Below are 113,269 nucleotides of genomic sequence, written 5' to 3'. Positions count from 1 at the left end.
CACCAGCCCCTTCGCGTCACGCGCCAGCGCCGTCAGCCGGGAGATCGCCCGGAAGTACTTCTTCCGGTACCCGCCGTTCAGCATCTCGTCACTGAACAGCCGGCCGAAGGGCAGCCCCGAGGCGAGCACCGGGACCTCCCGGTCGTACAGCCGGTCGGCCAGCACCACCAGGCGCAGCGCGGTCGACTGGTCGGGCACGGCGCTCACTCCGGTCAGGCAGACCGCGCCGATGTCGTCGGTCAGTGCGCCGTACCGGCTCGGGTGGACCCGGGCCAGGTGGTCCAGCAGGCCGGGGAAGTCGTCGAGGGACGCTCCCGGCGTGGCGTACGCGGCCCGGGTGACCTGTTCGTCGTCGTACGGCGGCGGGGCCTCGGGCAGACCTCGGTGCCGGTAGTCCTCGCCGTCGATGCGCAGCGGGCGGAAGTGCGCGGACAGGCCCTGGATCTCGCGCAGGAAGTCGACGGCGGCGAACCGGCCCTCGCCGAGCTTGCCCGGAAGCGTGTTCGAGGTCGCGGCCAGCGCCACCCCGTTCTCCACGAGCCGGCGGAGCAGCGAGGAGACGAGCACGGTGTCGCCCGGGTCGTCCAGCTCGAATTCGTCGATGCACAGCAGCCGGTGCCCGCTCAGCGTCTGCACGGTCTGCTGGAAGCCCAGCGCGCCGACCAGGTTGGTCAGCTCCACGAACGTGCCGAACGCCTTGAGCGACGGCTCGGCGGGTGTGGCGTGCCAGAGGGAGGCCAGCAGGTGGGTCTTGCCGACGCCGTAGCCGCCGTCCAGATAGACCCCGCGTGCCCCGGTCGGAGCAGTCGGCTTCCTGCTGAACCACTTGCGCCGCCCGGACCCCGTCGCGTGCGCCCCGCCGAGCCCGGCGGCGAAGGCCGCCAGGACCGTGACCGCCTCGCTCTGGCTGGGCTGGTTGGGGTCGGGTACGTACGTGTCGAAGCGCACCGAGTCGAAGCGCGGCGGCGGCACCATCTCGGCGACCAGACGGTCTGCGGGGACGTGCGGCTCACGGGCGCACAGGGACAGCGGGGCCGCTTCGGCAAGGGGGCTCTGCCCCGGAAACGCGATGGATGACGACACAACCATCCACCCTAAGGCCCATGCCAGACTGCATCCCATGCGAAGCCTGTTCCCTGTGACGGACCTGACAAAAAGCGCTGCGGGGGGCGAGGACCCGTCCGGGCCGCTCACCGACCGCGAGTGGAGCCTCGACGAGCTGGCGGACGCCTACGCCTACCCCACCGGCCTTCCGGCCGAAGGGCCCGGGGTTCCCTGGCTGCGCGCCAACATGGTCTCCACCCTCGACGGCGCCGCCCAGCACGACGGGCGCTCGCAGGGCATCTCCTGCGCGGCGGACATGCGGATCTTCGGCACCCTGCGGGGCCTGGCCGACGTGGTGATCGCCGGGGCCGAGACCGTACGCCTGGAGGGATACCGTCCGGCCCGTGCCCGGGAGGCGTTCGCCGCGCGGCGGGCGGCCGCCGGGCAGGGCCCCGCCCCCGCCGTGGCGGTGGTGACCGGCTCGATGGATCTGGACTTCTCGCTGCCGCTGTTCACCGAGCCGCTCGTCCCGACGCTCGTGGTGACCGGCGCCGGGGCCCCTGCCGACCGGATCGCGGCGGCCCGGAAGGCGGGCGCCGAGGTGGTGATCGCGGGCGAAGGCACCCGGGTGGACCCGGCCCGCGTCGTGCGCGAGCTGGCCGGCCGGGGGCTGACCCGGCAGCTCACCGAGGGCGGGCCCCGGTTGCTCGGCCAGTTCGTGGCGGCCGGTGTGCTGGACGAGCTGTGCCTGACGCTCTCCCCGATGCTCACAGCGGGTGACGCTCAGCGCATTGCCGGGGGCCCCGGGGTCGCCGTGCCGGAACGTTTTTTCCTGGCATCGCTGCTGGAAGAGGCCGGTTTCCTCTTCTCTCGGTACCGTCGGACCGACAGTTAGCGGAATTTACCGTTCCGCTTAGCTCCGGCTGGGCACACTTACCCCTGCAGTCCCCGTGGAAGAGCGGGGAAGGATGGTTTCAGCAAACGACCGTCGAGGGCCGAGCCGGCCGTCGACGAGACGAAGAAGCGGAAGGGCGCCTGTCGTGTTCACAAGCGTTTTGATGATCGAGAAGCCGCTCACTCCCGAGGACGTGGAGTTCGTCACCACCCTCCACGGCGAGGAGCGGATCTCGTTCGTCGTTCTGTTGCAGCCGCGCGGCGACCAGGCCGATGTGCTGCTGCGCGCGATCGACGACGTGGCGATGGGGGAGCTGAAGGAAGCGGTCCGCGAGAGGGAGGAGCCGGAGGGCAACGAGGCCCGCGAGACCGCCGAGATCGGCCTCGAATACTCCCTGCGGGCCCTGCGCGAGGCGGGCTCCGAAGCGGTCGGAGAAGTGATCGAGGATCACCCCCTGGACAAACTGACGACCGTCGTCGAGGAGGCGGGCGCGGACGAGGTCATCGTCCTGACCGCCCCGCACTACGTGGAGGAGTTCTTCCACCGGGACTGGGCCTCCCGGGCCCGGCACAAGGTCGGCGTCCCGGTGCTCAAGCTCTTCGCGCACAGCGAATAGGCTGGGCTCGCGGTCCGGGTCGGCCCCCGGCCGCAGTCCGAACCGCAGCGACCACGCAGGAGCACAGATGGCACCCGGCATTCCCGCCGCCATGGAACGACCCCACTTCATCGGCATCGGCGGCGCCGGAATGTCGGGCATCGCGAAGATCCTCGCCCAGCGCGGCGCGAAGGTGGCGGGCAGCGACGCCAAGGAGTCCGCCACCGCCGAGTCGCTGCGGGCGCTGGGGGCGACCGTGCACATCGGGCACGCGGTGGGCCATCTGGCCGACGACGCGTCCTGTGTGGTCGTCTCCAGCGCCATCCGCGCCGACAACCCGGAGCTGCTCCGGGCGAACGAGCTGTCGATCCCGGTGGTGCACCGTTCCGACGCGCTGGCCTCCCTGATGAACGGCCTGCGCGCCATCGCGGTGGCCGGCACCCACGGCAAGACGACCACGACGTCGATGCTGGCCGTCGCCCTCTCCTCGCTGGGCCTGGCCCCCTCGTACGCCATCGGCGGCGACCTGGAGGGCCCCGGCACCAACGCCACCCACGGCGAAGGGGCCATCTTCGTCGCGGAGGCGGACGAGAGCGACCGCAGCTTCCAGAAGTACGACCCCGAGGTCGCGATCGTCCTCAATGTGGAGCTGGACCACCACGCGAACTACGCCTCGATGGACGAGATCCACGACTCCTTCGAGACGTTCGTCGGCAAGGTCGTCCCCGGCGGCACCCTGGTCATCTCCGCCGACCAGCCCGGCGCGGTCGAGCTGACGCGCCGCGTCCGCGACCTCTCCGACGTCAAGGTCGTCACCTACGGTTCCGCCGAGAACGCCGACGTACGCGTCCACAAGGTCACCCCGCGCGGCCTGACCAGCGAGGTCACTGTCCTGCTCAACGGCAGGTTCCTCACCTTCACCGTCTCGGTCCCCGGCAGCCACTACGCCCACAACGCGGTCGCCGCCCTCGCCGCCGGGGTCGCCCTCGGCATCCCGGCGCACAACCTGGCCTCCGCGCTCGGCAGCTACACCGGGGTCAAGCGCCGCCTCCAGCTCAAGGGCGAGGCGGCGGGCGTGCAGGTCATCGACTCGTACGCCCACCACCCGACCGAGATGACCGCCGACCTGGACGCCATGCGCGGCGCGGCCGCCGACGCCCGCATCCTGGTCGTCTTCCAGCCGCACCTGTTCTCCCGTACCCAGGAGCTGGGCACCGAGATGGGCCAGGCCCTCGCCCTGGCCGACGCCTCCGTGGTCCTGGACATCTACCCGGCCCGCGAGGACCCGATCCCCGGCATCACCAGCGCCCTGATCATCGACGCGGCGAAGGCGGCGGGCACCGAGGTCACCGCCGTCCACGACCAGGCCGACGTCCCCGCCGCCGTCGCGGGAATGGCGAAGCCCGGCGATCTCGTTCTCACCATGGGAGCGGGCGACGTCACCGACCTCGGCCCGCGCATCCTGGACCACCTGTCCAGCGATCACCTGTCGAGCTGAGGAGCGGGACGTGTCGTACGACGTCGAGAAGCCGGACGAGCAGTGGCGGGCGGAGCTGAGCCCCGCCGAGTACGCGGTGCTGCGCCAGGCCGGCACCGAACCCGCGTTCAAGGGTGAGTACACCGACACCAGGACGGCGGGCGTCTACTCCTGCCGGGCCTGCGGGGCGGAGCTGTTCCGCTCCGACACCAAGTTCGAGTCCCACTGCGGCTGGCCGTCCTTCTACGACCCGAAGGACACCGACGCGGTCGAGCTGGTCGAGGACCGCGCCCACGGGATGGTCCGCACCGAGGTGCGCTGCGCCCGCTGCGGCTCGCACCTGGGCCACGTCTTCGAGGGCGAGGGCTACCCGACCCCCACGGACCAGCGCTACTGCATCAACTCGATCTCGCTGACGCTGGCGCCGGACGAGAGCTGAGCCCGGCCGAGAGCTGAGCCCGGCCGAGCTGAGCCCCGGCCGAGCTGAGCCCCGGCCGAGCTGAGCCCGGAGGAGAGCTGAGCCCGGACGGCTTGCGTGTGCCCCCGCGCTCCCGCGCCCCCGCCGTGTATGCCGGTGCCCCCGCCTCCCCGCGTATGCCGGGAGGCGGGGGCACTGTGCTGTGACTCCTGCGGCGAGGGGTCACTCCGCCTCGTCGTCGCTCCCGCCCGCTTCCGACCGCAGCAGCGGGTGGATCACGCCGGGGAAGACCCGGGCCCGTACGACCTCCTCGGCCGACCCGCCCTGGACGACGGTCTCCGCGACGCCCCAGGGCCGTCCGGCCAGGTGGATGGTCAGGGTGTACGAGGAGGAGCAGCCGGTGCACTCATAGCGGTCGGCCCAGGTCTCGACCTCGGTGGTGGAGCCCGGGTAACGCTTCACGTGCCGGTGGCGGGCGTGGCAGCGGTCGCAGGTCTCGCCCGGCTCGCAGGTCCCGCCGCACGGACACGGCACGTCGAGGGAGTCGGCGGGCTTCCAGCGCTGCACGAGGACGGCCTCACGGGTGGCGCCCATGTCCTTCATGGCCTTGAGGTTGCGGGCGGCGACGTTGTACGACTCGCCGGTGGCGGCCATCCGGTCGCGGATGACGTCCTTGCGTCCACGGTTGGTCGTCATGTTGCTCCTCCTGGGTTCACGCAGCCCGCCAGGAGGCCCATGAGTCAATCAGTCAGTACCTCTTTACGTTACCTGCCCGGCACCGGCGTACGGACCGGGCGGTTGTTCCCCGGCCGGTGAGAGCTTCAGAGCGCGTCGAGGTCCATGGCGGAGGCGATGGCGTGGGACCCGGCTTCGTTGGGGTGCACGCCGTCCGGGAAGACGTAGCCGGGGCGCGGCAGGGCGGGATCGGCGGGGTTCGCGATGGCTCGGTCGACGTCGAGAACCCCGTCATATGCGCCGCTGGTGCGTATCCAGTGGTTGACGGCGGTCCGGGTCCTCTCGCCCCGCTCGCTGTAGACGGGGAAGAGGGCGCCCTTCATGGGCAGGATGGTCGCGCCCACCGCTTTGATGCCTCGGGCGTGGGCGGCGCGGATCAGCTCTTTGTGAGCGTTGATGATCCGGTGGGCGCTCACACGGGGTGCGGAGCCCATACAGGGGTCGCCCATCTCGGGGGCGGCGATGTCGTTGCCGCCCAGGTGGACGATCACCGTGCGCACGCCGGGGCGGTCGATGACGTCGCGCCGGAAGCGGTCGCTGGCCCGGTCCCCGTAGCAGGGCGAGTCGTCGAGGATCCGGTTTCCGCTGATGCCGGCGTTGACCACGTCCAGCGGTCGGCGGTCGGCGGCGATGCGTTCGGCGAGCTTGTCCGTGAAGCGGGTGTCGGTGCCGGGCGCGGCTCCTGTCCCGTCCATGAGCGAATCCCCGAAAGTGACCACGGTGCCCCGCCGGGGGGAGGCCGGACCGGACACCTCCACACCGCTCAGGAAATACCAGGCGTTCGTGGACGTGGTGAAGGCGTCGCCGCCGGCGTCGGTCAGATGGCGTCCGGGGGCCCGGTACGAGGTGGCGGTGGTGAACCGGTGGAAGGTGGCCGGACCGGTGCGGTCGGCGAAGTAGAGGGTGACGGTCAGCTTCTCCAGCGGGGAGGTGCGCAGGGTTGCGGCGTCGCTCACGAGGTCGCGTCCCGGGGCGATACTGGTGCCCCGGGCTCCGCCGAACGTCAGCTTCCGCGCTGTGCCGGGCCAGACCTGGGCGTCCTCGGCGGACCGGGCGACGGTCGCCGCGGCGATCCGCAGCGGTGCGGTGCCGTACGCGTTGGACAGCCTGATCCTCAACGTGGCGCCGCCGGTCGCGACGCGGATCACTTGACGTACGGACTGGTCGGAGAAGCCCTGCCGTGACCAGTTGGGCCCCCAGTCCTCATTGCCCTCGACGGGCCGCTGCACGGCTGTTCCCCATGCTCCGGTCCACACCGGGCCTTCGGCTGCGCGTGGCTTCTGCCGCGCGTCCTCGGGTGCGGGGGCTGCCGCCGAGACGACGAGCGCGGTGAGCACTGCTGCGGTGACGGCGAGCATGCCTCGCCGGACTGTCCTCATCGAGCGGCGCGACTTCGCTGACTGCATCGGGGATCCCCTCGGCGAAAAGAGTGATGAGGAGATCTCACCACCGTTCGAGCCGAAGATCAGTGGGGCCGGCCCCCGAATCGGCCTTCGGGTTAGCCCTACCCAGGGCCGTAGGCAGCTCCGCACGCGGCACGCTGCCCGGGACTGCGGAACTCGTTGCCCGCTGTCGAACCCCCGTGAGAGCATCAACGCCGATGAATGCAACAGGGGTATCAGAAGCCTGCATTGAGGACGCGAGCAACATCCTGGTCGCTCCTTCGACGGTCCGGGACGACGACATGGTCAGGGACTTCTTCGGGTCCACGATCACGCCGGAGGAACTTGCTTCTGGTGCGCCCGACCTCGCGCAGAAGACCGTATATCTGTGTGGCGACATATCAGGGATCAGCAGCCGCCCACTGCGTGCGGCTGCCCGGGTGTTCGTTGTCCGGGAGCTGTCGCACGGTTACGACGAGGGCGCCGAGGGACCTTGGCCCGTCGTCGACATCGGCAGGGTTCCCATCCGGGTACACGGCGTCGGCGTGTACTACCGCCGCCTTTTCGGACGCGATGCCGATCACTTCGGACGGATCAGTGCGGAGCACGCGTTCCAGTCGCTGACGGAGTCGACCAAGCCCGGAACGGCGCATCGCAGCGGAATCTATCTGACGCCCGTCACGCAAGACGGTGACGAACTGCATTTCCGCCTGCTCCGGTGCTCCACGAACTTCTCGGGGCCGACCGAGACCTTTCGCCCGACCGACACGCACATCGTCGAGTCGCTGAACCGCGAGGCCGTCACCGTATTCCGGAACCAGGCGCCGCTGAACCACGTCCTCGCTCAGATCTACCACAACACCCTTGCCACGCCCGAGCGAAAGCATTCCAAGGCCAAGATCTCGGCCCATGCCGACAAGACCAAGGACATGCCCGCCCGTGGAATTATGGCCTTCTGTACCTTCTACGACGGGCTCGACAAGCTGGAGCCCTTGGCCGAAGACGCCTTCGACTACGGTGTGAAGCGTGCCAGCGGGCTGACCAAGCTCCGCTTTCGCCTCAAGGAACCGACAGAAGGACGCGACGAGGCCGCACTCCCTCGGCAGTTCACCCTGACTCTCTATCCCGGCTCCGTGTTCTTCATGCCGCTGTCCACCAACCGCCTGTATACGCACGAAATCCGGCCCTCGGGACTGGACGCCGAGCTGCTCCCGACCCGCCTGGGATACGTGGTGCGTTGTTCGAGCGCCGAGGCCGTTCACAAGGACGGCGAAACCTTCCTCAAAGCGGCCGGAGGTCCGGTGAAGCTGGGGCCGCCCACCCAGGACGGCATGGACGATCTGCGCAGGCTGTACGCCGAGGAGAACAGGACCTCGTCCTTCATCGATTACGGCGACAGATTTCTCTTCAGCATGAACTCGGGAGACTACGATGCCCCCCCGGCTCTAGGATCTCGGACGCGATCCTCTCGTACACTCTGCCGACCGAGGCGAATCTCTTCGCGGAGCTGTCGGAGTCGGCTCGTCTGGAAGACGTAGGGAAAGGCCGAAGAGGCGCCACGCTGGCCAGGATCGACGAATCGGGTGGTGTGCCTCTCGTACGTACCACCACGCGATACGGCAGCCCGACGCAGCGTTTCCGGGCGGTGCACGAGCGGCTGGCGCAACAGATTCAAGAACGTGCGGGGCTTTCGGTCGGCTTCAACAACGCTCTCATCGAGAGTTACACGAACGCCTACACGACCATGGGTCTTCATTCCGATCAGGCTCTCGATCTGGTCGACGCATCATTCATCGCCGTCTTCTCCTGCTACCAGCATCCCGACGCGGGCCCGCCGAGAAAGCTGATCTTCGAGTCGAAGGATTCCAGTGAGGAGTCCGGTGGCGAGAAGTTCGAGGTTCCTCTCACCCACAGCAGCGTCGTCGCGTTCTCTGTCGAATCGAATCGGCGACTCAAGCACAAAATCGTCTTGGACGCGCCCGGCCGGAAAACGGACAACCAATGGCTGGGTGTGACGTTCCGGACGTCAAAGACCCACGTTCGGTTTCGCGACGGACACGCATATCTCCCGCAGGGTGCGCGCCTCATGCCGGCCGATGACGAGCAGAGGGAAGAGCTCTACCGACTACGGCGCCGTGAGAACAGGGAAACGGACTTCGTCTACCCCTCGCTGACGTACACCATCAGCGAGAGCGATCTGATGCCGCCCGTCTGAAAAAGCGTTCGCTGTGGTCACGGACAGCCGTCAGGGGCTCGGGTTCCTCCACGGATGCCGCTCGTCCAGGGCTCCGAATCGCACATCTCGCGACCCAGGCCGTCGCGATGTGCGCGTGCATCTGCTTCGCTCCGGCCTGGTACGCGACGTGGCTGCGCGCGGAGTCTCCACGGTCCCGCCCGCGCGCAGCAGAACGACTGACGGGGCCTCAAGGACCCGCTCAGCGCTAGGCGGCGTACGCGAGGAAACGCGTCCAGGCGGCCGGGGCGAGGGCGAGCTGCGGGCTCTCCTCGATCTTGGAGTCGCGGACGTGGACGGTGGAGGGGCAGGCGGCGACCTCGACGCAGTCGTCGCCGGAGCTGCCGCTGTAGCTCGACTTGTGCCACTCCAGCGCGACCTCAACGCAGGAGTCGCCGTCGCCGCTGCTGTAGCTGCTCTTGAACCAGGCCAGGGGTGTGGTGCTCATCTCGCTCCTCGCATCCGCCGCATCAGGCTCTTGGAGTCGTCCAACGAGAGAGCCTGTGAACGCATACTGGCACACCGCATCTGGATCACGCTGACCACTTTGGGGTCGGAGATGAACTGTCCGTACATCTGCCCCTCCGAGTAGGCGCACCACTGGTGCTCCGGTGTCTCCAGCAGCCGCATCGGCCCATCCAGGCCCGCGTGGTGATGCCGTACCAGCGGCATGACCTGGACCTCCACATTACGCAGCTCGGACAGGTCGAGGATGTGGTCGATCAGCTCCCTGGTGACCTCCTCGCCGCCCAAGTCCCGGAGGAACAGGTGCTCTTCGAGGATGAAGCTGAACGCGGTGTTGGGTCGGTTCCGCAAGAGTTGCTGACGTTCCAGCCGAGCCGCGAGCTGCACCTCGATCTGCTCGTCGGCGAGCGGCGGCAACCGGTCAGCGAACAGCGTCCGCGCGTACGCGGGCGTCTGCAGCAGCCCCGGAATCAACCGGCACTCGTACGTGTACAGGCTCAGCGCCTCCAGCTCCAGCTGCGCCCACTGCCGGAACCAACTCGCCAGCCCCTTCCGCCGCGTCAGATGCTTTGCCGCGCCCCGAATCACCCCGAACGCGTCCAGCACCGCTTCGGCGCGCTCCACGACGTCCTGCGGCGGGAAGCGCCGTCCCTGCTCGATGGAGGCGACGGTCTCGGGTGAATACCCGACGAGCGGGGCGAACTGCTCCTGCGTCAGCCCGGCCCGCTTGCGGCAGGCCTTGACCACTTCCCCGAACACCTTGAGGCTGTACTGCGGTTCGGGCTCGGTGCCGCTGCGGCCGCCGCCGTTGCCGAAAGTCCCGTACGTGGTGCTGTCGATGCCATCCGTGCCGTGCGTCATGTACGGCCACCTCCCCGTGCGCCTGTCCTGGTTCGCAATGCGTCCATGCTCACGGAACGTGACCCGTACCGTCTACCCTTCGCACCCGTACGCTGACTCAGCGTACGAGTTGCTGACCTGGTGGAGAGGAGGTGTGGCCCGGAATCTGGGGGCATGGAAGCACCTGTGAAGACCCAACCCGACGTAACCGTACGTGTGTTCAACCGTCAATTCGACGCGGATCCGCGCGGCGCCCGGCTCGCCCGCCGCGTCGGCCTCCACAAGCTGCACACCTGGGGTATCCCGTATCTCAGTGACGCATCGGAGTCGGCGGCCCTGATCATCGGAGAGCTGACGGCCAACGCGGCGACCCATGGCCGCGTCCCCGGCCGCGACTTCGCACTGCGTCTGTCGTACCTGCCCGGCGACCCGGAGACGCCCGGTCTCCTGCGGATCGAGGTGTCCGACGCCCGGGGCGAGCGCCGGCCGCCCGGCCCCGGCGAGGTCACCGCGCCGGAGGACGGCTCCGACAGCGGGCGCGGTCTGCTGATCGTGGACGCGCTGGCGGACCGCTGGACGGTCCTCGACCGCAATCCGGGCAAGACGGTGCGGGCGGAGCTGGATCTGCTGTGCTGACGGTTCTCGGCGCTGCCGCTGCTATGGGCCACCACGTCACGCTGTACGACCGCGCCTGACAGGGCGGCATGCGCCGGCCGATTGCCCAGGGGTGCCCGCTCCAAGGCACTTGTCCCTCTGTGCACGCAGGGTGTTCCCGGGCCGCGCGCGCCGGTCAGCTTATCCGCACCCGAGCTGTTTCTGGGCGAAGGCGGTGAACTGCTTGAGGAGGCCCGGGAGGGTTTCGCGCTCGTTCTGTTCGGCGGCGCCGCTCAACTCGATGCTGAGCCGCAGGTACTTCCCGGACAGCGGATCAGTGTTTTCGGCTGGGCGGCAGGAGATGTGGGTGGTCGCACCCGTATTCCAAACAATGCCCCTCCTGCCGACGGGAATCGGATCGGGGTCGGCCGATCCATATGTGTTTCGCTCGGTGAACGATTCGTCGATCTCCACCTTTGCCCAAGCGTGGAATCCGTCGTTCCCGTCGATGTACAGGAGGCAGTTCACGAACCGTTTGCGTTCCGAGAAGCGGAAGGATTCGGTGTCCTCCTTCAGAGTGTCGCCAGCGGGAAGCAGAGGCTGGACGTCCTCCGGGGAGAATGCGTTCCAGCAGAACTTCGCAGGAAGTTTCGGGGCGGCCTTCTTCTGGCCCTGCGAACACCCAGCTGCAATGGTCATCAGCGCCATAGAAAGGACGACGGCAGCGGTGACTCTTTTGATTCGGCGCATGACGGATGCTCCTTCAGGGGCGGTTGACTTGAGCCAGATCGCGCCCGATGGAGTGCGCGCTAGCGGTCGCTGCGGAGGCGGATCCCTGGAAAACCTTGTACTCCTCGGGTGCCAGGCCAGTAGCTTTGCCCCCTGCGGAAACTGCGCTCACTGCCGCCTCCTTAGTCGCCTCCTCAGCCCCTGTGTAGCTTCTCCCGGACGCGAGCGCGGCTTCGTCCGTGCTGTCCCTGCTTGACTTCTCCACCACCGTCGCGGTGATGTCCTCTTGGATCCACGTGACGACGTCACCGCCCACGGGGAGTAGTTCCAGATACTTGGCCCCGACGAGATCGATGATGCGATTCGTCCACTTCGCGTTGTCCTCGATGCCCTCGTTGTACTCGCCGTCCTCATGCGTCTTGAGGTCGATGACCGCATGAGCCCTCGCCTCGGACATCATCCCCGCGATTTCCCCGCCGGGGTGGACCGCGTTGCGAACTGCCTCGCCCATGTCCGCGTGGCGTTCGGGGTGGTTGAAGGCGTCGCCCACGAGTGCCGTTGTGTAGGCCTGTTGTGCGTGGGTGATCGCGCCGTAGGCGTCGGGGTCCTGGCCGACCGAGCCGAGGAATCTGGTCATCAAGTGCTTCTCGAATTCGGCTGGTTCGCCGAACGGCTTGATCTGGCCTGCCGCGTTCTCGGCGGTCGCCTGGAGGTCCGGCATGTACTCCGCCGCCATGTCGCCGAACTGTGGGGCCAGGGCGCTCAGTGGGCCGGGCGGGTCGCCGGCTTTCGCCGATACGAGTTCCGGGTTCGTGCCGATCTTCTCGACGACCTTCTCCATAACACCGCTCATGTCGTTGGAGTGGCGCACCGGCGGTGCGTCGTCGTCGCCGGGGACGCGGCCCGTGACCGCTGCCTCCAGGGCGTTGCCCATGGCCTTCTGGCCGAGCGTGGGGCCGCTGTCGGCCGTCGTGTCGTACCAGTCGTCCGCAGGCTTCTTGTCGAGCATGTAGTCGACCACGCTCTGCGCGTCCTTGCCGCTGGTCTCCGCGTCCAGCATGGTGACGATGCCGTCGTTGTTGGTGTCCGACCGAAGGTTCTCGTTGAAGAACTCCGCTGACGCCGCGGGATGCCTGCTCATAGCCTCCATGAGGCCGGTGACCGGGTTGAAGCCCTTCCCGCCGTCCGCGTCGAGGTTGATCGCCATGCCCTGGTTGTACGGCTGGTTCCGGGACCAGACCTCGGGGTCCTTCTTGTCCATGGCGATCATGTCCCGGCCGACCGACGTCAGGAACTGCTGGTCGTAGGTGCCTTCCCGCAGCAGCGAGCCCAGCGCCTGGTACCCGTAGACCTTGGTGCCGACGCCCGCGAAGCCGGAGACGTCGATCTCCTGACGGCCCGCCTTGAGCAACTGGTTGGTCCAGGCGGCGTCCAGGTGGTTCGGCACCGACGCGGTGGTGGCCAGGCCGAGCATCGCCCCCATGTCGCTCTGGATGTTGCGGACCATGCCCACGCGGTCCGCTCCCGCCGGGCCGAGGGACGTGGAGTCCAGGGACATCCGCGTGTACGCCTCCAGCGTCCCCTCCGCGCCCAGTCTGCGATAGAAGGCGGTGGCGAACTCGGGGTCGAGGCGGTTGTCGTCGATGATGTCTTCGAGTTTGCGCAGCGCGTCGAGGTTTCGCGCCGTGCCGCCCTCTCCTGTGACCGTCTTCAACAGCTCCGCCGCGTGACCCGCCTGCTCCGCGTCGAGGGACTTGTAGACGGGTTTGCTGAAGTCGTGCTTGCTCTTCATGTTCGCTTCGAGGGCGCGTTTCAAGGAATCGTCGGCATCGGAACAGTCCTCGACGATCCGATCGATCTTCCGCTGCCAGGACGCGACAGCCGCCTGCTGCTTGCGCAGCGCCTCCGGATAGTCCGGATCGCGACGCGCGGTGTGATCGTCCTCCAGGTCATGCCGGGCTGACGCCTTGCCCCGCGCGCTGATCACCACGCCTGCTGCGGGGGCCTCTTCGTCCCGCATGCCGATCAGCGTCTTCCTGGCGTACGCGAAGGATGTGTGGGCGTCCACCAGCAGGGACTTGATGCCCCGGGCCTGGGACACGGCATCATCGAACTCCGCCGCCGTCTTCGCGATGAACTCCTTGGTGACACCGGCGTTGACACCTTCCCACCGTGCCTTGCCCGCCTTGGCCTTCATGCCGGTCCGGGCGTCGTCCGCGAGTCTCTCCAGCCTGGTCACCATCGCGGTCCAGTCGTCGGCCGCTGTCTTGAGCTTGCCGACGGGTGCGTTCACCACATCGTCGAAGGTCAGCACGGTTCCCCCAAGAACGGCTGGTCGGAGCGCGGCGAGGCGGAGCCGCCCCCCGGGGGCGCCAACCTATCCCGGGTACGCAGGAGCAATGTATGCATGTGCGATTTTGAGACAGCCGCGAGACCGGCGTCCCGCCTCCCGACTCACCCCCGCCGCACCCGCCCCGCGATCCGGCGGCCCAGCCGCCCCAGGGCGCTCGTACGGTTCCAGGCCCGGAAGGCGTCCGCCCGGCCGCTGCTGCCCGTGCGGCCCACCGTCGCCTCGACCTCCGCGACCGCCTCGGCCGACATGCCGCGTACGGCGGGGCGCAGGACGTCGTCGAGGAGAGCGGCGGCCACTGGCGGCCAGGCGCGGCCCGCGTGCGGGTGGGCCGTCCAGACGGTGAAGCAGTCCGCAGCGTAGGCGGGCTGGGTGCGCAGCCGGGTCCGTACGGTTTCCGTTCGGGCGGTGCGGTCGTACGCGGCGATCAGGCCGGCGTCCTCGCCGTGGACGAAGTCGTACAGCTCGGCCCCCGGGCGGTCCGGGGCCAGCAGGCGTTCGACCAGGGCCGCGTACGCCTGCTCCCGGAGCGCCGGTTCTACCGGCTCCGCCTGCGCGCACAGCGTGCGGACCCGCTCCGACCAGCCGGGCTCCGGTGCCCCCGCACGCAGTTCGCGGACCAGGTCCAGAAGGAGGAGACCGGCCCGCTCCCGGCCGCCCATCTCCTCCGGGAAGCCGCGCAGGAGGTCATGGGCGAGCTCGGCCGCCTCGTCGGCGCTCGAAGCGGACGATCCGCCGGACGCCCCGAGCGCCGCGTCCACCAGCCGCGCCCAGGTGCCGGCCACGCGGTGCGAGTCCGAGGTGGCCGCGTCCAGCAGGAGGCGGGCCTCCGCGACCGTGGGGGCACGGTCCTCCCAGACCAGGCCCACCGCCGTACGCAGCACCAGCGGCTCGGCGAAGGGGGAGAGGCCGGCCGCCCGCAGCACCCGGTGCCACGCCGCCTTCCGGTCACCGCCCAGCGTCGCCATCGCCCCCGGCGCCTCGGCGCACATCCGCAGATGCGGCAGCGCCTGCGTCCCCGTGAACGGCAGCCTGACCCGCTCCAGGAACCGGGCCACCGCCCCGGGGTCCTCGGGTGCGATCCGGTCCAGCGCGCCGAGCAGCGCCGTCCGCACCTCGAACTGCTCGTCCAGCAGCTCCAGCAGGGCCGGTGCGAAGCCCGGGAGGCCTTCGTGTGCCGCCGACGCCTCCGTCAGCAGCGCGGGCGCCAGGCGGTCCACCGCTCCCGGCAGCGACTCCGTGCCGTCCACGCCCAGCAGCCGTGCCACCCGCAGCAGTTGCACGGTCCGCGCCACCGACCGGGACCCGACCGTGTCGCCCAGCTCGGTCAGGATCTCCGGGCCCAGCCGCTGGGCGACCGCCGCCCCCTCCGGACCCGCGAACGCGTCCGGGCGCGGCAGTTCCAGCGAGCCGTTGCCTCCCCGTACCGCCTCCGTGACCAGCATCGCCGCGAGCGGGGCGGTCACCGATGCCGGGCAGCGGCCCTCCAGCGCGCCGAACAGCCGTCCGGCCGCGTCGAATTCAAGGCCCGTGCGGTCGTCGACGCCGGGGGAGGCGATGGCTTCGACCAGCTGGCCCGTGCGCTTCGCGTCCAGGGCGTAGGGGCGTTCGGAGGCCCAACCGGCCGCCGCCGCACGTCCGTCCGGCCCGAGCGTGATCCCCGCGCACAACGCCGTGACCGCCAACGGGCCCGCCGCGAACGGCTCCCCGGGCAGTTCCCGCGCCTCCCGAAAGAGCTGCGGCGACCGGCTACGCCAGACCCGGGCCGCCGTCGCCGCCCACACGTCGTCCGTACCGCCCGCCGGGGCCTGCCCCGCGCACGCGTGCACCCGCAGGCCCGCCGCCCGCGCCGCCGCCGCGTCCTCGGGCCCCACCCCCACCACCCGCGCCGTCGAACTCCCCGGCCGCCGGGTGTACGTGGTGAACGTCAGCCGCTCCGCGCTCTCCCTCGGCAAGGTGACCGACGCCAGCCCCAGCCACCGGGCCACGTCCGCGCACTGCCGTTCCACCAGCGCCACCGGTCGCCCGCCGGCCGTCTCCGCGTCGCTCGCCCGGCGCAGGTCCGCCAGCACGGCCGCGAGCCAGGGGCCGCGCGATACGGCGAAGTCGTCCAGGCCCTCGGAGACGGCCGCAGGGCCCGGCGGCAGCGTCAGCGGGTCCGGTATCGCCCCGCCGGGCGTCACCGCCACCCAGTGCGGCGAGCGCCATGCCTCGACCGGCAGCCGGTCGCCCGGCAGCGGAACCCCCGGCGGCAGGTGCACCGCGTGCGCATGGAACCGCACCCCCGGCCCCGAGCCGCCGCCCGTGTCCCGTACCGGGGCCGAACGCGCCACCAGCCGACTGCCGTCGGACAGGGCGAAATACCCGAACGCCTGCGGCAGCGAGCGCAGTTCGCCGTCGGACGGCCGGTCGGGGACGCCTCCGGGAAGCTCGTAGCGCACCAAGGGCTCGATCTCCGCCAGCAGGGCCCCCGACACCCCGGGACCGACCGCCGTGAACCGGCCGCCCGTCGCTCCCTCGTCCCCCGGCGCGGAGGAGGTGTAGTGCACCTGTGCAAGGCTCATCTGTCGGCCCTCTTCGTCCTGCCGCGCCCGATCCCCGTGCTCACCCCGTGCGGCTGGGTTCGGGGAGAAGTCCGCAGCCGCGGAGGTGACGTTACCAAGGACGGGAAGGCAGTCCCTACGCTGCGTCAGGCGCTGCCCCGAGGACGGTTGTGGGACGTGCGCCCGGCCGTCGTGTAGAAGACTGTGCGGAGTGCGCCGGACCGGGCGCACCGGAAGGGGGAAGCGATGCGGCATGTGCCCGCTCTGCCGACGTACGACAAGGACGCGACCACCAGACTGCTGTGCTCGTCGGTGCACCTGGACGACGAGTTCGCCCGGTACGCGCACCAGGAGCTCTCGGGGGACCGTCTGACCGCCATCGGTCTCCCGCTGGGCGTGAACCTGCTGGCGCTGGCACGCCACGCGGCCCGCGCGACCCGGCGGACGAACCTTCGCGACCGCAGGCTGGCCTGGCTCTGCGCGGGATGGTGGCTCGCCGTGCTGACCGCTCTGGGCGGCCTGACCGGTGGCTCGTCCGCCTTGGCGGAAGCGGCCGTTGTCGTCCTGCTGCTCGTGCTCGGCTCCTCCTGGTGGCTGGTGCGCCGGACCGAGGCCCAGGGGCGCGCCGAGGCCCTCGAAGCCCGCATTTCCGCCACGCGTCCCCAGGACCTCGCACCCGAGGTGGCCGACGAGGTCGAGCAGCGGCTGCGCGGGCTCAGGCGCCCGAACATGATGCCGTACACGCGGAGCGCGGAGCGGCAGAACCCCTTCGTCGGCAGTGGGAGCAAGATCAAGGAGACGGTCTGGCAGCCGATCGACATCAGCCGCCCCGCGGACGCCCCCGGCGGCGGCAAGAAGACCCTGATCCCCTTCGACGCCGTCGACCTCCACACCTATCTGGCCCGGGAGTTGGGAAACCTCGCCGGCCTCGAAGGGCTGCGGGCGCAGAACCGGCTCTACGTGCTCGGCCACCAGGTCCACTACCTCGGCGACGACGTGCTGCCGGACCGGCTGCGCCCGCCGAACAGTGAGATCCCGCCACTGCTGGTCAAGGCGGGGCTGCTCAAGCCCGGCGCGGGGGCGCGGACCTATCTCAGCCTGGAACGGGTCGGCGAGGGCGGCCGGGTCATCGTCTCGATGCATCTGCGAGCCCGGCTCCAGCACCCCAGCCTCTCCTGGGAGGTCGCCGCTTACTGCATCCCCCCGGTGGACGCCCGCCACTACGGCACGGACTACCTCCCGCGCGACGGCTTCGAACGCCTCTGGAGCCTGATCCGGTTCGCCACCTCGCACACCTGGTCCGCGCTGACCGGAGCCCCGGGGCGGATCGCGCGCCGCAACTCCGCGAGCAAGCGGCGCGCCCGCGAGCTGGAGAAGCGGCGCAAGGAGATCACCAAGAAGCACGCGCTGTACGACTACGGCGCCACGGGCAGTCTGCGCGAACGAGTCGGCTCATGGGATCAGCTCGGCCACTCCGAGCGCATGGACTCGCAGGACTTCCTCCACCGGCTCCAGCAGGGGGTGCTCATCGCGACCGAACGATTCCTGACGGATCATCACGTGGACACCAGCTCCTTCGACCGGGCCCAGCAGGTCATCAACACCCAGACGTACAACATCTCCGGCGACATCACCGGCCCGTCGAACATCGGCAACAACGGGCAGATCTCCGCCGCCTACGGCCAGGGAGCCCAGTCGCCGACGGCCGCCGCGGGCGGCTCTCCCTGAACTCCGGCATCACCCACCAACCACCCAGGAGAGACATGAGCACCTACAACTTCCACGGCGACATCTCGGGCCCGAGCAATTTCGGCGACAACGGGAAGATCCAGGTCACCTACGGCACGCCCCCGGCCGAAGCGCTGAAGCTGGCCGCCGACCTCGTCCAGCTCGTGCGCCAGGAGGCCGCGCGGCCGGAGCTCGCGGCGCAGGCGGAGATCGTGCGCGGAGAGCTGGTCCGGGCGGGGGAGGAAGGGCGCCCCGCCGACCAGGGGCGGATCCGGCAGGCGCTGGAGACGCTGACGGTCGGGCTCGCGGCGGGCAGCGGCGGGATCGCCCTGGCGCAGGAGATCGGGCGGCTGATCGGGCTCTGACCCCGTTCTCCCGGGCGGCCCCGCCCGCGTGACCCCCTGAGCCGTGCGGGCGGGGTCGCCGGGACGTGCTCCCGGCGGCCCCGCCCTCCCTCTCACTTCGCGTGGACCGCTGCCTGGGCCCCGCCGAGATCGAGTCGCAGCCCCGCGCGGAGCGGGACGGTCTGGCCCGGGGCGATCTCCTGGGAGGTGCCGTCGGAACGCGTGCCGGTCCAGCTGGTCGACGAACGGTTCGCCAGCCCGAACTTCCCCGGCTTGCTGGGGTGTTCGGTCAGCTCGGCCACCAGCGTCGCATCGCTGTAGTCGTGGCGTGACGGCTCCGGCGTCAGGTGATGCTCATGGACGCGAGCGCCCCGGCGCAGCCGGACATGGCGCTCGGACCGGGGCAGGGGGGTGGTGATGCTCAGCCGGGGCGGCAGGATCAGCGCGCTGCCGCAGGACCAGCAGGACCCGGCGGTGGTCGCTGCGGGCTGTGTCATGTTCTGGCGGCCGCAGTCGGCGCAGTCCACGACCGCGTCCAGCACGGACCGCAGCGCGTCCCGCCACTGCGATTCACGCACCCGGACGGCCGGCTGGTGCAGCCCCACGGTGAAGTTGTGCGTGAAGAGGTCCTGGAGAGCCGCAGGGGCCGCCGCCCAGGTGTGCAGGACGGTGGACTGCTCGACGGGATCGGGGCTGTTCGCCGTGTCGTCGGGATCGAAGACGAACAGCGGCTGTTTCCCGTACAGGCGCCTCTCCGCCACCTCGTCGAGGCAGTGGATCTCCAACTCCTTCTTGCCCTTGAGCGGGTGGTGGTTCATCAGGAGCATGAAGAGCAGTACGGACAGCGAGTGCAGATCGGACTGGGTGCCGGGCATGGCTCCCGCATCGCCACGCACCAGCTCGGGCGCCATGAACTCCATGGTCCCCGAGATCCCGCTGCTGTTCCCTTCGACCACGGCGTTGTCGTTGTCGCAGACCAGGACGTCACCGCTGGCCGGGTCGAAGAAGATGTTGCCCCAGGAGATGTCCCGGTAGGCGATCCCCCGCGAGTGAAGGGCCTGGTACGCCTCCACCGTGTAGAGGGCGGCGGTCAGCAGGGCCCGCGGAGTGGTCCGCAGCCTGCGGCGGAAGAGGTCCGGCAGTCCCTTGAACCGGTCCGGCCGCAGATCCATCAGATAGCCGAACGCCCCCGCGCCGGACGGCACGTACGCCGTGGGCCACAGGAAACGGTCGTCGTCGAAGTCCCGCGCCACCAGCTCCCGCACGATCTCGTCCTGCTCGGGCGTCGCACAGGAGGGGTAGTACCACTTCAGGGCGCGTTCGCCGGACGCGGTCCCCACCCGGTAGACCTCCCCCTGGCCACCGGCGCCGAGCATGTCGATGACGCGCACGGACTCCCCGTCATCAGCGGTGAGGTGCGTTCCTCCGTCGAGCATGCCGCTCATGCGTCACTCCGTCGTTCGTCCGTCGCGGCGCTGTCGTCCGCCGCGATGAGGTGGGGCCGCCGGGAAGCGACCAGGGTCGTGTCGTCACCGGAGTAGCGGGCCGCTTCGGCCAGCCATCCGGGCAGGGCGTCGCGTACGCCTTCGGTGCCGCCGTCCTTCGAGAGCCGCTGGTCGAAGCCGGTCATGAACTGGGTGAAGCCCTCGTCGGACGCGAAGCTCTTGGACAGGCCGTCGGTCGACAGGGCGATCATCCGAGGGGCGTGGTCCGGTGCGACGACCGGTGCCCAGTGCACCCGGATCATCTTCCACGCCTGGCGGCTGCACAGGGACTCCGTCTCGTCGCCGAGATCCGCCTCCACCGGAGCCAGCGGCAGCGCGATCGCTCCGTCGGCGTCGATCACCGTCAGCTCGCCGTCGCCGAGCTGCCAGGCCGCGAACATCCGCGGGGTGAGCACCGCACCGACCAGCGTGGCCCCGTACAGCAGCAGCTTCTGGCCCTTGCGGGGCGGCTCGGCCGCCGGGTTCACCGTCTGCGGATGGCGGTCCCAGTGGGCGAGCACCCTCTCCTGCCAGGCGGCCACCAGCTGCCGAGGCAGCTCATTGCGCGCGTAGTTCATCAGCCAGCTCAGGCTGTGCGCTCCGTCCGGACCCTCGGCGCGCGCCAGTTCGGCGAACGTACGGGCCTGTACGCCGAACAGGTCGACCGCGCACCGAGCCCCGATATTGCTGCGGGCGTGCACCGCCGAGCCATGACCGTCCGCCACCGAGAGGATCAGCGGATCGCCCTGCGACCCGGAGCCCTCGGCGGCGCACCAGTCCTGGTTGACCTGCTTGTTCACTCCCCGCACGCTGTGTTCGAACGTCTCCCACAGCGGCTGCTCAGGAGCGCTCACCAGACGTCGTCATCGTCGTCGTCCAACTGCGGCGGCGCGTACGGCGGTTGCTTGACCGTGGTGTCGGACGGGCCCGCCACCGGCTGCGACGCGGCCTTGACCGCGGCTGTCGAGGCCCAGCGGATCGCCGCCGCCAGCTGCTTGGGGCTGTTGGCGTCCAACGGCTTGAGCTCGGGGTTGCCCAGGAACTCCTGGAGGACACCGCGGTCGGCGTCCGCCCCGATGGCGATGGCCACCCGTACGGCCTTCCTGCCCCACGGTGTGGCGTCCAGGGCCCGCAGACCGGACTTCCAGTCGTCCGTCGGCACCCCGTCGGAGGCCAGGGCCAGCACCGGCTTGAGGGCGCGCTGCGGCATGGGGGGCGTCTGCAGCTCGCGGGAGACCACCTCCAGCGCCTCGCCCAGGTTGGTCATGCCGTCGACCTGGACGTCCTGCCAGGTGAAGTCGTCGACCGGCACCGGGTCCTTGTGGTGCCACCGCGCCTCCGTGGAGAACGTCAGTGTGCGCAGCAGAAGTTGGGCCGCGGGGTTGTCGTGGGCGACCGACCGCATCTCGGGAACCGCTTCCCGGATCGCGTAGTTGAGCTGTCCGATCTTCTCGCCCTGCATGGAGTAGGAGCAGTCCAGCAGCCAGATGAAGTGGACCGGCCGGTTCGCCATGGGACCGCCGGGAATGTCACTCACTCGAAGCCCTCCTTGTCGTGAATATGCGTCATGGTGTGCACGTGGTTGTGGTGCGTATGCCGTGTAGTCACTCGCTCAACCCCTCGGTCACCTGGTCGTCGAGGAGCACCCAGCCCCAGGCAAGCAGCCCGCCGAGGGTCACCAGGCAGGCGATGACGAACAGGGTGAGGAGCAGCCGACGCCCCCGCGCGATGTTCGGCGTAACGACCTGCATAGCCGTGAACCGTCTTTCTCTTCTAGGACCTGACCGACCATAACGACCACGTCCGGCTCCGTCAGCGGGTTGAACGATCTTGTGCGGGGGCGGTGCGCGGGCGCGGCACCGACGGGGTCGCCGGGTCTGCGTGACCGCCCTCGGGCAGCAGCTTGCCGACCCGCAGCCCGGTGCGGGCGAGGATCCACAACACCGCCTCCGCCGCCCGCTCCTGCTCGCTCACCAGCGGGCCCGTCCCGGTGGCCGCGTAGGCGCTGAGCGCCCAGAACCGCCGGGTCCGGAACCGGTGTCCGAGGTCGCGGACCAGTGGGTCCAGGCCGATCGTGGCCAGCCAGGGGCCGATCCCCGTCGCGGGGACCCGCAGACGCTCGATCCGGTCCAGCACGTCCCGCTTCGTGACCACCACCGCCAGCGGCAGCCGGCCGCGCCGCCGCCCTCCGGCCAGCGCCGAGAGCTCGCCGGTGAACGTCTGGTACGTCTGCCACGGCCCCGGATCCGACGGATTGGCCGCGCGCGCGAGCTCCTCCTCGTCCGCCGAGAGGGAACGGCGCACCTGGGGGTCGGCCAGGACGTCGACGGCCAGGATCACCCCGTCGGCATGGGCCAGATACTCCTGGCGGCGGGTGGAGTCCACGTCGTACAGCGACTCGCCCATCGGATCGTAGAGATACAGCAGCCGGTGTCTGCGCCGGTGGGTGACCCGCAGCATCAGTGCGCGGGGCTGGCCGCCCTGGGTCTTGCGCACCCAACCGGTGTTCCTGAGCTGACCGTTCAGATCCACGACGTCCCGCCGGTCGTCGGCCGTCGCGAACGAGACCTCCGGCCCGCCCCGTCCGGTCGGCGCGCCCCGTCCGGTCGTCGCGTGCAGCCCGGCGACGGCCGCCGCCATCAGCATCGTCTTGCCCGACGAGGTCCCGCCGATGACCGGTACGTGCACGATGCGCAGCCGGCCGATCCCGGCCGGGAGCGGACGGTCGCAGTGCGGGCACTCGACGGCGAGCCGGTCGCGCCCGGCCAGGGAGACGGTGACGATCCGGCGCCGGCACGCGCAGACGTGCCACAGTGCGCCGAACCTGTTCGGGCGCAGCTCCCGGTGGGCCGTGCCGCAGCTCGGGCAGCGGTGCACGGCGAGCGGGAAGGGCCGGTAGCACCCCGGATAGGGGCACCTCATCCGGATCCGCCGCACCAGGGCACCGGTCCGGTCGGCACCGCGCAGGACGGCGACCCCGGCGAACGCCGCCAGTCCCGCCAGGCCGGCCAGCAGCCACAGCACCAGGTGGATCAGCGCCATGACGGACGAGACCAGGAGCGCACCGGTGATCGCGCCCAGCGCGGTGCCCGGGGCCACGAGGATGAATCCGAGGCGGGCGAGCCGATGGCCGCCGTAGCCGGTGGAGGGCTGGCGTCCGGTGAACATGCGCCGGGCGGTGACGGCCATCCAGCGGCCCAGCAGCCGGTGCCGGATGACCGAGGCGGCGGCCCGGGTGGAGGTGTACGCGTCCACCCACATGAGCCGGGACCAGTACGCGCGCTGCGCCGGCTCGGATCCGACGGGCGGGATACGGGGGTCGGGCGTGCCGGGCGTCCGGGGGCCGAGGGCCCTCACCGAGGCGCCGAGTGCGAGGAAGAGGAACTCCCAGAACGCACGGAACAGGCACACCCCCGTCCCGACGGCCACCGTCAGCCAGACCGCGGCCCCGATCAGCCCGCCCATCAGGCGTCACCGTCCCGGTGCCGGTCCCCGGAGCCACGGCGGCGGGACGACGCCTTGCCCGTACGGCTGTCCCGCCCGCCGAGCCGCAGCCCGAGCCGGCCCAGCGCACCGGGCCGGTTCCAGGTGCGGAAGTCCTCCGCGTGCCGTGCGCCCCTCGTGGAGAGAGCCGCTTCGACGGCCGCCAGATCCTCGGCGGTCAGCGCCCGCGCGGCCGGACGCAGCACCTTGTCCAGCAGCGCACCCCGGACCTTGCCCCAGGCCCCGCCCGCCTGGGGATGGGCGTTCCAGTCGACGAAGAGGTCCGCGAAGTAGTCCGGGTCGCGCAGCAGCCGGCTGCCCACCTCGTCCCCCCGGGCGGCCCGCTCGTAGGCGGCGCAGAGGTCGGCGTCGCCGCTGCGGATCAGATCGTCCAGCTCGCGTCCCGCGCGGTGGTCGCTCAGCAGACGATGGGCGAGACTGCCGTGGACGCGCTCCAGCACCGACGGGTTCACCGGTTCCGCGCTCCTGCGCAGGCCGAGGGCCCGGTCGACCCAGCCGGGGGGCGCGCCGCCGGCCCGCAGGTCGCGCGAGAGGTCCAGCAGCAGGAGTGCCGCCCGGTCGTGGTCGCGGAGCTGCTCGGGGAACGCCTTGAGGAGGTCGTGCGCGAGCTCGTCCGTCTGCGGGTCTCCCGGTCGGCCGTTGAGCGCGGCCGTGACGAGGAAGGGCCAGGTTTCCGCCGCCTGGTGGAGCCTCGCGCCCCTCTCCAGCAGGTCGTACCGGGCCTCCTCCGGTGTCGGTGCGGTCGAGCCCCACACCAGGCGGAAGGCGATGCGCAGCAGCGGTGGATGCGCGAGGACGGAGACCCCCGCCGCCTCCAGCACGGCGCGCAGCTCACGGTTGCGGTCCCCGTCCTGGCCGCCCGCCGGGCGGCGGGCCGCCCAGCCGCACATACGCAGATACGGCAGGGCCTCGCCGCTCTCCAACGGCACGGGAGCGCGCTCCAGGAGCACGGTGACGGCGGCCGGACCGGACTGGGCCGCCGCGTCGAGTTCCCGCAGCAGAGCGGTGCGGAGGTCGGGCCGGTCCGTCAGCGCCTCGTGGACTTCGCTCCCGTACACGGACGGATCGGCCGGCAGCGCCGACGCCAGCCGCTGGGCGAGCCGCGGTACGAGGTCGGAGCAGTCCACCGCGAGGAGACCCGCCACCCGCAGCAGCCGCAGCGGGCGCGCGAAGCCGTTCGCCGTGTCCTCGACCCCGGCCCGCAGCTCCGGGCCCAGCTCGGCGGCGAGCCGCCGGGCCGCCTGGCCGGTCAGGGCCTCGCGACCCGGGAGGCGTACCGGCTCGGCGGAGCGTACGGCGGTGACCAGCAGGCGGGCGGTGAGCGGGGCGGCGGTCTCCGCCCGCAGGCGGCCGCCGACCCGGGCGAACAGCTCGGCCAGGGCGGCGGTCTCGGACACGGGCGTCGTCTCCTGCCGGGGCGCCGCCAGGGTGTGCACGAGCCCGTCCAGCTCCTGTTCATCGAGCTCGGCGGGGTGTTCGAACACCCACAGTGCCGCGGCCGTGCGGTGCGACGACGGCAGCTCGATCCCGGCGCACAGGGCGAGCACCGATACGGGGCCGGCGGCGAACGGGTCTCCCGGGAGCCGATGGGCGTGATGGAAGAGCTCGAAGGCGCCGGCCGACCAGATCCGGGCGGCGGCCACCGCCCACGCTGTCGGCTCCGGCCCGTCCGGGGCGGGAGGGGCGGCACAGTCGTGGACCCGGTAGCGGCCCCCCGAGCCGGCGAGCCCGGGGGCGTCGTCCGGCAGGACGCCGATGATCCGCTGCCCGGCGAGGTGCGGGCGCCGGGTGTAGGTGGTGAACGTCAGCCGGTGGGCGGCCCCTCGGGGCAGTGCCGCGCTCGCCAGGGCCACCCAGCGCGCCACATCGGCAGTGTCCCGCTCCACGATGACGACCTGCGGTGCTGTCTCGTCCTCGGTCTGGCGCTGGAGGTCGGTGAACACGGTGGCGAGCCAGGGCTCCCGGGAGGCGGCGAAGGCGACCAGCCCGGCCGGGTCCAGCAGGGGGGAGGGCGGCAGCGCGGCCAGGGCCGGCGGGGCGTCGCCCTCGGGCGTGGCCGTGGCCCACCCGGGGGACTCCCAGGCGCTGACGGGCAGGGCCCCGTCCGGCAGCCGCTGCCCCGGGGCCACATGCACCGCGTGGGCGTGGAAGTTGCCCCAGCGGCCGCTGTAGTCGGCGCCCGTGTAGACCGTACGGGCCAGCAGCCGGCTTCCGTCGGACAGTTCGCTGTAGCTGAACGCCCGTGGAAAGGATTTGAGTTCGACTTCGGTAGGGCGGGAGGGGGCGTTCCGGGGCGGCTCGTACCCGATGATCTGCTCCGCCTCCCGGAGCACCGCGTGCGGCAGCCCCGGGGTGAGCGCGGTGAAGCGGAACCCCGAGCCGTCCGGGCCGGGCGGCGCCGAGGTGTAGTGCAGCTGTCCCAGGCTCATGCGCCGGCCTTCCCCGTGCGGATCCGGTTCTCCCGTTGGCTCCTGCGCACCTGGATCAGTCCGCGCCGCCCCAGCAGCCAGAGCAGCGGGTCCTCCACCCGCAGGGGCTGCGGGCCCGACTTCGGCGCGTCGGCCGGTGCGTCGGCGGGCGGCGGTGCGCCCAGCGCGGAGAGGCCGAAGTACGACAGTTCGGCGAAGTCGTTCTCCAACTGGCGGCAGAGCACCCCGGAGTCCCAGTCGCTCAGCAGGGACCGCAGCTCCTCGTGCACGGCGAGCCGATCGTCGTCGTCCTGTTCGCCGCCGGTGTGCGTGGCGTTGCGCAGCAGCGGCGAGTGCGACCCCAGCAGCGACCTCAGCGCGTCCGTCTTCGTCACGGCGACGGCCATCGGCGTGGTGACCCGGCCCCGCGACACACTCCGTCCGTGGGAGCGCAGTTGGGCGGCGAGGTCGGAGGCGATCTGCTGCGGGGACGTCTCGACCGCGGGGAGCGGCGGGCCGTCGGCGGTCGCGCCGCGGTCGCGCACCGAACCCATCTGGAGCGGGTCGACGAGCAGGATGATCCCGTCGGCGGCCGCCAGGTACTGGGTGTAACGGGCCATCGCCTCCGCGCTCTTGAGGTCCTCGCCCGCCGCGTCGAAGAACACCAGGGTGGTATGCCTGCTGCCCTTGGCGTACCTCCCTCGGCGCGGCACGCTCAACCGGTAGAGCAGCGGGTCGTTGAAGCCCATGGCGGCCGGACGCGTCGTGTCGGGAAGCCGCAGCCGGTCGTACAGATCCTCCTCCATCTCGCGGTCGCGGCGCTGGGTCCCGGCCCCCATCGCCGGCAGCGAGATGTTGTACTCCCGGCCGACCCGGCCCCGCAGTTCGTTGACGAGCACCGACACATAGGTGCTCTTGCCGGATGCCTTGGCGCCCACCAGAGCGATGATGCGGCTGTCCTGGTCGCAGTACTCGCTGGGGAAGTCGTTGTGACAGCCGCGGCAGACCCGCACCGAGGTGGCCACCCCGCACCGGGGGCACGGCTGCCGGGTGGTCGAGCCCCGAAGGGTCGCGAGGGTGCGGGGCGCGGGGAAGACCGGTCCGCGCAGCCGCCGGGACGGCGGCAGACCCGGCCCCATGAAGTCGGCCCACACGTCGTCGGGTTCGGCGTCGCACGGGGTGCCGCCGCGCACCCCGGTGGCCATCATCAGGCAGCGGTACGGCAGGCGCGCGGCCGGTGCGCGGTCGAAGCAGTAAGGACAGATGACGGTCGTCATGTCAGCGCACCACCAGGGTCGTGGGAGAGGGCTCGTCGAGTCGTATGCCGGCGGCCCCGTCGCCGAGGAGGAAGCCGCGCAGGGCGTAGGGAGGCCGGAGGCCGGGCGGCACGGGCAGCTCGACGGGTCGGCCGGCGCGCAGCGCGCCACCGTCGAGCCGGAGCAGGGTCGTCCCGTCCGTGTGGGTGCGCGGCCGGATCGGTGCGCGGCCGCTGCCCGCCCTGGCCACGAGGACGAACTCCGGCAGGGCGGCCGGTACGTCACCCGGACAGGACAGGGTGACCCGCAGCAGCGAGGGCCCGCGGCGCAGCGCCCGGCGGGCACCGGGAACGATGCGGTAGCTGACGGAGATGTCCGCCGGGACCCTCGTCCCGCCGCCGGGCGGAGGGACGAGGGCCGCGTCCGTCGTCCGGGGTGCGGCGGAGAGGGTGACGCAGAACGCGGAGGGTGTCACGTCCACGTACAGCCCCTCCCGGACGTAGGTGCTGCGCGTCACGCGGTGCACGAAGCTCACGCCGTCCTGCTCCACGGTGGCCGCGACCTGGCCCGTCGCTGCCGGCCAGTCGAAAGTGATGCGGGCCCGGCCCCCGTCGGCCCGCTCCACGCGCGCCCCGGCCACCGCGGGCGGGCACTCGACCAGGAGGCCGGGACCCGCCACCGCGTGCGGTCCGAGCACGGACAGGGCGGACACCCGGGTGATGGAGCCCGGGGGAGGGGCCAGGCCGTCGGCCACCGCCTTCCAGGGCAGTGGGGCGGGCCAGGGACGCTCCGGAGCGTGGGTCAGCTCGGCTCCCGGTTCCGGTGGGCCGTCCGGCCAGCAGACGAGGCGTACGTCCGCGCCCTGCCCGCCGCTCCAGGAGAACCGGACGGCTCCCTGGGCGACCGTGGCGTCGAGCCGGTGCACGGGGGTGGGCCAAGGGTTCACGGTGATGCGATGGTCCGTGCCCGCCGACTCGATGACGGTGCCGTCCGGCGACCGGTACCGGCAGTGGACGCGGAGCGCGTACGTGCCGACGCCCAGGCCGGTCGCGGTCAGCGCGCCCGTACGCACCCCGATGCCGTCCACCGGGCCGTCGGGGCCTTCGAGTTCGACCCGTACGCCCAGCGCTTCCGACGGCTCGGCCCACGCGGCGTCGATACGTCCCGGGCCCGTGGTGGACCGCAGCGCGGACACGTCCGGGGCGACGAGCAGGACGTGCGACACCACCGGCGGGCCGTCGATCCTGCCGTCCCGCAGCGGGAACGCGGCGTAGCGGACCTGCCGGCCGAACGGCGGGTCCCGGTCCAGCCAGCTGACCGCCGAGGAGTCCCCGGCGATCTCGGCGATCTCGGTCGGTCCGTCCGGCACCCGGGTCAGCCGGACGACTCGCCGGTCGGGCGCCGCGTCGGCGGCCGGGGGCGAGGGGCGGAGCGACACGGCCACGGCCTCCGGGGCGTGGCGGGCCGTCAGCACCGCGCCGGGCCCGGCACTCCCGTCGTCCGCCGGCCGGTGCAGCCGTACGAGGGCGAGCCGGGCGCGCGGGCAGTCGGAGGCCAGCCGGGCGGCCCTGAGGAAGCCGTCCTCGGCCGCACGGGCATCACCCGATCGTTCGGCCTCCCGCGCCGCGTCGAGGGCGTCGTCGGCTTCCGCCACCCGCGCGGCGATGTCCGCGAACCGCCGCCGCAGCAGCGCGTCGCCCCCGCCCTCCGCCGGCAGCAGGGCCGCCAGCCGGGCGGCACGCCGCACCTTCCCGCTGGCCCAGGAGTCCTCCAACTCCTCTGCCGCGCGCCGCTGTTCCCCATCGAGTCGGTGGCAGGCGACGGCCGCACGGACGAGGGCGGCCGCCTCCGTGGGACAGACCCCCAGCGAGACGGCGGTCCGGGGCTCGGAGTCCTGCGGGTGGGCCTGGAGCAGTTCGACGAGCTGGTACAGAAGGATGCGGCGCAGGGCGGCGGGGTCCTGGAGCTGCACCGCCTCCAGCCGGGCGAGGAGCGGCCGGTACGCCTCGCCGCGTGCGAGACCCGTGCGATGGAGCCGATCCGCGCCGATGTGGTGCCAGCGGCGCCCGGCGTGCTCCTCGAAGACCCCGTCGAGCACCCGCAGCGTCCGCCCGCGCTCCACCAGCGCATCGCCGATGTGCCGTAAGCCCAGGGCCTGCTGCTGGGAGACGAGGTGTCGGTACCCCGGGACGAGCGGGGAGAGCGGAAGCCCGCGCAGAGCACGGCGCAGCCCGAGATTGTGCCCGAACTCCAGCCCCACCGTGCGCCCCCGTGCTCACTGCTTGTGATCCCGCCCCCATCCCAGCAGATCCGGGGCCTTGACGTCGGCGTTTCCCTCAATCCACCAGCGCGTCGTGAGCCGCCCCGGCCGTCCTCGCGACCCGTACGGTGCGAGGCGCCGGCGAGCGCCGCTGTCCCGGCCGCGCACAGCGCCGATCCGGCGGGCCGCGCGTTCCCACGGGGGTACCCGCTCGCGAGCGTCACTCGGTCACGGATCCGGCCGACTCCCGGAACGGTCACCCTTGTTACCGGACTTCGCCCGCAGGGGCGGCCGGTGGCGGTCGCCGACAGCCGCGGACTGATCCCCCGGGACCGGCCGGACGCCCCCGTCGAGCGCATCGGCGCCTTCCTGGCGGAGACCGGCTGACGGTCCCGGCCGGGTGCCCCGGCCCGGTGCCCGGCGCGGTGGCGTCCATGTCCCGACGAGGTAACAGTAAGCCGACGGCCCCCGCCGGCCGCGCCCCGCGAACTTATGATCGGCACGGCGTCGAGGAGGAACGGGGAAGCGCTGTGACCTGTCGTGTGCCGTTAGGAGGGGGCCGGTTCGCGCTGCCCCTGGCCCTGGTGACCGTGCTGCTCGCCGGCTGTTCCGGCGCTGCGGACGACCCCGGGAAAGTGGAGAAGCACGACGCTTCGGCGAGTGCGAGTGCGAGTGCGAGTGCGAGTGCGGCCTCCGGCGGCGGCGCCGGGGCGTCGGCCGATGCCGCGGACCCGTTCGAACCCGACCCCGCCCGGCTCCCGAAGTCCCGGGCGGCGGCCCGCGAGCTCATCGGCCGTGTCATCGCCGGCCCCGACAGCTTCGGACCCGGAGTGGTGAAGCGGAGCCCGTACGAGAGCGACCCGGACACCTGGGCCGTGCTCGGCGCGGACTGCGTCTGGCAGCGGCAGAAGCCCGGCCACAGCGTCCTGGCCACCCTCACCCGGTCGTTCGAGGTGCCCGCGGCGAAGGGCAAGGGGCCGGTGCGCCTCGCCGCCGTCGTCACCGTGCACCGCACCCGCGAGGACGCGGCCTGGGAGATGGCGGAGTCGATCGAGGAGAGCATGCGCTGCCCCACCCAGCAGTTGCGCGAGGGCGAGACGATCGGCTCCTTGGTCGCCGGGGCGCTTTTCGGCGGCGAGAGCGCCCAGAACAGCTCCGACGACTTCCTCGTCGAGGTGGGGGACTACCAGAGCTCCGAGCTGGGCGGGCCGCACCGCTACTCCTGGCAGCAGGCGCAGATCCTCCAGTTCACCGTGGCCGTGACCGGCAAGGGGGCGAAGGGCCGCACCGATGACGAGGTCGACACGTTCGTCAACGAGGCCCAGGGCGCCATGCTGTCCCGGCTCGAGAACACCGTCGAGAAGCGGAGCTGAGGCCGGCGATGGACGACCTGCGACCCACTGATCCCGCCCGCATCGGCGGACACCGGCTCCTCGGCCGCCTCGGAGCGGGCGGGATGGGTGTCGTCTACCTCGGGCGCACCGACGCCGGAGCGCTCGCCGCGATCAAGGTGATCCTGCCCGAGTACGCCGGGGACGAGGACTTCCGGACCCGCTTCCGCCGCGAGGCCGAGGCCGCCCGCCGGGTCGACAGCCCCTGGGCCGTGTCCGTGACCGGTGCCGACACCGAGGCCGAACGCCCCTGGCTCGCCACGGAGTTCGTCCCCGGGCCGACACTTTCCGACGTCGTCGCCCGGCGCGGACCGCTGCCCGTGCGCAGCGTCGCCGTCCTCGGCAGGCTGCTCGCCCGCGCCCTGGCCGCCGTGCACGCCGCCGGGCTCGTCCACCGTGACGTCAAGCCGGGCAACGTCCTGCTGACGGCCGGCGGCCCCCGGCTGATCGACTTCGGGATCGCCCGCGCCGCCGACGCCACCGCCCTGACCGCCACCGGACTCGTCGTCGGCACCCCCGGCTTCCTCCCGCCCGAGCAGGCGTCCGGAAGCACCGCAGGGCCCGCCGGGGACGTCTTCTCGCTCGGCTGCCTCCTCGCGTACGCGGCCACCGGCCGGCCGCCCTTCGGCAGCGGAGCGGTCGACGCCCTCCTCTACCGCACCGTCCACGACGCGCCCGACCTCGACGGCGTCGACGACGCCCAGCTGCGCGCACTGCTGGAGCGGTGCCTCGCCAAGGACCCCGGTGAGCGTCCGGCCGCCGCCGGCCTCGACACCCTGATCGCCGAGGACGTACCGGCCGGGGCCACCGCCGACTGGCTGCCCGAGGATGTCGTCCGGATCATCGCGGACCGGTCCGCCGCCCTGCTGGCCCTGCCCGGCATCGACGCCACCGTCACCGAGGAGCCCGGCCCGCCGGAACCCGCCCCCGGCCGGCGGCGGTTCCTGCTGTTCGCGGCGGGCGGCGCGGTGGCCCTCGGCGCGGGCGCCTTCGCCGCCGTACGTCTCACCCGCGGCGAATCCGGTGGCGGCGGCGGGGACGAGGCCCCGGGCGGACGCCGCTGGATCATCGGCGTGCACGCCGACCTCACCGGTCCCCTGAGCGCCGCCGGTCGCGCCCAGGAACGCGGCGTCCGGCTCGCCGTCGACCGCTTCAACTCCCTCGGCGACCAGCCCTTCCGGCTCGCTGTGAAAGTCCTCGACGACCAGGGCGACGCCTCGCGCTCCGCCCGCGTCGCCGAGGAGTTCGCCCGTGACGTGGAGGTCGCCGCGGTCATCGGTCCCACCAGCGACGCCACGACCGGGGCGGCGCTGTCCACGTACGACGAAGCGGCCCTGCCGGTGCTGACGGTGTCAGCCCTGCAGATCACCTTTCCGCGCCGGGCCAACGGCTCCCTCTTCCAGGCCGGCCCCTCCTACGCCTCCCTCTCGCTGCCCATCGTCCGCCGCCTCCTGCCGCGTCCCGACGTCGAGCGGCTGGGCATCCTGATCGACCGGGCCGGCGGGCAGGCCGCCTACCAGGCGGGCTACGCGACGAACCTGATGACGCCCAGCCTCACCACCGGCACCACCCACCCCCGTGTGGTCCCCGCCGGGACGCGCGTCTTCGACCCGGTCGTCACCGACATCCTGTCCCACCGGAGCGACGCCCTCTTCTACGCCGGTGACGCGGCCGGCGCCTCCCGGGTCGCCCGGATCCTGGCCGACCTCTCCTTCGCCGGACCCCGGATGGCCCAGCACACCGCCATGGGGCCGGAGTTCCTGGAACTGGCGGGCGAGGCGGCCGAAGGCTGGGAGTTCATCGCACCGTTCACCGACGCGAGCGCCCCGGCCGCCGCGACGTTCGCCGCCGCCCACCGCAAACGCTTCGGCGTCGCACCCGCCGCCTGGGCCGCCGAGGCGTACGACGTGGCGGGACTCGTCGCCCGCGAACTGGCCGCCCTCGCCGACGCCGCCGCCGCCAAGAGGGCGACGGCGAGCGCCACCCCCTCCGGCGACGGCCGCCCCACCCGTGCCCAACTCACCGCCGCCATCGCCGCCTCCCGGTACGAAGGCGTCTCGCGCAGCTACGCGTTCGACGAGGACCGGCAGCAACTCGTCGGCCAGGACGCCCACATGTACGGGGTGGAGGGCGGCAGCCTCCGCTACCTCGGCGCGGCGCCGAAGCCGGAGAGCTGACGTGCGGCCCCTCATCACCGAAGACCCCCGTGCGGTCGGCCCGTACCGCACGCTGGCCCGCCTCGGCGCGGGCGGCATGGGCGTGGTCTACCTGGGGCGCTCGGCGGGCGGGGCGCTCGCCGCCGTCAAGGTGATCCGGGCCGAGCATGCCGCCGACCCCGGTTTCCGGGCCCGCTTCCGCCGCGAGGCCGGGGCCGCCGCCCGGATCACCGGCCCGTGGGTGGTCCCGGTGCTCGGCGCGGACACCGAGGCCCGCGAGCCGTGGCTGGCGACCGCGTTCGTCCCCGGCCCCTCGCTGGGCGAGGTGGTCGGAGCGCGAGGCGCGCTGCCGCCGGCCACCGTGCGGGCGCTCGGGAGCCGGCTCGCCGCCGCGCTCGCCTCGGTCCACGAGACCGGACTGATCCACCGTGACGTGAAGCCCGGCAACGTGCTCCTGGCCCTCGACGGCCCCCGCCTCATCGACTTCGGGATCGCCCGCGACGAGGGCGCCACCGCACTCACCGCCACCGACGCGGTGATCGGCACGCCCGGCTACCTCGCCCCCGAACAGGCGTCGGCCGGACCGGTGGGACCGGCGTGCGACGTGTTCTCGCTCGGCTGCGTCCTGGCCTACGCGGCGACGGGCCGACGGCCGTTCGGCGAGGGCGGCGCGGCAGGCGTTCTGTTCCGTACGGTCCACGAGGAGCCGGACCTGACGGGTGTGCCGCCCTCGCTGCTGCCGCTGATCACCGCCTGCCTCGCCAAGGACCCGGCCGCCCGGCCGGCCGCGAGCCGGATCGCCGATGCCCTGGAGGCGGCCGGGGGAGGGATGCGCGGCCCGTCGGGTCCGGGTCCGAGTCCGGGTCCGAGTCCGGGTCCGAGTCCGGGTCCGAGTCCGGGTCCGAGTCCGGGTCCGAGCCCGAGCCCGAGTCCGGGGACGGCCCGGTTGAAGGCGCAGGACCCCCGTCTCAAGGTGCCGGACCCCCGGCTCAAGGCGCCTGACCTCAGTGCCAAGGCGCCCGACCCCCGTCCGGCCTGGGCTCCGCGCGCGACCCCGGCCGGAGCGCCGGGCGCGGCTCAGGACGGAGCGTCCGAGGACGCTCGGGCCGGGGCTTTCGGAGTGGCTGAGGACGGGGCTGCCGGGGGCGCTCGGGCCGGGGCTTTCGGGGTGGCTCCGGACAAGGCTGCCGAGGCCGCGCCGGACGGGGCGCCGGCCGTGGAGCCGGACGCCGCCCCGCCCCCGGGCTCCTGGGCCGCGCCGCCCGGACTCTCCGCGCTGATCGCCGAACGGTCCGCGGCCGCCCTCGCGCTGCCGGACCCCGAGCCGCTGCCCGTCACCCTCGTCCCGGACGAGGACGGAGCGTCGTCGGCGGCCGGTCTCACCCGGCGCAGGCTCCTGGTCGCCGGCGCCGCCGGGGCCGTCCTCGTCACCGGCGGCTCCACCGCGGCGTGGCTCGCCGGGCGGCGGTCCGCCGGGACCGGCTCCGCGTCGGGCTCCGGCGCGCCGCCCACGTACACGATCGGGCTGCACGCCGATCTCAGCGGGCCCGGCCGCGCCACCGGCCTGGCGCACCAGCGCGGCGTCCGGCTCGCGGTCGCCGATCACAACGCCCGTACCGGCACGGCGTTCCGGCTCGCCCTGCGGACCGAGGACGACGCCGGGGACCCGCGACAGGCGCTGCGGGCGGCCGGTCTGCTGGGGGCGGACCCCGACGTCATCGCGGCGGTCGGGCCGACCGGCGCCGTGCTGGCCGAGGACATCGTCCAGCGGTACGGCGAGGCGCGGCTCGCCCTGGTCGTCGTCGCGGCAGGCTCGACCACGGCATCCGAAACGGCCGCCCACCTCTGCGTGATCCGCCCGTACGACCGCATGCTCACCCCGGGCCTCCTCGGCTACGTCGTCCACACCCGCCCCGCCGAGCGCGTCCTCCTCGTCCAGGACAGGGACGGCACCGGCCTCGGCGGACAGCTGGGCAGCGCGTTCCGTGACACTCCGCCGGCCGACGCCACTCTCATCGAACACGCTCTCCCGCGGGGCGCCGCCGGCTTCGGCGCGGCCGCCCGCAAGGCCATGACCAGCAGGGTGGACGCCGTGGTGCTCGCGAGCGGCGACGCGTCCCGGGCCGCCCGCCTGGCCACCGCGCTGGCGGACGAGGGCTTCACCGGCACCCGGGTGGCCGCCGGCCCCGCCCTCGGGCCCGCCTTCCTCCACGGGGCGGGCAAGGCCGCCGAGGGCTGGGTCTTCGCCGAGGCGTACGCCGACCCCGCCGCCCTCCCGGCGGCCAAGGCGTTCACCGCCGCCCACCGCAAGCGCTTCGGCGCACCCCCGGCCACCTGGGCCGCCGAGGCGTACGACGCGGTCGGCCTGATCGCCCGTGCCGCCGGTTCCACCAGCGCCTCGGGCCAGGTGCGCAGCGGCATCGCCCAGCGGCTCGTGCGGACCGAGCACCCGGGGATCGTGCGCCCCCTCGCCTTCCGTCCGTCGATCCGCCAGGTGCGGTACGAGAACGGGATCTTCCTCTACCGGATCGAGAAGGGCCGCCCCCGCTTCCTGGGCCCGTTCGGCGAGGTGTAGCCGCGCGGACGAAGACCGGCGAGCGGCAGCGGTCGGTGAAGCCACGGCCAGGTGTGAAGATCTCCTGCGGTGGCGCTTAAGAAATCCTCGATGGACCCGGGACCCCGCCGTACGGCAGCCTTCTCCGTGACGGCCGGGGACGGCGCGTGGAGCCCTACGGGATGCTCCGTCCCGTCCCGCCGAACCCCCGCCAGGGGGCTGACACCCAAGATCCACCCCGGGCCGCAGGGTTCCTCCGACATGCCCCGAGGCCCGGGGTATCCACTCGCGTACCGAACGTCAGGGAGCCGCAGCCGTGAAGGCACTCGTCAAGCAGAAGGCCGAACCCGGACTGTGGCTGATGGACGTGCCGGAGCCGGAGTACGGCCCCACCGACGTCCTGATCAAGGTCCTGCGCACCGGCATCTGCGGCACCGACCTGCACATCCGCGCCTATGACGGCTGGGCCCAGCAGGCGGTCACCACCCCGCTGGTCCTCGGCCACGAGTTCGTCGGCGAGGTCGCGGCCACCGGCTCCGACGTCGTGGACATCACCGCCGGCGACCTGGTCAGCGGCGAGGGCCACCTCGTCTGCGGCAAGTGCCGCAACTGTCTCGCCGGCCGCCGCCACCTCTGCCGCTCCACCGTCGGCCTCGGCGTCGGCCGGGACGGGGCGTTCGCCGAGTACGTCGTCCTGCCCGCGTCCAACGTGTGGGTGCACCGGGTCCCCGTCGACCTCGACATCGCGGCGATCTTCGACCCGTTCGGCAACGCCGTGCACACCGCGCTCTCCTTCCCGCTCGTCGGCGAGGACGTCCTGATCACCGGCGCAGGCCCGATCGGCATCATGGCCGCCGCCGTCGCCCGGCACGCCGGCGCCCGCAACGTCGTCATCACCGACGTCAGCGAGGCCCGCCTCGCCCTCGCCCGCAAGGTCGGCGTCAGCCTCGCCCTGAACGTCGCGGACCGCACCATCGGCGACGGGCAGCGGGAACTCGGCCTGCGCGAGGGCTTCGACATCGGCCTGGAGATGTCCGGCCGCCCCGAGGCGATGCGCGACATGGTCGCGAACATGACGCACGGCGGCCGGATCGCGATGCTCGGCCTGCCCGCCGAGGAGTTCGCCGTCGACTGGTCCCGCATCGTCACCTCGATGATCACCGTCAAGGGGATCTACGGCCGCGAGATGTACGAGACCTGGTACGCCATGTCCGTCCTGCTGGAGGGCGGCCTCGACCTCGCCCCCGTGATCACCGGCCGGTACGGCTTCCGTGACTTCGAGGCGGCCTTCGACGACGCCGCCGGCGGCCTCGGCGGCAAGGTCATCCTCGACTGGACCGTCTGACCTTTTGACCGCATCCCTTCATCCGTAAGGAATCCCGCATGTTCGACTCCGTACGCGACGATCTGCGCACCACCCTCGACGAGATCCGCGCCGCCGGGCTGCACAAGCCCGAGCGCGTGATCGGCACCCCGCAGTCCGCGACCGTGGCCGTCACCTCCGGCGGCCGGGCCGGCGAGGTCCTCAACTTCTGCGCCAACAACTACCTCGGCCTCGCCGACCACCCCGAGGTCGTCGCCGCCGCCCACGAGGCGCTGGACCGCTGGGGCTACGGGCTCGCCTCGGTCCGCTTCATCTGCGGCACCCAGGAGGTCCACAAGGAGCTGGAGCAGCGGCTCTCGGCCTTCCTCGGCCAGGAGGACACGATCCTCTACTCCTCCTGCTTCGACGCCAACGGCGGAGTCTTCGAGACGCTGCTCGGCCCCGAGGACGCGGTCATCTCCGACGCCCTCAACCACGCCTCCATCATCGACGGCATCCGCCTCTCCAAGGCGAAGCGCCACCGCTACGCCAACCGCGACATGGCCGACCTGGAGACGCAGCTCAAGGAGGCGTCCGGGGCCCGCCGCCGCCTCATCGTCACCGACGGCGTCTTCTCCATGGACGGCTACGTCGCCCCGCTCCAGGAGATCTGCGACCTGGCCGACCGCTACGACGCCATGGTCATGGTCGACGACTCGCACGCCGTCGGCTTCGTCGGCCCCGGCGGACGCGGCACACCCGAACTGCACGGCGTCATGGACCGGGTCGACATCATCACCGGCACCCTCGGCAAGGCGCTCGGCGGAGCCTCCGGCGGTTACGTCGCGGCCCGCGCGGAGATCGTCGCCCTGCTGCGCCAGCGCTCGCGCCCGTACCTCTTCTCCAACTCCCTCGCCCCGGTCATCGCCGCCGCGTCCCTCAAGGTCATCGACCTGCTGGAGTCCGCCGGAGACCTGCGCGAGCAGCTGGGCGCCAACACCGCGCTCTTCCGCACCCGGATGACCGAGGAGGGCTTCGACATCCTGCCCGGCGACCACGCCATCGCCCCCGTCATGATCGGCGACGCGGGCAAGGCCGGCCGGATGGCGGAACTGCTCCTGGAGCGCGGGGTGTACGTGATCGGCTTCTCCTACCCGGTCGTCCCGCAGGACGCGGCCCGTATCCGGGTCCAGCTCTCCGCCGCGCACTCCACGGCCGACGTGAACCGCGCCGTGGACGCCTTCGTCGACGCGCGGGCGGCGCTGGAGGCGTAACCCCTGCCACCAGGTCGGGGCCTCGGCCGCGACCTGGGACAATGGGGACATGATCGATGTGCGGCGGCTGCGAATCCTCCGTGCGGTGGCCGACCACCGCACCGTGACCGCGGCCGCCGCCGCGTTGTACCTGACGCCCTCCGCCGTCTCCCAGCAGCTCGCCGCCCTGGAGCAGGAGACCGGCCACCGCCTCGTCGAACGCGGTGCGCGCGGCGCCCGGCTCACCGCCGCCGGAGAGATCCTGCTGAACCACTCCAATGTGGTCCTCGCCCAGCTGGAGCGGGCCGAGGCGGAGCTCGCCGACTACAGCGCGGGCATCGCCGGTACGGTCACGGTCGCCGCGTTCGCCACCGGCATCGGCCTCGTCCTCGCCCCCGCCCTCACCGAGCTGGCCCGCACCGCGCCCGGCATCCGGGTCAAGGTCCAGGACGCGGAGGGCGACGCGAGCGTGCCGATGGTGCTGGACCGGCAGGTCGATGTGGCGGTGGCCGTCGAATACCGGGGCGCGCCCGCCGAGGACGACCGCCGCCTGACCCGCGTCCCGCTCTACTCGGAGCCGTTCGACGCGGTGCTTCCGGTGGACCACCGCCTCGCGGACCAGGACCAGGTGGCGGTCGCGGACCTCGCCAAGGACCCGTGGATCGGGCCGTACCCGGGCAACCCCTGCCATGACGTGGTGGTCCTGGCCTGCGAGTTCGCCGGGTTCGCCCCCCGCCTCGAACACTCGTCGGACGACTTCCGGGCCGTGGTCGCCCTGGCCGGGGCGGACGCCGGGGTGGCCCTGGTGCCCCGGTCCGCGCTGCGCGGGATGGAGCTGACCGGGGTGGTCGTCCGCCCGGTCGAGGGCAGCGCCCCCACCCGCCGGGTCTTCGCGGCCGTACGCCAGGGGGCCGAGGGCCATCCGCTGATCCGGCCGGTGCTGGACGCGATGGAGGCGGTGGCCGTACGGGAAGCGGGCCTGGCTCGGACCTGACCTCGCCGCCCCCTTGCTCGGACGGTCCGGGTGCCCCGGACCACCCGAACCGCTGCCCGACCGTCCGGACGGGGCGGTACAGGCGCTCCGGGCGCTCCGGGTGGTCCGGGCGGTCCGGGCAGGGCGGGCGGTCCGGGGCCGGGCCGGCCGGTCGGCCCGATTTGCTCCGTACGCCCCTCCGCCGCTCACCCCGCCCGGCGTCCCAGGACGAAGCGTCCGCCGGCCGCGCCCGGGGCCAGCGTTCCGGCCGCCGCGGCGAGCGACACCGCCCCCGCGATCACCCCGTAGTGCACCGGCGGGAGATACGGGGCCGTGCCCGCCACCGAGACGGCGAACGCGGTCAGCGGGACCGCGGCCACCGCCGTGCCGATCACCAGCCCGGCGACCGTCACCATGCCGGTCTCCAGCACCAGCATCCGCCGCAGCTGCCGACGGCCCGTGCCCACCATCCGCAGCAGCCGGAACTCGCCCCGGCGGCCGATCGTGATCAGCGCCAGGGTGCTCACCACGGCCAGCAGCGCGAAGCCGCCGATCACCCCGACGCCGATGACGATCACGGCGTTGTCCCCGTCCGGGACCGGCGGGCTGATCCGCACGTCGTCGGCCGTGGCCGCCCGCACCGCCACCCCGCCGCCGTACGGAGCCAGCGCCTCCCGCACGGCGGCCGCCGGGTCCGCACCGGACGCGGCCCCGGTCCGGATCAGTACGACCTCGTCCCGCGCGGCCGGGACATGGCCCGCCAGCGCCTCGCGCGGGAAGAGGAACTCGCCCAGGCCCAGCGCGTGTTCGTACACCGCGACGACCCGGGGCTTCACCCGCGTACCGTCGCCGAGCCGCAGCGCCACCCGGTCCCCGGGGCCGACGTCCAGGCTCTTCGCCCGGTCCGCCCCGACCGCGACGGCATCCCGCCCCGTGAGCCGGTCCAGGTCGCCCGCCGTGACGCGGGGGTCGAGCGTGCCGGACAGGCCGCGCGCCTCCACGCCCAGCACGGGCAGCCGGGTCAGCACCGGCTCGCCCGCCTGCCGTTCGGCCAGGACGACCGCCGAACGCAGCACCCCGGTCGCCGCCGTGACCCCCGGCGCCTCCCGGACCGTCCGAGCCGTGCCGGCGGGCAGTCCCGCCCCGCCGCCCGTCGCCACCAGGTCCGCCCGCAGCGCGGCGGACGCCTGCCGGTCGGCGGCCCGCTCCATCGTCGGACCGGAGGCGAGCTGCACGCAGACGAACGCGACCGCCAGCACGATCGGGGTGAACGCGGTGGCGAGCCGCCGGGTGTGCGCCGAGGCCGCCCGCTCGGCCAGGAAGCCCGAGACCCCGCCCGCCCGGCGCATCGGACGGCCCAGCACGCCCAGGGCGATCCGGGCGATCCGGGGCCCCAGCAGGGCGACCGCGATCACCAGGGACATCGCCGCGCCCGAGGCGGCGGCGCCCGTCGCCTGACCGCTCTGCGTCGTCGCCACGCCCGCCGAGCTGATGCCGGCGAAGGCCAGCACCACCCCCGAGACCATACGGAACCTTCCGATCTCGCTCGGCTCGTCCGCCGTCACCGCACCCAGCGCCGCAGCGGGCCGCAGCCGGGTGATGGACCGGGCGGCGAGCATCGCGACCGGCCGCGCGAGCAGCGCGACCAGCAGCCCGCCGGCCAGCGCCGCCGCGGGCGGCAGCCACCACGGCACCGGCAGCGGGAGCGCCTCGGTGGTCAGCAGGGAACGCATCGCGAGACCCAGGGGCACGGCCCCGATGCCGCCCAGCAGCGCCGCCGCCACGGACACCCGGCCCGCCTCCCGGCCGATCGCGGACCGGAGCTGCCGGGGCGAGGCCCCCACCGCCCGCAGCAGTGCCAGCTCCCCGGAGCGCTGACGGATCGCCTGGGACAGCGTCGAGGCGATCACGAGGAGCGCCACCATCAGCACGGTGCCGCCGATCGAACCGAGCAGGGTCAGCTGGTCGTCGCGTCCGCCGAGCGCGTCCACCCGCTCGGCCTCCCCGCGCTCCGCACCCGTCAGCACCCGCACACCCCGGTCGGACCCGGCGATGCCCGAACGCTCGGGCAGGACCGCGCCGATCGCGTCGCGCAGCGCGTCCCGCGAGACGCCCGCCTCCGCGACCACACCGATCGCGTCGATCCGGCCCGGGTGTCCGGCCAGGGCGGTCAGCCGGGGCTCGGTGAAGAACACGGCCGGGGGGCCGTCGCTCCCGTGCCGGGTGCGGGCGATCCCGCTGACCGTGTACGTCCGGGCCCTCCCGTCGGCCCGCAGCACGATCCGCTCGCCCGGGGCGGAGCCGCCGGTAGCGAGCGCGCCGTCCAGGACGACCTCGGTCGCGTCCCTCGGGGCCCGTCCTTCGGCCAGTTCGTATTGGGTGAGCACGGCGGACGGCCAGGAACGGCCCACCGCCGGCCGTCCCTCGCCGGTGGACAGCGGCACGGAGTCGTCCACGACGGCCTTCGCCACCCCGTCGGCCCCCGCCACCGCGGCCAGCACCGACCGGTCCAGGCGGGCCCGCTCGGGGAGGTACGCCGTCGTGGTCTGCGGTTCACCGCCCCAGGGCGTCGCGGTGTGGGACACCCTCTGGTCCGCCGCCACCACCGCGTCGGCGCCCGCGTACCGCTGCACCGGCGGCGCGGCCACCAGCAGCGAGCCGACGACGAACGCGAACGCGCCGATCAGCGCGGCGGCGGCGCCCGTCGCCACGATCACCGCCGCCCAGGCCCGCCGGTGCGTGGTCAGGGACCGGCGGGCGAGGAACGCCGACGCCCGCCGCGACCCCTGCCGCACCCCCAGCGCCTCCCGGGCAGCCGTGCCCGTACGCCCCTGCCGTACGCCCGACGCCTCCCGGGCAGCCGTGCCCGTACGCCCCTTCTCCAGCCTCTTCATCGCAGCCGACCGCCGTCCATCGTCAGCACGGTGTCCGCCCAGCTCGCCGCCACCGGGTCGTGGGTGACCATCACGACCGTGCGGCCCTCGATCCGTACCGCGTCCCGCAGCAGGGCCAGCACCAGCGCCGCGGACTCCGGGTCGAGAGAGGCGGTCGGCTCGTCCGCGAAGATCACCTCGGGCTCCGTCACCAGCGCGCGGGCCACCGCGACCCGCTGCTGCTGGCCGCCCGACAGCGTCGGGGGCCCGTCGCCGCCGCGCCCCGCGAGACCCACCCGGGCCAGCAACTCCCGCCCCCGCGCCAGCACGTCGCGGCCGGCCGGATCGGCGCCGCCCAGCACCAGCGGCAGCACCACGTTCTCCTCGATGGACAGCGACGGCACCAGGTTGAGCGCGTGCGACTGGAAGACGAACCCGATCCGGTCCCGGCGCAGCCGGGTCAGCGCCGCCTCCGAGAGCGACCCGAGATCCGTGCCCGCGATCCTGACGGTCCCCGAGGTCGGCCGGTCCAGGCCCGCCGCGACCTGGAGGAAGGTGCTCTTGCCCGAACCCGAAGGACCGACCACCGCGGTGAAGCTGCCGGCCGGGACCCTACAGCTGACCGCGTCGAGCGCCGTCGTCCTCCGGCTGCTCCCGCGCCGCCCGTAGCTCCGGCTCACCCCCTCCAGACCGAGCGCGGTCGCCTGCTCCACCATCGTCGTACCCACTGTTCGCCTCCACCGTCCCCGTACCGTTTGACCTGCTAGAACGCTATGAGCAGGGACGCGGCAGGGCGAGGGTGCGCACTACCGGACCGGGGGTGCAGCCAGCTCCACCCCCGGCCGGGGGACCGCCCCCCTCCGGCGGCGGGCCAGCCCCCGTACCGTGGGCTGCCATGAGCAGCTCCCCACCCGGTCCCCTCACGGTCGCCGTCCGGCGTTCCTGGGACGCCTCGCGCTACCTCTTCGTCGGGATCGGGGTCGCGATGCTGACCTACCTCGGCGCGTTCCTGGTGGTGGCGGCCCTCCTGTTCGCCGTGGCGGTCATCGGGCTGCCCGCGTTGCCGGAGGCCGCCACGCTGCTGCGCCGGGCCGCCTCGGCGGAGAGCCGCAGGGCGGCTGCCCGGCTCGGGCCGGGACACCGCCCCGCGTCGTATCCGCCGCTGGGCGGGGGCGAGTTGTCCGAACGGGTCCGGCGGACGCTCACCGACCGGACCACCTGGCGGATCGCGCTCTGGCTGCCCCTCCAGACGATCTTCGGCATGGGCCTCGGCTACCTCACGATGATCCTGTGGCCCGTCGCCCTGCTGGTCGACGGGATCGCCCTGTCCGTGGTGGGCCCGGTGGACCGGCGGCGGGCCGACGAGTACGGCACCGAGCCGCCCGAGCGGCCGGGCTGGGCACTGCGCTGGCATCCGGTGCTGGCCGACCTCTCGGCGGGCTGGACCCTGGCCCTGCTCGCCCCGCCGCCCGCCGCCGAACTCACCGAGCGGATCGCCCACCTCACCGAGAGCCGGGCCGGCGCGGTCGCCGCGCACGGGGCCGAACTGCGGCGCATCGAACGGGACCTGCACGACGGCGCCCAGGCCAGGATCGTCGCCCTGTCGATGCGGATCGGGCTCGCCAGACAGCTCCTGGACCGCGATCCGGCCGCCGCACGGGCCCGTCTGGACGAGGCGCAGGACGGGGCCGACGCAGCCCTCGCCGAGCTGCGGCACGTGGTGCGCGGCATCCACCCCCCGGTGCTCACCGACCGCGGACTGGCCGGTGCGGTACGGGCGTTGGCCGCCGATGTCGCCGTACCCGTCACGGCGGAACTGGACGCGGTGGAGGACGGACGGCGGCTGCCCGCCGCGATCGAGGCCGCCGCCTACTTCGTGGTGGCCGAGGCGCTCACCAACATCAGCAAGCACAGCGGCGCCACCGGCGCCCGGGTCCGCATCGACCGGCCCCCCGGCCTGCTGCGGGTGACCATCGGCGACGATGGCCACGGCGGCGCGGACGAACGCGCCGGCAGCGGGCTGGTGGGCATCCGGCGGCGGGTCGCCGCACTGGACGGCGTCACCCGTGTCAGCAGCCCCGCCGGGGGGCCGACGGACATCGAAGTGGAGCTGCCGTGCGGATCGTGATCGCCGAGGACAACGCCCTCCTGCGCGAGGGCCTCGTCCTCCTGCTCACCAGCTCCGGGCACGAGGTGGTGGCCGACGCGGCGGCCGGCCCGGAGATCCTGCCCGCGCTGCTCGAACACCGCCCGGACGTCGCCGTCCTGGACGTACGGCTGCCGCCCACCTTCCGCGACGAGGGCCTGCGGGCCGCGCTCGCCGCCCGCGCCGAACTGCCGGACCTGCCGATCCTGGTCCTCTCGCAGTACGTCGAGGAGACGTACGCCGCCGAGCTGCTCGCCCGGGGCGCCCGGGGCATCGGCTATCTGCTCAAGGACCGGGTGGGCCGGGTCGAGCAGTTCCTTCAGGCGCTGGACCGGGTGGCGGCGGGCGGCACCGCGCTCGACCCGGAAGTCGTCACCCAGCTCCTCACCCGCAGGTCGACTGCGGGCCCGCTCCAGAGCCTCACCGCCCGCGAGCGCGAGGTCCTGGAACACATGGCGCAGGGCAAGGCCAACGCGACCATCGCCGCCGAACTCACCGTCTCCGAAAGGGCGGTGAGCAAACACATCGGCTCGATCTTCGCCAAGCTCGGCCTGGAACCGGACGACGGCACCGTCCACCGCCGCGTCCTCGCGGTGCTGGCCTACCTGGAGGGCCGGGGCGGGTACTGAACGGGCCGGGGCGGATACCGGGAGCCGGGGCCGGGAGCGACGGGATCAGGCGGCCGGCTGCAGCAGGTCCCAGCGGTTGCCGTACAGGTCCTCGAAGACCGCGACCGAGCCGTACGGCTCGTGCCGGGGCTCCTCCAGGAACCGCACCCCGGCCGCGCGCATCCGCCGGTGGTCGGCCGCGAAGTCCTCGGTGTGCAGGAAGAAGCCGACCCGGCCGCCCGTCTGCGCCCCGACGGCCGCGGCCTGCGCCCCGTCCTTCGCGCGGGCCAGCAGCAACCCCGTGCCGGGAGCCGCGCCGCGCGGGCGCACCACCACCCAGCGGGTGCCGTCGCCCCGGTCGGTGTCCTCCACCAGCTCGAAGCCGAGCGCGTCGCGGTAGAACGCGAGCGCCTCGTCGTAGTCGCGGACGACCAGGGTGACCAGGGCGATGCGGGACATGGCGGGATCCTTCCACGGGGTGCTTCCACGGGTGCCTGCGCGGGTGCTTCCGCCCCTGCTTGCACGGGTGACCACAGCAGGGGCGGTTATACGTAACACTAGCGCCAGGGCCCTCCGCCGCCGCACCATGCCTCGCATGGACATCGTGGACGGTACGAGCACCGGCGGCCGGGCCGCGCTGACCGACCGGGCCCGCGCGCTCGCGGACGCCGGAGGACGACGCCTCCTCGGGATCGTGGGCCCGCCCGGGGCCGGGAAGTCCACTCTGGCGGACCGGCTGGTCGTGGCCCTGGACGGTCGCGCCGCCCTCGTCCCGATGGACGGCTTCCATCTCGCCGCCGCCGAGCTGGACCGGCTGGGCCGCGCCGACCGCAAGGGCGCCCCCGACACCTTCGACGCGGCCGGGTACGCGGCCCTGCTGCGGCGGCTGCGCGACCCGGACCCGGCGCACACGGTCTACGCGCCGGCCTTCGACCGGTCCCTGGAGGAGCCGGTCGCCGGTTCGCTGCCCGTACCGCCGGACGTCCCGCTCGTCGTCACCGAGGGCAACTACCTGCTGCTCGACGGGCCCTGGGCGCCGGTGCGCGGGCTGCTGGACGAGGTGTGGTTCCTGGACCTCGCCCCGGACGTCCGGGTGCGCCGGCTCGTCGACCGCCATGTGCGCCACGGCAGGCCCCGGCCCGACGCCGAGGAGTGGGTGGCCCGTTCCGACGAGGCGAACGCCCGGCTGGTGGAGCGGGGCCGGGGCCGGGCCGACCTGATCGTGCGCCTCTGACCCGCCGGGCGCCCCGACGCCCGTCGCGCGACGAAAGGTGCCGGACGCGCGACGAAGGTGCCGGACGCGCGACGAAAACGCCCGACACTCTTTGATCAAGCCGGTCGCGTGCACCTCGCCGGGCAGGCAGGATGCTGTGTGCCGTGTCGCACCGCCAGGAGGCCTGATGCCCAGCCCGAGCCCGTCCGCCCAGCAGTCCGCTCCGCACTCCGCCCAGCAGTCCGTCCCGCCGCCCTTCACCGCCGACGACTACCGGGCCCGGATGGCGCGGGCCGCCGAGTCCGCCGCCGAGGCCGGGCTCGCCGGGGTGATCGTCGCGCCGGGCCCCGACCTCGTCCACCTCACCGGCTACCGCCCCGTGAGCACCGAACGCCTCACGCTCCTCGTGCTGCGGGCCGGCCAGGACCCGGTGCTGGTGGTCCCGACCCTGGAGGCCCCCGACGCGGCCGCCGCCACCGGGGCGCCCGCCATCACCCTGCGGGACTGGACCGACGGCAAGGACCCGTACGCGGTGACCGCCCCGCTGCTGGCCGCCGATGGCCGCTTCGGTGTCAGCGACAACGCCTGGGCGATGCATCTGCTCGGCCTCCAGCGGGAGTTGCCCGGCACCTCCTACACCGCGCTGACCGAGGCGCTCCCGATGCTCCGCGCGGTGAAGGACGCGGCCGAGCTGGAGCGGCTCACCGCCGCCGGGGCCGCCGCCGACGCCACCTACGAGGAGATCCTCAAGGTGCGCTTCTCCGGCCGCCGGGAGGTCGACGTGGCGACCGATCTCGCCGCCCTGCTCCGGGAGTTCGGGCACTCCCAGGTGGACTTCACCGTCGTCGGCTCCGGCCCCAACGGAGCCAACCCGCACCACGAGGCCGGGACACGCACCATCGAACGCGGCGACATGGTCGTCCTCGACTTCGGCGGCCTGAAGCACGGCTACGGCTCCGACACCTCCCGTACGGTCCACGTCGGCGAGCCCACCGCCGAGGAGCAGCGGGTCCACGACATCGTCCGCGAGGCCCAGCAGGCGGGCTGCGCCGCCGTCCGGCCCGGCGTCGCCTGCCAGGAGGTCGACCGGGCCGCCCGCGCGGTGATCACCGAGTTCGGCTACGGCGACCGGTTCATCCACCGCACCGGCCACGGCATCGGCGTCACCACCCACGAGCCGCCCTACATGATCGAGGGCGAGGAGCAGCCGCTGGTGCCCGGCATGTGCTTCTCCGTGGAGCCGGGCATCTATCTCCCGGGCCGGTTCGGCGTCCGGATCGAGGACATCGTGGCCGTCACCGAGGACGGCGGCCGGCGGCTCAACACCACCGCCCGCGAACTGGCCGTCGTGGAGTAGCACGCCCCGGCCCCGGGTCCGGCGCGCGGCTCAGTCGCCGGACCCGGCCCCCGGGTCCGGCGCGGCTCAGTCGTCGCAGAGCACCACGCACGACTCCGGGGGCAGGTGCAGCACCCCGTCCGCCCCCGGCGCCGCCACCGGCTCCCAGGCCGCCAGCACCCGGCCGCCCGCCCGCCGGTGGCGGCCGGAGCCCAGCGGGACGGCGGCCGGTCCGTCCGCCAGGTTCACCGCGATCCGCAGATCGCCCCTTCGGTACGCCAGCCAGCGCGCGTCCTCGTCGAACGCGGTCTTCACCGAGGCCAGGTCGGGATCGTGCAGATCGGGCAGCGTACGCCGCAGCGCGATCAGTTCGCGGTACCAGGCGAGCAGCCGTGCGTGCGGTTCGCGCTCCGGCTCGGTCCAGTCGAGGCACGAGCGGTCCCGGGTCGCGGGGTCCTGCGGGTCGGGGATCTCCTCCTCCGCCCAGCCGTGCGCCCCGAACTCCCGCCGCCTGCCGTTGCGTACGGCCTCCGCCAGCTCCGGGTCCGTGTGGTCGGTGAAGAACTGCCAGGGTGTGCGCGCACCCCACTCCTCGCCCATGAACAGCATCGGCGTGAAGGGTCCGGTCAGCACGAGTGCCGCCGCGCATGCCTGGAGGCCGGGGGAGAGCGAGGCGGTGAGCCGGTCGCCGAGCGCCCGGTTGCCGATCTGGTCATGGGTCTGCGCGTACCCGACGAAGCGGTGCGCCGGGGCGCGGCTCACGTCGACCGGGCGGCCGTGGGTGCGGCCCCGGAAGCTGGAGTAGGTCCCGTTGTGGAAGAACGCCGAGGTCACCGTCTTGGCCAGGGCGGCGAGCGGGGCACGGGCGAAGTCCGCGTAGTAGCCCTGGGACTCGCCGGTGAGGGCGGTGTGCAGCGCGTGGTGGAAGTCGTCGTTCCACTGGGCGTGCAGCCCGAGGCCGCCCGCCGTACGCGGGGTCGTGGTGCGCGGGTCGCAGAGGTCGGACTCGGCGATGAGGCCGAGCGGCCTGCCCAGCTCCAGGGCGAGCGCGTCGACCGCCGTGGACAGCTCCTCCAGGAAGGTGAGCGCCCGGGTGTCGGCGAGCGCGTGCACGGCGTCGAGCCGCAGCCCGTCGAGCCGGTAGTCCCGCAGCCAGGCCAGCGCGCTGCCCAGCAGGAACGCCCGCACCTCGTCCGAGCCCGGCGCGTCCAGATTGACCGCCGCGCCCCACGGGGTGTGGTGGGTGTCGGTGAAGTACGGGCCGAAGGCGGGCAGATGGTTGCCGGACGGGCCCAGGTGGTTGTGGACGACGTCCAGGACCACCCCGAGCCCCAGCCCGTGCGCCGCGTCGACAAAGCGCTTCAGCCCCTCCGGACCGCCGTACGGCTCGTGCACCGCCCACAGCGAGACGCCCTCGTACCCCCACCCGTTGGTGCCCGGGAACGGGCAGACCGGCATCAGCGACACATGGGTGACGCCCAGCTCCGCCAGATGGCCCAGCCGCGCCGCCGCCGCGTCGAACGTGCCCTCCGGCGTGTACGTCCCCACGTGCAGCTCGTACAGCACCGCGCGGCTCAGCCGCCGCCCCGCCCACCCGTGGCGCCAGGCGTACGCCTCCTGGTCGACGACCGCGCTCGGCCCGTCGGGCCCGTCCGGCTGACGCCGTGACCGGGGGTCGGGCAGCAGCGGCCCGTCGTCCACCCGGAACCCGTACCGGACCCCGTCGAAGGCCTCCGCCTCGGCCGTCCACCACCCCTCGCGCCCCGTATCGCGCTCCATCGGGGAGCGGACGTCCGCCGCCTCCAGCACGACCGAGTCCGCCTCGGGGGCCCACACCTCGAACTGCATCCACCACTCCTCGTCCCTGGGCGGGGCGCGCGGCCGCCCGCGGGCGGGCTCCACGCTCCTCGCGACAGGCTCTGTTGCCGCCCGCCACCGGCGATTAAGGTCTGGTCCTGATCATTGCCCGGCGGGGTTCCCGCTCATACGGATCTGGCTCACCCGTACAGGTTTTGCTGACACGTACCGCTTCTGCTCATACGTACGGCTGCTGGAGGCCGCGATGACCCTGCCGATGTTCCCGCCCGGCTTCCTCTGGGGAGCCTCCGCCTCCGCTTTCCAGACCGAGGGGGCGGTGGACGCGGACGGCAAGGGCCCCTCCGGCTGGGACGCCTTCGCCGCCCTGCCGGGCCGGATCAAGGACGGCGCCGACACCACCAGGGGCACCGGCTTCCACGCCCGCTATCGCGAGGACGTCGCGCTGCTGGCCGGGCTCGGCGCCGACGCCTTCCGGTTCTCCGTCAGCTGGCCCCGCGTGGTGCCCGGTGGCAGCGGAGCCGTCAACGCCGACGGGCTCGACTTCTACGACCGGCTCGTCGACGAGCTCTGCGCCCACGGCATCACCCCCGCCCCGACCCTCTACCACTGGGACACCCCGCTCCCGCTGGAGGAGGCGGGCGGCTGGCTCGACCGGGACACCGCCTACCGCTTCGCCGAGTACGCGGGCATCGTCGCCGAGCGTCTCGCCGACCGCGTCCCCATGTGGATCACGGTCAACGAGCCCGCCGAGGTCACCCTGCTCGGCTACGCGCTGGGCGAGCACGCCCCCGGCCGCACCCTGCTCTTCGACGCCCTGCCCGCCGCCCACCACCAGCTGCTCGCCCACGGCCTCGCCGTCCGGGCGCTGCGCGCGGCGGGCGCGGACAACATCGGCGTCGCCCTCTCGCACGCCCCGGTCTGGACGGCCGGGGACACCGGTGAGGACCGCTTCGGCGCGGAGCTGTACGACACGCTCACCAACTGGCTCTTCGCCGACCCGGTCCTCACCGGCCGCTACCCGGACGAGAACCTCGCCGCCCTGATGCCGGGACCGGTCGCCGACGACCTGAAGGTCATCTCCGCCCCGCTCGACTGGTACGGCGTCAACTACTACAACCCGATCCTTGTCGGAGCGCCCCGCCCGGAGGCCCTGGACACCTTCTCCGGCTTCAGAATGCCGGCCGAACTCCCCTTCGGGATAAGGGAGATCGAGGGGTACGAGAAGACCGGATTCGGCTGGCCCGTGGTCCCCGAAGGACTGACCGAGATCGTCACGTCCCTGCACACCCGCTACGGCGACCGCCTCCCACCGCTGTACATCACCGAGAACGGCTGCGCCCTGGAGGAACCGCACGCGGACGACCGCCGCATCGCCTATCTGGAGAGTCATCTCGGGGCGCTGCGCGCGGCGATGGACGCCGGGGTGGACGTACGCGGCTACTTCACCTGGTCGCTCACCGACAACATCGAGTGGACGGAGGGCGCCTCGCAGCGGTTCGGCCTGGTCCACATCGACTACGAGACGCTGACCCGTACGCCGAAGGCCTCGTACGTCTGGTACCGCGACCTGATCCGCGCGCAGAAGCGGCAGAAGCGGCAGAAGCGGCAGAAGGGGAACGAAGCGGCCGAGGGGACTTACGCAGCGCCGCCCCCATGATCAATACTCCCGCCATGGTCGCTTCATGGTGGTCCCGGGCCCGGCTGGGGATCTTCGTTCACTGGACGCCCGCCTCCGTCCCCGGCTGGGCCCCGCCCCGCGTTCCCGCCGCCGAACTCCCGGCGGCCGGCCGGCGTGCGCCGCTGGGCTGGACCTCGTACGCGGAGTGGTACGAGAACGCGCTCCGCTTCCCCGGCTCCCCGGTCGCCGCCCACCACCGCGCCACCTACGGCGCCCGCCCCTACACGGACTTCGGCCACGACTTCGAGGACGGGCTCGCCACCTGGGACCCGGCCGCCTGGGCCCGCGGCTTCCGTGAGGCGGGCGCCGGATACGCGGTCCTGGTCACCAAGCACCACGACGGGTTCTGCCTCTGGCCCTCCGAGACCGGGAACCCGCACCGCACCGGCTGGCACACCACCCGGGACGTGGTCGGCGAGTTCGCCGAAGCCGTACGGGCCGAGGGCCTGCGCTTCGGCGTCTACTACTCCGGCGGGCTCGACTGGACCTTCGACGACCGGCCCATCGGCACCGCCGCCGACCTGTTCTCCGCCGTCCCGCGCGGCCGCTACCCCGCCTACGCCGACGCGCAGCTGCGGGAGCTGATCCGCCGCTACCGTCCCGACGTCCTCTGGAACGACATCGCCTGGCCCGCCCCCGCGGCCGAGGTCCGCGCACTGGTCGACTTCTACCGCTTCACCGTGCCGCAGGGTGTCGTCAACGACCGCCTGCTGCCCTACGCACCGCACTGGCGGGGCCTGCGCCTTCCGGGCGCGAAGGCGCTGTACAACCGGTGGGACCGCCGGACGGTGGCGCGGGGCGAGGGCTTCGTCCCGCGCACACCGCCCGTCTTCGACTTCCGCACCCCGGAGTACACCCGCTACGACGGCTCGGACCCGTACGAGATCACCCGGGGCGTCGACCACAGCTTCGGCTACAACCGGGCCTCGGGGACGGACGCCTTCATCGGCCGCGAGGCCCTCGTCTCACTGGTCCGCGACACGGCGGCCGACGGCGGCAGAGTGCTGCTCAACGTGGGGCCGCGCGGCGAGGACGCGACGATCCCCGCCGAGCAGCGACTCCGCCTGGAGTGGCTGGCCGAGGAGGCCGGGGCCCTCACACCAGATGGACCCATTCCTGGGTGATCGGGTACCCGGCGCGGGCGAACGCGGCGGCCATCGGCACGTTGCCCCGGTCCGTCGCACCCGCGACGAACTCGGCGCCCTGCTCGACGAGGAAGCGCGTGCACTCCACCAGCAGGTCGTAGCCGTAGCCGTGCCCCCGCGCCTCGGGCACGACCCCGATGAAGCCGACGCAGGGACCCGACGGGTTGTGCGCGGGCACCTGGATGCCCGCCACCTCGCCGTCCGGCGTGTACGCGAGCCGCCACCACTCCCGCGGCGAGGGGCACCAGTGGAAGAAGTCCAACTCCTCCTGGGCCGCCGCCTCCAGACCGCCGGGGCCCTCGATGGCCTTGCGGGCGTGGGCGTCCAGCGTGGCCGAGTGCACGCGGCGCAGCACATCGAGGATGACCGCGTCGTCCGGCTCGGGGCGGAAGGTGAGCCGCCCGGTCCGCTCCGGCAGCGGGCAGTCGGGGGTCCACCGGTAGCGGTAGCGCTCGACCAGCGGCTTCATGCCGGCCGCCGTCGCGGCGGCGACCCGCGTCTCGACGGCGGCCCGCACCGCCGGATCGTCCCGCCACTTGGCGGGCGCGATCAGCTCGTACTCCTTGTCGAACGGGGCGCGGCGCAGGAGTTCGGCGCCCGCCTCCGCCTCCCCGTCCGCGAAGTCGAACCAGTTGAGCACGACGGGCTCGGTGTCGTCGGGGCCGCCCCACCAGGCTGCCCTGGCGATCACGGTGTTGTCGCGCAGGGCGACCCAGGACCAGTCGGGGCGGTACTCGCCGCCGTCCGCCACGGTGGCGTAACGATGGCCGAACGCTCCGCGGCCGACGAGAGCGGCGTCCTGAAAGGAGTGGAAAAGATCGGCGTCGCTCGGGGTGAGCGCGCGAATGACCAGATCGGTCATGGAAGGTGTCCTCCGGGGAAGAAATGCCGCGCTCCCGGTCAGACGGAGTCCGACACCGCCCGGTGGACGGGGCGGGAAAGCGGGGGTGAGAAGCTGCGGATACCGGTGATGCCGGTGGTGTGCTCACGCACGGTCCCACCTCCTTTCACGACCTGGGCCTGATGCCGGTGCCGACCGTAGCCGCTGCCCGCGCCCGCTGTCCACCGGATTCAACGGGACAGCTTCCCGGCCCCTGTTGAACACCCGGCGAGCGGCCCGCGTGGGAGCCGCGCAGGTCAGCGCGGGAGGAAACCCGGCCTCATCTGGACACCCCGGGCCCCTCGGACCGACAATCGTCGGTGTGACGTCCTCCTTCGAGTCCCACACGAGTCCCGCGCGGCTGTCGGACGCCCAGCGCGACCGTGTCCTCGGCGTGCTCAGAGACGGTGCGGCACAGGGCAAGCTGTCGCACGACACCTTCATGCGCCGCATGGAGCTCGCCCTCGTCGCCCGGCGCCCCGAGGAACTGGCGGCCCTCACCTCCGACCTGGACAGCGGCAGCAGCTGGTCCCAGGGACTGGTCCGCGCGGTGGGCGGGATCTCCGCCTTCCCCGGGCGGCTGCGCCGCGCCTGGCAGACCGAGCGGCTCCCCAAGCTGATGCTCCCCGCACCCGGCCCGTTCCCGCTGCTCATCGGCCGCGACCCGGCGAACGGACTGCGTCTCAACCACGAGACGGTCTCCCGGCTGCACGCCGAACTCTCCGCGCAGAACGAGCGCTGGGTGCTGCGCGACCTCGGTTCCACCAACGGCACCTGCGTCAACGGCCAGCGGCTCGTCGGCTCGATCCCGGTGCGGGACGGGGACCAGGTGAGCTTCGGCCGGATGAGCTTCCGCCTCACCGCTCCGGCGCTCCGCCCGCCCGAGCTGCCGCCGCACCCGCCCCGGCCGTCCGCGGCCCGTCCGCCCGAGCTGCCCCCGCCCGCGCCCGAACTGCCCCCGCCCGGCCCCGGCCTTCCGCCGCCCGGTCCCGGCCTTCCGCCCGCCTGATACCTCCGGTCAGTGCTGCTGGTGCAGTCCGCGCCCGGCCAGCGTGAGGAACGCCTCGCCGACCGCCTCTGCTAGCGTCGGATGCGGGTGGATGTGGTGGGCGACATCGGCGGGCTCCGCGTCCCAGCCGACCACGAGCTGGCTCTCCGCGATCATCTCCGAGACGTGCGGGCCGACCAGATGCACGCCCAGGACCCGGCCCGCCCGCTCCGCCACCACCTTCACCAGCCCGCCCCTGCCGTGCACCATGCCCTTGGCGACGGCGGTCAACGGCAGGGTGTTCACCACCACGTCGTGCCCCGCGTCCCGGGCCTGCGCCTCGGTCAGCCCCACCGCGGCCGTCTGCGGCGAGGAGTAGGTGACCCGGGGGACAGCGGCGTAGTCGACCGGGGAGGTACGCAGCCCGGCCAGCGTCTCCGCGACCAACAGCCCCTCGGCGAACGAGGCGTGGGCCAGGCCCAGGGACGGGGGCGGCAGCAGGTCGCCCACCACGTGGACGCCCGGCACCGCCGTCTCCAGCCGCGACCAGTCGGCGAGCGCCACATGGCCCCGCCCGTCCGTGACGATCCCCGCCGCCGCGAGCCCCAGGCCATCGGTCACCGGCTCCCGGCCGACCGCGACCAGCAGCCGCTCGGCCGCCACCGAGACGCTCTCGCCCCGGGCGGTCCGCACCACGGCCCGCACCCCCTCGTCCACCACCTCCCACTCCAGCAGCAGCGCGCCCGCCTCCACGCGGATGCCCCGCTTCTTCAGCCCCCGCACCAGATGCCGGGACACCTCCGCGTCCTCCAGCGGCACCAGCCGGTCGGCGGCCTCCACCAGCGTGACCTCGGCCCCCATCGACCGGTGGAACGAGGCGTACTCGACGCCGATCGCCCCGCCGCCGACCACCAGCACGGACCCCGGCAGCCCCGGGGCGTACAGCGCGTCGTCGCTCGTCACCACCCGCCGCCCGTCCGCCGCGGGACCCGGCAGCATCCGGGGCCGCGAACCGGTCGCCAGCACCACGCCACGCCGGGCCACGACCTCCCCGTACCCGCTGATCCGGGCCGAGCGCGGGCCCGTCAGCTCGGCGCTGCCACGGACCACCTCCACCCCGGCCCGCGTCAGTTGCCCCTCGACCCCCCGGTGGTTGCGGGTCACGATGTCGTCCCTGGTCGCGACCAGGGAAGGCCAGTCCACCGAGTCGAGCGTGGCCTTCACCCCCCACCGCTCCCGGGCCTCGGCGATGCCGTCGACGAGCTCGGCCGCGTGCAGCATCGCCTTGCTCGGGACGCAGCCCCGGTGCAGACAGGTGCCGCCGACCAGATCCCGTTCGGCGAGCACCACCTTCAGCCCCAGCGCCGCCGCCCGCAACGCGGTGGAGTAGCCTCCCGTGCCGCCGCCGATCACCAGTACGTCCGTGCTGTTCGCCGTGTCCCGCGTGTGTTCTGTACTCGTCCGCGTCATGGCTCCACCCTCCGCCCGCCCGCCGCCATACGTCCAAGGCAGAATGCGTGTGGAGTCGATGCACAACGTTCATGGGACGGCGGTGCGTGAAGCCCTGCGGGAGGTGCGGTGGATGAGTCTGCGTCAGATGGAGTACTTCGTCACGGTGGTCGAGGAGTCCTCCTTCACCCGGGCCGCCGAACGGCTCCACGTCACTCAGCCCGCCCTCTCCCACCAGATCAAGGCGCTGGAACGCGCGGTCGGCGGCGAGCTGCTGGAACGGCTGCCGCGCGGCGTCCTGCTCACCCCGATGGGCCGGGCGTTCCTCCCGCACGCCGAACGCTCCGTCCGCAGCGCCGCCCAGGCCCGCCGCGCCGCCCGCGCGGCCGCCGGGGCGGAAGGCGGCGAACTGCACATCGCCACCGTGCACTCGGTGGCCGTCGGCATCCTCCCCGACGTCTTCGCGCACTGGCGGCGCGCCCACCCGGGCGTCGGCCTGGTCCTCCACGAGTACGCCGGCACCGACGCCCTGGAGGAGCAGGTGGAACGCGGCATCGCCGACCTCGCCCTCGGGCCGGTCCCCGCACGGTGGAGCGGGCCCCTCGTCCCGGTGGGCGAGGAGGAGATCGTGCTCGTCGTCCCGTTCGACGACCCGCTGGCCGGGCGCTCCTCGGTCGGCCTGCACGAGCTCGCCGACCGGGCCTGGGTCCGGTGCGCGATGGAACCGGTGGCCGACGGCCGCCCCTTCCTCGACGGCATCTGCGGCGCGGCGGGCTTCGAGCCCCGTACGGCGGTACGGACCGAGCACACCTCGACCGCGATCCGCATGGCGGCGGCCGGGGTCGGCATCTCCACCGCCCCCGGCCACACCGTGCGCGGCGCTCTCGGCGAGGACTGCGCGGTCCTGAGCGTCGCCCCGCCCTGGCGGCGCACCCTCGCCGTCTTCTCCCGGGTCCCCCTGACCGGAGCGGCGGCGGCCTTCACCGAGCTGCTCGGCACCCTCCCGGACACCGGGTTACGTCCCCCGAACCCCGCCGCACCCTCACCCGAACGGGCGTACGCCGACTGCGGCGCGCCCCCGGCGGTGGTGCCCTGAGAGAACGCGCGCCGACCGTCGGCGCACCGATTCCAGGGGGCGCGGGATGCCGGCCGACCGCCCCGCCGCCCTGCCCGCCGCCCGCCGTCCGCACCGGCTCGCGGGCGGGCAGCCGGGCCTGCTGACGCCCGGGGCCACGACGGATCCGTACCGGCTGCGCCTCTACCGCCTGCTGCGCACCGACTACCCCCTCGGCTACGACCCGGGCCTCGGCGCCTGGCTGCTGAGCCGGTACGCGGATGTCGCCCTGGCCCTCACCGACCCCCGGTTCACCGGCTACCCGCACGACGCGGCCCCGCGCGGCCGGGCCCCCGTCCCGCTCGGCCTCTGCCGCGGCAGCCTGCTCTGCGTCCCGCCGGCCGTGCCGTGCCGCACCGCCGAACCCGCCGTCGAGCGGACCGCCTACGTCCTGGCCCGCCGGATCGCCGGGCGCGACCGGGCGGACCTGGTCGCCGACTTCTGCCGGTGGCTGCCCGCCGGCGCCGCCGCCGCGGCGGCCGGGCTCTCCTACCCGGACCTGAGCGAGCTGCCCCGGGACGCCCTCCACCGGCGGACCGGCGGTGGGGCCGGTGACTGCGCGGGGCCGACCGCGCTCCGCGAGCACGCCCTCGCCTCCTTCCTCGCGAACATGCTGGACGACCCCGACCTCCTGGCCGCCGCGACGACGGCCGGAGCAGGGCCCGGGACGGGTGCCGGGACGCTGCTCGGACGGGCCTGGGCCGAGACGCTGCGCCGTGACCCGCCCGTCCAGATCGTGCTGCGCCGCACCCGTACCGACGTGGCCGTCAGCGGCGGCACGCTCCCCGCCGACGCGCCCGTCGCCTGCCTCATCGGCGCGGCGGGCCGCGACCCGGCCCGGTTCGGCGCGCCCGACCGGTTCGACCCACTGCGCGCCGACGCCGACCCGCTGCTCATCGGCCCGGCCGGCTGCCCCGCCGCCCTCCTCGGCAGGCTGGAGGCCGAACACGGACTGCGCGCCCTGCTGACGGCGATGCCCCGCATCCGCTGGGCCGACGGCTTCCGCCCGGCGGCGGGCGGCCTGCTCACCCGCGGCCCGAGAACCCTGCTCATACACCCGTCGTGAGGGCCGGGGCCGCGCCGGTCCGGCCCTCAGTCCCTCCGTACCCGCCGCAGCAGCGCCACCGGCCGCTCGGCGAACAGCTCGGCCGCCGCCACCGGTCCGCCCGTGAACTCCCGGCCGGGCGAGGCCGACAACAGGTCCTGCCAGGGGCCGTCGTCCGGCAGCTCCAGCACCGTGTCCCGCCAGCCGCCGTCCTCGGCCAGCCGCAGCGACAGCCGGGTCACCGCCGTGACCACCTCGCCCGAGCGGCAGAACGCCGGCAGATGGGAGGCGGCCGGGCCACCGGCCGCCAGCGGCGCGTACGTCCCCGACTCCCCGAACACGTACGGCAGTTCGCGCCGCAGCCTCAGTGCGACCGCCGTCAGCGCCTGCTTCTCGTCCGGTGCCCCGGGCCGCCGGAACGGCCGCCGGTTGTCCGGGTCGACCAGGGCCGGATACTCGCTCTCCGTGCCCTGGTAGAGATCCGGCACCCCCGGCATCGTCAGATGCACCAGCGCCGCCCCCAGCACCTGGGCGCGCACATGCGGGGCGAGCGCGTCCGCGAACCCGGTGACCAGCGTCCGGGCCGCGCCCGACCCGTTGCCCGGACCGGCGGCGACGAAGTCCGACACCGCCCGCTCGTACGCCGGATCCGGCTCCGTCCAGCTGGTGAACAGGCCCGCCTCGCGCACCGCCTTCAGCAGGGCCGGCTCCAGCCGCGCGTGCAGCTCATCGGCCGGCAGCTCCGCGCAGCCGAACGCCGACTGCCAGGCCGACCAGGCCAGTTGCGGATCCGGGGCCGCGACGGCGGTCGCCGCCGTCAGCTCCGTCACCAGCGCCGCCCACCGCTCCGGGCACTGGGACAGCACCGCGATCCGGGCCCGGACGTCCGCGCTGCGCTTGGTGTCGTGCGTGGTCAGAACCGTGCCGGTGGCAGGCCGGTCCCGGGCGATCCGGGCGGCGAAGGCGTGGAACTCCTCCGGCGACACCGCGGGCCGCCCCGGGTCCCCGCCCACCTCGGTGGCCGAGATCAGCGGGACGTACCGGTAGAACGCCGTGTCCTCCACCGACTTGGCGTGCAGCGCCGACGCCGTCTGCGCGAACCGGGCGCAGAACGCCGCCTGTTCCTCCCCGTCGCCGAGCCGCCCGAGCGCCAGATCCCGTACGACGTCGACCGCCGCCGCCTCCTCCGGCACGGAGAACACCGCCTTCGCCTCCCGCACCGCCCCGTCGGTCAGCGTCTCCTGCGCGATCCGGGTCGGCGTACCGCCCGCAGTGACGTACGGGCGGTAGACCGGGACCCGTACCAGCAGCTCCCGTACCGCCGTCCGCAGCGCCCAGGGCGCGTGATCGCGCAGCGCCGGGTCGCGGCCGCAGATCCCGGCCGCCAGCCGGGTCAGCCACGCCGTCTCGGCGGCCAGCTCGTGGGTCACCACCCGGTACGCGGCCCGGCGCACCGTCGCCGTCCAGTCGCCGCCCCGGTCGTCGGCAGGGCCCGCGAACTCCCGGTAGTGGCCGAGCAGCTCCGCCGCGCCGGACGGGTCGGTGAACAGCCCGCCGATCCGGTGCAGCGCGTCGTAACCGGTCGTGCCCGCCACCGCCCACTCCACGGGCAGGTCCTCATCGCCGGTAAGGATCTTCTCCACCACCGTCCAGCGGCCGCCGGTCGCCGCGTTCAGACGCTCCAGGTAGGCGGCGGGGGCGGCCAGCCCGTCCGGGTGGTCGATGCGCAGCCCGTCCAGCACCCCGTCGCTGAGCAGTTCGAGGACCTTGCCGTGGGTGGCGTCGAAGACCTCGGGGTGCTCGACACGGACCCCGATCAGCTCGGAGACCGTGAAGAAGCGGCGGTAGTTCAGCTCGGTGCGGGCCAGCCGCCACCAGCCGAGCCGGTAGTACTGGGCGTCCAGCAGCTCCGGCAGCGGAAGGTCCGCCGTGCCCGCGCGCAGCGGGAACTCCAGGTCGTTGTAGCGCAGCACGTCCCCGTCCGCCTCCAGGGCGTCCAGCTCCCCGCCGAGCGGGCCCGCGAGCACCGGCAGCAGCACCTTGCCGCCGCCCGCCGCCCAGTCGATGTCGAACCAGCGGGCGGACGGGGAGGCCGGGCCCTCGCGCAGTACCTCCCACAGCCGGCGGTTGTGCCGGGGCGTGGCCGCCATGTGGTTGGGCACGATGTCCAGGACCAGGCCGAGCCCGTGCTCCCGGGCCGCCGAGGCGAGCGAACGCAGTCCGTCCTCACCGCCCAGCTCCGCCCGGACCCGGCTGTGGTCGACCACGTCGTAACCGTGCCGGGAGCCGGGGACCGCCTCCAGGACGGGCGACAGATGCAGGTGCGAGACGCCGAGCGCGGCGAGGTACGGCACGGCCTTCTCGGCGGCGGCGAAGGGGAAGTCGGGCTGGAGCTGAAGCCGGTACGTGGCGGAGGGCGTCATGGACTCCTACGTACCCCGCCCGGGGCGGTCTGTGTCACCCCGGGCGGGACGCTCACCCCTGTCGTTCCTCCTCGCCGCCGCTCAGGCCGGGCGCTTCAGCACCGTCAGGCTGCGTCCGATCAGGCTCACCTGTTCGCCCTCGGCCACCTTCGGCCCCGTCCCCGGGGGAATCCCCTCGGGCCGTGCGGTGTCGACGACGACCTGCCACTGCTCCCCGTGGCCGACCGGGACGGCGAACTCAAGCGTCCGGGCGCTCGCGTTGAACATCAGCAGGAACGAATCGTCGAAGATCCGCTCCCCGCGCGGCCCCGGCTCGGAGATCGCATGGCCGTTCAGGAACACGGTCATCGCCTTGGCGTGGGCCGCCTGCCAGTCCTGCTGGGTCATCTCCTCGCCCTCGGGAGTGAACCAGGCGATGTCGGACAGCTCGTCGTGGGTGCCCTCCACCGGCCGCCCGTGGAAGAAGCGGCGGCGCCGGAAGACCGGGTGGTCGCGGCGCAGCCACACCATCGCCCGGGTGAACTCCAGGAGAGCGCGGCGGGGGTCGTCCGCGGGGTCGGCCGGGTCGGGCCAGTGGATCCAGGACAGCTCGTTGTCCTGGCAGTAGGCGTTGTTGTTGCCCTGCTGCGTACGGGCGAACTCGTCGCCGTGGCTGAGCATCGGCACGCCCTGGGAGAGCATCAGCGTGGCGATGAAGTTCCGCGTCTGGCGGGCCCGCAGCTCCAGGACCTCCGGGTCGTCGGTCTCGCCCTCCGCGCCGCAGTTCCAGGACCGGTTGTGGCTCTCGCCGTCCCGGTTGTCCTCCCCGTTGGCGTCGTTGCGCTTGTCGTTGTACGAGACGAGGTCGTGCAGGGTGAAGCCGTCGTGGCAGGTGGTGAAGTTGATCGAGGCGAGCGGCCGGCGGCCGTCGTCCTGGTAGAGGTCGGAGGAGCCGGTGAGCCGCCCGGCGAACTCCGCCAGGGTGCGCGGTTCGCCCCGCCACAGATCGCGGACCGTGTCGCGGTACTTTCCGTTCCACTCGGTCCACAGCGGCGGGAAGTTGCCCACCTGATAGCCGCCCTCGCCCACGTCCCACGGCTCGGCGATCAGCTTCACCTGGCTGACCACCGGGTCCTGCTGCACCAGGTCGAAGAACGAGGAGAGCCGGTCGACCTCGTGGAACTGGCGGGCGAGCGTCGCCGCGAGGTCGAAGCGGAAGCCGTCCACATGCATCTCGGTCACCCAGTACCGCAGCGAGTCCATGATCATCTGGAGGACGTGAGGAGACCGCATGAGCAGGGAGTTCCCGGTACCCGTGGTGTCCATGTAATAGCGCTGATCATCGGTCAGACGGTAGTAGGAGGCGTTGTCGAGGCCCCGGAAGGAGAGCGTCGGACCGAGGTGGTTGCCCTCGGCGGTGTGGTTGTAGACCACGTCGAGGATGACCTCGATGCCCGCCTGGTGCAGCGCCTTCACCGCCTGCTTGAACTCCAGCACCTGCTCGCCGCGCTCGCCCCAGGAGGCGTAGGTGTTGTGCGGGGCGAAGAAACCGATGGTGTTGTAGCCCCAGTAGTTGGTGAGCCCCATGTCCGAAAGGCGGTGGTCCTGCACGAACTGGTGGACGGGCATCAGTTCGATCGCGGTGACGCCCAGTTCGGTCAGATGGGCGATCACCTCCGGATGCGCCAGGCCCGCGTACGTGCCGCGCAGCTCGGGCGGGAGCCCCGGGTGCAGCATCGTCAGGCCCTTCACATGGGCCTCGTAGATCACCGTGCGGTGGTAGTCCGTCCGGGGGCGGCGGTCGTCGCCCCAGTCGAAGTAGGGGTTGACCACCACCGAGCTCATGGTGTGCGGGGCCGAGTCGAGGTCGTTGCGGGCGTCCGGCCTCCCGAAGGGGTAGCCGTACACCGCCTCGCCCCAGTCGATCTTCCCGGCGACCGCACGGGCGTACGGATCCAGCAGCAGCTTCGCGGAGTTGCACCGCTGTCCGCGCTGGGGCTCGTAGGGTCCGTGCACCCTGAAGCCGTACCGCTGACCGGGCATCACCCCGGGCAGATAGGCGTGGCGCACGAAGGCGTCGGTCTCGCGGAGCTCCACCGCCGTCTCTGAACCGTCGTCGTGCAACAGGCACAACTCGATCCGGTGGGCGGCCTCGGAGAAGACCGCGAAGTTGGTGCCGGCGCCGTCGTACGTGGCGCCGAGGGGATAAGCGTGTCCCGGCCAGACCTGCATGATGAAGACTCTTCCACTTCTGATCCGGGTGCGGTGGCTTTCCTCGGCCCGATACTCCCCGAATACTCCCCGAAGACGGGGCGACCGCCTAGGACGTCGCGCGGTGCGGCCGGGTCCCGTCGTCCGGCCCCCGCCACACCGGTCAACTTCGGACACTCCGGTGCCGCCCCGGACGCGCTTACGGGCCGTGTCACCCGGCGGGGGTCCGGATCCCGTCCCGGGGCAGGGGCCCTAATCACTATGAATCCGCTCACTCCACCCGATCTCGCCGCAAGGAACAAGCCTTGGGCGCAGGGGAGTTGAGAAAGTCGCCTGCGCATCGGGCTGCGTCGGATCACGCTCCCGGAGTACCCTTCCTTGATCGTTGGGTGGGGGAGTGGAAGGCGGTACGCGGGTGAGCTCGGGAGGGTTCGAGCTGCCCCCAGGTGACGCAGGTCACGAGGGGGAATCGACCGATGCCCCGCCCGGGGCGGTGTCCCTCGCGCAGCCCATGGAGATAGGCGCCGAGCTGGACTGGGGATCGGAGGCCTGGGGCGAGGTACGCACCCGCGCCCAGCGGGCCGGGCGGGCCTATATCTGGCTGAATCTGGTCGAACAGCGCCTGCGGGCCGTCGTCGCCGCGGTGCTCCGGCCGATCTACGAGCCGGTGCACGGCGAGGAGTGGGTGGTGGCCGCCGCCGGACCGGCCGGGCAGGAGTGGGTGCAGCGCGCCGTCGCCGTACGCGAGGTCTCGCGCCGCAAGGGCTATCTGCTGGATCCGGCCGACGACAACGTCCTCAGCTTCCTGACGCTCCCCCAGCTGCGGGAGCTGATGGTCCAGCACTGGCCGTGCTTCGAGCCGTACTTCGACGACCGGCGCGATGTCGAGCTGGCCCTCGACGAGCTGGAGGTGGCGCGCAACGTCGTCTCCCGCAACCGCGCGCTGAACGAGGCGGTCCTCGCCCAGGCGGAACGCGCCTCCGCCCGGCTCCTGGACATCCTCGGCAGCGGGGCGGGGGTGCCCTCGGCCGACCGGCTGCCGGTGGACGCGGTGGAGGAACTGGTCGGCGACCGGTACGCGGACGTGGTCTCCGTCCATCCGGACCGGGTCAGGCTCCAGCGCCAGCTGCCCGCCGAGGACCTGTTCGGCGGGGCCCGGCGGCTCGACGCCATCGGGATAGGCCTCAACCTGCTCGTGCAGAACTTCTCCGGCCGCCGGCTCGTCCGGCTCGCCGAGTCCGGCTGCCGGGTGCGGCTGCTGTTCATCAACCCGGCCAGCAGCGCGGTGCGCCGCCGGGAGCGGGAACTGGGCCTCAAGAAGGGTGAGCTGAGCCGCTCGGTGGAGATGAACATCCTGCACATGCGCCGGGTGCGCTCCAAGCTCCGCGACCCGGGCGCGTTCGAGATCCAGGTCTTCGACGAGACGCCGCGCTTCACCGCCTATCTGGTGGACGGCGACGGACCGGACGCCGTGGGCGTCGTCCAGCCCTATCTGCGGCGGGCCCGGGGCATGGAGGCGCCCGTGCTGGTGCTGCGCGGCGGCGGCCGGCGCACGGTGGTGCGGGCGGGTCAGGACAGCGAGCACGGACTGTTCGAGACCTACCGCGAGGAGTTCGAATCGGTCTGGACGGACTCGCGTCCGGTCTCCTGACGGGCCGTGCGCCGCAGGCCCCTCGGGGGCTCTGTCAGTGGCCCGTGCGAAGGTGGTCATCACTCGGGGGGAGCACCACGGGGGAGCGCCATGAAGGAGGTATCGGGATGAGCTGGCACCAGGGCACACTGGTCGGCTTCGACCTGGAGACGACGGGGACCGACGTCGAGCACGACCGGATCGTCACCGCCGCACTCGTCCGGCTGGACCCGGACGGGACGGTCGCCGAGCAGCGGACCTGGCTGCTCGACCCGGGGGTGGCCATACCGGAGCAGGCCTCCGCGATCCACGGCATCGGAACCGACCACGCCCGCGAGCACGGGGCGCGGGCCGCCTCCGCGGTCGAGGAGATCGCCCACGTGGTCGCCGACGTGCTGCGCTCGGGTATCCCACTGGTGGTGATGAACGCGCGCTACGACCTCTCGCTGCTGGACCGCGAATGCCGTAGGTACGGGCTGCCGTCGGTCGAGGAGCGCGTCGGCGAAGTGCCCTCGCCCGTCATCGACCCCCTGGTGATCGACAAGCACGTCGACAAGTACCGCAAGGGCAAGCGGGCCCTCCAGGCGCTCTGCGACCACTACGGGGTGACGCTCGACGGAGCCCACGACGCGGCGGCGGACGCGGTGGCCGCCGTGCGCGTGGTGCGCCGGATGGGTGAGCGGCACCGCCCCGTCGGCACCCTGCCCCCCGCCGAGCTGCACGCCCTCCAGATCCGGGCGGCCGCCGAGCAGTCGGCCTCACTCCAGGCCTATCTGCGCCGCACCACCGACCCGGCGGCCGTGGTCGAGCCGTCCTGGCCGGTGATCCCGCGCGGCCGGTGAGGGGTGGCTGTTCGCGCGGGTGGATCAGGGGCGGGCAGGCCGAGGACCAGAGGATCGGGCTCTGGCGTTGGCCGCGGCGACCGTGTCGGTCATCGCTTCGCGCAGGACCGGCAGTACCAGCAGTACCAGCAGTACCGGCAGGACTAGAAGGGGTACCACCGCACCTCCGCGTCGCCGTCCCGCAGCGAGGCCACCCGGCGGCGGAATTCCGCCAGCGCCTTCGGGTTGGCCGGGGCGTGCTGGGCGACCCAGGCGCAGCTGGCCGTCTCGCGGGCGCCGCGCAGGACCGCGCAGCCGTCCCACTCCCGTACGTCCCAGCCGTACGCGGAGGTGAAGGCGTCGTAGGCCGCGGGATCGAGGCCGTAGCGGTCGAGGGAGAGGGCCAGGACCACCAGATCGTGTTCCCGCAGGTCGGCGGAGAACGTCTCCAGGTCGACCAGGACCGGGCCGTCGGGGCCGACGTGGACGTTGCGCGGGAGCGCGTCGCCGTGGATCGGACCCGGCGGCAGATGGGGCACCAGAGCGGCGGCCGCGGCCGCGAAGCCGTCGCGGCGCTCGCGGAGGTAGTCGGCGTCGGCCGGGTCGATCGCGTCGCCCGCCAGGGTCAGCCACCGCTCCACACCGCCCAGCAGCTCGCGGCGCGGCAGGGTGAAGTCCGGCGGGGCGGGCAGCGCGTGCACCAGGGTCAGCAGCGGAGCGAGGTCACGGGGCTCCGTGGGGCGTACGGGGTCGGGGAGCCGGTGCCACAGCGTCACGGGGTGACCGTCGGCCCGCCGGGGCCGGTGCTCGGCCGCGCGGACGGCCGGGACGCCGGACGCGGCCAGCCAGTCGGCGAGGGCCACCTCCCGCTCGGCCCGCTCGCTCAGCTCGGGGTGGCCGGTGGCGTCCCGCCCGACCTTGATCACCAGGTCGCCGTCGGCGAACACCGCGTTCTCGCCCAGCGCGAGCAGCTCCGCCGTGCCGGGGAGCCCGGCCGCCGTCAGCACCTCACGCGCACGCTTCTCGTCCATGGGTGCGATTTTCGCATCCCCCGGGGGCCACCCTTGACGAACCGACGGGCCGTCAGCACGATGACGGAGGCTCACGGCCGGCCGGGAGGGAGGGAACGACGTCCGCCTCCGGCGCATCAGTGGCACAAGAGACAGCGAGGTCTCCTTCGTGACATCGGTGACATCGGTGAGCGCGGCGAAGCGGTCCGGGCGACCGGGAAGCCCGGGGCGGAAGGTGTTCGGGGACCGCGCCGGCTGGTTCCTGGTACTGCCCGCGCTCCTCCCCATCCTGATCCTCAGCGTCGGGCCGTTCCTCTACGGCATCGGGCTCGCCTTCACCGACGCCCAGTCCGGCCGCACCCGCTCCACCCAGTGGGTCGGCACCCTGAACTTCCAGGACCTGCTGCACGACACCCTGTTCTGGGACTCGTTCCGGATCGGCCTGCTCTGGGCGTTCGGCGTCACCGTCCCGCAGTTCCTCCTGGCGCTCGGCCTCGCCCTGCTGCTCAACCAGAACCTGCGCATCCGCTGGCTGGCACGGGCGCTGGCGATCATCCCCTGGGCGATGCCCGAGGTCGTCGTCGGCATCATGTGGCGGCTCGTCTACAACCCCGACGCGGGCATCCTCAACGAGACCATCCGCGACCTCGGCCTCGGCGACGGCCGGGACTGGCTGACCGGCCTCGCCACCGCCCTGCCCGCCGTGATCCTCGTCGGCATCTGGGCGGGCATGCCGCAGACCACCGTCGCCCTGCTCGCCGGGCTCCAGAACACCCCGCACGAACTCCACGAGGCGGCGGCCCTGGACGGAGCGGGCGCCTGGCGCCGGTTCCGTACGGTCACCTGGCCCGCGATCAAACCCATCGCCCTCGCCGTCTCCGCCCTCAATCTGATCTGGAACTTCAACTCCTTCGCCCTGGTCTATGTGCTGACCAGCGGCGGGCCCGGCGGCCGGACCCGGCTGCCGATGCTCTTCGCGTACGAAGAAGCGTTCCGCTACGGACAGTTCGGCTACGCCGCCGCGATGGGCTGTGTGATGGTCGCGGTGATCTCCGTGCTCCTGGCCTGCTACCTCGTCGGCCGGATCAATGGGGGAGGCGAGGAGCGATGAGTCTTCCCACCAGCAGGACCGCGCGCGCCGGTCAGTACCTCGCGCTCCTGTCCTATCTGGTCTTCCTCGCCTTCCCGTTCCTCTGGCTGCTCTCCACCGCCTTCAAACCCGCCCGCGAACTGGGCTCGCTGCATCCGACCTGGATTCCCGAGCAGCCCACCACGGACAACTTCCGCCAGGCCTTCGACGAGCAGCCGCTGCTCCAGGCGGCGGCCAATTCGCTGACCGCCGCCGTCTCCGCCGCCCTGATCGCGGTCGTCATCGCCACTCCGATGGCCTATGTGATGGCCCGCCACCGGGGCCGGCTCGCCGCCGCGGCGACCGGCTGGGTCGTGGTCAGCCAGGCGTTCCCGTTCGTCCTGGTGATCATCCCGCTCTTCCTGATCCTGAAGAACCTGCATCTGATCAACACCCTGTGGGGGCTGATCCTGGTCTACGTCGTCTGGTCGTTGCCCTTCGCCCTGTGGATGCTCGCCGGATACGCACGGGCCGTGCCGATCGAGCTGGAGGAGGCCGCCGCCGTCGACGGCGCGGGCCGGGTGCGCACCCTCGTCTCGGTCGTCGCCCCGCTGCTCGCGCCGGGGATCGTCGCCACCGCGCTGTTCGCGTTCATCACCGCATGGAACGAGTTCTTCTTCGCGCTCGTCCTGCTCAAGACCCCGGAGAAGCAGACCTTGCCGGTCGTCCTCACCCACTTCCTCGGCGCGGAGGGCGTGGCCGACCTCGGCCCGCTCGCCGCGGCCGCTTTCCTCGCCACGCTGCCCTCCCTCGTCCTCTTCGCCCTCATCCAGCGGCGGATCACCGGCGGGATGACGGCCGGGGCGGTGCAGAACTGATGCGGGCCGCCCTGATCCGCCGGGCCGCCGCGGCCACCGCCGTACTGGCACTCCTGCTCACCGGCTGCTCCGGCGGCCCGGACGACGGACGGGACGCGGACGGCACCATCCGGCTGAGGTTTCAGTCGCCGGCCTGGCAGAAGGAGTCCGTCGACGCCAACAAGCAGTTGGTGAAGGAGTGGAACGCCGCTCACCCCGGCGTCCAGGTCGACTACGTCCAGGGCAGCTGGGACAGCGTCCACGACCAGCTGCTCACCTCCTTCGAGGGCGGCGAGGCGCCCGACATCATCCATGACGCCTCCGACGACCTGGCCGACTTCGCGTACGGCGGCTACCTCACCGATCTGCGCCCCCTCCTCTCGGACCGCCTCAAGGCCGACATCCCCGAACAGTCCTGGCGCACCACCACGTTCGGCGAGGGCGTCCACGGGGTGCCCTTCCTCCAGGAGCCCCGGGTCCTGATCGCCAACACGAAGCTGCTGAAGGCCTCGGGCGCCCGCACCCCGACCCCGGAGCACCCCTGGAGCTGGCAGGAGTTCCGGCAGGTCACCAAGGATCTGACGGGCAAGGGGCGGTACGGGATCGCCTGGCCGCTCAAGGAGCCGGTCTCCGTCACCCTCAATCTGGGCCTGTCCGGCGGCGGGCAGCTCTTCCACCGCGACGACGACGGCAAGGCGGTCCTGCGCTTCGAACCCGGCGACCGGGCGGTGACCGGCACCATCCACGACCAGGTCAACACCGACAACAGCGCGGCCCGCAGCGCGCTGGGCATGGGCGGGTCGGACGCGCTGCCCGGGTTCTTCGGCGGCAAGTACGCGATGCTCCCGCTCGGGTTCTCGTACCGCCAGCAGGTCATCCAGCAGGCCCCCGAAGGGTTCGACTGGACGGTCCTGCCGATGCCCGCGGGTGCGGGCGGCGCGGTGCAGGGCGTGAGCCCGCAGACGCTGTCGGTCGCCGAGGAGAGCCCGCACAAGAAGGAGGCGGTCGCGTTCATCGACTTTCTGCTGCGCCCGCCGAACATGGTGCGACTGGCGCGCGGCGACTGGATGCTGCCGACCGGGACCGAAGCGCTGGCCGATCCGTCGCTGCGTACCGCCGAGCACGGCTGGTCCGTCGGCGCCGCGCTCGCCGAGGGGCTGCGGCCGGCGCCGGCCCAGTCGGTGCGGGGGTATCCCGAGTGGAAGGACAAGGTGGCGACCCCCGCGCTCCAGGAGTACTACAGCGGCGCGATCGACGCCGACGAGCTGAGCAGACGACTGGTGGACGACGGGAATCGGGTCCTGTCCCGCTACCAGCGCTGACGGGGACGGGGACGGGGACGGGGGCCTCCGGCCCCGGCCTGGCCCTGCCAGGGAAAGCGTTGCACGAGACGTATCGTCTCGCCTACCGTGGGCGGCATGACGGAATCCCCGCGTGCCCACATCGCCATGTTCTCCATCGCCGCCCACGGACATGTGAACCCGAGCCTCGACGTCATCCGCGAACTCGTCGACCGTGGACACCGTGTCAGCTACGCCATCCCGGCCTCCTTCGCCGAGAAGGTCGCCGCCACCGGCGCCGAGCCGGTGATCTACACCTCGACCCTGCCGACCGACGAGGACCCCGAGGCCTGGGGCACCGAGCTGATCGACAACATCGAACCCTTCCTCGACGACGCCATCCAGGCGCTTCCGCAGCTCGTGGCGGCCTTCGCGGGCGACGAGCCCGACCTCGTCCTGCACGACATCACCTCCTATCCCGCCCGGGTCCTCGCCCACCGCTGGGGCGTCCCCGCCGTCTCCCTCTGGCCCAACCTGGTTCCCTGGGAGGGGTACGAGGAGGAGGTCGGGGAGCCGATGACGGCCGAGCTGAAGCAGACCGGGCGCGGCAAGGCGTACTACGCGCGCTTCGAGAGCTGGCTCGCCGAGAACGGCCTCGGCCATGTCTCCAGCGACGACTTCGTGGCCCGTCCGCGCCGCGCCCTCGTCCTGATCCCCGAGGCACTCCAGCCGAACGCGGACCGGGTGAACCACGCGATGTACACCTTTGTGGGGGCCTGCCAGGGCGACCGTGCGGACCAGGGGGAGTGGGTCCGGCCGGCCGGTGCGGAGAAGGTGCTGCTGGTGTCGCTCGGCTCCTCGTTCACCAAGCAGCCCGCCTTCTACCGGGAGTGCGTCGAGGCCTTCGGCGGCCTGCCCGGCTGGCATGTGGTGCTCCAGATCGGCGCGCACGTCGACCCCGCCGAACTCGGTGACGTACCCGGCAACGTGGAGGTACGCACCTGGGTGCCGCAGCTGGCCGTCCTCAAACAGGCCGATGCCTTCATCACCCACGCCGGCGCGGGCGGAAGTCAGGAGGGGCTCGCCACCGGCACTCCGATGGTCGCCGTCCCGCAGGCCGTCGACCAGTTCGGCAACGCGGACATGCTCCAGTCGTTGGGCGTGGCCCGGGATCTGCCGATGGAGGAGGCCGACGCCGCGAGCCTGCGCGAGGCCGTGCTCGCCCTGGTGGACGATCCCGAAGTGGCTGTCCGGTGCGGCCGCTTGAGCGAGCAGATGGCGCGGGAGGGCGGCACCCCGCAGGCCGCCGACCTCATCGAGGCCGAACTGTCGCGCTGAGCGGAATCGCCCGAATGCCGTGCGGATGTCCTCCGTCCCGCCCGTGTGCCGCACCCTGCGGTGCTACGGGGCGTGGCGGGGTGTGGCGTTTCGGCTCTGCGGCGCCGGGGCCGTCGTCCAGGCCAACGGAACGGAACGGACCGGTTCATCGACCGGCGCCGGCCCGGCCCGGCCCCGCACCGGGCCCACCCCCTAATCCGGCTTGATCCCCATACGAGGCTCTAGGGTGGGTGGACATGACGACGACGTACGCGGCGCTGCTGCGGGGGATCAACGTGAGCGGCAGCAAGAGGGTCCCGATGCCCGAACTGCGCACCGTGCTCACCGAGCTGGGACACGCCGGCATCGCCACCTATCTGCAGAGCGGCAACGCCGTCTTCCGCAGCGAGAGCGACGACGAGGACGCGCTGGCCGCCGCCCTGGAGCAGGCCCTGCACCAGCGGTTCGGCTTCGCCGTCGACTGCCTCGTCCGCGACGCCGGCTATCTCGCCGCCGTCGCCGACGCCTGCCCCTTCCCCGCCGCCGACCTCGAGGGCAAGCAGCTCCACGTCACCTACTACGACCGGCCGGTGGACGCGGACCGCTTCGCGGACCTGGAGGCGGAGGCCTTCCTGCCGGAGGAGTTCCGGCTCGGCGACCGCTGCCTGTACCTGTACGCCCCCGACGGGCTCGGCCGCTCCCGGCTGGCCGTCGCGCTGGGACGCCCCCGCCATGTCCAAGGCCTCAACGCCACCAGCCGCAACTGGAACACCGTGGTGAAGCTCGTGGAGATGACCCGTGGCTGAGCCGTCGCCCGCCGTGGCCGCGGCCATCGAGGGCGAACTCCGCCTGCTGGACCCGGTCGTACGGGCATCCGCCGGACTCCTCGGCGCGCTGCTGCACCCCGAGTTCCGGGAGATCGGCACCAGCGGCCGGCTCTGGAGGCGGGAGACGATCATCGCCTCGCTCACCGCGGACGACGCCCCGCGCCCCGGCCCGCTCACCGCCTCCCGGATGCGGGGGGTGCGGCTCTGCGACGACCTGGTGCACCTCACCTTCGACACGGAGTCCAAGGGGATCCACTCGCACCGCAGCTCCCTGTGGCGGCTGACCCCGCAGGGCTGGCGGCTCTACTTCCACCAGGCGACGCCGTTCAACGACGACCTCCTCACCGACCCTCTGGCCGGTCCCGTCGCCGACCACTTCACCGACCCCCTCGCCGGTCCCGTCGCCGAGGCCTGAGCCCTGCCGGCGGCATCCCCCGGGCAGGCGGCGGGGGGTGGGGCTCCCCGCCGCAAGTCACACAGGTTAGCCTTACCTTCGTTTGGCTGGAGGTGGGTGGCCGGAAACCGCCCTCTCCGCTGTCCGTGACACGGTGAGGAGCGGGTGTAGTGGGGGCTGATACAGCCGGGCGCGGCGTCCTGCGCCGGTCCGTCGCGGGGCAGCGGCGGGACATCGTCGTCGGATCCCTGCTGGGCGCCTGCCACCAGACCGGCGAGGCGCTCGTCCCCGTCCTCATCGGCCTGATCGTGGACCGCGCGGTGGTCCGCCCCGACGGGGGAGCGCTGGCGATCTGGCTGGTGGTCCTCGCCGTCGTCTACACCCTGCTCTCGTTCGGCTTCCGCTTCGGCGCCCGCGCCGGTGAACGCGCCGCCGAACAGGCCGCCCACCACCTGCGCCTCGATGTCGTGCGCCGGGTCCTCGCCCCGCACGGCGGCGCGGAGGCGGGCCGCCCGCCCGGCGCACTGGTGAACGTGGCCACCGAGGACGCCCGCCGGGTGGGGGCCGTCAACATGGCGCTGACCCTCGGTATCGCCGCCGTCGTCGGAGTCGTCGCGGGCGCGGTGCTCCTGCTCCGCGCCTCCCTGCCCCTCGGGCTCCTCGTCCTGATCGGCGCCCCGGTCCTGATGGCGCTGGGCCACTTCCTGGCCCGCCCCCTGGAGCACCGCAGCGAAGCCGAACAGGAACAGGCCGCGCACGCCTCCGGGGTGGCCGCCGACCTGGTCGCCGGGGTCCGCGTGCTCAAGGGTCTGCGGGCCGAGCGCGCCGCCGTCGACCGCTACCGCGCCACCAGCCAGGCCTCCCGCGAGGCCAATGTGCGCGCCGCCCGCGCCGCCGCCCTCCAGACCGGGCTGATGCTCACCCTGACCGGCTCGTTCATCGCGCTCGTCGCCCTCGTCGGCGGCCGCCTGGTCCTCAGCGGCTCCATCGGCCTCGGCGCCCTCGTCTCCGCCGTCGGCCTGGCCCTCTTCCTCCCGGGACCGATCGGCGCACTGGCCTGGGTCGGCGCCGAACTCGCCAAGGGCCGGGCCTCCGCCGCCCGGATCGCCGACGTGCTGGCCGCCCCGGGCGAGACCACCGGCGGCACCGCCGAACCGGCCGCCCCCGCCCCCGGCGAACTGCGCCTGAACGGGCTCGGCCACGCCGGGCTCGACGCCCTCGACCTGACCGTCCGCCCCGGCGAACACCTCGGCGTCGTCGTCACCGACCCGGCCGACGCCGCGACCCTGCTGCACTGCCTGGCCCGCCGCTGCGACCCGGACCGGGGGAGCGTCGAACTCGACGGTGTGCCCCTCACCCAACTGGCCCCCGCCGCCCTGCGCTCCGTGCTGCTCGTCGCCGAGCACGACGCCCAGCTCTTCGACGGAACCCTTCTGGAGAACGTCACCGCCGCGGCCCCCGCGGGGTCCGACCCGCGCCCCGCGATGGACGCCGCCGCCGTCGACGAGGTGGCCTCCGCCCTGTCCGGCGGCACCGGCGGCCGGATCGGCGAGCGCGGCAGCTCGCTCTCCGGCGGCCAGCGCCAGCGCGTCGCCCTGGCCCGCGCGCTCGCCGCGGACCGCAGTGTCCTCGTCGTCCACGACCCGACCACCGCGGTCGACGCCGCGACCGAGGCCCGGATCGCGGCCGGTATCCGGCGCGCCCGCGCCGGCCGCACCACCGTCCTGGTCACCAGCAGCCCCGCGCTGCTCGCCGCGACCGACCGGGTCGTCCTCGTCGACGGCGGCACGATCACCGCCGAGGCCCCGCACGAGGACCTCGTACGCGACCATCCCGTCTACCGCACGGCGGTGCTCACATGACCACGTCCTCGCCCCTGGCGGACGACAGTGCCGAACTGCTCCCCATCGCCACCGCCGCCCGCACCCGGGCCGCCCTGCGCGCGCTGATCCGCCCCGACCGGGGCCTCGCCCTGACCGGCATCGGCGTCCTGGTCGCGGCCACCGCCGTCGGCCTCCTCGTCCAGCCGCTGCTGGGCCGGATCGTCGACATCGTCGCCGACGGCCGCCCCGCCGCCGACCTGACCCTCCCGGTCGTCCTCCTCGTCGCGGTCGCCGCCGTCCAGGGAGTCACCACGACGATCGGGCTGACCCGCGTCGCCCGGCTCGGCGAGACCGTACTGGCCCGGCTGCGCGAGCAGTTCGTCGAACGCGCCCTGAACCTCCCCGCCGACCGCCTGGAACGCGCCGGGTCCGGAGACCTCACCGCCCGCGTCACCGGCGACGTCGCCCGGGTCGCCGAGGCCGTCCGCTCCGCGCTGCCCGAGATGGCCCGCTCCGTCCTCACGATGGTGCTCACCCTCGGCGCGCTGGCCCTCCTGGACGTACGGTTCCTGCTCGCCGCGCTCCTCGCCGTCCCCGTCCAACTGCTCACCGCCCGCTGGTACGTACGCCGGGCCCTCACCCTCTACGCAGACCAGCGGGTCGCCAACGGGGCCCAGCAGCAACAGCTCCTGGAGACCATCGGCGGAGCCGTGACCGTACGCGGCCACCGGCTGGAGCGGCAGCACACCGAGCGCAGCGCCGGACGCTCGCGCAAGGCCGTCGGCCTGACCATGCGCAGCGTCAACCTGGTGCTGGGCTTCTACGGACGGCTGCACATCGCCGAGTACATCGGCCTGGCCGCCGTCCTGATCGCGGGATTCCTCCTGGTCGGCGACGGCGCGGTGTCGATCGGCACGGCGACGGCCGCCGCCCTCTACTTCCACAGCCTCTTCGGACCCGTCAACGCCGCCCTGGTACTGCTCGACGACGCCCAGTCGGCGGCGGCCGGACTGGCCCGGCTCGTCGGAGTGACCGACCTCGCCCGGCCGGCGGAGCCCACCGCCGTACCGCATCAGGAGCCCACCGCCGTACCGCATCAGCGGACCGCACCCGAGGCGGGCGTCACCGTGCACGCCGTCAGCCACGCCTACGGACCCGGCCGCCCCGTGCTGCACGAGGTCTCCCTCACCCTGCGGCCCGGCGAACACGTCGCGCTCGTCGGGACCAGCGGGGCCGGGAAGTCGACCCTCGCCCGGATCGTCGCGGGCGTCCAGCAGCCCACCGGAGGCACGGTCACCGCACCCGCGGGAGCCGGGGAACCACCGGTCGTCCTGGTCACCCAGGAGGTCCACGTGTTCACCGGCACCCTCGCCGAGGACCTCCGGCTCGCCCGCCCCGACGCGACCGACGCCGACCTGCGCGGGGCCCTGTCCGCGGTGCACGCCCTGGACTGGGCCGCAGCGCTCCCGGACGGGCTCGACACCGTCGTCGGCGAGGGCGGCCACCGCCTCGACCCCGCCCGCGCCCAGCAACTCGCCCTCGCCCGGCTCGTCCTGGCCGACCCCGCCCTCGCCGTCCTCGACGAGGCGACCGCCGAGGCGGGCAGCGCGGGCGCCCGGGTCCTGGAACGCTCCGCCGAGGCCGCCCTGTCCGGCCGCACCGCCCTGGTCGTCGCCCACCGCCTCACCCAGGCCGTCGCCGCCGACCGGGTCGTCGTGCTGGAGGCCGGCCGCGTCGTCGAGAGCGGCCCGCACGACGAACTGCGCGACGCGGACGGCCCGTACGCCGCGCTGTGGCGCGCCTGGTCCGGCAGCCGCACCGCACCGCACCCCTGACCCCACGGCATCCCCGACCCCCACGCCCCCTCACAGCCCCGCCCCGTCCCCGGCGCACGTCCACCCTCCCGAAGGAATCCGTCATGCTCCGCACAGTCCAGCGCACCCGGCTGACCGCCGTGGCCGCGTCCGCCCTGCTCCTGTTCGGAGCCGCGGCCTGCGGCTCCGGCGACAGCGATGACGCCACCGCGCCGCCCGCCGACAGCGCGCAGAAGGGCGCCTACCCGGTCTCCCTCGACCACAAGTACGGCGAGACCACCCTCAAGTCCGAGCCGCAGCGCATCGTCACCGTCGGCCTCTCCGACCAGGACGCCGTGCTGGCCCTCGGCAAGGTCCCCGTCGGCACCACCGAGTGGCTCGGCGAGTTCAAGGGCGCCATCGGCCCCTGGGCCGAGAAGGCCCTCGGCGACAAGCCCCGGCCCACCGTCCTGCACGACGACGGCACCGGGCCCCAGGTCGAGAAGATCGCCTCCCTGCGCCCCGACCTGATCCTCGCCCTGTACTCGGGCCTCACCAAGGACCAGTACCGCACCCTCTCCAAGATCGCCCCGGTCGTCGCCCAGCCCAAGGACGGCCCGGACTGGTCCATCTCCTGGCAGGACCAGACCGAGGTGGTCGGCACGGCCCTCGGCAGGAGCGAGGAGGCAGCGGCGCTGGTCGCGAAGACCGAGAAGCACATCACCGACGCCGCCGCCGCGCACCCCGAGTTCAAGGGCAAGAGCGCCGTCATGGCCACCCCGTACGAGGGCATGTACGTCTACGGCCCGCAGGACAACCGCTCCCGGCTGCTCAACGGTCTCGGCTTCCAGCTCCCCACCGACCTGAGCGCGGTCGTCGGCGACGCGTTCGGCGCGAACATCAGCAAGGAGCGCACCGACCTCCTCGACACCGACGCCGTCGTCTGGCTCGTCACCGACCCCGCCAAGGACACGAAGAAGCTCCACGCCGACCCGCTCTACGGCAAGCTCGGCGTGGCGAAGGAGGGCCGCGAGGTCATGGTGAAGGAGAGCAGCCACTTCGGCAGCGCCGTCTCCTTCGTGAGCCCGCTCAGCCTCCCGTACACCGTCGACCGGCTGGTCCCGATGCTGGCGGCCGCCGTCGACGGCAGGACGGACACGAAGGTCGAACACCCCGCGTCCTGACGCCGTCCCCCGGTCCGTCCCGCCGCCGGCGGGGCGGACCTTCCCCCGCCGACCGACCGCCCGTGAGGAACCGGACCGTGGAGCCAGCCCCGTGACCCGCCCCGCCCGATGGCGACCCGCCCTGCTCGTGGCCGTACTCGGCGCGGTGCTGGTCCTGTTGTGCCTGCTCTCGCTCGGCCTCGGCGCCCTCCGGATCCCGCCCGGCGAGGTGATCAAGGCTCTGCTGGGGCAGCCGACCGGACCCCGGATCGAGGACGTCATCCGGTCGGTGCGCGTGCCGCGTACGGCGCTGGGTCTGGCGGCCGGGGCGGCGCTCGGCCTCTCCGGCTGCGTGATGCAGGCGCTGACCCGTAACCCGCTGGCCGACCCCGGCATCCTCGGGGTCAGCGCCGGGGCGGCGTTCGCCATCGTGATCGCCGCCGGGGTCGCCGGGATCGGCTCGCTGCTCGGCTACATCTGGTTCGCGTTCGCCGGGGCGATGGCGGCGAGCGTCGCCGTCTATCTGCTGGGCCGGCTGGGGCGTTCGGGGTCGACCCCGGTGAAACTGGCCCTGGCCGGAGTCGCGGTCACCGCCGTCCTGTCCTCGCTGACCAGCGCCGTCGTCCTCACCGATCCGGCCGCGCTGGACCGCTTCCGGTTCTGGTCGGCCGGATCGCTCGCCAACCAGGACGCCTCCACCGTGCTGCGGATCCTGCCCTTCCTCGGGCTCGGCGCCCTCCTCGCCCTGGTGAGCGCCCCGGCCCTCAACAGCCTCGCGCTCGGCGACGACGTGGCCGCCTCGCTCGGCCGCAGACTCGGCCTCGTCCGCCTCCAGGGCGTCGTCGCCGTCACCCTCCTGACCGGCGCGGCGGTCGCGGTGATCGGCCCCGTCGTCTTCATCGGCCTGGTCGTCCCGCACGTCGCCCGGGTCCTCGCCCAGTACGCCGGACTCGGCCCGGACCACCGCTGGCTGCTGCCGCTCTCGGCCGCGCTCGCCGGGGCCCTGCTGCTCGCGGCGGACATCCTCGGCCGGGTGATCGCCCGGCCCGTCGAGGTGCAGGCCGGGATCATCGTCGCCTTCATCGGCGGGTCGTTCTTCATCGCCCTGGTCCGCCGACGCCGCCTCGCGGAGGTATGACCATGACCACCGACACCCTGCCCGCGAAGTCGGCCGCCCGGCCCTTCCGGCTCGCGTTCCCGCCGGTCTCCGGGACCCTGCGCCCCCGTCAGCTCGCCGTCTGCGCGGGACTCCTCGTCGCCGTGTTCGCGGCGCTGTGCTGGCACGTCTCCATCGGCGACTACGGGATTCCGCTCGCCGACGTCGCCCGCGCGCTGACCGGCTCCGGCGACGCGGGAACCCTCCTCGTCGTCCAGGAACTGCGGCTGCCCCGCGCCGTGACGGGCCTCCTCGCGGGCATCGCGTTCGGCATGTCCGGCGCGCTGTTCCAGACGATGACCCGCAACCCGCTGGCCAGCCCCGACATGATCGGCCTCACCCAGGGCGCCGGGACAGCCGTCGTCGCCGGCATCGTGCTCGGCTGGGACTTCGGCCTCGGCACCCAGGCCCTCGGCCTTCTCGGGGCCATCACCAGCGCCCTGCTGGTCTACGGGCTCGCCTGGCGGCGCGGCACCACCGGCTACCGGATCATCCTCGTCGGCATCGGCGTCTCCTGGGTCTGCCTCAGCGCCACGGACTTCCTGCTCGCCCGGGGCGGCCGTGTCCAGGCGCAGGCCGCCCTCGGCTGGCTCGTCGGGAACCTCAACGGCCGCGACTGGCAGCAGGCCGCACCGCTCGCCGCCTCCCTCGTCGTCCTGGTCCCCGCCGCCCTGCTCATCGGCCGGCTGCTGCGTACGCTGCAACTGGGCGACGATGTCGCCAAGGGGCTCGGCACCCGGGTCCAGGCCGTCCGCCTCACCGTCCTCCTCACCGGCGTCGGCCTGGTCGCCTTCGCGACCGCCGCCGCGGGACCGGTCGCCTTCGTGGCGCTCGCCGCCCCGCAGATCGCCCAGCGGCTGTGCCGTACCGCCTGGCCGCCGCCGCTCGCCGCCGGACTCACCGGCGCCCTCGTCGTCCTCGTGTCCGACGTCCTCGCACGCGAACTGATCCCCGGCACCGAACTGCCCGTGGGGACCGTCACCGGAGTGCTCGGCGCCCCGGTGCTGCTCTGGCTGCTCATCCGCGTCAACCACGCGGGCTCAGGAGGCTGACCCATGTCCACCGCCGAACCCGACCTGCGGGCCGAGGGCCTGCACCTGGGCTACGACGACCGGGCCGTCGTCAGCGGCCTCGACCTGGCCGTGCCGCCGGGCCGGATCACCGCCATCGTCGGCGCCAACGCCTGCGGCAAGTCGACCCTGCTGCGCGCCCTGGCCCGGCTGCTGGCCCCCCGCGAAGGCGCGGTCAGCCTGGACGGACGGGCCCTGCACGCCATCCCCACCAGGGAGCTGGCCCAGAAGATCGGCATCCTCCCGCAATCGCCGGTCGCCCCCGAGGGCCTCACCGTCATCGACCTGGTCAACCGGGGCCGCTCCCCGCACCAGACGTGGTGGCGGCAGTGGACCAAGACCGACGAGCAGGCGGTGCACGACGCGCTCGCCGCCACCGGCACCACCGACCTCGCCGACCGCGCGGTCGACGAACTCTCCGGCGGCCAGCGTCAGCGCGCCTGGATCGCCATGGCCGTCGCCCAGGGCACTCCGGTCCTGCTCCTGGACGAACCGACCACCTACCTCGACCTGGCCCACCAGATCGACGTCCTGGATCTCGTCGTCGACCTCAACCGGCGCGAGGGACGCACGATCGTCATGGTCCTGCACGACCTCAACCAGGCCTGCCGGTACGCCGACCACGTCATCGCGATGAAGAAGGGCCGCATCGTCGCCGAGGGCGCCCCCGCCGACGTGATCACCGCCGAAACGGTCGAGGACGTCTTCGGCCTCCGCTGCCAGGTGACCACGGACCCGGTGAGCCGGACCCCGCTGGTCATCCCGGTCGGCCGGCACCACACCCCGGACCCCGAGGAGCCGGAGAGGACCGTCGCCTGACAGGCCGGCAGGGGCGCGCGGCGGGCCCCGGAGTGGCCCACCGCGCGGCGGGACCCTGAGTTGGCCCACCACATCGGTACGCGATTGGCCCAGGAACCCGCGCCCATCGCGTCCTAGGCTTGGTCCATGAGTACCGGTCACCGCACCTCCGTCGACTTCTTCTTCGACCCCGCCTGCCCGTTCGCCTGGATCACCTCCCGCTGGATGCTGGAGGTCGAGCAGCGGCGCGCCATCGACCTGCGCTTCCGCCCCATGAGCCTGTATCTGCACAACGAGGGCAACGACCTGCCCGACTGGTACCGCGAGCTCGTCGACAAGTCGATCGGGCCGGTCCGGGTCGCCGTCGCCGCGGCCGCCGAGCACGGCGACGGTGTCCTGCGGGACCTCTACACCGCGCTGGGCACCCGGATCCACCAGCACAAGGAGGAGGACTTCGACGCCGTGATCGCCGCCTCCCTCGCCGAAGCGGGCCTGCCCGCCGAGCTGGCCGGGGCCGCGCACTCGACGGCGTACGACGAAGAGGTCGCCCGCAGCCACGACGCGGGCAAGGATCCGGAGCAGGGCGCGTACGTGGGCACGCCGACGATCCACGTCGACGGCACGGTGTGGTTCGGCCCGGTCCTGAACGCGATCCCGCGCGGCGAGGAGGCCGCTGAACTCTTCGACAGCTTCCGGGTGCTCGCCAACCACCAGGGCTTCTTCGAACTCAAGCGCAGCCGTTCGGGTGGCCTGTCCTACGACTGAACCCTCCGGGGCCGCCCGTGAGCCCACCCCGGGCATCGCCCGGGGGCGGCCGTGATTCTTGTCGTTCTCGGCCTCGCGCCGGCCCTGGACCCGCCTGCCGCGCGGGAAGGTGAGCGGGGTCTGGTAGGGGAAGTGGTCCTCGCGACCGCGCCCGCTAAGGGCTGTCCCGCCAGGGATGACGGGACAGCCCTTAGCGGGCGCCCCCGGGCCTCACGCCGACAGCGAGGCCCTCACGGTCACCCGCGCCTCGTCGTACCGGTCCAGCAGCAGCCGCGCCAACTCCGGTGCGGCGCCCAGCACGTCGGCCAGCACGTCGGCCCCGGCCGCTTCGGCGCCCGCCGCGATGCGGTCGGGGAGCCGGCCGGGCGCGATGACGTACGGGGCCACCGCCACCCGCTCCACGCCCTCGGCGCGCAGGGCCCGTACCGCGTCCTCGGTACGGGGAAGCAGTGCGGAGGCGAACGCAGGCCGCACGGCGCACCAACCGGTGTGCCGCAGCTCCCGCGCGATTTCAGCGATCACTGCGATCGCCTCCGGGTCTGTGGATCCCGCCGAGGCCAGGACGAGCCCGGTCCGGGGGAGGTCGCCGGGACGGACCCCGGCCTCCCGCAGCCGCCGCCCCAGGGTGGCGTCGAGCAGCGGGGACGGGCCGAGGACGTCGGCCTGCCGGATGTGCAGGCGCGGCAGCCGGGCGCGGGCCTCGCGCAGGACCGAGGGGATGTCGGTCTTGGCGTGGAACGCCCGGGTGAGCAGCAGCGGGAGGGCGACGACCTCGTCCGCGCCCTGTGCGGCCAGGCGCTCCAGCACGCGGGGCACGGAAGGCGCGTTGAACTCCAGGAACGCGGTCTCCACGCGCAGCCCCGGCCGCTCGGCCCGGACCCGCTCGGTGAGCGCGTGCACGGTCGCGGCGTGCCGGGGGTCGCGGCTGCCGTGGGCGATGACGAGGAGAACGGGACGGGGCATGGCGTGACTCAGTTCTTGACGAGGAGACCGCGGCTGCGCAGCACCCACCGCTCCAGCGGACTGAAGACGAGCAGGTCGATCGCGATACCGACGAACAGGATGAGCAGGATCGAGAGGAAGATCCCGGGCAGGTCGAAGTTGCTGCGGCCGTTCTCCAGCAACTGCCCGAGCCCCAGGCCCAGATCGGGCGAGGAGGCGATGATCTCGGCGGCCATCAGTGAGCGCCAGGAGAACGCCCAGCCCTGCTTGAGGCCTGCCAGATAGCCGGGCAGCGCCGCCGGGAGCACGATGTGCCAGGTCCCGCGCAGCCCGGTCGCGCCCAGCGTGCGGCCCGCCCGGAGGAACAGCGGCGGCACCTGGTCGACGCCGGAGACCAGCCCGTTGGCGATCGAGGGCACCGCGCCCAGCAGGATCACCGCGAACATCATCTGGTTGTTCAGGCCGAGCCAGATCACCGCCGGGGCCACCCACGCGACCGACGGCAGCGACTGGAGCCCGGACAGGATCGGGCCGATCGCGGCCCGGACCAGCTTCACCCGGGAGACCAGCAGCCCCAGCGGCGTACCGATGGCGACCGCGAGCAGGAAGCCGAGCAGACCGCGCGAGACGCTGGTCCAGACGACCTCCAGCAGCGTGCCCTTGAGCCACATCTCCCGGGCGCTGTCCCACACGGCGGACGGCGGCGGCAGCTTGTAGACCTCGGTGATCTGGGCGCGGACCAGCAGCTCCCAGATCACCAGGACCAGTGCGCCTGCCACGACGGGCGGCAGCACCTTGCTCAGCAGGACCTCGCGCACCGGGGTACGGCGGATCTGCACGGCGTCCAGGGCGTCGAGCCCGGCCTCCAGGCCCGCCAGGTCGTCGGGTTTCGCGTCGCCCGGTCCGGCCGCCCGGTCCGGCCGCTTCCGGTCGGACGTGATGTCAGTGCTGGCCATGTCGGCGGATCTCCCCACGCAGTTCTTCGGTGATCTCGACGGACAGCTCCGCCACGGCGGTGTCCTCGATACGGCGCGGCTGCTCGATGCCGACCGTCCACTCCCGGGCGATCCGGCCCGGCCGGGACGACAGCAGCACGACGCGCTGCGCGAGCCGCACGGCCTCGCGCACGTTGTGTGTGACGAAGAGGACCGAGGCGTTCGTCTCCCGCCAGATCCGGGTCAGCTCGTCGTGCAGCACATCGCGGGTGATGGCGTCGAGCGCCGCGAACGGCTCGTCCATCAGCAGTAGTTGGCTGTCCTGGGCGAGGGCGCGGGCCATCGCGACGCGCTGCCGCATACCGCCGGACAGCTCGTGCACCCGCTTGCCGTACGCCCCGCCGAGCCGGACGAGCTCGAGCAGCCGCTCCGCCTCGGTGCGGCGCTCCGACTTCGGCACCCCGCGCAGCCGCAGGGCCAGTTCGACGTTCTTGCCCGCGGTCAGCCAAGGGAAGAGGGCGTGCTCCTGGAACATCAGGGCCGGCCGCCCGCCGGGGGTCTCGATGGTCCCCTTAGACGGGCGGTCGAGTCCGGCCACCAGATTCAGCAGCGTCGACTTCCCGCACCCCGAGGCTCCCAGGAGGGTGACGAACTCACCGGGAGCGACGTCGAGAGTGATGTCGTCCAGCACGAGCTGCTGACCCGTGGGCCCGGCGAAGGACTTCGAGACGTGCGCGAGACGGGCTGCGTGCTCGACCGTCGTACGGGCCTCGGCCTCGGCCTTGGTGAGGGTGGGGGTCGCCATGGTCGTCACCTCCTGGGAATCCTGGATCCGGGTACGGGTATGGGTCGGGCGGGTGGGCTACTCGACGCCGAGGCCGGCGTCGGCGACCTCGGGCCGTCCCTCGGCCTTGAGGATCTTGTTCAGCGGGCCCAGGTCGTAGATGCCCCGGAGGTCCGGCTCCTTGAGCAGACCGGACCGCACGGAGTGCCCGGCCTGCGTCCTGAGCGTGTCGGCCAGCGGGTCGTCGGTGACCTCGATGGACTCCCACGCAGGGTCGAGGATCTCCTTGGGCAGCGGCTTGCCGCTCAGGGCCTCCAGCGCCTTGTTGGCGGAAGCCTTGGCCTTCTCGGGATTGGCGTTGATCCACTTGTTGGTGGCGACCGAACCCTTCAGCACCGCCTCGACCACGTCCGGGTGCTCCGCCAGGAACTTCTGCGACACGACGATGTTCGTGATCACGAACTTCCTGTCCGGCCACAGGTCCCTCTCGTCGAGGAGGACCTCCGCACCCTCGGCGACCAGCTGGGAGGCCGTCGGCTCGGCCACCCACGCCCCGTCCACGTCCCCGGACGTGTAGGCGCCCGGCGTCACCTTGTTGTCCGAGCGGACCACGGAGACATCGCCCTTGCCGCTCTGGGCGTCGACCTTCCAGCCCTTCTCGGAGATCCAGTCGAGGAAGGCCACGTCCTGGGTGTTGCCGAGCTGCGGGGTGGCGATCCTCTTGCCCTTGAGGTCGTCCAGGGTCGTGATCCTGTCCGGGTTGACGACCAGCTTCACCCCGCCGGAGGCCGAACCGGAGATGATCCGCAGCCCCTCGCCCTGGGACCTGGCGTAGCCGTTGACGGCGGGGGAGGGGCCGATGAAGCCGATGTCGATGGACCCGGCGTTCAGCGCCTCGATCTCCGAGGGACCCGCGTTGAAGGCCGTGGACTCGACCTGAGTGCCGCCCAGTTCCTTCTGGATGGTGCCTTCCCGGATACCGACCAGGGCGGTGGCGTGCGTGAGGTTCGGGAAGTAGCCGATCCTCACGGTGTCGGAGGAGAGCTTCTTCCCCGTGGCGGAGACCTTCGGCCTTCCGGCGCCGTCCTCGGCCTGGGAGCCGTAACCGCACGCGGTGGCCGCCAGGGCGAGCAGCGGCAGGGCGGCGACAGCGACGAGGCCGCGGCGAACGGTGGGACGGGGGGCAGGCACGGGAGGCATTCCTCTCGTCGGCCCGGTGCTCACGTCCCGCTGGTGGTCAGGGGGGCGCGGCCGGGAGGGCGGCTGGTCTTCGGCGGTACGGACGGGGCGGGAGGGCGCGCGAGCAGTGCGCGTACGTCATCACGCACATCGCCCGACTCCGCCCTGACCTCTCCCGAGCTCTCGAATGCGCCCGACCGGGGGGCGCCCCCTCCCGAGGGCGCCGCTGCCCACCCGGCCGGCGGCCTTCGCGAAGGCGGAGAAGCGGCCGGTGGCCATCAGAAGTCCCACTCGGCGTCGTCGCCGGCGGCCCGGCCGACGGCCTCGGCGGCCGCGGCGAACGAGGCGCCCGCCATGCCGGCGCTCAGCGTCGTACCGTCCGCCGGGTCGATCAGCAGGAACGAACCGGTGCGCCGGGAGTCGGCGTACGCGTCGAGCGCGAGCGGCTCGGCGGTGCGCACGACGACCCGGCCGATGTCGTTGGCGACCAGCTGCCCGGGGGCCGGGTGCTGGGAGAGGTCGTCCAGGGTGAGCCGCGAGGGGATGTCCTTGACGATCGCCTTGACCGTACGGGTGGTGTGCTTGAGCAGCACCCGCTGGCCCACCGAGAGCGGCTGGTCGGCCACGTGGCAGACGGTCGCCTCGACGTCCTGGGTGACGGCGGGGGAGTCGTCGGCCGGGGCGATCAGGTCGCCGCGCGAGATGTCGATGTCGTCGGCCAGCCGGAGGGTCACCGACTGCGGCGCCCAGGCGATGTCGACGCTCTCCCCGAGCGCCTCGATGCCGGTGATCGTGGTGGTGCGCCCCGAGGGGAGTACGGAGACGGACTCGCCGACCCGGAACACCCCGGCCGCGATCTGACCGGCGTAGCCCCGGTAGTCGGGGTGCTCGGCGCTCTGCGGGCGGATCACGTACTGCACGGGGAAGCGCGCGTGGCAGGCGGTCAGGTCATGGCTGACCGGCACCGTCTCCAGGTGCTCCAGGACGGTCGGCCCGCCGTACCAGTCCATGTGCGCGGACGGCTCCACCACGTTGTCCCCGGCCAGCGCCGAGATCGGGATCGCGGTGATCTCCGGGACGCCGAGGGATGCGGCGTACGCGGTGAACTCCTTCGCGATCGCCGCGAACACGGGCTCCGCGTAGTCGACCAGGTCCATCTTGTTGACCGCGAGCACCACGTGCGGGACCCGCAGCAGCGCGGCGACGGCGGCGTGCCGGCGGGTCTGCTCGACGACCCCGTTGCGGGCGTCGACCAGGACCACGGCCAGCTCGGCCGTGGAGGCGCCGGTCACCATGTTGCGGGTGTACTGCACATGGCCCGGGGTGTCCGCGAGGATGAACCGCCGCCGGGCGGTGGCGAAGTAGCGGTAGGCGACGTCGATGGTGATGCCCTGCTCGCGCTCGGCCCGCAGCCCGTCGGTCAGCAGCGCCAGGTCCGGCGCCTCCTGACCACGGCTCAGCGAGGCCTGCTCGACGGCCTCCAGCTGATCGGTGAGGATCGACTTGGAGTCGTGCAGCAGGCGTCCCACGAGGGTCGACTTGCCGTCGTCGACCGAACCGGCCGTGGCGAACCGCAGCAGGGTGGTGGCCGAAAGCTGTTCGGCCGACAGGATGGATGTGGTCATCTTAGAAGTACCCCTCGCGCTTGCGGTCTTCCATCGCGGCCTCGGACATCTTGTCGTCGGCGCGGGTCGCGCCCCGCTCGGTGAGCCGGGAGGCGGCGATCTCGGTGATCACGGCGTCCAGCGTGGTGGCGTCGGAGTCGACGGCACCGGTGCAGGACATGTCGCCGACCGTGCGGTAGCGCACCAGACGGGTCTCGGTGGACTCGTGCTCCTTCGGCCCGCCCCAGTGACCCGCCGTCAGCCACATCCCGCCGCGGTTGAATACCTCGCGCTCGTGGGCGAAGTAGATCTCCGGGAGCTCGATGGACTCGCGCTCGATGTACTGCCAGACGTCCAGCTCGGTCCAGTTGGAGATCGGGAAGACCCGGACGTGCTCGCCGGGGGCGTGCCGGCCGTTGTACAGCTGCCACAGCTCGGGGCGCTGGCGGCGCGGGTCCCACTGCGAGAACTCGTCGCGCAGCGAGAAGACCCGCTCCTTGGCCCGCGCCTTCTCCTCGTCGCGCCGCCCGCCGCCGAACACCGCGTCGAAGCGGTGCTGCTGGATCGCCTCGGTGAGCGGGACCGTCTGGAGCGGGTTGCGGGTGCCGTCGGGGCGCTCACGGAGCTTCCCGGCGTCGATGTACTCCTGCACGGAGGCGACGTGCAGCCGCAGCCCGTGCTTCTCGACCGCACGGTCGCGGTAGTCCAGGACCTCGGGGAAGTTGTGCCCGGTGTCCACGTGCAGCAGCGTGAACGGCACCGGCGCGGGCGCGAACGCCTTGAGCGCCAGATGCAGCATCACGATGGAGTCCTTGCCGCCGGAGAACAGGATCACCGGCCGCTCGAACTCCCCCGCCACCTCGCGGAAGATATGGACCGCCTCCGACTCCAGGGAGTCCAGGTGGCTGAGCGCGTACGGGTTGACGGTGCCTTCCGGCACGGTGGCGACGGTGCTCACGCCAGGCCCCTCTCGGTGAGCAGCGCGTGGAGCGCCGCTGCGGACTCCTGCACGGTCTGCTGGTGCGACTCGATCCGCAGGTCGGGCGATTCGGGGGCCTCGTAGGGGTCGTCGACCCCGGTGAGACCGCTGATCTCGCCGGCCGCCTGCCGGGCGTACAGCCCCTTCACATCCCGTACGGAGCACACCTCGACGGGCGTCGCGACGTGCACCTCCAGATACGTGGTGGACTCGGCGGTGTGCCGCTTGCGGACGGCCTCGCGGCTGTCGGCGAACGGGGCGATGACGGGGACCAGCACCTTCACGCCGTTGGCGGCGAGCAGTTCGGCGACGAAGCCGATCCGGGCCACGTTGGTGTGCCGGTCCTCGCGGGAGAAGCCGAGGCCCGCGGAGAGGAACTCGCGGATCTCGTCGCCGTCGAGCACCTCCACCCGGTGGCCCTCGGTCCGCAGCCGGCCCGCCAGTTCGTACGCGATGGTGGTCTTGCCCGCGCTCGGCAGACCGGTCAGCCAGATCGTGGCTCCCGTCTCCGTCACGCTCATCGAAGTCTCCTGATCAGTCGTCATCAGCCGTGCAGCCCGCATTCGGTCTTGCCCCGGCCGGCCCAGCGGCCGGCCCGTGCGTCCTCGCCCTCCAGCACCCGGCGGGTGCAGGGCGCGCAGCCGACGGAGGCGTAACCGTCCATCAGCAGCGGGTTGGTGAGCACCCCGTGCTCGGCGACGTAGGCGTCCACGTCGTCCTGGGTCCAGCGGGCGATGGGGGAGACCTTCACCTTGCGGCGCTTGGCGTCCCAGCCCACGACCGGGGTGTTCGCCCGGGTCGGGGACTCGTCGCGGCGCAGGCCCGTCGCCCACGCGGCGTACGCGGTCAGGCCGTCCTCCAGCGGCTTCACCTTGCGCAGTGCGCAGCACAGGTCGGGGTCACGGTCGTGCAGCTTCTCGCCGTGCTCCGCGTCCTGCTCGGCGACGGTCCGCCGGGGGGTGATCGTGATGACGTTGACGTCCATCACGGCGTCCACCGCGTCCCGCGTCCCGATGGTCTCCGGGAAGTGGTAGCCGGTGTCCAGGAAGACCACGTCCACGCCCGGCAGCACCCGCGACGCCAGGTGCGCGACCACGGCGTCCTCCATCGAGGAGGTGACGCAGAAGCGCGGTCCGAAGGCGTCGGTCGCCCACGTCAGGATCTCGGTGGCGGAGGCGTCCTCCAGCTCCCGTCCGGCCTGCTCGGCCAGCTCCTGGAGTTCCCGGTCGGTGAACTCTCCACTCAGCTGAGTGCCCGTCATGTTCCGTCCCCTTCACCGTCGTTGCGCTGAACGCCCCGGGTCAGCAGGCCCAGGAACTTCAGCTGGAACGCACGGTTGCAGGAAGCACATTCCCAGGCTCCGTGACCGGTCTCGTTGGGTCGCAGGTCCTCGTCGCCGCAGTACGGGCAGTAGAACGGGGCGGCTCGCTCGCTCATGACAGCGACTCCGCACCGGCGCGCGCCGCCCAGGCCGCGAAGCGCTCGCCGTCCTCGCGCTCCTCCTGGAACCGGCCGAGCACCCGCTCGACATAGTCCGGCAGTTCGGCCGAAGTGACCTTCAGGCCGCGGACCTTGCGGCCGAACCCGGCCTCCAGACCGAGCGCCCCGCCGAGGTGCACCTGGTAGCCCTCGACCTGGTTGCCCTCGTCGTCCAGCATCAACTGGCCCTTGAGACCGATGTCCGCGACCTGGATACGGGCGCAGGCGTTCGGGCAGCCGTTGATGTTGATGGTGATCGGGTGGTCGAACTCCGGGATGCGGCGCTCCAGTTCGTCGATGAGGGAGGCGCCGCGCGCCTTCGTCTCGACGATCGCCAGCTTGCAGAACTCGATGCCGGTGCAGGCCATCGTGCCGCGCCGGAACGGGGACGGGATGGCCCGCAGGTCGAGCGCCTCCAGGCCGGCGACCAGGGATTCCACCTGCTCCTCGGCCACGTCCAGCACGATCATCTTCTGCTCGGCGGTGGTCCGCACCCGGCCGGAGCCGTGCGCGTCGGCCAGCTCGGCGATCTTGGTGAGCGTGCTGCCGTCGACCCGGCCCACCCGCGCGGCGAAGCCGACGTAGAAGCGGCCGTCCTTCTGCCGGTGCACCCCGAGGTGGTCGCGCCAGGTCTGCGCGGGCTGCTCGGGCGCGGGCCCGTCGGTCAGCTCGCGCTTCAGGTACTCGTCCTCAAGGACCTGGCGGAACTTCTCCGGGCCCCAGTCCGCGACCAGGAACTTCAGCCGGGCGCGGGTGCGCAGCCGCCGGTAGCCGTAGTCACGGAAGATCCCGATGACCCCGCCGTACACGTCGGCCACGTCGTCCAGCGGCACCCAGGCGCCGAGCCGCACCCCGAGCTTGGGGTTGGTGGAGAGGCCGCCGCCGACCCAGAGGTCGAAGCCGGGGCCGTGCTCGGGGTGGTTCACGCCGACGAACGCGATGTCGTTGATCTCGTGCGCCACGTCCAGCTGCGGGGAGCCGGAGACCGCGGACTTGAACTTGCGGGGCAGGTTGGAGAAGTCGGGGTTGCCGATGAACCGGCGCTGGATCTCGTCGATCGCGGGCGTGCCGTCGATGATCTCGTTCTCGGCGATGCCCGCGACGGGCGAGCCGAGGATCACGCGGGGCGTGTCACCGCAGGCCTCGGTGGTGGACAGGCCCACCTCTTCGAGCCGCCGCCAGATCTCCGGCACGTCCTCGATCCGGATCCAGTGGTACTGCACGTTCTGCCGGTCGGTGAGGTCGGCGGTGCCGCGCGCGAACTCCTGCGAGATCTCCCCGATCACCCGCAGCTGCTGCGTGGTCAGCCGGCCGCCGTCGATGCGGACGCGCAGCATGAAGTACTTGTCGTCCAGCTCCTCCGGCTCGAGCACGGCCGTCTTGCCGCCGTCGATGCCGGGCTTGCGCTGGGTGTAGAGCCCCCACCAGCGCATGCGTCCGCGCAGGTCGTTCGGGTCGATGGAGTCGAAGCCGCGCTTGGAGTAGATCGTCTCAATACGTGTCCGTACGTTGAGACCGTCGTCGTCCTTCTTGAACTGCTCGTTCCCGTTCAGGGGGGTGTGGTGTCCCACGGCCCACTGGCCCTCGCCACGGTGGCGTCCGGCCTTGCGGCGGGGCGTGGTGGTCGCAGGCTGTTCCGGGGTAGCGGCCATGACAATACGTCCTTCGGGACTGCGGGAGGGCGGCTCTGATCAGCACACTCGCGCTGAGGCGCGGCGGTGCGCAGGGGTGGTTCAGAGGTAAGAGGGGGCGGCGGTGCTGGGTCTCTCAGCCCGCCGGACAGATGGCGCTGGACATGCGGCCGAGGTCGACGTGGCGTCGACTCACCAAGGCAATTCCAGTTCCAGGCATGACGGAAGCGTGTCACGCACATCTCTGAGCAGTCCACCACTATCCGCTATGTGGACGGATGAGTCTCGAATGGCGGGACGATGTGGTGCTCATCACGGTATGCGGCAGTCACATGGGCGACAAATCGCCCACATGGGGCCCGGAAAAGGGGGCGGTGGCTCCACCGCCCCCGGATTTCCGACGATCAGGAGGCGTACGCCCCGGGCCACGGACCGGGCATCGCCACCTCCGGCTCCACCTCGGTCCTCGTGTCGAAGAGCCGGAAGCCGCGCCGCAGGTAGTTGTCCATCGCGTGCGGGCCGTCCTTCGAGCAGGTGTGCAGCCAGACCCGCTTCGTCGCCGGCCGCTCCGGCCAGCGCTCCGCCAGGTCCCAGGCGCGCGCCACCCCGTACGAGAGGAGGTGACCGCCGATCCGCCGCCCCCGGAACGCCGGGATCAGCCCGAAGTACATGATCTCGACCACGCCGTCGTCCTGCGGGTCCAGCTCGACGTACCCGGCAGGCGTCCCGTTCTCGTACGCCACCCAGGTCTCCGCCCCGGGCCGCCGCAGGGCCTCCTCCCACTGGGCGTACGTCATGTCCAGCCGGTCGGTCCAGCGGATGTCCCCACCCACGGCGGTGTAGAGGAACCGGCTGAACTCCGGCAACGGAACCTCGGACCGGATGATCCGCACATCGCCCTCCGGCGCGAGCGCGGTGCGGAGATCGGCGGGCGAGGTCTGCTCCAGCGACCAGATGGTCACGTCGGTGGTCGGGGCTGTGGGCTGCGGGGTGTCGCTCATGACGGCCAGAAAACCATGCCGCCACCCGCCCGCGCCAGGCACCCCCTCCTGGGGCGGGCCTGTCTGTGCCGGGCTGCTCTTCCTCGGGCGGTCCGTCGATGCCGGGGGCTCTTCCTCGGGCGGCTCGCCCGCGCCGGGCTCCCCCTCCTGGGGCGGGCCCGACCGCGCCGGGCGGCTCGCCTGCGCCGGGCGGCTCCTCCTCCTCGCGGGCGGCCCGCCTGCGCCAGGCGCTCCCTCCTCGGGCCGCCCGCCCGCCCCGGGCGCCCCCTCTCAGGTGGCCGGTGCCGCCCTGCGGGCCTCCGTCACCACCGGCGCGACGGAGTGCGGCAGCAGATCCGCGCCGTGCTCCGGGTGGATCACCTCCACCTCCACCTCGTCCCCGAAGCGGTACGGGCGGTGGGCCAGGACCTCCGCCAGGTGACGCCGCAGCCGGGAGACCTCGGCCCGGACCGTCACCGTCCGGGTCGCGTCCCCGAAGATGTCCCGCGCCAGCTCCGAGGCCGTCCGCCCCTGCCGGTGCACCGCCAGCGCGTACAGCAGCTCCGCGTGACGCGGCGAGAGCCGCTGCGTGCGGCTCCCCAGCGGCCCGGTCAGATGCACGGCGAGCGCCCCGGGCCGGCTCAGGTCCAGCACCACCCGGCGCGGCGCCCCCCACGTACCGCCGTCGTCCACCCGCACCAGCCAGCCGCCCGGCAGCGGCTCGACCTGGCACATGCCGAGCGAGGGCAGCCACACCGGACCCGGCCGCAGCGACTTCGGCAGCGGCAGCCGGTCCACCGGAGACATCCCGGTCACCGCCGCCAGCCGCCCGTGCACGTCCACCGCCAGCGCCCGCCCGCCGATCCGGCACAGGATCGGCGCGGCCACCGCGCGCAGCCGCTCGATCTCCGCCAGGTGGCGGGTGCGGATCTCGCCCTCGGCGAGCCGGGCCACCGAATCGACCAGGGCCAGCGTCGCCGGATGGAAGGTGGACGCGGGCCCGCTGATGTCCACGATCCCGATCAGCCGGCCGTCGCGAGGATCCCGGACCGGGGCCGCCGCACAGGTCCAGCTGTGCAGCGCCCGGATGAAATGCTCGGCCGAGTGGACCTGGATGGGGACCCGGGCGGCCAGCGCCGTCCCGATCGCGTTCGTCCCGGTCGCCGCCTCGGCCCAGGCCGCCCCCTCCTCCAGACAGATGTCGTGGGCCCGGCGCAGCACCCCCGTGTTGCCCTGCCGCCACAGCACCCGGCCCTCGGTGTCGGTCACCACCATGATCTGCTGCGCCGCGTCCGCGATCGAGGCCAGGCCCGACCGCAGCAACGGCATCAGCTCGCCGAGCGCCGTGCTGCGGCGCCGGTGCTCGATCTCGTCCGCCTCCAGCAGCTCGCTCTCCGGTGACTGATCGGGGTCGATACCGCTGCGCACCACGCGATCCCAGGAAGCGTCGATCTCCTCCCGGGGCGCGACAGGGAGACGTTCACCCGTCAGCCGGGCCTCCCGCGCCCGGTGGAGCAGCCGGGTCGTTCGGCGGCCCGCCCCCTGGCCCGTCACCCGCACCACGCCCGCAGAACCTGTGTCCGTCATGGTCCCGTTCCCCCCGAACGCTTCCCGATCCCTGGTCCGGCCCATCCTGCCGTTCACCGGACCGGGCCGCCGGTCAGTCCATACAATGGTTGCAACCCTTTGCAACTCTGGCGGTGCCCTGCGGGTCCGCACAAGAGTGGCGCAGACACTGTGCGCCGGGCCTGTCCCGGTCGCCCGGTGTCGTACAAGCGTGGAGGGTGGTGCCGTGTCGGCGCAGCACCACCCTTCGTCGCTTCCCCGCCCCGCCCGCCGTCGCCGCCCCTCTCAGGCGACCGGCCGGGCCCGCGCCACCACCGACGCCAGATCCAGCGTGTGCGGCAGCGTCCCGAACGCCGCGCCCCGGTCCCCGCCGAGCCGCGAGGCGCAGAAGGCGTCGGAGACCTCCGGCGGCGCCCAGCGCACCAGCAGCGAACCCTGGAGCACCAGCGCGATGCGCTCCACCAGCCGCCGGGCCCGCGCCTCGATGCCCTCCAGGTCGGCCAGCTCCGTCAGCAGGTCCTTGATCGCCGCGTCGAGCCGGTGGTCCGCCCCGCGCGCCTTGCCGACCTCACGCAGGAACGCGTCCAGCGCCCCCGGCTCCCGTTGCAGCGCCCGCAGCACGTCCAGCGCCTGCACATTGCCCGAGCCCTCCCAGATCGAGTTGAGCGGCGCCTCCCGCAGCAGCCGGGGCATCCCGGACTCCTCCACGTACCCGTTGCCGCCCAGGCACTCCAGCGCCTCGCCCACCACGGCGGTGCAGCGTTTGGTGACCCAGTACTTCGCGGCGGGCACCGCGAGCCGCAGGAAGGCCCGCTCCTCCTCGGTGTCCGTGTCGTACGCGGAGGCCAGCCGCATCGCCAGCACCGTCGCCGCCTCCGACTCCAGCGCCAGATCCGCCAGGACGTTGCGCATCAGCGGCTTGTCGATCAGCGGCCCGCCGAACACGCCGCGGTACGCGCTGTGATGGATCGCCTGCGCCACCGACTGCCGCATCAGCGCCGCCGAACCCACCACGCAGTCGAGCCGGGTGGCCGCCACCATCTCGATGATGGTGCGCACCCCGCGCCCCTCGTCGCCGACCAGGCGGGCCCAGGTCCCGTCGAACTCGACCTCGCCGGACGCGTTGGACCTGTTGCCGAGCTTGTCCTTGAGCCGCTGGATCGCGAAGACGTTACGCGCACCGTCCGGCAGCACGCGCGGCACCAGGAAGCAGCTCAGTCCGCCCGGCGCCTGCGCCAGCACCAGGAAGCCGTCCGACATCGGCGCCGAGCAGAACCACTTGTGCCCGGTGAGCAGATACTCGCCCTCGCCGGCCAGCGGCTCTGCCCGGGTCGTGTTGGACCGTACGTCGGTGCCGCCCTGCTTCTCGGTCATGCCCATCCCGAAGAGCACCCCGCTCTTCTGCCCGGCGGGCCGCAGCCCCTCCTCGTACGTGTGCGAGGTCAGCAGCGGCTCCCACTCGGCGGCCAGCGTCGGATCGGTCCGCAGTGCGGGCACCGCGGCATGCGTCATCGACAGCGGGCAGCCGTGCCCCGCCTCGGCCTGCGTCCAGACCAGGAACCCCGCCGCGCGCCGGACATGACCGGCCGGACGCCCCCAGGCGTCCGTCAGCCCGGCCTCGACCGCGTGCCCCAGCAGCCGGTGCCAGGACGGATGGAACTCCACTTCGTCGACGCGGTGCCCATAGCGGTCATGGGTACGCAGCACGGGCGGATACGCGTTCGCCTGCGCACCCCATTCCTGGGCTCGGGCGGAGCCGGCGGCCCGGCCGAGCTCCCCGAGTTCCTCCAGCGCCCCGGGCAGGATCCCGGGCTCGATGTGCCGCCCGACGGCCTCGGACAGGGCCCGGTCGGCGGCGAAGATGTCATAGCCGACCAGCGGCGGAACCTGATTGGTCACGGTGTGGGTGGTGGCTGCCATGCCGATACGGTAAGGACGTGCAGGCAGCAAATGAAACACCCGAGCGGCCACCGGGCCGGCTCCACCGGGCGCGAGTGCTCTACCGCAACGTCTCCAAACGGCGGATGGCATGGCACTTGCTCAAGGACACCGTCAACTCGTGCATCGAGTACCGCATTCTGGGGCTCGCGGCCGAGGCGGCGTTCTTCACCCTGCTCTCGCTGCCCCCGCTGCTGCTCGGCATGATCGGACTGCTCGGTTACGTCGACGAGTGGACGACCACCACCACGGTCGCCTCCATCGAGCGCAACATCCTCTCCGCGGCCCAGACGGTGCTGTCCGAGCGCGGGGTCAACGACTTCGCCAAACCACTGCTCGCCGACGTCACGACCGGGGCCCGCCCCGACGTCATCTCCATCGGCTTCGCCATCGCCCTGTGGTCCGGCTCCCGCGCGGTGAACGTCTTCATCGACACCATCACCGTCATGTACGGACTCGACGGCCACCGCGGCATCGTCAAGACCCGGCTGCTCGCCTTCCTGCTGTACGTCGTCGCCCTGCTGCTCGGCGCGGTGGTGCTGCCGCTGCTGGTCGTCGGCCCGGACCGGGTGGTCGAGTTCGTGCCCTGGGGCACCGAGGTCATAGCGGTCCTGTACTGGCCACTCGTGATGCTGCTGACCGTCGCGTTCCTCACGACGCTCTACCACGTGTCCGTGCCGGTGCGTTCGCCCTGGATCGAGGACGTCCCCGGGGCATTGGTGGCGCTCGGCATGTGGGTCCTCGGCAGCTTCCTGCTGCGCATCTACCTGACCAACACCGTCGAAGGCCCCACCATCTACGGCTCCTTGGCGGCGCCGATCGCCGTCCTGCTGTGGATCGGTATCTCCGCCTTCGCGGTCCTGGTCGGCGCCGCGGTCAACGCGGCCATCGACCGGGTGTGGCCCTCGCTCGCCACGGCCGCCGCCCGCGAGGCCACCGAACGCGTCCGGGCCGCGCAGGCCGCCGAGTTCGTCGCCCGGACCCGCTCGGCCGGCTACGAGGGCACGGACGACGAGGACGAGGACGACGGCCCCGCGTACATGCCCTCCGAGTACCCCGAGCGCTGGTCGCGCTTCCTGCCGCCCGACGACGTGAAGTCCCGGCTGCACGCGAGCTGGGAGAAGGACGCCAAGGAGTCCAGGACCTCCAGGGAACCGCCGTCGTCCTGACGCCCTCTAAGGGCTGTCCCGTCATCCCTGGCGGGCGCACGACGACAGCTACGGCACCTCGCCGCGTTGTCGGAACGCCCGAATACATCCAGTATGCGGACGTCCCTCCGCCTTGCGATGGACCGCATCTGACGCCGCGCGCTGATCCACCAGGGATGACGGGACAGCCCTTAGTCTGGAAGCATGCCCCGCCGGCGGTACGAGGAGAGGCCGTCCCGGCTCGACGGCTCCGTCGTCTGGACCCTGGACGCCCCGCCCGGCTCCGAGCAGCCCGCCCGGTCCGTGCTCCCCGACGGCTGCATGGACCTGATCTGGACCGGCGGCCGCCTGATCGTGGCCGGACCCGACACCCACGCCTTCGAGGTGGACCCGCGGAACCGGGGCTCCTGCGCCGCGATCCGCTTCGCCCCCGGCACCGCGCCGACGCTCCTGGGCGTACCGGCACACGAGCTGCGCGACCACCGGGTCGAGCTGGACGCCCTCTGGCCCCGGCCCGCCGCCCGCAGGCTCGTCGAGCGGATCGACCGGGCCCCCGACCCCGCCGCCGCCCTGGAGGACGCCGCCCTGGACCTGGCCGCCGGCACCGGACCGCCGGACCCGCTCACCGTGGCGATCGCGGACCGGCTGCGTCGCGGCCGGTCCGTCGCCGCGACGGCCGCCGAAGTCGGCCTCGGAGCCCGCCAACTGCACCGCCGCTCCCTCGCGGCCTTCGGCTACGGCCCCAAGGCCCTGGCCCGGATCCTCCGCCTCCAGCGCGCCCTGACCCTCATCCGCACCGGCCTCCCGTACGCCGAGGCCGCATGCCGGGCGGGCTGCACCGACCAGGCCCACCTGGCCCGCGAGATGCGCGACCTCGCCGGAACGACGCTCGGGGCCTACTTCGCGGCAGGGGACGCGGAGGCGAACAGCGAGACTCCGCAGCCGTCCGGGTCCAGCACCACCGCATAGCGCTGCCCCCACTCCGCGTCCCAGGGCTTCGCATGGCCCGGGTGACCGGCCCCGACGAGGTCCGCGTACAGGGCGTCCACCTCCGCCGGGCTGTCGCAGGCGAACGCCAGCCCGAGCCGCTCGCCGCCCGCCGGGCGTTTCCAGGCGGGGTCGAACGAGGCGATGACCTCCTCGGTGTCCCACAGCAGCCGCTGCCCGCCCGGCAGGGTCACCTCGACATGGGGCGCGGACTCCGCCCCCTCGGGGATGTCGAGGCCGAGCCGCCGGTAGAAGGCGAGCGAGGCCGCCAGGTCCGCCGTGATGATGCCGATCGCGTCGAGTCGTGGAGTCATGCCCCGACCGTAGGCGCACGCCGTCCCGGCCGTCTTGTACGAATCGGACGCCCGCCCCCGCCCCTCATTCCAGGCAGTCCGCGGGCGAGGTCCCCGGATCGGTCAGCGCGAGGCCCAGCGCGGCCCGCTCCGTGATCCACCGCGTCGGCCGGTGCCGCGGGTCGCCCGTCGTCGCGTGCAGCGACCGCTGGAGCTCCAGCATCGTCACGGCCCCGACGCGCTCGCCCCAGGCCAGCGGACCGGCCGGATAGCCGAGCCCCGTGGTCACCGCCAGATCGATGTCGGCGGGCGCGGCGAGCGAGCGCTCCGCGATCGAGCAGCCGACCGCGACGACGGAGGACAGCAGCCGCTGCGCGACCGAGCCCGCGGTGTCCCGCACCACCGACACCGCGTACGGCTCACCGCCCCCGGCGGCCCGCGCCAGCACCGCCCGCGCGTCCCGGGCGGCCACCGGGTCGCCGGCCGCCGTCACCGCGAGGACCCGCCGCCGCCCCGCCGCCGGCAGCACCTCCACGCCGAACGTACGCTCCCGGGGCAGCGCGCCCTCCGCGACCGCCGCCGACACCGACGTCCCCCAGACGGGCACCAGCACCACGGCCCGGGAGGACGGCTCGCTGCCCCGCTCGACGCGGACCCCCGCCGCCGCCAGCGAACCGGCCAGGGCCTCCTCGTACGCGGCGGTCTCCGGCCGCCCGCCCGGGACCAGGAACACCGGGCGGTCCGCGTCCCCGGTGACCGCGCTCTCCGGTGCGGGGCCGGACGCCCCGTCGCCGTACGCGTACCAGCCCCGGCCCGTCTTGCGGCCGTGCAGCCCCGCCACCACCCGGTTCGGGGTGAGGAAGGACGGGCGCAGCCGGTCCTCGTACCGGAAGCCCTGCCAGATCGAGTCGATCACCGCGGCCGTCACATCGAGACCGGTCAGATCCATCAGCTCGAAGGGGCCCATCCGCAGCCCCAGGACGTCCCGGGCGATCCGGTCGATCTCCGCCGGGTCCGCCACCGACTCCTCCAGCAGCGCGAGCGCCTCGGTCACCAGCCCCCGCCCGGCGTGGTTGACCAGGAATCCGGGGGTGTCGGCGACGGTGACCGCCCGGTGGCCGCACCCCTCGACCAGCTCGGTCAGCCGGGCCGGGATGTCCGGACGGGTCGCCGCGCCCGGCACCACCTCCACGATCCTCATCAGCGGCACCGGGTTGAAGAAGTGCAGCCCGGCCAGGCGCGAGGGGTCCTGGAGCGTCGCGGCGATCCGGGTCACCGACAGGGAGGAGGTGTTGGTCGCGAAGACGACGGATGAGGGCAGCGCCCGCTCCAGCTTCCCGAACACCTCGGCCTTGGTCGCCAGATCCTCCCGTACCGCCTCGATCACCAGCTCCACCTCAGGCCCCGCCGCCCACGGCTCGGCGAGCGGCACCAGCCGGGCCACGGCCCCGTCCCGGTCGGCGGCGGACATCCGGCCCTTGGCGACCGCCCGGTCCAGCATCGAGGCGACGAAGTCCAGGGCGTCCGTCACCGCCTCGGGCCGTACGTCCCCGAGCTCGACGGTGTGTCCGGCGCTCGCCGCCCACTGGGCGATGCCGCGGCCCATGGCCCCGGCTCCGACGATCCTGATACGCATGGCGGTGAGAGCCCTTTCAGCGGAGGCGGATGTGGTTCTTCAACGGAGATAGACACGGTCGGGGTCGACTTCGTCACGCAGGAGCAGCAGCTCCGCGGAGGTCGGCGGGACCGTCGTCGCGACCGTGCCGGCGCTCTTGAGGTCCCAGCCGGTCGCGGCCCGGACCTGCTCGACGGTGATCCCGGGATGCACGGCGACCAGCCGCAGTTCGTCACCGACGCCCTCCCGGGCCAGGACGCCCAGCTCGGTGACGACCCGGGTGACGCCGATGCCCAGCGGGCGGATCCCGTCCGCCAGCGCCCGTTCCGGGCCAGGCGTCGTGCAGAAGTCCAGGACGTCGACGAAGGAACGCGGCGTGTGGCGGCGCATCACGACGAACACCTCGCGGGCGTTCGCCATCACCTCGACCGCGCCCCCGGAACCCGGCAGCCGAACCGCCGGGCGGTCCCAGTCCCCGATGACCGAGGTGTTGAGGTTGCCCCACCGGTCGATCTGCGCGGCCCCCAGGAAACCCACGTCGATGTGCCCGCCCTGGAGCACCGAGCCGAACAGCGTGGGCATGGACACCACCGCTTCGGCCCCCGTGATCAGGACGGCGTCCGCGATGGTCTCCGGCAGCCGGGAGGGATGCGCCCCGCAGACCCCGGACTCGTACACCACCTCGATGTCCGGCGCGACGGTCAGCCGCGCCAGTTCGGCTGTCGGCGTCGGCAGCCCGATGCCCGCGAACACCGTGCGGCGTCCGGCCAGTTCACGCGAGGCGACGACGGACAGCAGCTCGGAGGAGGTGACGGGCCGGGTGGCCTCCGTGTGCTGTCCGCTCACAGCCGCCGCCCGTAGTCCACCGGCTCGCTCAGCGCCTCGCCGACCGCGAGCCCCGCCCAGTAATCCTCGCCCAGCTTCGCCACGTACTCCGCATGGCCGGCCGTTCCGTACACCCACTCCTCCAGCCACTCCCGCAGCCGCACCGGGTCCGCGCTGATCGCGGACCAGGACCGGTAGAAGGCGTTGTCCCGGTCGTAGTAGCCCTGCGCGAACGAGGGATGCGCCCCGCGCGGGCAGACCACCACCGCGTCGACCGCGTGCGCCGGGATCAGCGTACGGTTCGGGTCCGACCGGATCACCTCGTCCGCGACCAGCTCCTCCACCACCACGATCGCCCGGTCCGCCGCGTACACCGCCTCGGCCTGGACACCGGTCAGACCCCAGATCTGGGTGTTGCCCCGGCGGTCGGCGCGCTGCGCGTGGACGATCGTCACGTCCGGGTTGACCGGCGGCACCACGTAGGTCTGCTCGGGGGCCTGCCCGTCCGGCCCGGGAAAGGGCGAGGTCACCTTGCGGATACCCGGGTTGACCGAGGGCAGATCGCTGCCGCCGTACGAGCGCAGCGGATGGAACGGCAGCCGCTGCGCACCGGCGAGGTATCGGCACACCATCCCGTAGTGGCTGTACTCCTCGAACGCCAGCGGCTCGGGATCGCCCCGCTCGATCCGCCGCCGCAGCTCACCGAGCGAACCGGCGGAGGAGTTGCCCACGAAGGACGAGACCAGCCGGGTCACACAGCCGGCCGCCAGCATCTGGTCCACCACGATGTCCGCCGTCATCCGTACGACGGTGAGCCCGCGCCGGCCCTGCCGGATGATCTCGTGGCCCGCGGCGGTCGGGATGAGATGGGTGAACCCTTCCAGGCTCACGGTGTCCCCGTCGTGCACGAAGCGCGCGACCGCCTCCCGCAGGGACACGACCTTGCCGGCCGTCCGTTCCACAGCGCTCCCCGGCGTCGGTGTACAGGTCGCCCCACCGTGCCAGGGGCCATTGATCGGTGTCCAATACCGAATTAGGCTCGCATTGAGACGCGTCATATCTCACTCAGCCGGAAGAGAATCCGGAAGAGAATCCGGATGAGACCGGATGAGAGCCGAGGGGAACCCGCATGGAACTGCGCCACCTCAAGGCCTTCCTCGCCGTGGCCGAGGAGCTGCACTTCGGCCGGGCCGCCAAGCGCCTCCAGATGGCACAGCCGCCCCTGAGCCAGCAGATCCGGCAGCTGGAGAAGGAACTCGGGGTCCAGCTCTTCCGCCGCAACACGCGATCCGTCCGGCTCACCGGCGCGGGGGAGACCTTCCTCGAACCCGTACGAACCGTCCTCGACGACCTCGACACCGCCGTCCGGGCCGCCCGCTCGGCGGGCCGGGGCGAGTACGGCCGGGTGACCATCGGCTTCGCCGGAGCCTCCAGCCACGAGACGCTGCCCCGCCTCACCCGCGCCGTGCGCGCCGCACACCCCGGGCTCGAACTGGTCATGACCGGCCAGACGTACGCCAACGTCGCCCTGTCCCGGGTCGCCGACGGCTCGCTCGATCTGGGCTTCGTCCGGCTGCCGGTGACCCGGCCCGGAGTGGACTACCGGGTGATCGACGAGGAGGAGCTGGTGTGTGCCCTGCCCTTCGACCATCCGCTCGCCCGGCACGAGGCGGTGCCGCTGGGCGAGCTGGCGGACGAACCGTTCGTCTCCTTCCCCGCCAACTCCGGCTCCACCGTGCGCGATGCCATGACCGAGGCCTGCGAGAGCGCCGGGTTCACCCCGCGCGTCGTCCAGGAGGCCCCCGACTCGTACACGATCATGGCGCTCGTCGCCGCCGGGGTCGGCATCACCCTCACGGTCACCTCCGTGCGGCACATCCAGCAGAGCGGACTGGCCTACCGGCCCCTCACCGGACCGCCCATCCGCCGCCAGGCGGCCCTGGCCTGGCGTGCCGACAACCCCTCCGCCGCCCTGCGCGCCGTGCTGGCCGTCGCCCGGGACGCCCTGCCGACCCCCGTACGCGGACCGGGCGAAGGACCGATTGAGACGCCGAGCCTCTCGACGGGAGCCACATCCGGTATTGGACCGACTCAGTCACCGGATGCGAAGGTCACCCCACCGCCGGGGCGTGTCCCCCGGAACCCGGCCTGATCCGCCGGACACGCCCCGATGCCCCGCCCGTCGCTCTGAAGGAAGGCCCCACCGTGCCGCTCGACGTCGTCATCTGCGAACCCCTGCGTACCCCCATCGGCCGTTTCGGCGGGGCCTTCGCCCAGCAGACCCCGGCCGCGCTGGCCGCGCACGTCATCGCGGAGATCGTCGCCCGTACCGGCATCGACCCCGCCCGGGTCGACGAGGTGATCCTCGGCCACGCCTACCCGACCAGCGAGGCCCCCGCCATCGGCCGGGTCGCCGCCCTGGACGCCGGACTGCCCACCACGGTCACCGGCTCCCAGATCGACCGCCGCTGCGGCTCCGGGCTCCAGGCGGTGCTGGACGCGGCGATGCAGATCCGGGCCGGGTTCAGCGACGTCGTGATCGCGGGCGGCGTCGACGTGATGAGCGCCGCCCCCTACTACACCCACGACGGCCGCTGGGGCATCAAGGGCCCCGGCCTCCAGCTCCACGACGCGCTCGCCCGGGGCCGCGTCACCGCCGGAGGTGTCAACCACCCGGTCCCCGGCGGCATGATCGGGACGGCGGAGAACCTGCGCCGGGAGTACGGCATCAGCCGCGCCGACCAGGACGCCCTGGCTCTGCGCTCCCAACAGCGCGCCGCCCGCGCCGCCGCCGACGGCCGCTACGACGCGGAGACCGTCCCCGTCACCGTACGCACCCGCAAGGGCGAGCACGTCGTCACCGCCGACGAGCACCCCCGCCCGGACACCACCGCCGAACAACTCGCCGCTCTCCGGCCGGTGATGGCGAAATCCGACCCGGACGCGACCGTCACCGCGGGCAACGCCAGCGGCCAGAACGACGCGGCCGCCGCCTGCCTGGTCACCAGCGCCGAGACCGCCGAACGCCTCGGCCTCACTCCGCTCGTCCGCCTCGTCTCCTGTGCCCGTGCCGGAGTCCCCGCAGCGACGATGGGCATCGCCCCCGTCGCCGCCACCCGCGCGGCCCTCGACCGGGCGGCCCTCACGCTCGCCGACCTCGACCTGATCGAGCTGAACGAGGCGTTCGCCGCCCAGGTGCTGGCCTGCACCAGGGAGTTGGGCCTAGGCGAGAAGGACCACGAGCAGCGGATCAACGTCAACGGCTCGGGCATCTCGCTGGGCCACCCGGTCGGCGCCACCGGAGCCCGCATCCTCGCCACCCTCACCCGTGAACTCCACCGCCGAGAGGCCCGGTACGGACTGGAGACGATGTGCATCGGCGGCGGCCAGGGCCTCGCGGCCGTCTTCGAGCGCATCGCGGACTGAGGGAAATCTCCGAACGCGTCGCGGGCCGAGGGAAGTCAGCGCGGAACCGCCTCGCCGGACGACGGTCCCTCCCGGCCTTCCGGCTCCGGCCCGGCCGCCTCCCGGTCCTCCTGGTAGAGGTGGTGCCGCGTTTCCCGGCCGGCAGCCCGCGGAACCAGACGTCCACCTCGTCCTGCCCCATCGCCGGCCGGCCGGGAGTCTCCTCGACCAGCGCGCGCCCCATCCGGCGGACCGGCTCCACCAAGTGGGCTCCCGCCGCCGCGCGTTCGGCCGCGTACCGCTCCAGCGTCGTGGAGAGGTCCGGCCGGCCCCACAGGGCGTTTGCCGGGCCTGGACCGCGCCGGTGGCGGTGTGCGGCCTGGTCACCCCGGCTCCCGGGTCAGCCAGACCCGCGTCCCCACCGGGGTCGTCGGCGTCGCCGCGCTCGTACACGGTGACGTCCGCCCCGGCCCGCGAGCCCGCGACGGCCGCCGCGCACACAGAAGGCCCGGCCGGACAGTCCCCGCTGTCCGGCCGGACCTCGTTCTCCCGCAGGAGCTCTGTGTCAGTCCCGCGCGTTGCGCGTGCGGCGCATCAGCACCGCACCACCGAGCAGCAGCGCGGCGCTCGCGCCGGCGGCCAGACCCAGGTCGGCGGCACCGGTGTCGGCCAGGTGCGCGTCCGGGGTGTTGGACCCGGGCGTGCCGGAACCGGGAGTGTTCGAGCCAGGAGTGTCCGAACCGGGGGTGTCCGAACCGGGGTTGTCGGTCGGCGGCTCGTCCACCGGGGGCTCGTCGACCGGCGGCTCGTCGACGGGCGGGTTGTCCACCGGCGGCTCGTCGACCGGGGGCTCGTCGACCGGGGGCTCGTCGACGGGCGGCTCGTCGACGGGCGGCTCGTCGACCGGCGGCTTGTCGACGGGCGGCTCGTCGACCGGGGGCTCGTCGACCGGGGGTTCGTCCACCGGGGGCTTGTCCACCGGCGGGTGGTCGTGCTTCGGGCCGTCGGCGTTGACGCACTTGTTGCCGAAGGCCGGGTTCAGCAGAGCGATGACATTGACGGTGTTTCCGCACACATTGACCGGGACGTGCACCGGCACCTGCACGGCGTTGCCCGAACCGACCCCCGGCGAACCGACGGCCGCCCCCTCGGCCGACGCGTCGGCGTGCGCGGTGCCGCCCACCGCCGCCAGGAGGCCGGATGCGGCCGCCATGACGATAATGCTTTTGTTCAAAACCTGTCGCATTACTTGCCCTTCCTTGGAACATTCGCGAGGACATCGTGTGGGTGCTTCGCGCGCGGATGCGGGCAGCCATCGGGCGGAGCCGCTGCACAGCCGGATCCCGCAGGAAGCCGTGGTGAAAAGTGGTGAACACGTGCGCGCTGGATGACTGCCATAACGACTCGGGTCTGTACGGGAAACTTGGAGTTGCGTGGAAAATGTCCTATCACCCGAACGGGTGGTGCCCGTGGACCCCGTGCATCCCGGTGCGCAGGGCAAGGGAAACGATTCGTCCCCAACTGAGCCGCCTGCTGTTGGTGTTGACCGCGAGTAAACATCCTCTCCGGATGTGTCGCGACGTCAGGGGAGCGGGCCCTCGTTCGTCCGTTCGGGCGAAATGGTTCGGATGAGGTGTGGGCAAATTCTTCACGAACGGCCGACCGTACGAACAGAGGTGGGGGGACCTCCGTGTCCGGCATTCGGGTGAACGTGCGGAACCAAACACCGAGCGGCGAGTTGATCAGGGGGCTCCGCCACGGGGCAACCAGTACGAGAAGGGTTAATCGTGATCAAGAAGGTTCTGGCTACGGGCGCTGTCGCCGCCTCCATCCTCGGTCTCGGCGCGACGCAGGCCATGGCGATCGGCAACGACGGAGGCACGACCTCGGTCAACGGCAACGGCGCTTCGCAGTCCTTCGGCAACGCCGAGACCCACGGCGACTGGAGCCCGCAGTTCGGCCTGGTCCAGGGCTCGCTGAACAAGCCCTGTGTCGGCCTGCCGCTGAAGGCCAACGCCGGTTCGCTCGTCGGCCTCGTGCCGATCTCGGTGCAGGACATCAACGTCCTGTCCTCCCCGCAGAACCAGCAGTGCACCGAGAACTCCACCCAGGCCAAGGGTGACGAGGCTCTGTCGCACATCCTGGACGACATCCCGATCCTCTCGGGTAACGGCGCCCACAACGGCTGATACGGCTGAATACCCGGGTCCGGGCCCCTCGGCGTTCCTCCACCGAGCGGCTCGGGCCCGCCGCTGTCCCGGGAAAGCCGGTCCGGCCCGCCGCATTCCGTGCGCGTACCCGGGTCCGGACGGTGCGGCATTCGGGCGGTTCTCCGGAAATCCGCTCCCGGGAGAGTTTCGATCACAGATGTTCATCGTTACGAAAGACAGCGCCGGAGTCACGAGCGATCAGGACCGGCTCGGGCGGGCACGAAAGTCGTGACCGCACCGGACTCCGCCGAAGAAAGGGACGAAAAGTGAAGTACACCAAGATTGCCGCCGTCGCCGCCGGAACGCTCATGGCGGTGGGCACCGCCGCGCCGGCCATGGCCGACGCGGGTGCCGAGGCCGTCGCCGCGCACTCCCCGGGCGTCCTGTCCGGCAACGTCCTCCAGGTCCCGATCCACATCCCGGTCAACCTCTGCGGCAACACCGTCAACCTGGTCGGTGCGCTGAACCCGGCCTTCGGTAACACCTGCATCAACAAGTGACTCACTGACCGGACGGGCCGCGGGCTCGTGACCGGTGGGCCCCGGACGGCGCATGCCGTCCGGGGCCCTTTCGTCGTCCGGCTCACAGTCCGACTCCGGGGGCCGGTCCCGGAGAAATCAGTCGCTCCATAGTTTCCCGAAAGCGGCCGGATCGTTATTCAGGGAGAAAGCGGCAGAAGTCACAGGTAAAGAAGGCTTGTGTGCGGCACGGGAACGTGACCGAAACAGATGCCGCGCAGAAGGGATCTCCCAAGTGAAGTACGCGAAGACCGCCGCGCTCGTTGCCGGTTCCGTGGCCGCCCTCGGGGCGGCGGCTCCCGCCTTCGCCGCTACTGACGCCACGGCCCCCAACTTCAGCCTCGACCGCGGCCTCAACCAGGTCATGGCCAGTGCCCCGCAGGTGGTGGACCCGCTGGTCGAGACCGTCGGCGACACCACCGAGACGGTCTCGAAGGACGGCACCGTCGGCAAGCTGGCGGGCGAGGCGACCGGGGTCGCCGGGGGCGCCGCCCCGCTGCTCGGTGGAGTGCCCCTCGGCGGCTGACCGTCCAAGGACGGCAGTTCGCCGGATCTCTCGCCGATCCCATTACTCCGGTGCCGGTCCCCGCTCTCCTGGATACCCAGAAGGAAAGCACCGTTCGAGTGAATGGGCATAACCAGATCCCGCCGGGACGAGTTGATCAGAGCGCTCCGGACAGGCGGGCACACGTTTCATCCAGAAGGGCTTTTCATGATCAAGAAGATTATGGCCTCGGCAGCCGTCGCTGCCTCGGTCGTCGGTGCCTCCGCTGCGGCCGCCCCCTCCGCCATGGCCATCGGCAATGACAACGGCACCACGTCGATCAACGGCAACGGCGCCTCGCAGGCCTATGGCAACTCCGCCACCCACGGCGACTGGAGCCCGCAGTTCGCGCTCATCCAGGGCTCGCTGAACAAGCCCTGCATCGGCCTGCCCGCCAAGGCGAACCTCGGCTCCCTCGTCGGCGTCGTGCCGATCGCGGTCCAGGACATCAACATCCTGTCCTCCCCGCAGAACCAGCAGTGCACCGAGAACTCCACCCAGGCCAAGGGTGACGAGGCTCTGTCGCACATCCTGGACAACATCCCGATCCTCTCGGGCAACGGCGCCGCCAACAACTGACGTCGCGCAGCACGACCCCGGGGCCAGCCCGCTCCGTACGGCGACCGTTCTTCGCCGTACGGAGCGGCTGGCCCTTCGGCATGCACCGGCACATCCCGTGCGGAGAAGCGCGGAGGCAGGCGGAGACGGGCGGTGGGCCGGCGGCGGACAGGTGCGGCCGATGGTTGGGCCGGATGCCGTAGCACCTGCTGAGGGTCCGTCCCCGCCCGGGTAGAGCATCTCCATGGATCCGTACGGCAGTCAGCCCCCGCAGAGCAGAGTGCACCAGTCCGCACCGAGCGGCACGCCGATCTATGACCGGCTCGTCGCCGAGTGGCGGGCCGCCGGACACGACCCCCTGCCGGAAGCCTCCCGGCAACCGGCCGACCCCCGCGGCGGCTTCGTCCCGGCGGCCCGCTCGTCCGGCGAGGCCGCCGGGACGTGAACAGCGGCGTCGACCTTGCGCCGGATCGAACCCATTTGAGTGGTACTGCGCAACCGATCGTGGTCCGCGTCGGTTGAGCAGTACGTTCCACAACGGGACGCTCCGAAAGGTGAAGCTTGATGAAGAAGATGATGGCCGGCGCAGCTGTGGCCGTGTCCCTGCTCGGTCTGTCCGCAGCCGCGGCTCCCACGGCCATGGCGATCGGCAACGACGGTGGTACCACCACGGTCAACGGCAACGGCGCCGAGCAGAGTTTCGGCAACGCCGTGACCAAGGGCGACTGGAGCCCGCAGACCCAGCTCGTGCAGGGCACGCTGAACAAGCTCTGCATCGGCCTGCCGGCCAAGGCCAACATCGGTTCGCTCGTCGGCGTCGTGCCGGTCGCGGTCCAGGACATCAACGTCCTGTCCTCCCCGCAGAACCAGCAGTGCGCCGACAACTCCACCCAGGCAAAGGGTGACGAGCCGCTGTCGCACATCCTGGACGACATCCCGGTCCTCTCGGGCAACGGCGTCGGCAACAACTGACGTACACCGAGCGCGGGCGGTCCGGAGATCACACTCCGGGCCGCCCGTCCTCGTTTTCGCGGGCCGTACGGGCGAGGCCCACCACCCCACGTGGGGTGGTGGGCCTCGCCCGTACGTGCTTGGCGGTGGGAGCGACGCTCAGCCCAGGGAGCGGACCGGGAGCAGGCAGTGGGCGGCGGTGCGGACGACCTCCTCGTCGGCGGCGAAGGCCCGCAGTTGGTCCTCGCTGACCGGCTGTCCGGGAAGAGCCTCCGGCCACGGGCTGGTGGCGAACATCCCGTACACCTGGCCCTGCGCCTGGGCGGCGGCCAGCCACTCCGCGGGGGCGGGGTACTGCGCCGTGAGGTGAGGCAGTGTCAGGACCGCCCGCCCCGCCTGGACGAGGAGCTTCGCCTGGATGCCCGGGGCCTCGGCCGCGTCCTGGATCGGGCCGCCGACATGGAGACCCGCGCGCTCCAGCGCGGCGCGCATGGCCTCGCGGCCGACCTCCGGTCCGTCCTGCCCGTCGCCCAGCGAATAGGCGAGGAGGAAGGCGGTGTCCTGGTCGGCGTCGGGCTGCCGGCCGCTCCAGCCGATCAGGATCTGGGTGCCCAACTGGGCTGGGGTGAATGTGCCGGTGGCGGCCTGGGGTGTGGTCATGCTCGGCACCCTAACGGCCCCGGACCGGGGCCTATGCATGCGTATCACCCGATCGAGGGAGATCTCTGGGTAACTCCGGCGAACGCTCCGGTCCGGCCGCCCCCGGACGCCTCCAGCGGACACCTCCATCGGGGGTGCGCGGAAAAGCCGTTGACGTCGTCCCCGGGGGCCGGGCTAATGTGGCCGAAGTCCGCACGCCGCAGTGACGCGTGGGGCACGGAAGCCAGCGGAATCAGGAGGTGAGGACATTGATGACTGTCGTTGCGATGGGCACTGCCCACAACCGGAAGAGCATCGTCCTCATCCCCGTGGCCACCGGCTGACCCACTTCTTCCTCACCGCGCCGAGCGCGCGTGCCGGGGCCACCCTGTGAAGGGTTTCCCTTGTCTTTCTCGTTTCTCTCCGTTCCTTCCTCCTCGCACCCGCTGACTCCGTACGGCTGGGACGAGGACTGGGCGGCCGCATTCTCCCCGTACGCCGAGCAGGGGCTCGTGCCGGGACGCGTCGTGCGGGTGGACCGCGGTCAGTGCGACGTGATCACCGCCGACGGCCCCGTACGCGCCGACACCGCGTTCGTGGTGCCCCGTGACCCGATGCGGATCGTCTGCACCGGCGACTGGGTGGCGCTCGACGCCGACGGCGATCCGCGCTTCGTCCGTACGCTGCTGCCCCGTCGCACCGCTTTCGTCCGCTCCACGTCCTCCCAGCGGTCCGAGGGGCAGGTACTCGCCACCAACATCGACCACATCGCCATCTGCGTCTCGCTCGCCGTCGAGCTGGACCTCGGCCGCCTGGAGCGCTTCCTCGCGCTCGCGCTGTCCAGCTCCAGCGGCGCCGCGCTGCTCGGTGACGGCGCGGACGCGGGCCACAGCCCCGAACCGATCGTGCTGCTCACCAAGGCGGACCTGGTGCCCGACGCGGTCACCCTGTCCCACCTCGTCCAGGACGTCGAGGGGATCGCCCCCGGCGTCCAGGTGCTGCCCGTCAGCTCCACCACGGGCGAGGGGCTCGACGTCTTCGGCGCCGTCGTCTCCGGCGGCACGAGCGTGCTGCTCGGCATCTCCGGCGCGGGCAAGTCGACCCTGGCCAACACCCTGCTCGGCATGGACGTGATGGAGGTGCGGGCCGCCCGGGAGGTCGACGGCAAGGGCCGGCACACCACCACGACCCGCAACCTGCTCGTCCTGCCGAACGGGGGCGTCCTCATCGACACCCCCGGGCTGCGCGGAGTGGGCCTGTACGACGCCGGGACCGGGGTCGGCGAGGTGTTCTCCGAGATCGAGGAGCTGGCCACCCGATGCCGGTTCCACGACTGCGCCCACGACGCCGAACCGGGGTGCGCCGTCCTCGGCGCGTTGGAGGACGGGGTCCTGCCCGAGCGGCGGCTCGACAGTTACCGCAAGCTGATCCGCGAGAACCAGCGGATCGTCGCCAAGACCGACGCCCGGGTGCGCTCCGAGATCCTGCGGGACTGGAAGCGCAAGGGCGCGGAGGGGCGCGCGGCCATGCAGGCCAAGCGCGGCCGGGTGCGGTAGCCGGAGCCAGGGGGTGCCCGGTCGGCCATGGCGGGTCCGCGACGCCTGGCAAGGCGCCTCGCCCCGAAGGCCGCGCCCTGCTTCCGGCCCTGACCGGCAGGACACCTCCTACGGTTCGACGTCCGAAAACCGCGAGTGCGGCGGCCCCGGCTGCCGCACACTGGACGGTGTGATGGACGAACGGACCCGGTACGAGGCGGTGTGCAGCCGTGACGCACGGTTCGACGGCGCGTTCTTCTTCGCCGTCGTGACCACCGGCATCTACTGCCGGCCGAGCTGCCCCGCCGTCACGCCCAAACGCGTCAACGTGCGCTTCTACCCCACCGCCGCGGCGGCCCAGGCGGGCGGCTTCCGGGCCTGCCGGCGCTGCCGCCCGGACGCCGTGCCCGGCTCCGCCGAGTGGAACGTCCGCGCGGACGTCGTCGGCCGGGCCATGCGGCTGATCGGCGACGGCGTAGTGGACCGCGAAGGCGTCCCCGGGCTCGCCGGGCGGCTCGGTTACAGCGCCCGGCAGGTCCAGCGCCAGCTCACCGCCGAGCTGGGCGCGGGACCTGTCGCGCTCGCGCGGGCCCAGCGCTCCCACACCGCCCGGGTGCTCCTCCAGACCACCGGGCTGCCGGTCACCGAGATCGCCTTCGCCGCCGGGTTCGCCAGTGTCCGGCAGTTCAACGACACCATCCGGCAGATCTACGCCCGGACCCCCAGCGCCCTGCGCACCGAGGCCGGTACGGGGCTCGGCGGCGGACGCCGCGAGGGGATGCGGGCCGGGATCCCGCTGCGGCTCGCCCATCGGGGCCCGTACGCCACCGCCGCCCTGTTCGACCTGCTGGCCGCCGAGGCGGTCGCGCGCGTGGAGGAGGTGGCGGGCCCGCCCGGCCGCCGCACCTACCGGCGTACCCTCCGGCTGCCGTACGGGACCGGGCTCGTCGCGGTCGACGAGGCGTCGCCCGGCGGCCCCTGGCTGGAGGCCCGGATCCAGCTCACCGACCTGCGCGACCTGACCACCGCCGTCCAGCGGGTGCGCCGCCTGTTCGACCTGGACGCCGATCCGTACGCCGTGGACGAGGCGCTGGCCGCCGACCCCCGGCTCGCCCCGCTGGTCGCCGCCCGCCCCGGGCTGCGCTCGCCGGGCGCGGCCGACCCGGAGGAGGCCGCGGCGCGGACCCTGGTGGGGCGCGCGGACGCCGGGGAACTGGTCGAGCGGTACGGCAAGGCGCTGGACGTGCCGTGCGGCGGGCTCACCCATGTGTTCCCGGAGCCCGGCGTGCTCGCCGGTTCTGCCGAGGACCCGGTGCTGCGGGCCCTGGCCGGCGCGCTCGCCGACGGCCGGCTGCGGCTGGACGCCGGGGCCGACCGGGACGAGGCGGAACGGACTTTGCTGACACTGCCCGGGATCGGCCCGCGCACCGCCGCCCTGATCCGGATGCGGGCGCTCGGCGACCCCGACGTGGACCCGTACGCGACGCCGGGCGCGGAGCGGTGGCGGCCCTGGCGCTCCTACGCCGTACGCCATCTGGAAGCGGCGGGGACGGCGGTCCTGAGCTGACCCCGGCCGCCGGGGCTACTCCGCTCAGCCCCAGAGCACCGCGCCCAGCCAGGCGCCCGCCACCAGCAGACAGCAGAACAGCTCCACCAGCACCGCGTAGCCCGTCGCCCGCATCACCGAGCGCACCGACGCCCAGCCCGCGCCGCGACTGCCCAGCCGCAGCCGCTCCGCACCGAAGATGGCGCCCACGTATCCGAGGACCCCGCCCACCACGGGCACCACGAAGAACCCCACGATCCCCGCGACCCCGCCGATCATCAAGGTCCGGCGGGGCGCCCCCGACTCACCCGGGCGGCGAGGTGGCAGCAGCGGCTTGAGGGCCTGGTTCAGCAGCATCAGCGCCGTCGCACCGATCAGGACGCCCCAGGCGGCCGGCGTCATGTCCGTCAGCGCCCACCACAGCACCGCCGCCCAGACGATCGCCTGACCCGGCACGCCCGGCGCCAGCACCCCGACCAGACCCAGCAGCATGACCAGGCCCACGGCGACGAGCTGCCACACACTCATCTGACCAGCCTGCCGGAGAGTGCCCCGCTCTGCTCGTCAGCGCACCCGCGGCCACCTGCGCCGATGCCGCCGCCATCAGGCCGACTCGGTACGGGCCACCCAGCCACGCTCGTACGCATGCCAGCCCAGCTGGAGCCGCGTGGAGACCCCGGTCAGCTCCATCAGGCCCTTGACCCGGCGCTGTACGGTCCGCAGTCCCAGATCCAGCTGCTTGGCCACACTGGCGTCCGTCAGCCCCGCCAGCAGCAGCGACAGGATCTCCAGGTCCATCGGGTCCGGCCCGCCCCTGTTCTCGCGCACCCCGCCGCCCTCGCCCAGCCGCAGCGGCATCGCCTCCCGCCACACGGCCTCGAAGAGGCCCGTCAGCGACTCCAGCAGACCGCTGGCGTGCACCACCAGGGCGGCGGGCTCCTCGCCGCGACCGGTCAGCGGGACCATCGCGAGGCTTCCGTCGGCGATCACCAGCTTCGTCGGCACCCGGTCCACCACCCGGCACTGCTCGCCCCGGTTCAGCGCCGCCGACAGCTCCAGGATCCCGAACGGGGTCGACAGCACCTCGCGCTCGAACACCAGCCGGTACCTCACCCCGCGCGAGGCGGCCCGCTCCCCGGACTCGTTCCCCATCCCGGTCACCGCGATCGGCTCGCCCGTCACCAGGGCGCACACCTCGGTCGCCGCCCCCAGCCGCACCTGGTGGAAGCGCTGCTCGACGGCGCCCGCCCCCGTCACCACCTCCACCAGATCGTGCACCGCGGGTTCGCTCGCCTCGGCCCGGTACTCCTCGGCGAGCAGCGCGGACGCCTGCTCCGCCTGCTCCAGCTCGTGCCGCTGCCGGATCAGCAGCGCGCCCAGCGCCACACCGGGCGGCGCCGCCACCCAGCGGCCCGGACGGGCCGAGGACCGGGCGGTCAGGCCCTGCTGCTCCAGCCGTCGCAGCACACGTTCGGCGTCCGCCTCGGACAGCGCCAGCCGGTGCGCGAGATCGCTGAGCTCCACGGCTCCCGCCGCGACGAGCGTGCGGTACGCGGCTTCCTGTCTCTCGTCGAGACCTATGGCCCCCAGCATTCTCCGACCTCCCCGGGTGTGGTGATCGCGCATCACGGCGCCCCTGCGGCGGGTCCCGGGTGGCGGAAAAGGGCCACGGCGTAAACCCGCCGCCCACATCATCCCCTGTACCTCCGGCCCCTCTGTCACTTGGTGCCACCGCAGCACCAACAGCCTTCGGGATGCGACCTCTTGGGCTAGTTTGTTCCGGATTGACCTGAAGGAAGTGATGTGCCCGGGACGGCCTGAGCGTGTCGTTCCGAGCGGAAGCCGGACGTGGAGTCGCAGGGCCTCCCGGCAGGCTCACCGGCGCGAAGGTTTCCTTGAGTGACGACGGCGGCGAGACCTGGCACGCGGCCACCACCGCGCAGCGGGGCGGCCGCTGGACCGCGACCGTCGACCACGCGGACGCGGCGGGGAAATCCGTCACCCTGCGGACGGAAGTGAGCGACGCGCAGGGCAACTCCGTCGTCCGGACCGTCAACGACACGTACGTCGTGCGCTGAATCTGCGATCGGTCGACCATATGAACGGCTGAAACGCTGATATGCCGATCACTCCGGCCGGTTCGCCGGGCGTCCTTCCCGTGGGGGAGTGAGCCGCCCGGCGGACCCTGTTTACGGGCCGCTTTTTCCTGATGCCCCGTTTTCGGACCGCCTCCGCGGTGGACAATAAGGGCATGAGTCAGCAGGGGGAGAAGCCCGCCGCCCACGAGGACGACTGGTGGCGCAAGCTGTACGACGAGTCCGCGCCGGACACCGGTCCCAGCAGGGCGGACGACAGCCTCGACGACCGCTTCGACTCCGTGTCGAACACGGTGAGCAGGCCGGTGGACGACCACCGCGACACCGTGCGCGAGACCGTCCGGGATCCGTACGCGGAGGTGTACGGGGAGGTGTACGGGGACCCGTACGCGGACCGGCACGAGGAACCGGACGCGGACCGCGACGGGGACCGGGACGAGGGCCGGTACGCGGATGCGTACCGGCCGCCGGAGCCGATCCGGTCCGTGGTGACGCAGCGGGCCCCGGCCCCGGTCCCGGCAGCGGACCCGGTCCCGGCAGCGGATCCGGCCCCGAAAGTGGCTCCGGAAGCGGCTCCGGACCTCATGCCGGATCCACGGTCGGCCTGGGACCCACATGTGCAGCGCGATCCGCGGCCGGAGCCGGAGTTGGAGTCGGAGCCGGCCGCCGGTTCCGACCGGACCGTTGGTCCTGACCGGACCGTTGGTCCTGACCGGACCGTTGGTCCTGACCGGACCGTTGGTCCTGACCGGACCGTTGGTCCTGACCGGACCGTTGGTCCTGACCGGA

Annotated in this window: 98 protein-coding genes and 2 pseudogenes (1 of these 100 only partly in view); 53 read left to right on the top strand and 47 right to left on the bottom strand. The window is 72.9% G+C overall.

The features are described from left to right. Positions 1–1,083, bottom strand: the 5' portion of a protein-coding gene (zapE, locus tag ACGF2Y_RS07680; RefSeq protein ID WP_392943954.1) for a cell division protein ZapE. 9 nt of this gene lie to the left of the window's left edge; the window shows 1,083 of its 1,092 coding nt (coding positions 1–1,083); the start codon lies at positions 1,081–1,083; the stop codon falls past the left edge of the window. A 37-nt stretch (positions 1,084–1,120) separates the two neighbouring features. On the opposite strand from zapE, the gene ACGF2Y_RS07675 reads away from it, so the two are divergent. The 4 genes from ACGF2Y_RS07675 (at position 1,121) to msrB (ending at position 4,450) form a co-directional block, all read left to right on the top strand. After that, on the top strand, positions 1,121–1,939 hold the full coding sequence (locus ACGF2Y_RS07675) for a pyrimidine reductase family protein (RefSeq protein ID WP_392943952.1): 819 nt from the start codon (positions 1,121–1,123) through the stop codon (positions 1,937–1,939). 163 nt (positions 1,940–2,102) lie between these two features. After that, positions 2,103–2,555, top strand: coding sequence for an indole-3-glycerol phosphate synthase (locus ACGF2Y_RS07670; RefSeq protein ID WP_392943950.1), 453 nt, complete (start codon positions 2,103–2,105; stop codon positions 2,553–2,555). Positions 2,556–2,622: 67 nt separating this feature from the next. Continuing rightward, positions 2,623–4,032 (top strand): UDP-N-acetylmuramate--L-alanine ligase, encoded by a 1,410-nt coding sequence (gene murC, locus ACGF2Y_RS07665; RefSeq protein ID WP_392943948.1) that lies wholly within the window; start codon positions 2,623–2,625, stop codon positions 4,030–4,032. Between the two features lie 10 nt (positions 4,033–4,042). After that, positions 4,043–4,450: a peptide-methionine (R)-S-oxide reductase MsrB gene (msrB, locus tag ACGF2Y_RS07660; RefSeq protein WP_392943946.1), complete on the top strand. Its 408-nt coding sequence runs from the start codon at positions 4,043–4,045 to the stop codon at positions 4,448–4,450. Positions 4,451–4,651: 201 nt separating this feature from the next. Here msrB and ACGF2Y_RS07655 read toward each other — a convergent pair whose 3' ends face one another. Together ACGF2Y_RS07655 and ACGF2Y_RS07650 are read right to left on the bottom strand one after the other, a co-directional pair. Continuing rightward, entirely contained in the window at positions 4,652–5,125 is a 474-nt protein-coding gene (locus ACGF2Y_RS07655; protein ID WP_392943944.1) for a hypothetical protein, read from the bottom strand. Between the two features lie 125 nt (positions 5,126–5,250). After that, positions 5,251–6,570, bottom strand: a complete 1,320-nt coding sequence (locus tag ACGF2Y_RS07650) for an SGNH/GDSL hydrolase family protein (RefSeq protein ID WP_392943942.1) — start codon at positions 6,568–6,570, stop codon at positions 5,251–5,253. A 194-nt stretch (positions 6,571–6,764) separates the two neighbouring features. Here ACGF2Y_RS07650 and ACGF2Y_RS07645 point away from each other — a divergent pair, with 194 nt between their 5' ends. Continuing rightward, a complete protein-coding gene (locus ACGF2Y_RS07645; protein WP_392943940.1) occupies positions 6,765–8,084 on the top strand; it encodes a hypothetical protein in 1,320 nt (439 codons plus the stop codon). Further along, entirely contained in the window at positions 7,997–8,761 is a 765-nt protein-coding gene (locus tag ACGF2Y_RS07640) for a hypothetical protein (protein WP_392944292.1), read from the top strand. The genes ACGF2Y_RS07645 and ACGF2Y_RS07640 overlap by 88 nt, the downstream gene beginning before the upstream one ends. Positions 8,762–8,987: 226 nt before the next feature. Here the strand turns inward: ACGF2Y_RS07640 and ACGF2Y_RS07635 are convergent, their stop codons facing one another. Together ACGF2Y_RS07635 and ACGF2Y_RS07630 are read right to left on the bottom strand one after the other, a co-directional pair. Next, entirely contained in the window at positions 8,988–9,227 is a 240-nt protein-coding gene (locus tag ACGF2Y_RS07635; RefSeq protein WP_392943938.1) for a DUF397 domain-containing protein, read from the bottom strand. After that, the gene (locus ACGF2Y_RS07630) at positions 9,224–10,105 is read right to left on the bottom strand and encodes a Scr1 family TA system antitoxin-like transcriptional regulator (RefSeq protein ID WP_392943936.1); all 882 of its coding nucleotides are present in this window, start codon (positions 10,103–10,105) and stop codon (positions 9,224–9,226) included. The genes ACGF2Y_RS07635 and ACGF2Y_RS07630 overlap by 4 nt, the downstream gene beginning before the upstream one ends. A gap of 153 nt (positions 10,106–10,258) precedes the next feature. Here ACGF2Y_RS07630 and ACGF2Y_RS07625 point away from each other — a divergent pair, with 153 nt between their 5' ends. Next, entirely contained in the window at positions 10,259–10,720 is a 462-nt protein-coding gene (locus ACGF2Y_RS07625) for an ATP-binding protein (RefSeq protein ID WP_392943934.1), read from the top strand. Between the two features lie 159 nt (positions 10,721–10,879). Here the strand turns inward: ACGF2Y_RS07625 and ACGF2Y_RS07620 are convergent, their stop codons facing one another. The 3 genes from ACGF2Y_RS07620 to ACGF2Y_RS07610 form a co-directional block, all read right to left on the bottom strand. Then, the gene (locus tag ACGF2Y_RS07620) at positions 10,880–11,428 is read right to left on the bottom strand and encodes a hypothetical protein (RefSeq protein WP_392943932.1); all 549 of its coding nucleotides are present in this window, start codon (positions 11,426–11,428) and stop codon (positions 10,880–10,882) included. A 13-nt stretch (positions 11,429–11,441) separates the two neighbouring features. Then, positions 11,442–13,721 (bottom strand): hypothetical protein, encoded by a 2,280-nt coding sequence (locus ACGF2Y_RS07615; RefSeq protein WP_392943930.1) that lies wholly within the window; start codon positions 13,719–13,721, stop codon positions 11,442–11,444. Positions 13,722–13,861: 140 nt separating this feature from the next. Further along, positions 13,862–16,321: a GTPase-associated protein 1-related protein gene (locus tag ACGF2Y_RS07610; protein ID WP_392943928.1), complete on the bottom strand. Its 2,460-nt coding sequence runs from the start codon at positions 16,319–16,321 to the stop codon at positions 13,862–13,864. A 225-nt stretch (positions 16,322–16,546) separates the two neighbouring features. Between ACGF2Y_RS07610 and ACGF2Y_RS07605 the strand changes: the two genes are divergently transcribed. Continuing rightward, on the top strand, positions 16,547–18,028 hold the full coding sequence (locus ACGF2Y_RS07605; RefSeq protein ID WP_392943926.1) for a hypothetical protein: 1,482 nt from the start codon (positions 16,547–16,549) through the stop codon (positions 18,026–18,028). Positions 18,029–18,063: 35 nt separating this feature from the next. Continuing rightward, positions 18,064–18,393 (top strand): hypothetical protein, encoded by a 330-nt coding sequence (locus ACGF2Y_RS07600; RefSeq protein WP_392943924.1) that lies wholly within the window; start codon positions 18,064–18,066, stop codon positions 18,391–18,393. A gap of 92 nt (positions 18,394–18,485) precedes the next feature. Here ACGF2Y_RS07600 and ACGF2Y_RS07595 read toward each other — a convergent pair whose 3' ends face one another. The 8 genes from ACGF2Y_RS07595 to ACGF2Y_RS07560 all read right to left on the bottom strand — a co-directional run bounded on the left by ACGF2Y_RS07595 (position 18,486) and on the right by ACGF2Y_RS07560 (position 29,284). Next, the gene (locus tag ACGF2Y_RS07595; RefSeq protein WP_392943922.1) at positions 18,486–19,817 is read right to left on the bottom strand and encodes a protein kinase; all 1,332 of its coding nucleotides are present in this window, start codon (positions 19,815–19,817) and stop codon (positions 18,486–18,488) included. Further along, complete coding sequence (locus ACGF2Y_RS07590; protein ID WP_392943920.1) at positions 19,814–20,710, bottom strand: protein phosphatase 2C domain-containing protein; 897 nt, start codon at positions 20,708–20,710, stop codon at positions 19,814–19,816. Before ACGF2Y_RS07590 ends, ACGF2Y_RS07595 begins: the two co-directional genes overlap by 4 nt. Then, on the bottom strand, positions 20,707–21,369 hold the full coding sequence (locus ACGF2Y_RS07585; RefSeq protein ID WP_392944290.1) for a tellurium resistance protein: 663 nt from the start codon (positions 21,367–21,369) through the stop codon (positions 20,707–20,709). The genes ACGF2Y_RS07590 and ACGF2Y_RS07585 overlap by 4 nt, the downstream gene beginning before the upstream one ends. Positions 21,370–21,460: 91 nt before the next feature. Continuing rightward, positions 21,461–21,607: a hypothetical protein gene (locus ACGF2Y_RS07580; RefSeq protein WP_392943918.1), complete on the bottom strand. Its 147-nt coding sequence runs from the start codon at positions 21,605–21,607 to the stop codon at positions 21,461–21,463. A gap of 61 nt (positions 21,608–21,668) precedes the next feature. Then, on the bottom strand, positions 21,669–23,321 hold the full coding sequence (locus tag ACGF2Y_RS07575) for a hypothetical protein (protein WP_392943916.1): 1,653 nt from the start codon (positions 23,319–23,321) through the stop codon (positions 21,669–21,671). Further along, positions 23,321–25,789, bottom strand: a complete 2,469-nt coding sequence (locus ACGF2Y_RS07570; RefSeq protein WP_392943914.1) for a GTPase-associated protein 1-related protein — start codon at positions 25,787–25,789, stop codon at positions 23,321–23,323. The genes ACGF2Y_RS07575 and ACGF2Y_RS07570 overlap by 1 nt, the downstream gene beginning before the upstream one ends. Then, a complete protein-coding gene (locus ACGF2Y_RS07565; RefSeq protein WP_392943912.1) occupies positions 25,786–27,045 on the bottom strand; it encodes a hypothetical protein in 1,260 nt (419 codons plus the stop codon). The genes ACGF2Y_RS07570 and ACGF2Y_RS07565 overlap by 4 nt, the downstream gene beginning before the upstream one ends. 1 nt (position 27,046) lies before the next feature. After that, positions 27,047–29,284, bottom strand: coding sequence for a hypothetical protein (locus tag ACGF2Y_RS07560; RefSeq protein ID WP_392943910.1), 2,238 nt, complete (start codon positions 29,282–29,284; stop codon positions 27,047–27,049). 542 nt (positions 29,285–29,826) lie between these two features. Between ACGF2Y_RS07560 and ACGF2Y_RS07555 the strand changes: the two genes are divergently transcribed. The 6 genes from ACGF2Y_RS07555 to ACGF2Y_RS07530 all read left to right on the top strand — a co-directional run bounded on the left by ACGF2Y_RS07555 (position 29,827) and on the right by ACGF2Y_RS07530 (position 38,935). Further along, a complete protein-coding gene (locus tag ACGF2Y_RS07555) occupies positions 29,827–30,657 on the top strand; it encodes a hypothetical protein (RefSeq protein ID WP_392943908.1) in 831 nt (276 codons plus the stop codon). Positions 30,658–30,665: 8 nt separating this feature from the next. Beyond that, a complete protein-coding gene (locus tag ACGF2Y_RS07550; protein ID WP_392943906.1) occupies positions 30,666–32,852 on the top strand; it encodes a bifunctional serine/threonine-protein kinase/ABC transporter substrate-binding protein in 2,187 nt (728 codons plus the stop codon). Position 32,853: 1 nt separating this feature from the next. Next, positions 32,854–35,406, top strand: a complete 2,553-nt coding sequence (locus ACGF2Y_RS07545; RefSeq protein ID WP_392943905.1) for a bifunctional serine/threonine-protein kinase/ABC transporter substrate-binding protein — start codon at positions 32,854–32,856, stop codon at positions 35,404–35,406. A gap of 295 nt (positions 35,407–35,701) precedes the next feature. Next, entirely contained in the window at positions 35,702–36,730 is a 1,029-nt protein-coding gene (gene tdh, locus ACGF2Y_RS07540; RefSeq protein WP_392943903.1) for an L-threonine 3-dehydrogenase, read from the top strand. A gap of 38 nt (positions 36,731–36,768) precedes the next feature. After that, the gene (locus ACGF2Y_RS07535; RefSeq protein ID WP_392943901.1) at positions 36,769–37,962 is read left to right on the top strand and encodes a glycine C-acetyltransferase; all 1,194 of its coding nucleotides are present in this window, start codon (positions 36,769–36,771) and stop codon (positions 37,960–37,962) included. A gap of 49 nt (positions 37,963–38,011) precedes the next feature. After that, a complete protein-coding gene (locus ACGF2Y_RS07530; protein ID WP_392943899.1) occupies positions 38,012–38,935 on the top strand; it encodes a LysR family transcriptional regulator in 924 nt (307 codons plus the stop codon). A 185-nt stretch (positions 38,936–39,120) separates the two neighbouring features. On the opposite strand, the gene ACGF2Y_RS07525 is transcribed toward ACGF2Y_RS07530, so the two are convergent. Beyond that, positions 39,121–41,808, bottom strand: coding sequence for an FtsX-like permease family protein (locus ACGF2Y_RS07525; RefSeq protein ID WP_392943897.1), 2,688 nt, complete (start codon positions 41,806–41,808; stop codon positions 39,121–39,123). Next, positions 41,805–42,515, bottom strand: a complete 711-nt coding sequence (locus ACGF2Y_RS07520; protein ID WP_392943896.1) for an ABC transporter ATP-binding protein — start codon at positions 42,513–42,515, stop codon at positions 41,805–41,807. Before ACGF2Y_RS07520 ends, ACGF2Y_RS07525 begins: the two co-directional genes overlap by 4 nt. Before the next feature lie 167 nt (positions 42,516–42,682). Here ACGF2Y_RS07520 and ACGF2Y_RS07515 point away from each other — a divergent pair, with 167 nt between their 5' ends. Beyond that, a complete protein-coding gene (locus ACGF2Y_RS07515; protein ID WP_392943894.1) occupies positions 42,683–43,915 on the top strand; it encodes a histidine kinase in 1,233 nt (410 codons plus the stop codon). Next, entirely contained in the window at positions 43,903–44,562 is a 660-nt protein-coding gene (locus tag ACGF2Y_RS07510) for a LuxR C-terminal-related transcriptional regulator (protein WP_392943892.1), read from the top strand. The genes ACGF2Y_RS07515 and ACGF2Y_RS07510 overlap by 13 nt, the downstream gene beginning before the upstream one ends. A gap of 45 nt (positions 44,563–44,607) precedes the next feature. On the opposite strand, the gene ACGF2Y_RS07505 is transcribed toward ACGF2Y_RS07510, so the two are convergent. Further along, positions 44,608–45,000 (bottom strand): VOC family protein, encoded by a 393-nt coding sequence (locus ACGF2Y_RS07505; protein ID WP_392943890.1) that lies wholly within the window; start codon positions 44,998–45,000, stop codon positions 44,608–44,610. A 136-nt stretch (positions 45,001–45,136) separates the two neighbouring features. Here ACGF2Y_RS07505 and ACGF2Y_RS07500 point away from each other — a divergent pair, with 136 nt between their 5' ends. Beyond that, positions 45,137–45,775: a nucleoside/nucleotide kinase family protein gene (locus tag ACGF2Y_RS07500; RefSeq protein ID WP_392943888.1), complete on the top strand. Its 639-nt coding sequence runs from the start codon at positions 45,137–45,139 to the stop codon at positions 45,773–45,775. Between the two features lie 166 nt (positions 45,776–45,941). After that, complete coding sequence (locus ACGF2Y_RS07495) at positions 45,942–47,111, top strand: M24 family metallopeptidase (protein ID WP_392943886.1); 1,170 nt, start codon at positions 45,942–45,944, stop codon at positions 47,109–47,111. A 66-nt stretch (positions 47,112–47,177) separates the two neighbouring features. On the opposite strand, the gene treZ is transcribed toward ACGF2Y_RS07495, so the two are convergent. After that, positions 47,178–48,938, bottom strand: a complete 1,761-nt coding sequence (gene treZ / locus ACGF2Y_RS07490; RefSeq protein WP_392943884.1) for a malto-oligosyltrehalose trehalohydrolase — start codon at positions 48,936–48,938, stop codon at positions 47,178–47,180. Between the two features lie 214 nt (positions 48,939–49,152). Between treZ and ACGF2Y_RS07485 the strand changes: the two genes are divergently transcribed. Together ACGF2Y_RS07485 and ACGF2Y_RS07480 are read left to right on the top strand one after the other, a co-directional pair. After that, the gene (locus tag ACGF2Y_RS07485) at positions 49,153–50,565 is read left to right on the top strand and encodes a GH1 family beta-glucosidase (protein WP_392943882.1); all 1,413 of its coding nucleotides are present in this window, start codon (positions 49,153–49,155) and stop codon (positions 50,563–50,565) included. Between the two features lie 14 nt (positions 50,566–50,579). Then, positions 50,580–51,710 carry an alpha-L-fucosidase gene (locus ACGF2Y_RS07480; protein WP_392943881.1) on the top strand — a complete coding sequence of 377 codons (1,131 nt, stop codon included), beginning with the start codon at positions 50,580–50,582 and terminating at the stop codon, positions 51,708–51,710. On the opposite strand, the gene ACGF2Y_RS07475 is transcribed toward ACGF2Y_RS07480, so the two are convergent. Then, on the bottom strand, positions 51,682–52,593 hold the full coding sequence (locus ACGF2Y_RS07475) for a GNAT family N-acetyltransferase (RefSeq protein WP_392943880.1): 912 nt from the start codon (positions 52,591–52,593) through the stop codon (positions 51,682–51,684). The genes ACGF2Y_RS07480 and ACGF2Y_RS07475 overlap by 29 nt on opposite strands. A 340-nt stretch (positions 52,594–52,933) precedes the next feature. On the opposite strand from ACGF2Y_RS07475, the gene ACGF2Y_RS07470 reads away from it, so the two are divergent. Further along, a complete protein-coding gene (locus ACGF2Y_RS07470; protein ID WP_392943878.1) occupies positions 52,934–53,620 on the top strand; it encodes a DUF1707 and FHA domain-containing protein in 687 nt (228 codons plus the stop codon). Between the two features lie 9 nt (positions 53,621–53,629). Here the strand turns inward: ACGF2Y_RS07470 and lpdA are convergent, their stop codons facing one another. Continuing rightward, positions 53,630–55,069: a dihydrolipoyl dehydrogenase gene (lpdA, locus tag ACGF2Y_RS07465; protein WP_392943876.1), complete on the bottom strand. Its 1,440-nt coding sequence runs from the start codon at positions 55,067–55,069 to the stop codon at positions 53,630–53,632. A 112-nt stretch (positions 55,070–55,181) separates the two neighbouring features. On the opposite strand from lpdA, the gene ACGF2Y_RS07460 reads away from it, so the two are divergent. Further along, positions 55,182–56,144, top strand: a complete 963-nt coding sequence (locus ACGF2Y_RS07460; protein ID WP_392943874.1) for a LysR family transcriptional regulator — start codon at positions 55,182–55,184, stop codon at positions 56,142–56,144. A 46-nt stretch (positions 56,145–56,190) separates the two neighbouring features. Continuing rightward, positions 56,191–57,228: a cytochrome P450 gene (locus ACGF2Y_RS07455; protein ID WP_392943872.1), complete on the top strand. Its 1,038-nt coding sequence runs from the start codon at positions 56,191–56,193 to the stop codon at positions 57,226–57,228. Positions 57,229–57,254: 26 nt separating this feature from the next. On the opposite strand, the gene treY is transcribed toward ACGF2Y_RS07455, so the two are convergent. After that, on the bottom strand, positions 57,255–59,630 hold the full coding sequence (gene treY / locus ACGF2Y_RS07450) for a malto-oligosyltrehalose synthase (RefSeq protein WP_392943870.1): 2,376 nt from the start codon (positions 59,628–59,630) through the stop codon (positions 57,255–57,257). Between the two features lie 81 nt (positions 59,631–59,711). Then, positions 59,712–61,841, bottom strand: a complete 2,130-nt coding sequence (gene glgX / locus ACGF2Y_RS07445) for a glycogen debranching protein GlgX (RefSeq protein ID WP_392943868.1) — start codon at positions 61,839–61,841, stop codon at positions 59,712–59,714. A gap of 394 nt (positions 61,842–62,235) precedes the next feature. Between glgX and ACGF2Y_RS07440 the strand changes: the two genes are divergently transcribed. Further along, the gene (locus ACGF2Y_RS07440) at positions 62,236–63,471 is read left to right on the top strand and encodes an SAV2148 family HEPN domain-containing protein (protein WP_103507504.1); all 1,236 of its coding nucleotides are present in this window, start codon (positions 62,236–62,238) and stop codon (positions 63,469–63,471) included. A gap of 107 nt (positions 63,472–63,578) precedes the next feature. Then, positions 63,579–64,292 carry a 3'-5' exonuclease gene (locus ACGF2Y_RS07435; protein ID WP_392943866.1) on the top strand — a complete coding sequence of 238 codons (714 nt, stop codon included), beginning with the start codon at positions 63,579–63,581 and terminating at the stop codon, positions 64,290–64,292. 143 nt (positions 64,293–64,435) lie between these two features. On the opposite strand, the gene ACGF2Y_RS07430 is transcribed toward ACGF2Y_RS07435, so the two are convergent. Continuing rightward, entirely contained in the window at positions 64,436–65,302 is an 867-nt protein-coding gene (locus ACGF2Y_RS07430; protein ID WP_392943864.1) for a phosphotransferase enzyme family protein, read from the bottom strand. A gap of 166 nt (positions 65,303–65,468) precedes the next feature. Here ACGF2Y_RS07430 and ACGF2Y_RS07425 point away from each other — a divergent pair, with 166 nt between their 5' ends. The 13 genes and pseudogenes from ACGF2Y_RS07425 to ACGF2Y_RS07365 all read left to right on the top strand — a co-directional run bounded on the left by ACGF2Y_RS07425 (position 65,469) and on the right by ACGF2Y_RS07365 (position 79,593). Further along, positions 65,469–66,392, top strand: coding sequence for a carbohydrate ABC transporter permease (locus ACGF2Y_RS07425; protein WP_392944288.1), 924 nt, complete (start codon positions 65,469–65,471; stop codon positions 66,390–66,392). Then, entirely contained in the window at positions 66,389–67,228 is an 840-nt protein-coding gene (locus tag ACGF2Y_RS07420) for a carbohydrate ABC transporter permease (RefSeq protein WP_392943862.1), read from the top strand. The genes ACGF2Y_RS07425 and ACGF2Y_RS07420 overlap by 4 nt, the downstream gene beginning before the upstream one ends. Next, entirely contained in the window at positions 67,228–68,529 is a 1,302-nt protein-coding gene (locus ACGF2Y_RS07415) for an ABC transporter substrate-binding protein (RefSeq protein ID WP_392943860.1), read from the top strand. Before ACGF2Y_RS07420 ends, ACGF2Y_RS07415 begins: the two co-directional genes overlap by 1 nt. A 44-nt stretch (positions 68,530–68,573) precedes the next feature. Next, positions 68,574–69,825 (top strand): annotated as a pseudogene (gene mgt / locus ACGF2Y_RS07410) (macrolide-inactivating glycosyltransferase). Positions 69,826–70,061: 236 nt separating this feature from the next. Then, positions 70,062–70,610 carry a DUF1697 domain-containing protein gene (locus ACGF2Y_RS07405; protein ID WP_392943858.1) on the top strand — a complete coding sequence of 183 codons (549 nt, stop codon included), beginning with the start codon at positions 70,062–70,064 and terminating at the stop codon, positions 70,608–70,610. Further along, positions 70,603–71,046, top strand: coding sequence for a DUF4440 domain-containing protein (locus tag ACGF2Y_RS07400; RefSeq protein WP_392943856.1), 444 nt, complete (start codon positions 70,603–70,605; stop codon positions 71,044–71,046). Before ACGF2Y_RS07405 ends, ACGF2Y_RS07400 begins: the two co-directional genes overlap by 8 nt. Positions 71,047–71,195: 149 nt before the next feature. After that, positions 71,196–72,887, top strand: coding sequence for an ABC transporter ATP-binding protein (locus ACGF2Y_RS07395; RefSeq protein WP_392943854.1), 1,692 nt, complete (start codon positions 71,196–71,198; stop codon positions 72,885–72,887). Next, positions 72,884–74,683 (top strand): ABC transporter ATP-binding protein, encoded by a 1,800-nt coding sequence (locus ACGF2Y_RS07390; protein WP_392943851.1) that lies wholly within the window; start codon positions 72,884–72,886, stop codon positions 74,681–74,683. Before ACGF2Y_RS07395 ends, ACGF2Y_RS07390 begins: the two co-directional genes overlap by 4 nt. 83 nt (positions 74,684–74,766) lie before the next feature. Then, entirely contained in the window at positions 74,767–75,825 is a 1,059-nt protein-coding gene (locus ACGF2Y_RS07385) for an iron-siderophore ABC transporter substrate-binding protein (RefSeq protein WP_392943849.1), read from the top strand. Between the two features lie 91 nt (positions 75,826–75,916). After that, on the top strand, positions 75,917–76,942 hold the full coding sequence (locus ACGF2Y_RS07380) for a FecCD family ABC transporter permease (RefSeq protein WP_392943847.1): 1,026 nt from the start codon (positions 75,917–75,919) through the stop codon (positions 76,940–76,942). Then, positions 76,939–78,012: a FecCD family ABC transporter permease gene (locus tag ACGF2Y_RS07375; protein WP_392943845.1), complete on the top strand. Its 1,074-nt coding sequence runs from the start codon at positions 76,939–76,941 to the stop codon at positions 78,010–78,012. The genes ACGF2Y_RS07380 and ACGF2Y_RS07375 overlap by 4 nt, the downstream gene beginning before the upstream one ends. A 3-nt stretch (positions 78,013–78,015) precedes the next feature. After that, positions 78,016–78,849: an ABC transporter ATP-binding protein gene (locus ACGF2Y_RS07370; RefSeq protein WP_392943843.1), complete on the top strand. Its 834-nt coding sequence runs from the start codon at positions 78,016–78,018 to the stop codon at positions 78,847–78,849. 126 nt (positions 78,850–78,975) lie between these two features. After that, positions 78,976–79,593: a DsbA family protein gene (locus tag ACGF2Y_RS07365; RefSeq protein ID WP_392943841.1), complete on the top strand. Its 618-nt coding sequence runs from the start codon at positions 78,976–78,978 to the stop codon at positions 79,591–79,593. Between the two features lie 210 nt (positions 79,594–79,803). Here the strand turns inward: ACGF2Y_RS07365 and ACGF2Y_RS07360 are convergent, their stop codons facing one another. The 14 genes from ACGF2Y_RS07360 to ACGF2Y_RS07295 form a co-directional block, all read right to left on the bottom strand. Next, positions 79,804–80,556 (bottom strand): sirohydrochlorin chelatase, encoded by a 753-nt coding sequence (locus ACGF2Y_RS07360; protein WP_392943839.1) that lies wholly within the window; start codon positions 80,554–80,556, stop codon positions 79,804–79,806. An 8-nt stretch (positions 80,557–80,564) separates the two neighbouring features. Beyond that, complete coding sequence (locus ACGF2Y_RS07355) at positions 80,565–81,491, bottom strand: ABC transporter permease (protein ID WP_392943837.1); 927 nt, start codon at positions 81,489–81,491, stop codon at positions 80,565–80,567. After that, positions 81,478–82,275 (bottom strand): ABC transporter ATP-binding protein, encoded by a 798-nt coding sequence (locus ACGF2Y_RS07350; protein ID WP_392943835.1) that lies wholly within the window; start codon positions 82,273–82,275, stop codon positions 81,478–81,480. The genes ACGF2Y_RS07355 and ACGF2Y_RS07350 overlap by 14 nt, the downstream gene beginning before the upstream one ends. A gap of 57 nt (positions 82,276–82,332) precedes the next feature. Next, positions 82,333–83,445, bottom strand: a complete 1,113-nt coding sequence (locus ACGF2Y_RS07345; protein ID WP_392943833.1) for an aliphatic sulfonate ABC transporter substrate-binding protein — start codon at positions 83,443–83,445, stop codon at positions 82,333–82,335. Positions 83,446–83,711: 266 nt separating this feature from the next. Then, on the bottom strand, positions 83,712–85,058 hold the full coding sequence (locus ACGF2Y_RS07340; protein WP_392943831.1) for a sulfate adenylyltransferase subunit 1: 1,347 nt from the start codon (positions 85,056–85,058) through the stop codon (positions 83,712–83,714). A 1-nt stretch (position 85,059) separates the two neighbouring features. Next, positions 85,060–85,995 carry a sulfate adenylyltransferase subunit CysD gene (cysD, locus tag ACGF2Y_RS07335; protein ID WP_392943829.1) on the bottom strand — a complete coding sequence of 312 codons (936 nt, stop codon included), beginning with the start codon at positions 85,993–85,995 and terminating at the stop codon, positions 85,060–85,062. Next, positions 85,992–86,537 carry an adenylyl-sulfate kinase gene (gene cysC, locus ACGF2Y_RS07330; RefSeq protein ID WP_392943827.1) on the bottom strand — a complete coding sequence of 182 codons (546 nt, stop codon included), beginning with the start codon at positions 86,535–86,537 and terminating at the stop codon, positions 85,992–85,994. The genes cysD and cysC overlap by 4 nt, the downstream gene beginning before the upstream one ends. 23 nt (positions 86,538–86,560) lie before the next feature. Further along, the gene (locus tag ACGF2Y_RS07325; protein ID WP_392943825.1) at positions 86,561–87,277 is read right to left on the bottom strand and encodes a phosphoadenylyl-sulfate reductase; all 717 of its coding nucleotides are present in this window, start codon (positions 87,275–87,277) and stop codon (positions 86,561–86,563) included. Next, positions 87,274–87,453, bottom strand: a complete 180-nt coding sequence (locus ACGF2Y_RS07320) for a hypothetical protein (protein ID WP_392943823.1) — start codon at positions 87,451–87,453, stop codon at positions 87,274–87,276. Before ACGF2Y_RS07320 ends, ACGF2Y_RS07325 begins: the two co-directional genes overlap by 4 nt. Next, a complete protein-coding gene (locus ACGF2Y_RS07315; protein ID WP_392943821.1) occupies positions 87,450–89,147 on the bottom strand; it encodes a nitrite/sulfite reductase in 1,698 nt (565 codons plus the stop codon). Before ACGF2Y_RS07315 ends, ACGF2Y_RS07320 begins: the two co-directional genes overlap by 4 nt. 115 nt (positions 89,148–89,262) lie before the next feature. After that, complete coding sequence (locus tag ACGF2Y_RS07310) at positions 89,263–89,346, bottom strand: putative leader peptide (protein WP_316248393.1); 84 nt, start codon at positions 89,344–89,346, stop codon at positions 89,263–89,265. A gap of 184 nt (positions 89,347–89,530) precedes the next feature. After that, entirely contained in the window at positions 89,531–90,127 is a 597-nt protein-coding gene (locus ACGF2Y_RS07305) for a GNAT family N-acetyltransferase (protein WP_392943819.1), read from the bottom strand. A 270-nt stretch (positions 90,128–90,397) separates the two neighbouring features. Beyond that, on the bottom strand, positions 90,398–91,693 hold the full coding sequence (locus tag ACGF2Y_RS07300) for a GAF domain-containing protein (RefSeq protein ID WP_392943817.1): 1,296 nt from the start codon (positions 91,691–91,693) through the stop codon (positions 90,398–90,400). 264 nt (positions 91,694–91,957) lie between these two features. Continuing rightward, positions 91,958–93,592 (bottom strand): acyl-CoA dehydrogenase family protein, encoded by a 1,635-nt coding sequence (locus tag ACGF2Y_RS07295; RefSeq protein WP_392943815.1) that lies wholly within the window; start codon positions 93,590–93,592, stop codon positions 91,958–91,960. Positions 93,593–93,666: 74 nt separating this feature from the next. On the opposite strand from ACGF2Y_RS07295, the gene ACGF2Y_RS07290 reads away from it, so the two are divergent. Together ACGF2Y_RS07290 and ACGF2Y_RS07285 are read left to right on the top strand one after the other, a co-directional pair. Further along, positions 93,667–94,779, top strand: a complete 1,113-nt coding sequence (locus tag ACGF2Y_RS07290; protein ID WP_392944286.1) for a YihY/virulence factor BrkB family protein — start codon at positions 93,667–93,669, stop codon at positions 94,777–94,779. A gap of 183 nt (positions 94,780–94,962) precedes the next feature. Next, the gene (locus tag ACGF2Y_RS07285; protein WP_392943813.1) at positions 94,963–95,727 is read left to right on the top strand and encodes a DUF6597 domain-containing transcriptional factor; all 765 of its coding nucleotides are present in this window, start codon (positions 94,963–94,965) and stop codon (positions 95,725–95,727) included. Here the strand turns inward: ACGF2Y_RS07285 and ACGF2Y_RS07280 are convergent. The 4 genes from ACGF2Y_RS07280 to ACGF2Y_RS07265 all read right to left on the bottom strand — a co-directional run bounded on the left by ACGF2Y_RS07280 (position 95,655) and on the right by ACGF2Y_RS07265 (position 99,440). Further along, the gene (locus ACGF2Y_RS07280; RefSeq protein WP_392943811.1) at positions 95,655–96,059 is read right to left on the bottom strand and encodes a VOC family protein; all 405 of its coding nucleotides are present in this window, start codon (positions 96,057–96,059) and stop codon (positions 95,655–95,657) included. The genes ACGF2Y_RS07285 and ACGF2Y_RS07280 overlap by 73 nt on opposite strands. Before the next feature lie 64 nt (positions 96,060–96,123). After that, positions 96,124–97,674 carry a 3-hydroxyacyl-CoA dehydrogenase gene (locus ACGF2Y_RS07275; RefSeq protein WP_392943809.1) on the bottom strand — a complete coding sequence of 517 codons (1,551 nt, stop codon included), beginning with the start codon at positions 97,672–97,674 and terminating at the stop codon, positions 96,124–96,126. Positions 97,675–97,713: 39 nt separating this feature from the next. After that, positions 97,714–98,499: a CoA-transferase subunit beta gene (locus tag ACGF2Y_RS07270; protein WP_392943807.1), complete on the bottom strand. Its 786-nt coding sequence runs from the start codon at positions 98,497–98,499 to the stop codon at positions 97,714–97,716. Continuing rightward, positions 98,496–99,440, bottom strand: a complete 945-nt coding sequence (locus ACGF2Y_RS07265) for a CoA transferase subunit A (protein ID WP_392943805.1) — start codon at positions 99,438–99,440, stop codon at positions 98,496–98,498. Before ACGF2Y_RS07265 ends, ACGF2Y_RS07270 begins: the two co-directional genes overlap by 4 nt. Positions 99,441–99,607: 167 nt before the next feature. Between ACGF2Y_RS07265 and ACGF2Y_RS07260 the strand changes: the two genes are divergently transcribed. Next, positions 99,608–100,630, top strand: coding sequence for a LysR substrate-binding domain-containing protein (locus ACGF2Y_RS07260; RefSeq protein ID WP_392943803.1), 1,023 nt, complete (start codon positions 99,608–99,610; stop codon positions 100,628–100,630). A gap of 53 nt (positions 100,631–100,683) precedes the next feature. Then, on the top strand, positions 100,684–101,904 hold the full coding sequence (locus tag ACGF2Y_RS07255) for an acetyl-CoA C-acetyltransferase (RefSeq protein ID WP_392943801.1): 1,221 nt from the start codon (positions 100,684–100,686) through the stop codon (positions 101,902–101,904). A 544-nt stretch (positions 101,905–102,448) separates the two neighbouring features. Here ACGF2Y_RS07255 and ACGF2Y_RS07250 read toward each other — a convergent pair. Continuing rightward, entirely contained in the window at positions 102,449–103,129 is a 681-nt protein-coding gene (locus ACGF2Y_RS07250; RefSeq protein ID WP_392943799.1) for a chaplin family protein, read from the bottom strand. Between the two features lie 541 nt (positions 103,130–103,670). Between ACGF2Y_RS07250 and ACGF2Y_RS07245 the strand changes: the two genes are divergently transcribed. The 6 genes from ACGF2Y_RS07245 (at position 103,671) to ACGF2Y_RS07220 (ending at position 106,685) form a co-directional block, all read left to right on the top strand. Further along, on the top strand, positions 103,671–104,072 hold the full coding sequence (locus ACGF2Y_RS07245; RefSeq protein WP_392943797.1) for a rodlin: 402 nt from the start codon (positions 103,671–103,673) through the stop codon (positions 104,070–104,072). A 287-nt stretch (positions 104,073–104,359) separates the two neighbouring features. Beyond that, entirely contained in the window at positions 104,360–104,593 is a 234-nt protein-coding gene (locus tag ACGF2Y_RS07240) for a chaplin (RefSeq protein WP_392943795.1), read from the top strand. Between the two features lie 253 nt (positions 104,594–104,846). After that, the gene (locus ACGF2Y_RS07235) at positions 104,847–105,137 is read left to right on the top strand and encodes a hypothetical protein (RefSeq protein ID WP_392943793.1); all 291 of its coding nucleotides are present in this window, start codon (positions 104,847–104,849) and stop codon (positions 105,135–105,137) included. A gap of 186 nt (positions 105,138–105,323) precedes the next feature. Then, positions 105,324–105,734: a rodlin gene (locus ACGF2Y_RS07230; RefSeq protein ID WP_392943791.1), complete on the top strand. Its 411-nt coding sequence runs from the start codon at positions 105,324–105,326 to the stop codon at positions 105,732–105,734. Between the two features lie 223 nt (positions 105,735–105,957). After that, the gene (locus ACGF2Y_RS07225; protein ID WP_392943789.1) at positions 105,958–106,158 is read left to right on the top strand and encodes a hypothetical protein; all 201 of its coding nucleotides are present in this window, start codon (positions 105,958–105,960) and stop codon (positions 106,156–106,158) included. Between the two features lie 119 nt (positions 106,159–106,277). Further along, positions 106,278–106,685, top strand: a complete 408-nt coding sequence (locus ACGF2Y_RS07220) for a rodlin (protein WP_392943786.1) — start codon at positions 106,278–106,280, stop codon at positions 106,683–106,685. A 138-nt stretch (positions 106,686–106,823) separates the two neighbouring features. Here ACGF2Y_RS07220 and ACGF2Y_RS07215 read toward each other — a convergent pair whose 3' ends face one another. Further along, positions 106,824–107,324 (bottom strand): DUF5949 family protein, encoded by a 501-nt coding sequence (locus ACGF2Y_RS07215; RefSeq protein ID WP_392943784.1) that lies wholly within the window; start codon positions 107,322–107,324, stop codon positions 106,824–106,826. Between the two features lie 383 nt (positions 107,325–107,707). On the opposite strand from ACGF2Y_RS07215, the gene rsgA reads away from it, so the two are divergent. Together rsgA and ACGF2Y_RS07205 are read left to right on the top strand one after the other, a co-directional pair. Then, entirely contained in the window at positions 107,708–108,859 is a 1,152-nt protein-coding gene (rsgA, locus tag ACGF2Y_RS07210) for a ribosome small subunit-dependent GTPase A (protein ID WP_392943782.1), read from the top strand. A gap of 172 nt (positions 108,860–109,031) precedes the next feature. Then, entirely contained in the window at positions 109,032–110,405 is a 1,374-nt protein-coding gene (locus tag ACGF2Y_RS07205) for a DNA-3-methyladenine glycosylase 2 family protein (RefSeq protein WP_392944284.1), read from the top strand. 24 nt (positions 110,406–110,429) lie between these two features. Here ACGF2Y_RS07205 and ACGF2Y_RS07200 read toward each other — a convergent pair whose 3' ends face one another. Further along, positions 110,430–110,912 carry a DUF456 domain-containing protein gene (locus ACGF2Y_RS07200; RefSeq protein WP_392943780.1) on the bottom strand — a complete coding sequence of 161 codons (483 nt, stop codon included), beginning with the start codon at positions 110,910–110,912 and terminating at the stop codon, positions 110,430–110,432. 75 nt (positions 110,913–110,987) lie between these two features. Beyond that, positions 110,988–111,977 (bottom strand): helix-turn-helix domain-containing protein, encoded by a 990-nt coding sequence (locus ACGF2Y_RS07195; protein WP_392943778.1) that lies wholly within the window; start codon positions 111,975–111,977, stop codon positions 110,988–110,990. 302 nt (positions 111,978–112,279) lie between these two features. Between ACGF2Y_RS07195 and ACGF2Y_RS07190 the strand changes: the two genes are divergently transcribed. Continuing rightward, complete coding sequence (locus ACGF2Y_RS07190; RefSeq protein ID WP_392943776.1) at positions 112,280–112,462, top strand: hypothetical protein; 183 nt, start codon at positions 112,280–112,282, stop codon at positions 112,460–112,462. A gap of 173 nt (positions 112,463–112,635) precedes the next feature. Beyond that, a pseudogene (locus ACGF2Y_RS07185) lies at positions 112,636–113,269 on the top strand (hypothetical protein); the annotation flags it as partial.

The organism is Streptomyces sp. NPDC048142 (assembly GCF_043202835.1).
Lineage (GTDB): Bacteria > Actinomycetota > Actinomycetes > Streptomycetales > Streptomycetaceae > Streptomyces.
Note: the sequence above shows the minus strand (reverse complement) of the source record. Positions and strands in the feature narration are given on the sequence as shown.

What these genes read in the sequence shown, in the direction of transcription:
- ACGF2Y_RS07675 (WP_392943952.1), top strand. Translation starts at nt 1,121, where the DNA reads ATGCGAAGCCTGTTCCCTGTGACGGACCTGACAAAAAGCGCTGCGGGG.
- ACGF2Y_RS07670 (WP_392943950.1), top strand. Translation starts at nt 2,103, where the DNA reads ATGATCGAGAAGCCGCTCACTCCCGAGGACGTGGAGTTCGTCACCACC.
- murC (WP_392943948.1), top strand. Translation starts at nt 2,623, where the DNA reads ATGGCACCCGGCATTCCCGCCGCCATGGAACGACCCCACTTCATCGGC.
- ACGF2Y_RS07655 (WP_392943944.1), bottom strand. Translation starts at nt 5,125, where the DNA reads ATGACGACCAACCGTGGACGCAAGGACGTCATCCGCGACCGGATGGCC.
- ACGF2Y_RS07650 (WP_392943942.1), bottom strand. Translation starts at nt 6,570, where the DNA reads ATGCAGTCAGCGAAGTCGCGCCGCTCGATGAGGACAGTCCGGCGAGGC.
- ACGF2Y_RS07645 (WP_392943940.1), top strand. Translation starts at nt 6,765, where the DNA reads ATGAATGCAACAGGGGTATCAGAAGCCTGCATTGAGGACGCGAGCAAC.
- ACGF2Y_RS07635 (WP_392943938.1), bottom strand. Translation starts at nt 9,227, where the DNA reads ATGAGCACCACACCCCTGGCCTGGTTCAAGAGCAGCTACAGCAGCGGC.
- ACGF2Y_RS07630 (WP_392943936.1), bottom strand. Translation starts at nt 10,105, where the DNA reads ATGACGCACGGCACGGATGGCATCGACAGCACCACGTACGGGACTTTC.
- ACGF2Y_RS07625 (WP_392943934.1), top strand. Translation starts at nt 10,259, where the DNA reads ATGGAAGCACCTGTGAAGACCCAACCCGACGTAACCGTACGTGTGTTC.
- ACGF2Y_RS07620 (WP_392943932.1), bottom strand. Translation starts at nt 11,428, where the DNA reads ATGCGCCGAATCAAAAGAGTCACCGCTGCCGTCGTCCTTTCTATGGCG.
- ACGF2Y_RS07610 (WP_392943928.1), bottom strand. Translation starts at nt 16,321, where the DNA reads ATGAGCCTTGCACAGGTGCACTACACCTCCTCCGCGCCGGGGGACGAG.
- ACGF2Y_RS07605 (WP_392943926.1), top strand. Translation starts at nt 16,547, where the DNA reads ATGCGGCATGTGCCCGCTCTGCCGACGTACGACAAGGACGCGACCACC.
- ACGF2Y_RS07600 (WP_392943924.1), top strand. Translation starts at nt 18,064, where the DNA reads ATGAGCACCTACAACTTCCACGGCGACATCTCGGGCCCGAGCAATTTC.
- ACGF2Y_RS07595 (WP_392943922.1), bottom strand. Translation starts at nt 19,817, where the DNA reads ATGAGCGGCATGCTCGACGGAGGAACGCACCTCACCGCTGATGACGGG.
- ACGF2Y_RS07585 (WP_392944290.1), bottom strand. Translation starts at nt 21,369, where the DNA reads ATGGCGAACCGGCCGGTCCACTTCATCTGGCTGCTGGACTGCTCCTAC.
- ACGF2Y_RS07580 (WP_392943918.1), bottom strand. Translation starts at nt 21,607, where the DNA reads ATGCAGGTCGTTACGCCGAACATCGCGCGGGGGCGTCGGCTGCTCCTC.
- ACGF2Y_RS07575 (WP_392943916.1), bottom strand. Translation starts at nt 23,321, where the DNA reads ATGGGCGGGCTGATCGGGGCCGCGGTCTGGCTGACGGTGGCCGTCGGG.
- ACGF2Y_RS07570 (WP_392943914.1), bottom strand. Translation starts at nt 25,789, where the DNA reads ATGAGCCTGGGACAGCTGCACTACACCTCGGCGCCGCCCGGCCCGGAC.
- ACGF2Y_RS07565 (WP_392943912.1), bottom strand. Translation starts at nt 27,045, where the DNA reads ATGACGACCGTCATCTGTCCTTACTGCTTCGACCGCGCACCGGCCGCG.
- ACGF2Y_RS07550 (WP_392943906.1), top strand. Translation starts at nt 30,666, where the DNA reads ATGGACGACCTGCGACCCACTGATCCCGCCCGCATCGGCGGACACCGG.
- ACGF2Y_RS07535 (WP_392943901.1), top strand. Translation starts at nt 36,769, where the DNA reads ATGTTCGACTCCGTACGCGACGATCTGCGCACCACCCTCGACGAGATC.
- ACGF2Y_RS07530 (WP_392943899.1), top strand. Translation starts at nt 38,012, where the DNA reads ATGATCGATGTGCGGCGGCTGCGAATCCTCCGTGCGGTGGCCGACCAC.
- ACGF2Y_RS07525 (WP_392943897.1), bottom strand. Translation starts at nt 41,808, where the DNA reads ATGAAGAGGCTGGAGAAGGGGCGTACGGGCACGGCTGCCCGGGAGGCG.
- ACGF2Y_RS07515 (WP_392943894.1), top strand. Translation starts at nt 42,683, where the DNA reads ATGAGCAGCTCCCCACCCGGTCCCCTCACGGTCGCCGTCCGGCGTTCC.
- ACGF2Y_RS07505 (WP_392943890.1), bottom strand. Translation starts at nt 45,000, where the DNA reads ATGTCCCGCATCGCCCTGGTCACCCTGGTCGTCCGCGACTACGACGAG.
- ACGF2Y_RS07500 (WP_392943888.1), top strand. Translation starts at nt 45,137, where the DNA reads ATGGACATCGTGGACGGTACGAGCACCGGCGGCCGGGCCGCGCTGACC.
- ACGF2Y_RS07495 (WP_392943886.1), top strand. Translation starts at nt 45,942, where the DNA reads ATGCCCAGCCCGAGCCCGTCCGCCCAGCAGTCCGCTCCGCACTCCGCC.
- treZ (WP_392943884.1), bottom strand. Translation starts at nt 48,938, where the DNA reads ATGCAGTTCGAGGTGTGGGCCCCCGAGGCGGACTCGGTCGTGCTGGAG.
- ACGF2Y_RS07485 (WP_392943882.1), top strand. Translation starts at nt 49,153, where the DNA reads ATGACCCTGCCGATGTTCCCGCCCGGCTTCCTCTGGGGAGCCTCCGCC.
- ACGF2Y_RS07480 (WP_392943881.1), top strand. Translation starts at nt 50,580, where the DNA reads ATGGTCGCTTCATGGTGGTCCCGGGCCCGGCTGGGGATCTTCGTTCAC.
- ACGF2Y_RS07475 (WP_392943880.1), bottom strand. Translation starts at nt 52,593, where the DNA reads ATGACCGATCTGGTCATTCGCGCGCTCACCCCGAGCGACGCCGATCTT.
- lpdA (WP_392943876.1), bottom strand. Translation starts at nt 55,069, where the DNA reads ATGACGCGGACGAGTACAGAACACACGCGGGACACGGCGAACAGCACG.
- ACGF2Y_RS07460 (WP_392943874.1), top strand. Translation starts at nt 55,182, where the DNA reads ATGAGTCTGCGTCAGATGGAGTACTTCGTCACGGTGGTCGAGGAGTCC.
- ACGF2Y_RS07455 (WP_392943872.1), top strand. Translation starts at nt 56,191, where the DNA reads ATGCCGGCCGACCGCCCCGCCGCCCTGCCCGCCGCCCGCCGTCCGCAC.
- treY (WP_392943870.1), bottom strand. Translation starts at nt 59,630, where the DNA reads ATGACGCCCTCCGCCACGTACCGGCTTCAGCTCCAGCCCGACTTCCCC.
- glgX (WP_392943868.1), bottom strand. Translation starts at nt 61,841, where the DNA reads ATGCAGGTCTGGCCGGGACACGCTTATCCCCTCGGCGCCACGTACGAC.
- ACGF2Y_RS07435 (WP_392943866.1), top strand. Translation starts at nt 63,579, where the DNA reads ATGAGCTGGCACCAGGGCACACTGGTCGGCTTCGACCTGGAGACGACG.
- ACGF2Y_RS07430 (WP_392943864.1), bottom strand. Translation starts at nt 65,302, where the DNA reads ATGGACGAGAAGCGTGCGCGTGAGGTGCTGACGGCGGCCGGGCTCCCC.
- ACGF2Y_RS07420 (WP_392943862.1), top strand. Translation starts at nt 66,389, where the DNA reads ATGAGTCTTCCCACCAGCAGGACCGCGCGCGCCGGTCAGTACCTCGCG.
- ACGF2Y_RS07415 (WP_392943860.1), top strand. Translation starts at nt 67,228, where the DNA reads ATGCGGGCCGCCCTGATCCGCCGGGCCGCCGCGGCCACCGCCGTACTG.
- ACGF2Y_RS07405 (WP_392943858.1), top strand. Translation starts at nt 70,062, where the DNA reads ATGACGACGACGTACGCGGCGCTGCTGCGGGGGATCAACGTGAGCGGC.
- ACGF2Y_RS07390 (WP_392943851.1), top strand. Translation starts at nt 72,884, where the DNA reads ATGACCACGTCCTCGCCCCTGGCGGACGACAGTGCCGAACTGCTCCCC.
- ACGF2Y_RS07385 (WP_392943849.1), top strand. Translation starts at nt 74,767, where the DNA reads ATGCTCCGCACAGTCCAGCGCACCCGGCTGACCGCCGTGGCCGCGTCC.
- ACGF2Y_RS07375 (WP_392943845.1), top strand. Translation starts at nt 76,939, where the DNA reads ATGACCATGACCACCGACACCCTGCCCGCGAAGTCGGCCGCCCGGCCC.
- ACGF2Y_RS07370 (WP_392943843.1), top strand. Translation starts at nt 78,016, where the DNA reads ATGTCCACCGCCGAACCCGACCTGCGGGCCGAGGGCCTGCACCTGGGC.
- ACGF2Y_RS07365 (WP_392943841.1), top strand. Translation starts at nt 78,976, where the DNA reads ATGAGTACCGGTCACCGCACCTCCGTCGACTTCTTCTTCGACCCCGCC.
- ACGF2Y_RS07360 (WP_392943839.1), bottom strand. Translation starts at nt 80,556, where the DNA reads ATGCCCCGTCCCGTTCTCCTCGTCATCGCCCACGGCAGCCGCGACCCC.
- ACGF2Y_RS07355 (WP_392943837.1), bottom strand. Translation starts at nt 81,491, where the DNA reads ATGGCCAGCACTGACATCACGTCCGACCGGAAGCGGCCGGACCGGGCG.
- ACGF2Y_RS07350 (WP_392943835.1), bottom strand. Translation starts at nt 82,275, where the DNA reads ATGGCGACCCCCACCCTCACCAAGGCCGAGGCCGAGGCCCGTACGACG.
- ACGF2Y_RS07340 (WP_392943831.1), bottom strand. Translation starts at nt 85,058, where the DNA reads ATGACCACATCCATCCTGTCGGCCGAACAGCTTTCGGCCACCACCCTG.
- cysC (WP_392943827.1), bottom strand. Translation starts at nt 86,537, where the DNA reads ATGAGCGTGACGGAGACGGGAGCCACGATCTGGCTGACCGGTCTGCCG.
- ACGF2Y_RS07325 (WP_392943825.1), bottom strand. Translation starts at nt 87,277, where the DNA reads ATGACGGGCACTCAGCTGAGTGGAGAGTTCACCGACCGGGAACTCCAG.
- ACGF2Y_RS07320 (WP_392943823.1), bottom strand. Translation starts at nt 87,453, where the DNA reads ATGAGCGAGCGAGCCGCCCCGTTCTACTGCCCGTACTGCGGCGACGAG.
- ACGF2Y_RS07315 (WP_392943821.1), bottom strand. Translation starts at nt 89,147, where the DNA reads ATGGCCGCTACCCCGGAACAGCCTGCGACCACCACGCCCCGCCGCAAG.
- ACGF2Y_RS07310 (WP_316248393.1), bottom strand. Translation starts at nt 89,346, where the DNA reads ATGCCTGGAACTGGAATTGCCTTGGTGAGTCGACGCCACGTCGACCTC.
- ACGF2Y_RS07305 (WP_392943819.1), bottom strand. Translation starts at nt 90,127, where the DNA reads ATGAGCGACACCCCGCAGCCCACAGCCCCGACCACCGACGTGACCATC.
- ACGF2Y_RS07300 (WP_392943817.1), bottom strand. Translation starts at nt 91,693, where the DNA reads ATGACGGACACAGGTTCTGCGGGCGTGGTGCGGGTGACGGGCCAGGGG.
- ACGF2Y_RS07295 (WP_392943815.1), bottom strand. Translation starts at nt 93,592, where the DNA reads ATGGCAGCCACCACCCACACCGTGACCAATCAGGTTCCGCCGCTGGTC.
- ACGF2Y_RS07285 (WP_392943813.1), top strand. Translation starts at nt 94,963, where the DNA reads ATGCCCCGCCGGCGGTACGAGGAGAGGCCGTCCCGGCTCGACGGCTCC.
- ACGF2Y_RS07280 (WP_392943811.1), bottom strand. Translation starts at nt 96,059, where the DNA reads ATGACTCCACGACTCGACGCGATCGGCATCATCACGGCGGACCTGGCG.
- ACGF2Y_RS07275 (WP_392943809.1), bottom strand. Translation starts at nt 97,674, where the DNA reads ATGCGTATCAGGATCGTCGGAGCCGGGGCCATGGGCCGCGGCATCGCC.
- ACGF2Y_RS07260 (WP_392943803.1), top strand. Translation starts at nt 99,608, where the DNA reads ATGGAACTGCGCCACCTCAAGGCCTTCCTCGCCGTGGCCGAGGAGCTG.
- ACGF2Y_RS07250 (WP_392943799.1), bottom strand. Translation starts at nt 103,129, where the DNA reads ATGCGACAGGTTTTGAACAAAAGCATTATCGTCATGGCGGCCGCATCC.
- ACGF2Y_RS07230 (WP_392943791.1), top strand. Translation starts at nt 105,324, where the DNA reads ATGATCAAGAAGATTATGGCCTCGGCAGCCGTCGCTGCCTCGGTCGTC.
- ACGF2Y_RS07225 (WP_392943789.1), top strand. Translation starts at nt 105,958, where the DNA reads ATGGATCCGTACGGCAGTCAGCCCCCGCAGAGCAGAGTGCACCAGTCC.
- ACGF2Y_RS07220 (WP_392943786.1), top strand. Translation starts at nt 106,278, where the DNA reads ATGAAGAAGATGATGGCCGGCGCAGCTGTGGCCGTGTCCCTGCTCGGT.
- ACGF2Y_RS07215 (WP_392943784.1), bottom strand. Translation starts at nt 107,324, where the DNA reads ATGACCACACCCCAGGCCGCCACCGGCACATTCACCCCAGCCCAGTTG.
- ACGF2Y_RS07205 (WP_392944284.1), top strand. Translation starts at nt 109,032, where the DNA reads ATGGACGAACGGACCCGGTACGAGGCGGTGTGCAGCCGTGACGCACGG.
- ACGF2Y_RS07200 (WP_392943780.1), bottom strand. Translation starts at nt 110,912, where the DNA reads ATGAGTGTGTGGCAGCTCGTCGCCGTGGGCCTGGTCATGCTGCTGGGT.
- ACGF2Y_RS07195 (WP_392943778.1), bottom strand. Translation starts at nt 111,977, where the DNA reads ATGCTGGGGGCCATAGGTCTCGACGAGAGACAGGAAGCCGCGTACCGC.